The sequence below is a fragment of the Methylocystis heyeri genome, assembly GCF_004802635.2.
GTDB classification, from domain to species: Bacteria; Pseudomonadota; Alphaproteobacteria; order Rhizobiales; family Beijerinckiaceae; genus Methylocystis; species Methylocystis heyeri.
In genome coordinates this window covers 3,557,850-3,673,192 of record NZ_CP046052.1, presented here as the reverse complement: position 1 = coordinate 3,673,192, position 115,343 = coordinate 3,557,850, and the positions used below count along the sequence as shown (strand labels likewise).

Sequence of the window (115,343 nt, the reverse complement as noted above, 5' to 3'; positions counted from 1 at the left end):
CGACGCCAGTCGCGAGCGTTCGATCGAAGAACTCGAGAATCCGGGGGAAATCTCTATTCCCGCAGACGGCGTGCGGCAGCCGATCCTCCATCATGGCCCCGGCTCGCGCCGGGACCTGATCCTGCCGGGCAACAGGGAATATGTCGAAGGCGACCGCATCGCACGGCCTCCCGGCGGGGAGGGCGGAGATGGGGCCGCTTCCGGCGCCGGCGGCGGCAAGGGCCAGCAGGACGCTTTCCGCTTCATGCTGACGCGCGAGGAGTTCCTCGATATTTTCCTCGACGATCTCGAATTGCCCGATCTCGCCAAGCGAAGAATCGCGCTGGTGGACAAGGAAGGGCTGAGACGGGCCGGTTACGCCACCACCGGCACGCCCAATAATCTGGCGCTGAACCGGACCATGCGCATGTCCCTCTCGCGAAGGATCGCGCTGGGCCGGCCGAAAGCGGAGACCATCGCGCGGCTGGAAAGCGAGCTCGCGGAAGCCGCGGCGGAGGAAAGCGCGAGCGTCGAAAGCCTGCAAAGCAAGCTCGACGCCCTGCGCAGGCGGCGCAGCCGCGTCGCCTATCTCGATCCGGTGGATCTGCGCTACCGTCGCTTCGAGCGCTTTCCCAAGCCCGTGGCCCAGGCCGTGATGTTCTGCCTGATGGACGTGTCCGGGTCCATGACCGAGCACACCAAGGACATCGCCAAACGCTTCTTCATGCTGCTGCATATTTTTCTCATGCGCCGCTACAAGCGCATCGAGGTCGTGTTCATAAGACACACCGACGAAGCGGCCGAGGTCGACGAAGAAACCTTCTTTCGTTCGGTCGAGACCGGCGGCACCATGGTTTCCTCCGCGCTCGAGGAAATGCTGCGCGTGGTCAAGGACCGCTACGATCCCGCGGACTGGAACATCTACGCAGCCCAGGCGTCCGACGGCGACAATCTCCTCGGAGACAACGACCTCACGCGCGAATTGTTGCAGAGCGCCATCCTGCCGCTGTGCCAGTATTTCGCCTATATCGAGGTGAGGGAATCCTTTCTCGACGAAGCCAATCCGTTCGAAGGCGGGCAAAGCTCGCTATGGACGGCCTATGCCCCTCTCCAGAAGGAGGGAGGCAAATTCCAGATGAGACGCGTGTCGCGGCGGGAGCGCATCTATCCCGTGTTCAGGGAATTGTTCCACAGGCGGGAAGCAGGCGCCGCTCATGGTGATCAGGCATGACGGCAGGACCGCTGCTTTTCCAAGGCAAGGACTGGAACTTCGAGACGCTCCAGCGAATCTACGACGCGATCGAACCGATCGCCGAGAAGGAGCTCGGGCTCGACGTCTTCCCCAATCAGATCGAGGTCATCACCGTCGAACAGATGCTGGACGCCTATGCTTCGACGGGAATGCCGATCTTCTACAAGCATTGGTCGTTCGGCAAGAGATTCGTCCAGCACCAGACGATCTATCACAAGGGGCTGCAAGACCTCGCCTATGAGATCGTCATCAATTCAAATCCCTGCATAAGCTACATCATGGAAGGCAGCTCGGCGACGATGCAGGCCCTGGTGATGGCGCATGCGGCCTTCGGGCACAACCACTTCTTCAAGAACAACTATCAGTTCCAGCAATGGACCGCGCCGGAAAGCATACTCGACTACCTCGCCTTCGCGCGGAACTACATCTCCACCTGCGAAGAGCGCTACGGCCATGCCGAGGTCGAGCGCCTGCTCGACGCCGCCCATGCGCTGATGGCGCAAGGGGTCGATCGCTCGCCGCACAAGCGGCCGCTCGATCTGCAGCAGGAAGAGAAGCGCGAACGCGACCGCATGCAGGAGCGCGAGCGGGTCTACAACGACCTGTGGAGGACGGTGCCGGGCCGCGCGCAGCCGCTCGCCAAAGCCGGCAAGGACCGGCAGCGCGCGATGCTCGGCCTGCCTCAGGAGAATATTCTCTATTTCCTCGAAAAAGCAGCGCCGCGGCTGAAGCCCTGGCAGCGCGAAGTGCTTCGGATCGTCCGGCTGATTGCCCAATATTTCTATCCGCAGCAGCTCACCAAGGTCATGAACGAGGGCTGCGCGACCTATTGCCACTACAGGATAATGACGCGCCTTCATGAAACCGGCAGAATCACGGACGGAAGCTTTCTCGAGTTCCTTCATTCGCACACCGGCGTCATCCGCCAGCCCATGTATTACGAGCCTTCATATGGCGGCGTGAATCCTTATGCGCTCGGGTTCGACATGATGCAGGATATCGCGCGCATCGTGCGCGATCCGACCCCGGAGGACAAAGTCTGGTTCCCTGATCTCGCCGGAACCGGCGACGAAATGGCCGCGCTCCGCGACGTTTGGGCCAATTATCGCGACGACAGTTTCATCGCGCAGTTTCTCAGCCCGACCCTCATGCGCAAATGGCGGCTGTTCCATGTCGTCGACCAGAAGGACCTTCCCTATCTCGAAGTCGCGGCGATCCACAATGAAAGAGGCTACCGCGAGCTGCGCCGCCGCCTCGCCGCCGAATATGACGCGCCGGCGCAATCGCCGCACATAGAAGTGGTGGATGTGGATCTCGCGGGAAGCAGAAAGCTCGTCCTCCATCACCAGGTCGTCGAGGGACGCTTCCTCGAGGCCGAAGAAGCCGCTCTGGTGATGAAGCATCTCCAGTCCTTGTGGGGGTATGACGTTCTTCTGCAGGAAGTCGACTCGCGCAAGGGAGACAACATTCTGAAAGAGCACTTCGTCGCCGCCGAGACGAGCTGAGATTTTCGTCGCAAGGCGCGTTCGATTGAAAAACGGAAAGTGCATGCCGCAAAAGTTCGCCAGCTTCTGCGGACCGCGTTCCGGCAGTCTTCGGCCCGGATTTTGCTGCTCGCCTCTGGATGTCACAGCCCTCCTTCACCATCCGCATCGTCGAGTCGCTCGAAAAGGTCGATCCCGCGGCCTGGGACGCTTGCGCCAATCCCGCCGAGGGGCTCGCCGCGGACAGTTTCAATCCCTTCGTCGCCCATGCGTTTCTCGTCGCGCTCGAACGCTCCGGCTCGGTTGGAGGACGATCGGGATGGACGCCGGCGCATGTTCTCGTCGAGGACGCCTCCGGCGGGCTGGTCGCGGCGGCGCCGAGCTATCTCAAGAGCCACAGCCTCGGGGAATATGTGTTCGACTCGAGCTGGGCCGACGCCTACCAAAGGGCGGGAGGCCGCTATTATCCCAAGATACAGGTGGCTGCGCCTTTCACGCCGGTGAGCGGACGCCGGCTCCTGTTGCGCGGCGACGCGCCGGCGCAGGCCGGAAGCGCTCTGATCCAGGGGCTGCGCGCCTTGCGCGAGCGGACAGGCGCCTCCTCGCTTCACCTCACCTTCATCGAGCAAGACGAATCTGAGAAGCTGCAGGAGGCGGGCTTCCTGCTGCGCACCGGGGTGCAGTTCCATTTTCTCAACCGCGGCTATCGGAACTTCGACGACTTTTTGGGCGAACTTTCCTCGCGCAAGAGAAAAGCGCTCAAGCGCGAGCGGCGCGAGGCTTTGGGCGCGGACATATCGATAGAGCTGCTCACCGGCGCCGACATAAAGCCCCGCCACTGGGACCGCTTCTTCGCTTTCTATATGGACACCGGATCGCGCAAATGGGGCCGGCCCTATCTCACCCGCGCATTCTTCGACCATATCGGCGCATCGATGGCGGATCGGATACTGCTGGTCATGGCGCGCCGCGGCGACGATCATATCGCCGGAGCCATAAACTTTCTCGGCGACCACGCGATCTACGGGCGCAACTGGGGCGCGCTCGAGGAGCGTCCCTTTCTTCATTTCGAGGTCTGCTATTATCAGGCGATCGAATACGCCATCCGGAACGGATACAGGCGCGTGGAGGCGGGGGCCCAGGGCGAACACAAGCTGGCGCGCGGCTATCGCCCGGCGCTGACCCTCTCCGCGCATGAATTCGCCGATCCGCGTTTTGGCGCCGCGGTGGCCGATTTTCTGGTGCGGGAACGGAGCGCCGTCGACGAGATGATGACCGATTGCGAAGCCGCGCTTCCCTTCCGACACGGATCGGAGGAAGCTTGCGATTGAGATTGGGCTTCACGCCTTCGGGACGATTCGCGTCCAGCAGATTCATATCAATTCCGCTCGATCTCTGCGCCCTGACGCCGGCTCGACGCCCTCATCCTGGGGCGCTTTTTGCGGACGCAAAAAGCCTCGAAGGATGCTCCACCGTTCGAGCGGAAAGCGCGCTAGCGGGCTCAGGGCGAGGGGGGCTGGTCGGTCCCGAACACAAAATCCGGAAATCGTATCATTCGAAGCGCAGCGGCTCCGCAGGCTTGCGATCACGGGCCTGTTCCAGGGCGTCGACGTCGGCGTTGGTCAGGCCGATCTTACGGCTCATTTCCGCCAATGTGCCGCCGAGGCGCAGACGTCCTACCGGGCGCACCGCGGCTTCCAGGATAGCGCATATTTCCTCTTCCGCGCTGCGGCCGTTCCGCGCCGCTCGGACCTTTCGGGGCGCGATAAGTCTCTTCGGAAAGGTTGCAGATGGCGATGGCGGGCATGATGGCGTTTCTGCGTGAATGGCGGCGTTGCTATCTAATGTAAGGCTTATCGCGGCTATGATGAACTCTCGAATAATCGCCGGGTTCTCGAACAGGCCTATAATCGCGACGAGCCATCTCAAGGCGGAGAGACAATTTGAGCGTCAAGCGTTTCCTGCCCTGGGTCGTCGCCAGCGCCCTCTTCATGGAGCAGCTCGACTCCACCATTGTGAACACCGCCGTTCCGGCCATGGCGGCGAGCCTCAATGTGGCGCCGCTGAGTCTGAAAGCCGTCGCCGCGAGCTATATTCTCAGCCTCGCCGTCTGCATTCCGGTGAGCGGATGGATCGCCGACAAATATGGAACGCGGCGGGTTTTTTCAGCAGCGATCGCGGTTTTCACCATTTCTTCTGTGCTCTGCGGACTAGCCCAAAGCATCGCCTGGTTGATCGCCGCCCGCATCTTGCAGGGAATCGGCGCGGCGATGATGATGCCGGTGGGGCGGCTCACCGTGATCCGCACATTCCCCAAAGCCGAGCTGCTGCAGGCGATGAATTTCGTCATTATCCCCGCGCTGATCGGCCCGCTGCTGGGGCCCACCATCGGCGGCCTGATCGTCCACTGGCTGTCCTGGCGCGAAATATTTTTCGTCAACGCGCCCATCGGCGCAATTGCGCTCTGGCTCGCCTTGAGCCACATGCCCGATTATCGCGGCGGCGCGGCGCCGCCGCTCGACTGGCTCGGGCTCGCGCTTTTCGGGGGCGGGACCGCCCTGCTCTCCTGGCTGCTGGAAATCTTCGGCGAGCATGAGATCGCGGCCGCGCCCGCGGTCGCGCTTTTTTGCCTGTCCCTCGCTATGCTGGGAGGTTACTGGCGTCATGCGCTTCATGCGCCCTTTCCGCTGTTGCGGCTCGCGCTGTTCAGATTCCGCACTTTTCGGGTCTCGGTGATCGGCGGTTTCGTCACGCGCCTCGGCGTCGGCGGCCTGCCCTTTCTGACGCCGCTGCTGTTCCAGGTCGGGCTGGGTTATTCGCCCTGGGAATCGGGCCTCCTGATGATGCCGACGGCCGCCGCCGCGATGGCCATGAAGACCATATCGCGGCGGGTGCTGGCCCGCTTCGGCTATAAAAGGGTTCTCATCGTCAATACGGTGATGATCGGCGCCACGATCGCTCTTTACGCCCTCGTCGCCAAGACGACGCCGCTCGTGGCCATCGTCGCGATAGGCCTGGCGCTGGGGTTCTTCAACTCGCTGCAATTCTCCAGCATGAACAGCATGGCCTATGCCGACGTTCCGGAGAAGGATTCGAGCCAGGCCTCCACCATCGCCAGCTCGTTTCAGCAAATCTCGATGAGCTTCGGCCTCGCCCTCGGCTCCCTGATCGCGGGCTGGTATCTCGACGGCCTGCCCCAGTCCAACCACGCCGCCGTGATCGCCGCCCTGCACAAGGCCTTTCTGACCCTCGGCGTCCTGACCGTGCTGTCGTCGCTGTCCTTCTGGACGCTGCGCGCGCGCGACGGCGAGAGCGTCAGCGGCGCGGCGCCGGAACTCGCTTAACCCGAAGTCCACGCCGGAGGATCGCTCGCGGGAAAAGACTCGATCCCCGCCTCATGGACGGTGTCGTTTCCGGCGTCTTTTTTCACGATGCGGTTGCTCACCCTGTCGGTCCCGCTGACCGCGCGGGCGATGCGTTCCGCTGCGATGCGATCGGCCCAGGTTCCGACCGCGCCCTCCAAAATCACCTCGTCGCCGTCCAAGATCACGGCGATGTCGGAGCCGACCTCATGCAGCGCCTTTTGGATTTCCGCCTTGATCTGGGCCGGCCCGTATTTGCTGCTCATGGCTTTTGCGTCTCTTATCGGCGACCGCGCCGGACCGAGTGGCCGGTCGCCGGCCACGGCATATGTACTAGCGCGCAAGGCGCGGCGGGCGAGGGAGGCAAAAGCGCCGGCGCCCATATTTCGCCGTCATTCCCGGCGACAGAAGCGTTTGAAAGTTGAAGGCTGTCAGCAATGTCCCGCTTGCGAATCCTCTGCCTCTTCGGCGGCGTCCTAGGCTCCCTCACGCTCGGCGCGCAAACCGCCCGCGCCCAGTATTACGCGCCGGCGCAGGCCTATCCGCCCTATGATTATTCCGACCCGGAGCCCGATCCTGTCTACAGGCCGCAGCCCCGCTCGGGCAGCCGGCTCGACCAGGACTATGATGCGCAGGATCGCCTGTATGATCGCCCTGCGGTCCGGGAGCGTTCGGCGCGGCTTCGCCCCGGCGCCGGCCCTTCGGACGCGGACCCGAACTATTCCTCCCCGGTGGATTACGACGACGAGGTCGATTTCCGGCAGACGACCGCGACCCTCGTCAACGATCCGACCGGACAGCAGTCGGGCGCGATCACCATAGACACCGCCCGGCGCAAGCTCTACCTCTCGCTCGGCGACGGTCAGGCGATCGAATATGGCATCGGCGTCGGGCGTGAGGGTTTCGCTTGGAAAGGAACCGCCCAGGTCGGTCGCAAGGCCTTTTGGCCGGGCTGGACGCCGCCGAGGGAAATGCTGCTGCGCCGCCCCGATCTCCCGAGCCATATGGAAGGCGGGTTGGACAATCCGCTCGGCGCCCGGGCTCTCTATCTGTTCAAGGGCCCCAAGGACACGCTTTTCCGCATCCACGGCACCAACGAGCCGGAAACCATCGGCCATGCGGTTTCTTCCGGCTGCATTCGCATGCTCAACGCCGATGTGATCGACCTCTATCGACGCGTCAAGAAAGGCGTGCGGGTCGTGGTCTTGTAAAAACGCGTCCCGGGGCATTGCCGGCGGCCAAACAGGATTATCTATCACCGCGCGGGTCTTAAAAAACGCGCGCGGAAAGCATCATGTCGGACGCACCAAAGAAAAAGCCCTGCCGCGTGCTTTTGATCGAGGACGACCAGGACGTGCGGCCCGGCGTCATATTGCTCGATCTCGATTTGCCGGGATTCGACCCGATCGAATTTTTGCGCGCCCTGCGCGGCGACGGGCGCCTCGAGAACCTGCCCGTCATCGTGATGACCGACTCCACCGCTCCGGCCGTGCACGAAAAAGCCAGCAAGGCGGGAGCGGATCAGGTGTTCGTCAAGCCGACCGACACGACGGAGCTTCTCCGCATTGCGCTGGACCTGACCGCTTCGCATTGCCCCATGCCGGAGATCCCGGTCGGAACGATACGATAGACGCTGGATAGGGCGCGAGGGCGCATTCCCAACTCTTCCGTTTGAGGCGCGCGAAAATGCCGAGGGAAGTGGAGCTGAAAATTCGTCTCGACCCCGAGATGGCCGAACTCTTTGGCGCGCTGGAGACGCTCCGCGAGATCGAGCCTCAGGACAAGCGCTTTCACACCGCCTATTTCGACCTCGCCGGGGAGAAGCTGCATCGTAAAGGATATGAGCTGCGGGTCAGAGACGACGGCGACCATCGGATCCAGACCCTCAAATCCGGCGACGGCGTCGAGCGCGGCGAATGGGAAGCCGAGATCGCCCAGGACGCGCCCGAGTCGGAAGAACTAGAAAAGACGCCGGCGGCGGCGCTGATCCAGAATGTCGACAAGCTGCGCCCGGTTTTCTCGCTGTCGGTGAACCGCCGCATCTGGACCCTGGCCCGGGACGGCGCCGACATAGAGCTGGCCTCACAAATTCGGACAGTAGCTTGAGTGGATTATCTGCCTGACAACGGCGAGGATTCTCGCTGCGAATCAGGAGCATTCGATGACGAAACGGAGCCGCCGGACGCATTCACCGGCCTTCAAGGCGAAAGTGGCTTTGGCCGCGATCAAGGGCGAGAAGACGCTGTCCGAGTTGGCGCAGCAGTTCGACGTCCACCCGAACCAGATCACCACGTGGCGGAGCCAGTTGCTGGAAGGCGAGGCCGGTTTCGAGCTGGAACCACTGACCCGGAAAGCGGATATCCATCGTCTCCGGGTTGGTCCAGATATGGCTCACCGCGCCGAAGGGGGCGTAGATCACATCCTACACCCAGCGTAAGCGCAAAGCCGAGGCCGTTTAGGCGACGTAATTCCAGGGCATGAGAGCCTCGATGTCGCGGTTTGGCCAGCCGTTGGCGATGCGCTCGAGGGTTTGCTTGAGCCAGGCGAATGGATCGGCGCCGTTCATTTTCGCGGTGGTCAGCAGGGTCGCCAAAGTTGCCCACGTCCGGCCACCACCGTCGGAACCGGCGAAGAGCGCATTCTTTCTTGTAATGGTCTGGGGCCGGATCGCCCGCTCGACTACATTGGAGTCGATCTCGACGTGGCCGTCGGCGAGGAACAGTTCCAAGCTGGCTCGGCGCCCCAAAGCGTAGCGGATGTGTTCGGCGAGCTTGGATTTGCCCGAGATGAGCGCCAGCTCCCGTTCCCAGCGCGCAAACAATTCGGCGACGATCGGAGCCGAGGATTGGCGGCGCGCCGCCAACCTATCGTCCGGCATCAGATCGCGAACCTGGTCTTCCACCGACCAGAGATCCTTCATCCGCTCGACCGTAGCGGTGGCCAAGCTGGAGCTGCCGGCGACATGCAGTTCGTAAAATCTTCGGCGCAGATGCGCCCAGCAGCAGGCCAGGAGCAAAGCCTTCTCGCCGCGATCTGCCCCGGCCAGCCGCTGATAGGCGGCGTAGCCATCGACTTGCAGAATGCCGTAATACCCCTTCAGATGCCGCAAGGCGCAATCGCCGGAACGGCTGTCCTCGAAGCGGTAGGCGACCATCGGCGGATCGCCGCCGCCAAAGGGCCGATCGTCTCTCGCGTAGGCCCATAAATAGGCTTTCTTCGCCTTGCCGGCGCCGGGCTCCAGCGTCGGCAACGTCGTCTCGTCGGCAAAGACGCGCGGGCTCTGCTTGATCCGCCACAGCACATGGTCCGAAAGCGGCTCCAGTTCGAAGCCAAGCCGCCCCATCCATTGCGCCATCAGCGAACGATCAAGCTCGACCCCGTCGCGGGCGTAAATGCCTTCCTGCCTATAAAGCGGCAGGCCGTCGGCGTATTTGGAGACGGCGATCATCGCCAACAGGGCCTCGGTGGGAATGCCGCCCTCGATAATGCGCGCGGGAGCAGGCGCCTGGATGACGCCATCGACGTCGACGTCTTTGAAGGCGTATTTCGGGCGGCGGGTGACGATCACCCGGAAGCGCGGCGGCTCGACGTCCAAGCGTTCACAAACGTCCTCGCCGATCTTGATCTTCTCCTTGCCCAGATGTTCGGCGGGTACCTCGGGCTCGATCACCACCTCGACCCGTTCAAGATGAGAGGCGAACGCCTTACGCGGACGCGGCGCCCGCTTTTGTTTGGCCGAGCCGCCCGCTTTGTCCAGCCCCGCCTTGATTTCGGCGATGCCGGTCTGGATCTCCTCAAACACGAAGGCCTGCTGTTCGGCCGCGGCAGCCCCCAGCTTTTCCGAGCGCTTGCCGAAGCGGTTTCGCTCCAGCGCCTTGAGGATCGAAGTCAGCCGGGCGATGCGTTCGTCAGCTGCCGCATTGAGGACTTTGAGGTCGCGGATTTCGCTTTCGAGCGCCTCTGTGCGCGCCGCCTTTTCGGCCATGACGCGGACCAGCGCTTTCAGCGCGTCAACATCGTCAGGAAGCGGAAAATCGAGCATTTTCATTAGGATGATTAAAGCACAGATCCAGTGGAAACGCTCGTGTTTTCAACGTAATCATGCCGATTTTCCGACCGTTCAGCCGGCGCTGACCGGGCGTTTGAGGTCGACCGGACGCACCCGTTTCCAATCCAATCCGTCAACCAGCGCCATCAACTGGGCATGATTGAGTTGAACCTGGTTTGGCCCGATCCGCGGCCAGCAAAATTGCGATTCCTCCAATCGCTTCGAGAACAGGCACACGCCGGTCCCATCAAACCAAACGATCTTGATTCTATCGGCTCTCTTGGCCCGGAACACATAAAGCGCGCCGTTGAACGGGTCGGCGCCGACATCGCGCACCAGCGACAGCAAACCGTCCGGGCCTTTGCGAAAATCGACCGGTTGGCTGGCCAGATAGATTTTCACGCCCGACGCGATCATGCCGAGCGCACCGCGCGGATCACGCGACGCAGATCGGCTTCGCCAATGTCGGCGCTGACGCGGATCACTGTGGCGCCGACGGAGATTTCCACCGTTGGCGCAGACCTGCCCTCGACATCCGGCGGATTCGCGCAAGCGGTAGGCGAGGCCGTCACCGCACCTTCGCGCATCGCTTGCCGGCGCCAGCCAAAAAGCTGAGACGGCGAAATGCCCATCTCCCGCGCGGCCGCGGAAATATTCACGTCGGGATCCAGTGTCGCCGCAACAGCTCGTGCCTTGAACTCGTCAGACCACCGGCGACGGCGAGAAACCGGAGCGCCATCAAGACGATCAACCACGGCTTCGATCAGTTGGAAACTTCTATCACCAGGCATAGGCGCAGACATAGATGCTCACAGCAGTACAAATTGTGCTGCTATTGATAGCTGGGCCACCTATGCGCCGCCATCACGGGGCTGCCTTGGCGCTTACCACCCAGCCCTGGTTCTGCGCCGTCATCCGCGCCGGACGGCCGAGATGGTCGGTGTGGACGTAATAGAGCTTGGGCGAGCCGGTGTTGACCCCATCCACCACCGCGACCGGAAGATCGTCCAGCCAGATATATTCGCGCCAGGTGACGCCCGACAGATCCGTCTCGGCGATGATGTGGTTGTGGGTGTCATGGACATAGAGCGTCGTGATCGACGGAGTTGGCAAGGGCTTCGCTACCACCCGCCAAGCCAGGCGGTCGAGCGCGTCATAGCCGTAGCGCCCGCCGTTGTTGAACAGCAGGAGCGGCGCGGAGGATTTGGAGAGCCGCCCCTCGACATCGTAGCTGTAGCTCAGGGAATTATTCGAGCCCGCCGCGCCGCTGTCGCTGGCGGATGTCTTTGCGGTCTCCTGCCAACGGGGAAACCCTCCAGCTAACCAGCGCCCGCAGCACTTGTTGGCTGCCAATTTTCAGAAAACCAGTATCGGGTACGGTGCGTGTCACTTATCTGGATCTAGCTGTGGGTGCTGATCAACAATTGGAAAAATCAGGTCCCGCGCAATATAGCCCATTATATCTTCGATTGCGCGCTTGTAGCGCGCCCGTTCTTGATCGTCACTGATATTTTCGACCTCATCCAATATAGCCCCGATCGTTTTGTCTATGGACGTCGCTAACGCTATAAGTTTTTGGGCGGCTACAGCATCCATATTGAGACTCCGTAATCAAACATTCAGCTCGTGGCTATGTCCCCGGAAGCGGAATAAGCAGTCCTAAGCCATTGCCCTCAGCTATCCAGATAAGATCGCCAGATTTAGCATACATAGAGGCATGGATATCTGCTCCCGCTCTTTGCAGAGCGAGAACGAGAGCTTGTAGAGAATCCACCCCAAAAGCATGGCCGTGCTCAGCTCCAGACGGCCACTCGATGCAGTAATCACATCTGAAATCATCGCCATCCATGAGGGGCGCTTCAACTGAGAGCACAACCCTCGCAAGTGGATCTGTTTTCAGATGAAACTCACGTTCTGCAATGGCCGTCATTGGTTCATCATCCCACTATGTAGCTAAAGGGGGCAGAGGATTCCCTGCACGGCAAGCACCGTAACGGTTGGCGGAGCTATCCCAGCATCTAGAACGTGCTGCTTTCTGTGGCGCTGTGTTATTTGGAAGAGAGCCACACACTGCCTCGTCCCGTAGAACCTGCGCCTCACATGGATCCTCTGGCTTATCCGCCGGTGGGTAATGTTTATAAGCGTCGATTACATTCGACACCATCTCTGATGCAGCTGCGGCGCCGGCTGCACAAAGGGCTGGGAACTCTGCGCAAATCCCCGCAACAACCAGTACCGGATTTCTGCCATCCGGATCGACGTACCCCAACGGATTCCCACCAACATACCCATACAAATTCCGCCCACCGCCGTAGCCAATCGGATCGGGCTGTAGATACCTCCCCAAACTCGCATCGTAATGCCGATGCCAGTTGTAGGCGAGGCCGGTTTCGAGCTGGAACCACTGGCCGGGGAAGCGGATGTCCATCGTCTCCGGGTTGGTCCAGATATGGCTCACCGCGCCGAAGGGGGCGTAGATCACATCCCAAACCCAGCCCTGGTTCTGCGCCGTCATCCGCGCCGGACGGCCGAGATGGTCGGTGTGGACGTAATAGAGCTTGGGCGCCGCTCTGGATCGCGTCGCCTTCGGCTCGCGAACCGATCAACTGGAAGACCTATCGCACCTTATAAATTTATGCAGAACGAGCTGTGTTCTCTCGTCCGGATTATAGACTTTTGTAGCTACTTCATAACATCCTGGACACAACTCGAAATAGATCACCGGAAAATCATCGTTCCCGCCATCCTGCGCAGAGTCAAAAATGCTTAATGACCCACTACGTACGTCTAAGCGAACTCTCTATTTGCAATCATCAAAAAACTCACGATTTAGGCATAGCAACCAATGATATATGTCTTCATCGGTGTCCGAATAAACGGCTATTGTTATAACTTTTTTACCTTCATTGTCGGTAAATACTGCTGTTTCCAAAGGCATGCCACCCAAAATTAAAGCTTGAAATCCTCTTAAGCTTATGATGCCGGCGTAGCCTGCAACATTGCAGGCTAACTGATAGTCGTCTTCCACATTGTCTTGCGTCAAACGAGCGCGATTCGCTCCGCGCCACCCGTTCCTATGGTCCGATTCAATACAGATTAGAGGCCCGCCAAATGAGCCTATCCATTTTGAGATAGAGCAGCGGCTTATTTCGGCAGCCATCTAATGATTCCTCCTTGTTCGTTGCTGCAAAGCGGATGTCCATCGTTTCGGGATTGGTCCAGGGTATAGGCCATCGCGCATCCGCGCCCGATGGCAGAGACCAGCTTCGACACAAAATCCGCAGCCTTCTCTTGGCTTGGGCGGCGCGAGCGATAACTTACCTGTCAGCGCGCCGTCCGCTCACGGCCGGCGCCGGCGAGCGCCGGAGGCTCCGCCATGGATACTGCGCGATACCACAAGGCCCGCCTCGGCGGACATGAGCTGCATCCCGAAACCCTGATGGTCAATTACGGTTACGACCCCGCTCTTTCGGAAGGGTCGGTCAAGCCGCCGGTTTTCCTCACTTCGACCTTCGTGTTTCAGAGCGCCGAGCAGGGCCGCGATTTTTTCGATCAGGTCTCCGGCCGCGTCCCGGCGGAGGAAGGCCAGAGCGGCCTCATCTATTCCAGGTTCAACCACCCCAATCTCGAAATACTCGAAGACCGGCTGGCGATCTGCGAGCACGCCGGCGGCGGGTTGGTGTTTGCATCGGGAATGGCCGCGATCGCCACCACCATCCTCTCTTATGCGCGGCCGGGCGAGGCCATTCTGCACAGCAGGCCGCTCTATGGCGGAACCGAGGTGCTGATCGACCGCATCATGGCGCAGTTCGGGATCAAGGGCGTCGGCTTCAAGGACGGGACCAGCGAAGCCGAAATGAGGGCCGCCGGCGAGGAGGCGCAAAAGCACGGGCGCATCAGCCTGATCTTCATCGAGACGCCGTCCAACCCTCTCAACACGCTGACCGACATTGCGCTGGCGCGGCGTATTGCGGAAGAACTCGGCGCCCGCCAGGACGGCAGGCCGCTGCTATGCTGCGACAACACCCTGCTCGGCCCTGCCTTTCAGGCGCCCCTGCTCCATGGGGCGGATCTGTCGCTCTATTCGCTGACCAAATATGTCGGCGGGCACAGCGATCTCATCGGCGGCGCGGTATTGGGTTCGGCCGCAAGCCTGAAACCGATCCGCGCCATGCGCGGCGCGATCGGAACCCAGCTCGATCCGCACTCCTGCTGGATGCTGACGCGGTCGCTGGAGACCCTATCCTTGCGCATGGAGCGCGCCGCGGCCAATGCGGCCGAGATCGCGCGCTATCTCGCAAAGCGGCCCGAAATCGCCCGGGTGCATTACCCGCCGCTACTGCCGGAGGGCCATCCCGCCCGCGCCCTGATGGAAAAACAATCCAGCTCGGCGGGCTCGACTTTTTCCTTCGAGATCGAGGGCGGCGAGCCGGCGGCCTTCGCTTTTCTCGACCGCCTTCAGATTTTCAAGCTGGCGGTGAGCCTCGGCGGAACCGAGTCGCTGATCTGCCATCCCTGGACCACGGTCCATTCCGGGCTTGCCGAAGAAACGCGGCGCGAGATCGGGATTACGCCGGGCCTCATCCGCATGTCGATCGGCATAGAAAACGCCGCAGATCTCATCATCGATATCGAACAGGCGCTCAGCTGAATTTCAGCCCAGAAGAATATCCACCGCCGCTCTCAGATCATCGGCGATGAGGTCCGGCGGGCGGGCGAGACGGTCTTCATGTCCCGCCCGGTATTTGCCGCTTCGCACCAGAACGCCCATCAGCCCGGCCGACATCGCGCCCCCGACATCGGCTTCGGCGTCGTCGCCGATCATCGCCGCATTTTCGGGCGCGCAGCCGAGGCCCTGGACGGCGGTCCTGAAAAAATTCGGCGAAGGCTTGCCGAGGACGATGGCTTCGCGCCCCGAGGCATATTCGAGGCCGACGACAAAGGGGCCTGCATCCAGGCTCAGCTCTCCGTCGTGATCCAGAAAATTGCGATTTTTGGCGAGGGCGTAGAAAGGCGCGCCGTCGTGGATTTTTCGAAACGCCTGGTTGAGCGATGGATAGGTGAAGAATTCCCCCGCGTCTCCGACGACGACCGCCTCCACGCCATCGGCGGGCAGGCCGATAAAATCTTCCTTCAAATCGGGATGGACGATGAGAAACGGGCTCAACCCCTCCCGCGCGAAAAGGTCGTGCGCGATGGTCGCGGGGGTGTAGACGTCCTCCTCAGAGACGCCTATTCCGAGCGCCGTCAAGCCTTCGACGATGCGCCGCCGCGGCCGCCTTGTGGTGTTGGTGATGAATTTCATCGGCAATCCCGCCGCCCTGATGCGCCCGATCGCCTCCAGCGAACCGGGCAGAAGCCGACCCGCGACAAGGACGACGCCGTCGAGATCGAGCAGCAGCCCGTGAAGCGGACGCAAATTCGGTTGGTCTGACGAGAGGCCTGAACGCATATGATGCCCTATCGGGAGACCCCGGCGAGAAATTCGCTCCAGCGCCTGGAGGAGCCTGCGCCGTAGATTTTCACAAATGAATCCTTGAAGGATTCGTTGTTCTCGACGCGGTTCAGAAGACGCGCGAACCCTTGCGGATCGATGCGACGCAGCCAGGCGACGAACATCTGCGCCTCCCGATAGGCGAGACGCTGGCGCCCCGCAAAGCGGTCGCCCCCAAATATCTCGGGCGGCGGCTCGGCCGCAAATCCAATCGCGCCGAAATCCCGCCACAGCCCCGTGTCTTCGATTGTTATGGCCCAGCCCCTGGCCATCGCCCTGACGGCCATGGCTTCATCGACGCCCTCGGCGCCGCCGCCTCCAGAGACCATCACGGCGAGCCCCTCGGTGAACCAGCTCGGCGGCCGTGCGGCGAACCAGGACCTGCGCCAGCCAAAAATATGAGAATGCGAAAGCTCATGGGCGAGCACCCCGGCGAGACGCTCGCTTTCGTCGCCGCAGAGCGTCGGCGAGAGCAGCACATAGCCGGAGCGCGCCACCGCGGCGACCGAAGCGTCGCCGAGGCCGCCAGCCCGGGCGTAGTCCTCATAGGAAACATAGACGGCGACGGTCGGAGGGTTGGCGAAGGGACGCCCCTGCTCCTGCTCGATCCGGGCGAGAGCCGCCGGGAGCATTTCAGCGACGCGCGCGGCGCAGTCCCTTGCGCCCGGCTGAAAACGGACCCGCGACTCCTCCGCGAGCCGGGGCAGTCGCACGGGATCGTTGCAGCGGGCGATCAAATAGCGTCGCAGTTGATCGAACGGCGCGCGAAGCGCGAAACCCGCGACCAGCAGGGCCGCAGCCAGCATCGCGGTTCTGAGGCGAACACCCATGTTTTCCTTCGGCCGCAAATCACCAGGGCGCATTATCGTCACCCGGCGATCCTCTTTCAAAGGATAAGCGCGCCGTCCCTCATGTGTCCTTAGAGACACATCAGCCATAAAATCTGCGAGCGTCGATGCTATCGTCGTTGTTTCGTCAATTTTCGGTAGGTAAGCTTCGGGTAAGATTTCATAGCCGCCCGAGACGAAATACCGACATGCCCGCAGTGCGCCATTGGCTTCTGCTGATCGTTCTGGCCGTCGCGCTCACCGCGACGGCGCAGGGGCGCGCCTATCATATCGGCATGGCGGCGGGGCATTCCAATGCAGTCTCCGCGCATTGTCTCAATCAGAAAAACAGCGCGCCGCCGGCCGGACGGCATGGCGATTGTTGCACGCTGTGCCAGCTGTGCGGACTGACCGGCGTCCCCGCGGCGCCGGCGCAGCTGCTGAATAGGGCGGCGCCCGTCACCATCCGCCTCGCCGAGTTCAGCCCGACCGCCGCGCGATCCGGCCGGCTCGCCAAATCGCATCGCGCCAGAGCATCTCCGATTTACGGCTGACCCGAAGCGTTCCTCGAGCGCCGTCGCCGCCCGAAATTTCCATGCGCGGACCTCACCAGAGGCTGCTGTCCGCCCGCGAGCTTGCGGGCCGAAGGATATGTCATGTCGTTCTCATTCTTTGCCCGCGCTCTCTACGCCGGCGCGAGCGCTGCCGCTCTGACCCTCGCTCTCGCTGCGCCCGCGGCGCTGGCCCAGGAAAAATTGCCGTCCATCGAAGTCGGCGCTGCGGCGCGAAAGCCCAAGCCGACGGCGGCCCCCGCTCCGGCGCCCCGCGCCCCGGCGGCGACAGAGCCGGCGGCCCCGGCGCTTCCTTCCCCCGATGTCGTCGGCAACCCGCAGCCGGGCGTCCAGCCCGCGGTCACGGCCTCGAGCGAACGCATATATTCCGAGCAGCAGGTCACGGAGCGCATCTACGCCCAGCCGGGCGAGGCGCTTGAAATCGTGCCCGGCCTCGTCGTGGCCCAGCACAGCGGCATGGGCAAGGCGAACCAGTATTTCCTGCGCGGCTTCGCGCTCGATCACGGCTATGATATCGGCATCACGCTCGACGGCATGAACGTCAACCAGCCGTCTCATGTGCACAGCAACGGCTATGCCGACACCAATTTCCTGATCCCGGAACTGCTCAGCGGCATGGATGTCCGCAAGGGGCCCTATTTTGCCGATGAAGGCGTGTTCTCCTCGGTGGGCGCCGTCCACATGCAATATGTGGATTCCTTGCGAAACGGCCTCATTCTCGCCTCCGGAGGCAGTTTCGCCTGGGGTCGCACGCTGATGGCGAAATCCTGGGGCGTCGGCGAAGGCGAGCTGCTGATGGCGCTCGAAGGCAATATCTACAACGGCCCATGGGAGCGCCCCGACGAAGCGCGCAAGATCAACGGCGTCGCGCGCTGGAGCGTCGGCACGGAGGACAATGGCTACGCAGTCACCGGCATGGCCTATTCCAACCATTACTTCGCCACCGACCAGATCCCCTATCATCTCGTCTGGATGGGGTTGATGTCGCGCTGGGGAACCCAGGACCCGACCGACGGCGGCAACGCCTCCCGCTACAGTCTTTCGGCGCGCTGGAGCGAAACCACCAAGGAGCAGTGGTCGCGCGCCGAAGCCTATTTCATCCACAACGACACCAATCTCTATGACAATTTCACCTATCAGCTCGGAGCGCCGGTCACGGGCGGCGGGCTAGGCGACCAGACTCACCAATATGATCATCGCAATCAGATCGGCCTGAAAGCTCAGCACGGCTGGAACTACCAGCTCGCCTCCTATCCGACCGAGACCCGCGTCGGAACCGAAAATATTTTCGACTTCATCCACAATGGCAACGGCGAATCCTACGAGCGCATCCAGTATGACGAGATCGCCAACAACTACATCAAGGAATATATCCAGGCGCTGTGGACCGACACCACGCTGAAATGGACGCCCTGGGCGCGCTCGACTGCAGGCTTCAGGCTCGACTATGTTCACGGCTCGGTCAACAACGCGATGAATCCGATCGCGGCGCTGGGCTGGCTCCAGGGAACGCCGTTTTATATCGGCGGCTACAACAACGGCGAATTGGGTCGTTTCTTCACCAGCCCCAAATTCGGGACGGTGTTCGGGCCGTTCTACAATACCGAATTCTTCCTGAACTTCGGCGAAGGGCTGCGCGCCGAAGACATGCGCGCGGCGACCAATCATTTTGCGACCGACGGGACCCAATACGCCTATATCCCCAATGTGCAGCTTTTGACCAAGACGCGCGGCGCGGAAGCGGGTTTCCGCACCAGGCCGATCGAGGGACTCGAGTCAAGCCTGTCGCTGTTCTGGCAGAACATGGACGCGGAACAGGAGTTCAACGCCGACGCCGCCACCAGCGTCTATGGACGTCCCGGCCGACGCTACGGCTTCGAATGGACGACGAGATACGACCCGACCTCCTGGGCGCATTTCGACAGCCAGGTGACCGGCACTCATGCGCGCTTCAAGGGCTTCGACACCGTGCAGGCGGTCGCCTGGGCTAATTACATCGCCGGGGGGCTGGGCAGCGACGGCGGCCTATGGCCCATGGGCATTTGGGGAATGTCGCCAGGCAATTATCTGTCGCTGGCGCCGGTCTGGGTCGCCTCGGCCGAACTCGAGATCGGCGAGAAAACCGGCTGGTTCGGCGCATTGCAATACCGCTATTTCGGCGCGCGTCCTCTGACCGAAAACGGCCAGATACAATCTCCGGCCACCGGAACGCTCAATGCGCGCATTGGGTATCGTTTCGACAATGGCTGGAAGATCCAGCTCGATGGATTCAACATCGCCAATTCGCGCTCGGACAACATCGACTACGCCGCCAATGTCTTCGGCAAGCAGGATTTCCTCTTGTTCCCGGGATATGTCGGCGGCAGCGCCTTCGGCATCGCCGACCGCACCTTCAAACCGGTGGATCCACCCGCCGTGCGCCTCACGCTGAGCGGGCCCATCGCCTGGGGCGAGGCGACGCCCATCGCCGCCAAATATTAGAGCGTCTTCGGGCGAAGCGGGCGCCGGTTCGCGTGAAGGGAACGGGCTCAAGCAGGGAATTTGGGGTCTCGGCGTTTCGACAAAGACTCCCAACCGCTCAGGCCGAGCGGCCTGAGCGCAGATAGCGGGATCGATGGAGAGCCGCAACGCACTTGGCTCCCGGAGCGCATTTGCGCAAAAAGCAGGCATGTTTTTGCGATAAAAATGCGCTCCCAGGCGCGAATGCATTCTGAGCCGCCCTCGCCGTGGTTCACCCGATCGCAACGGGCCCGAAGCGCTCGCCTCGCACTCTGGAAAATCCTCATAAAATTCCTATTAGGCAAAACCGAAAGCCAGAGTTGGTTGCGCCCTGTCGCACATTTGGTAAAAAGGCTCGCTAAGCGTTAGCCATCAAACGGTTGCAGCCAGGTAGCCTGACGGGCGGCGAAGGCGTTGACGGAGTGTTGATGAACTTGCGGGCTTTGTCTCAGTCGATGGCGGCAACAAGCCGGCGATGGTATCTGGCGCAAACCCTTCCGCATAAGGAGGGGACGGCTCAAATGCAGCTGGAAGCCCAGGGCTTTCACAGCTTTTTGCCGCGACGCCCGCGCACTGTGCGGCACGCGCGACAGTTGCGGACCGTCAACGCTCCGCTATTTCCGCGTTATCTCTTCGTTTCACTCGATCTCGGCCGGGATCGCTGGCGCAGCGTCAACGGTACGATCGGCGTCGCCGGTCTCTTCATGGTCGACGATCGGCCGGCGCCTGTTCCGGTCGGCGTGGTGGAGGATCTCATCCAGTCGGCCGATCCCGTCGGCCGGATGAGGATCGCAGAAGATATGCAGCCTGGCCAGAAGGTGCGCTTGACGGCGGGGCCATTGGCGCATGCTCTCGGCATTTTGGAACGCCTCGACGAACGCGGTCGCGTCGAAGTTTTACTCGAGATAATGGGCGGGCATATCCGCACTTCTGCGGCGCTTGAATGGGTGGAGCGGCTGGGTTAGAAGGGCATACTGGAAAAGCCGCTAAGCTATTGGCGGACATTCCTTGTCCGGCGTAAAGAGACACGATCGATTCCATTGTGCGCGAGTCCGTGCGGGATGGAAGTGAGCCAGCGCTCGTGGCTCAACGACGGATGCGTGTAGACGCACCCGAATGGCGGTAGCGTGGGGAATACGCATGACGCCTAGATGGTCGCTTCGTCATAGGGCGATCCATCGGGGGTGAATCGAGAGCATCAGATTCGAGGTCGATATTTTGAGAATGCATCTTGAGCGGAGTGGCCCTCATTTCGACCAGCCTCGAGGTGCAGACGATCCGAAAGGCGCCGGTTTATTGACGCCGGTTCCTCAAGCCCTCGCCGACGCCTTTCAGCCTGAAATCGCCGGGAGACATCGGGCGAGAAATACGCACGCAGGCGATGAATGTGCGCAACCCAGATATTTCTACGGGCCCCGAATGACGACTACGGTTAAATAAAAACAGGCGCGGCGTGGACGCCGCAGCGAGCCTCCAACACTGGGAACCAGTAGCAATTCACACTGCGCTTGGCTCTCTCTCCGAAACGGCAGGGGCGGGGTAAGATAGGTGACTAATGTATATTTCTTTCAAAAGGTCGTGCCGCACTACCGCTTGGCCCTATTTCGCGCTTTGTATCACGCCTATGGTTGGAAAGTTCTAACGGCGGAGCACACCCCCGACCCAAGGGGATTGCTTCTGTCTTCCCATGAGCCTTTCATGGAGTACATACCGATCGTATTCCTTCAAAACAATTTGAATTACCCGACATGCGGTTTGTCCGCGCTCGATCGGCTACCGGGGCCGATCGCACTGATGTCGGAGTTTTCCTTGCGGTTCCCGTTAACCTATCTCTTTGCGGCGGCGCGCCACACAGGAAAAATAAAAAGGTTGGGCTTCCATACTCATGGTCAAAATCTGACCCATCCGGTCGGCGCGCCGATGGCGTTTTTGTCGGACGCCCTTCGGGTCCAACTTTTCAAATTGGCGGACGTCGTCGCCACTTATACCTCGGCCGGCGAACGATGGATCAATAGTGTCGCTCCTGGCGTCAGAACCGTTACGATCGAAAACACCATCGATGTGGGCAATGTGCGCGCTGCAGCGGCGACCGCCACGGCTCACCGTCTCGGCTTCCCGCAACTGTTGTTCTGTTCACGGTTGCTGCCCGAGAAAAGAGCGCCCTTGCTCCTGGAACTCTTCGATCGACTGGCGCCGACATATCCCGATCTACGACTTGTGGTCATTGGCTCAGGCGAGGATCTGCCCGTAATGCTGAGAGAGCGTCGGAAACGTGGCGACGACGAAAGAATTGTCTATCTCGAGGCGATTTACGAAGAGAAGAAGTTGGCGCCTTGGTTTCTGGGGTCGGATTTATTCATAATTCCCGGCCATGGCGGTCTGTCGATCAATCATGCTCTCGCCTATGGATTGCCGGTAATCGCCTTTTCCGACGAGCGCGGCTCTTTTCACGCGCCCGAGATCGAATATGTGCAATCGGGAGCCACGGGCCGACTGGTCGAACCAACGAAGGGGATCGATGGAATGGCCTCGGAGATATGCGCGCTTCTAGCCGAGCCGGATCAACTCGACAGCATTCGCACCTCGATTCCCCGGTACGTTGACGACCGACTGCGGATCGAGACGATGGTTCACAATTTTGGCCGGGTCGACGCCATATTGCGATCATGAAATCTTCCAGGCGGCGGTTCGCGTCCAGCGCACCGATTCTTCGGCGCCTGACGCCGCACGGACGCGCGATCCTCTCGAGCGGATCGCTGACAGAGTAAGAACGACCGGGGTCAATCGCCTGTTGATGATGCGATCTTCGCGCGCGAAGTATCGCCGCGCCCAGTCCAAAAGCTGCGCCAGACGGTTCGCTCACACTCCGGCCTTTCTACCCACGCATCCCATCAAAGGTTTCAAGGAGCCCCTATTTTCACATTTTCATGGCTGAGAGAAACGTCGGGGGCGGGAGTGTGGACAGCGTAATTCCGACAAAGATCACTCCGACAAAATTCATCTGCCGGCCAAAGCGTCCAGCATCTCGGCTACGTCATCATTCGGCCCGGGCTCCCGATGGAAACCGCGCTGCAATCTGGAAAATATGCACGCTCAAATTACCGTTCGAATTTCAACGGCGGGGTCCTTGGTCTTCTTTACAACATGAACCTTCGACAAAGTGGGATCGAACCCTCACGAATTCCGACGTTTCCGCGTCGTCGTTCGAAATTCATCATTGGATTGGAATCCCTGTTGACGGCCGATAAAGCCGGGTCAAAGCCCCCGGTGGAAATGACTACTGTGGCGCTTCAGTAACTCACAGCTTGGATCTGATTTACATGAGAGAGGTTTACTTTTTCCAGAAGGTCGTGCCCCACTATAGGGAGCCGCTTTTTCGACGTTTGCATCAAGAATACGGTTGGACTGTGATAACGGCCGCAGAGCCCCCTGCAGGGAGCGGTTTGAGTTTCGTTGGAGACCAGCCATACCTAAAGCGCATTCCCATAGATTTTTTTTGCAACGACCCGCGTTATCCCACGGACATACTCTCGGTTCTAAAGGCTCTGCCCCGAGACGTAGCGCTCATCTCAGAGTTTTCGCTTTATTTCCCGGCTACGTATGTTTTCGCGTTGGCCCGCCATGTAGGGCGTCTGAACCGCCTCGCGTTTCATACTCATGGCCCCAACCTTGCTCGAAAACCGGGCAGTGTGCTGGCGTGCTTATCAGACAATGTCAGGCTTCGCCTATTTAAAGAGGCGGATGTCGTCGCGACATACACGGAAGCAGGAAAAAATTGGATCTCGAGCGTCGATCCTTCAATCCCGACCGTGACGATCGAAAACACAATTGACATTGCCGGACCGCGAAACGCCGCCGCCAATGCGCAAAACGCATATCGTTTCGGTTGGCCCCAAATGCTTTTTTGCGGGCGCTTGACGAAGGAGCGCAACGCTCTCTTGCTCTTCGATGTTTTCGCAAAGGTTGCGGAGCGGTACCCAGACGCGCGACTCGTTGTGATCGGCGGAGGCGAGGAAGCCAATTCATTGCAGCAGGAATGGAGAAACCGTGGCGGAGACGGGCGGATCAGCCTTCTCGAAGGAATATACGAAGAAAACCTACTAGCGCCCTGGTTTCTTGGTTCCGACATTTTCGTTTTGCCCGGACCAGGCGGACTATCCATCAACCATGCGCTGGCTTACGGAATTCCCGTCGTCGCATTTGAAAGCGGTCCGCGCGGCGCCTTTCATGGGCCCGAGATCGCTTATGTCGTCGACAATGAAACCGGTCGTCTCGTGGCGTCCGAATCCGGCGCCTCCGGCATGGCTTCGGCCATTGTCGAATTATTCGATGACCAGCCGGGATTTGAGCGTCTGAAACAACGCATCCCCTCATTCGTCAACGAAAAACTCCAAATCGAAACGATGGTCCAAAATTTTCGAGCAGTGAACGAGGTGCTGCATTCTTAAGGGTCTGTCAAAAATCGCCACCTCCGCAGTAATGAACTGCAACTGAAACGAAAAAAGCATCCAGAACGAATTGGCCTCAATTTCAGGTTCAGCGCGAAACTTTTGAAGCGTTGACCATTTGCTATATGCAGAAGGCGTAAGAGGAATGACGCGGCCATACATCAAATGCCTTATGAACGCCGATGATTTTGGAATTTCAAAAAAAGCCAACCTCGAAACCGCAGAACTAATGGAAGCAAAGGCCGTCACCTCGGCCACCATCATCGCCAACGGCCCTGAGTTCGATCAGGCGATCGCCTTCGCCAAGAAACTTCCCGAATGCTCCTTCGGCGTCCATTTGAATATTACTCAATTTGCTCCCCTATCGAAAAATCCCGAGCTGGAACCACTACTCGACGGCAACGGCGAATTTTCCAGCGCTCAATTACCGCAAACTCCCGGCCTTCCGCTACAACGCGCGATTATTGAAGAGCTTCAACTCCAGATTAATCGCGTGCGGAGCGCCCTGGGGCGCATCAGCCACGTTGATTCGCACCACCACATCCACACTCGACCGATGCTTTTCCCTTTGCTCGTATATCTCATACAGGCAAATCGAATTAAGGCGGCCCGATTGACCAAAAATCTATACGCGCCAGCGAACGCCCCCAACACATCGCAGCGCCTGAAGAAGCAAATATGGAACACGGCGCTCCGCGCAATCGGCAAGTGTCACACTACCGATTATTTTACTGATCTATCTGCACTCAGGTCGAATCTGAAGCGTCTCGACGGGGCGGTCATTGAAATTATGTGCCACCCCGGTCATCCGGATTTCGAGGACGAAACTCAGCTGATACGCAGCGATTGGCGCGCTGGGCTTGATGCGGAAGTCGACCTGATTACCTATGACGCGCTCACCAGAACGTAGAACTCCCTAAACTACAGCTCGAAGCGCGCGACTCGAACCCGCCAAACAATCATGTCTGGCGAATACGCTTATCTTTCGGACGGAGGGATGCTTTGATAGCCATCAATCAGCTGCTTGAGGACTTCAAGACTAAAAAAATCAGCGTCGGCATCGTTGGCCTGGGCTACGTCGGGTTGCCGTTGGCTTTATCGGCAGCGATGGGTGGATATCGAACCCTCGGGTTTGACATCGACCCGGATAAAATCGAAGCTATCCACGCGGGCCAGAGTTATCTCAAGCATATCTCCGCCGGTTCGATCGCGGAAGCGATGCATACGGGCCTTTTAAATGCGACGATGGACTTCTCGCGACTCGATGAGGTGGATGCCGTCATCATTTGCGTGCCCACCCCTCTGACTCAAAACCGTGACCCGGATCTCACTCACGTAGTAAGGACCACCGAAGTTATCGCAAAGAAGCTGAGGAAAGGCCAACTCGTTGCATTGGAGTCCACCACCTGGCCCGGAACTACAGCGGAAGTCGTCAAGCCAATACTCGACGCGACAGGATTGGTCTACGGAACGGATTACTTCCTCGCCTTTTCTCCTGAGCGCGAAGATCCGGGCAATGCTCACTTTACGACAAGAACCATTCCGAAGGTGGTTGGAGCCGACGACGAGGCGTCGTTGCAGCTCGCGGTCGCGTTGTATGAAAATATCGTCTCCTCAGTTACATCTGTGAGCTCAACCCGAGCAGCTGAGGCAGCCAAACTGACTGAAAATATTTTTCGCGCTGTAAACATCGCGCTCGTGAACGAGTTGAAAATAGTTTACGACGCAATGGGCATCGACGTTTGGGAAGTAATCGAGGCTGCTAAGACAAAACCCTTTGGCTACATGCCGTTTTACCCGGGCCCGGGCTTGGGGGGGCACTGCATTCCGATCGATCCCTTCTATCTGACATGGAAGGCGCGCGAATTTGAGGTCTCGACGAAATTTATCGAGCTAGCCGGCGAAGTGAACACGACCATGCCTCGCTACGTCGTGGAAAAAGTCGCGCGACACGTAGATGCGAATTTAAAAATAGGTCTTTCGGCGACCAATGTATTGGTTGTTGGCATCGCGTACAAGAAAAACATCGATGATATGCGCGAAAGTCCCGCATTGCGTATCATTGAGATATTGGAGGACAGAGGGGCGAAGGTTTCATTCTACGATCCTCATGTTCCCGTGATACCTGCGACGCGTGAGCACGCAAATCTAACCGGTCGTAAGTCAATCCACTGGGAAGACCTCGCTGCTGAAAAATTCACCGTGGCGCTCGTAGTAACGGATCACGACGTAATCGACTATGACGCCCTGAGAAGCGCGGCATCTATTGTCGTCGACACTAGAAATATTTATACTCGTCGTTCGATAACCGGCGACAATATTTTCAAAGCCTGATCGAACGTAGAGAAAGGCTAGAGCAAAATCAGAAAAAGTTGATAGACTTTTTCGATAAGATTTTGCTCCAGCTTTTTGAATCTGGAGCGATTTCTTATCGACCAGACGCTGTCGTCTGGTCGGAAAGCGCTCTAAAGCATGTTCCCAAAAAAATGCGAAACGGTTTTTGGAAAACAACATGCTCCGTCAATGAGATTTGGAGCGCGTTCGACTGCGTTTAAGCCGAACGCGCTCTAAATGCTCCAATAGCGTCGCAGCCAACAGCCTCGCCCCAGACCTGATTTGTTTTACTACCCCCAACACGATCCGTTTGCACTTACCGAGTTCGTCCAAGAAGTCTTCGGCCGAATGCCGCCATTTATTAACACCTATGTCCATTTCCCGCATCTGGGGGCGCCAAGGGCATTGTGAGATCAGGGGCTGAAAGCTCCAACGTCAACGGCGCTGACTCTGGAAGAGGAAGCAATCATCGTCCGCCTTCTGCAAGCACGCGCTCTTGCCGCGCAAAGCCAGTCGGCTGATCGCGACCGCCCTTTCTGCAGGCGTCGATCGACGCGGTTTCATAGAACGCCCCCTGGTTTCTCTCCCACAACGGCATCCTAAAGGCCTCCTGCCGAAGAAGCGGAACCGACCGCCGGGCTTGCTATGCCACCCATATGTTCGGTCTGCTCCGCCGCGAGAACCGTATAGAGCACCCGGCTCGCGGGGGGCTGACATCCGCTTCCAGACATTGGCCTTCACTCATCGCCGGAGCGCGCATGGGCTGTGCTCCAATTGGCGAACGCCGGCGACAGATCGCGCCGACAGGTTGCGCGATGCGAACCGGCAAATTCAAAGCTTGAATCACGATAAGCCCACCAGTGGGGCGCTCGTCGTCTTGGCAACGCCCAGACGCCTGCTTTATGTCCCGATATCGTCGGTCAACTTAAAAAAGAATCGAGAAGGAAGACCCCGTGGATATTTCCCGTGCTGTCCTCAGGATCCGCAAACTTGCGGCCGCTGTATCGACTCGAACCTTCCGAAAGGCGGCGACACGAGGCGTTTTTGCGAGCATTGAGCACAAACCCGCCTTCGCCCGGTTCGAAAACGATTTCGATCTCATCGTCGACGTCGGAGCCAACAAAGGCCAATTCGCCGCTTTTGCACTGGAGAGGTTCCCAACCAGTCGGGTAATTTGTTTCGAACCACTTTCACAACCTGCGGCGATTTTCAGATCGATCTTCGGTTCCGACGAGCGTGTCCGATTAGTTAATGCGGCTATCAGTCCGTCCCCGGAGAAGCGTCTCATCAACGTGACTGAGCACGACGACTCGTCATCGTTGCTGGAAGTCGGCGATTTGCAATCCGTCGCCTTTGGGACCCGCGCCATCAGGACGGAAGAGGTACATTGTGGTCCTCTTAGAGAATTCATTCGCGTGGAAGAGTTCGGCAAATTCAATCTACTCAAGATCGACGTTCAGGGTTTCGAACTCGAGGTCCTCATGGCTTCGAACGACTATCTCGATCGCTTCGCCGTGATTTATTGTGAAGTTTCATATGTCCCCCTATATAAAAGTCAGGCGTGCGCATGGGAGGTGATTGATTACCTCAATAAAGCAGGCTTTCGATTGGCGGGGGTGTTCAATCAAGTCAGTTTGACTCACGGCCTGCCACTCCAGGCCGACATGATATTTTTAAGAGAGCATCTTCTGGCGCCGCTTGAACACGTCACCTCGCTCTGAAAAAACATCTGATACGAGCCTGAAGCGAAAAAAAATTTCGCACGGCGTTGTGCCGCGAAGCGACAGAAGAGGCGCTGCAACTCGCGCCGTCTTGGGCTCGTCCTTCGGAAGTGCAAACTGAACTGTGTCGTTCGGAGACGATTTACCCTATCGTCCGGCTCGACGCCTTCATCGTCGCGCACAAGGACACGAGCGTTGCAAATGCGACAGGCGATCCGACCGGAGGGGTTACACCCCCCCGGCGCTCTCGCAAAACCTCACAGGCCTTCTAAGGTCCCTTCATCAAACGGACTCTACGAATGCGATATGAGAACAGCCCAGCTTTAATGAGTGAGAATGAGCTGGGGAAAACACCGGAAGAGTTCGTCCGCACACAAAACGCTTCACAGGTTCAGATCGTCGCCGCAGTCGCGCTCCCGCCGCCGCTGCACGGCCAGTCATACGTGAACGCGACTGTGATAAACAGACTTAAAGAGGCAGGCCAGAAACCAATAGTCGCCGACATTTCGCCCGGAGCTACTGCTGGCCGTGTGGCCTACCATTCAAAACGGTTGCTTCGCGTCATTGTGGCCGTGAACTATCTTTTTGCCCATAGGCGCCGTGAAGGGAGAGTTTTTTACTCGGTCCTGGAGGCCGGCCACGGCATTTTTTACAATTTCGCGCTTCTGTTCCTCGCACGCGCCTTCAGCTACGAAGTGTTCCTTCATCACCACTCCGCGAAACATACGCTGGCAACCTCGGCTCGATTTCGGGCTCTTCTGTGGTTCGCCGGTCCTGTGACGCATATCGTCCTGAGTGAGCGGATGGCGAAAGATTTGGCGTCTCGTTACGCTGGAATAGACAGGATTCTCGTTGCGCACAACGCCTGCGCGGTTGCCGATCCCGGCGAAACACGAAGCCGCAGAATTGAGGGAGCGCCCCTGACGATTGGGCACCTGAGCAATTTGAGTCTTGAAAAGGGCCTGGATACCGTGATCCAGACAGTGGTCGCCGCACGTGAGGCAGGTCTCGACCTTAGGCTCGTCTTAGCGGGACCAGCGACCGGCGAGGCGAGCGAAGCAATTGCTGAGGCGCGGGAGATTCTCGGAAACACGCTGGATTTTCGGGGTCCCGTGTCGGGACCAAGCAAAAAGGATTTCTTTCGGGATATAGACGTCTTTTTCTTTCCGACCCGGTATCAGTACGAAGCGCAACCTTTGGTCGTATTGGAGGCGCTGAGTTATGGCGTGCCGGTCATTGCAACCGACCACGGCTATATTTCCGAATGCCTCGGCTCCGAAGAGTGCGTCATTCAGCCGGCGGCGCCGATTTCTGAAACGCTCGCAATTCTCCACACATTCCTCCAACCCGAGTCGCTTCGAAAGAGGCAAAACGCCGCCCGAGCGCGCTTTTGCGAATTGCGTCAGCTGTCTCTCGCCCAATACGACCGCCTCGCGGCCGACATATGTGGCGGGGAAGCCTAGAACTGCGCGGCGGTCAAAGAGGAGCGATCATGAGACGCCTGTTCATTCTCTCAGCGATGGCGAGCGCGGCCAACTTCACTGTTCCAGCATGGAGCGAAGCTTTCTCGAGAAAGGTGGATGGCGCGGATTCTCTGGAATCCGCTGTTTCTGCTGCGGTCCAGTATTTGTCGGCGACTCCTGCGGGCGAAGCGACGATTGAATTGGCGGAGGGCTCATATCGACTGCAGCGCCCACTGCGCATCGAGTTTCCCCCTGGCGTTACGGGCTCGTTGAAGCTGCGCGCCGCGGCGGATGCGAAGCCCGTGCTTCTCGGCGCCAGGCTTCTTCCTTCCGTCGCCTACGATGGCCGTCCTCTAGGCCCCCAGGGGGGCGCCCCCCCGTCGGGCGACGTCCGCCTCATAACTTTCGACGATGCTCTGACCGCCTTGTCAGCTGGAGAACAAGCGGCGAGCTCAGGAGCGCCTCCCGGATCGTCCCGCCGCGGGATCATCCTGTACCAGGGCGAAGAACGGCTGACGCCGGCGCGCTGGCCCAAGTCGGGATTCGCCGTTATGTCGGGCCTGCTGGATTCCGGCCAGGGAGACGACCGACGCGTGAAATTTTCAGCGCCTCGAGAGAAATTTCAGGATTGGAAGGGCGAGTCCGGCCTTCGCATCGGCGCCTTCTGGGGCATGGACTGGCATTGGCGAAGCGACGGGATCGAACTCTATGATGCGTCCCTGGACGCATTCGCGGCCAACCCCTGGAACGGCCCCTATCCGATGAGGCCCATCGATCGCTATTTCGTTGAAAACGCCTTGTCGGAGCTGACCGCGCCCGGCGACTTCTACGTCGACAGGCAAAAAGCCTTGATCGCCCTTCGACCCCGCTCAGAAGCTCCGATCGAGGCCCCCATCGTTGAAAACCTCCTCCTGATCAAGAATGCACAAAATGTTCTGATAGAAGGTCTCGCCCTCGAAAAGGCTCACGGCGACGCCGTGAAGGTCGAGGACAGTGCAAATATCGCCTTTCGCGATTGCTTTATCGGCAGGGCTGGCGGCCGCGGTCTGGTGGTCAGCGGGGGAGAAAACGTCTCTCTGACACGCTGCGTCGTCGCCGAGACAGGCGAGACGGGCGTCGAGATGAAAGGGGGAGATCGCCAGATTCTCAAACCCTCGGGTCATGCCGTCGAGGAATCGATCATCGCCGACTTCGGGCAAGACATTCGTTCAGGACGACCGGGCGTGGAATTGGATGGGGTGGGTCAAATTATCAGGCGCACGCTCATCACCCGCGGGCCTCACAACGCCATCCGCTATTTGGGCAATGACCATCTGATCGAGGACAACGAAATTTCTCACGTCGTCAGAGAGACGGTGGATGCAGGCGCTATAGAGACATGGCGCGACTGGACCGGCTACGGCGTCAAGATTGTAGGCAACTATATACATGACATCCGCTCGTTCAGCGACGATCGGGAATGGAACGCGCTCGGCATTTATTTCGACGACCATACCGGCGGCGCCCTTGTGAAGGGCAATATCTTTTACAATCTCGAACGGGCGATCTTTTTGAATAGCGGACGCGACACCAACATCGCCGGAAATTTCTTTTGCAAAATTCAGAACGAGCCGTTCTGGGTAACCTCACGCGAAAAACCCGGCTGGCAAAACCTTTTGAACGAAGAACGGGGCGGCCTGCTATTTCAAAGATTAAATTCCGTACCGTACAAATCATCTCCGTGGAAGGAACGATATCCGCGGCTCAGCGATCTTCTGTCCGATCGACCTTTTGCACCGCAATACAATGTCGTTCAGAGGAACGCCTACACGACGGCCAAGATTGCGAAACTCGAGCGGGGAACCGAGTGTTACGTGGAATTCAAGGATGATAACCAGAGATTCAAGGATAGTGGGTCCGGCGTCGAAGGATGCTTCCGCTCGTCGAGCGGATCAGGCCTCTTTACTGACGTGACGTCGACCGTCAAAGACGCCTTCAGATCTAGATTAGGCGGTCTCACTGCGTTACAGAAAGAGCGTACCCATCTAAAGTTCTTTCGTCCGTAAAGATCTAGAATTGACCGCGTAAACATGGCAGGCAAAGAGACCTAAATGACTTTACTGATTGCCATTCTAACACTACTATCCTCCGTAAACCCCGGTCTCGCGGTCGGGCTTAGCGTATTGACGTTTACACTATCTGCGTCACAAATAATTCCTGGCTGGATGCTATTCCTGACAGGCGGCATGCCTGCACTAAACTTAATTACCAGGCTTCGAGGTAGTTCAAGGATCCTATACGCCGATATTGCTGCAATTACGCTCCTTGTGATCCGGTTTACCTCCGTAGGGTTTCTCTCTTGGGCGCATGATGAGGACTATATAAATGCCTCAAAAGAGGATATTTTTGGAATATTATTTTATGTCGCAGGAAGAATATTTGTAGTCAGCCGAGCCCTTCCTGGTTTTACGTTTTGGATGAACGTAGCCCTGGCCTGCGTCTTCCCTGTTTATATATTCAGCCCAAATGTCGACCAGGCGTGGGATCGACTGGTGTTTACCGGCGCCGAGGACGCCGCCGTCGGGCTTTCCCTAATATTTAACGTTCAACTCTCCAGCTTGATTGCAGGGCTCTTTGTGCTTTTTTTGCCCAAGAGCAGAAGCCTGAAGGACTCTCTCTCAACTCATTTCTTTTGGAGGGGAGGAATAATAACGATAATATTGTCCATGGCGACAATTGCGGGCGGCGCCTACCTGCTCATACAGAATGGATCGAGAGGTGCGCTCTCGGGACCAATCGTCGCCGTTGTAATGTCACTGATAATACCCAGGCTATTCGATAAACACGGCGGCCGGCTGATTATATCTGCGGCTGCAATTTTCCTTGTATTGGCTGGATTCGTAATCTTCGTATATGTATATATAAACAGTAATACACTGGACTCTGGAGACAGATTTGACAATTTCATCGACACCATCGCAATCGCAATGGGCCTCAAGAAAGCAGACATCATCGATCTTGCTCTCATGGAGAGGCGAAATGCTCTAATGGCCGCCATCAGCCTCATTGAAACAAACAACATATTATTTGGTTGCGGCTACAGCTGCACAGTCCATTTCACGGGGATCTACCCACACAATATATTTGTCGAGATCCTCGCTGAGAATGGATTAATAGGCTTGATCCCACTCGTGATACTGATGGGATCAGCTCTCTTTGGAGCAGGAAGGGCGCTTAAAGCTCGCTCCAACCCTGAGCTCATCGTAATTTCTACTGTATTTATTGCGGTTTTCTACCAGAACCAGGTAAGTTTCTCCTTTCTTGCCAGCAGACTTCTTCTGTTTTTTGCCGGATGTTGCGTATCAATGAGCACCGCCCCAACGCGAACGCGCGTGGCGTCAATACGGCCACCGGATAGTTCGTCTGAGCCGGCGGCAGATTTCAGCCCCACAATCACATGAGCTGTACGACGGTTGAAAAGAGGCCGACATGACCAAGCCCCTCTATGCGCAATACGACTAGGACCCGGCAGAGCGGGAAGATTTTGACATAACGCCCACTTTGAGGATTCACCGCTTGCCGCTCAGTCGAAATCCGGCCCTGCGGGTTCGGCGACTCCCGGCGCCGTGTTTGGAATGACGAGACCCGCGAGAGATGCGGCGATGCTCACAAATGTGCGACCGAACTAATCGAACCGGCTTTCGGCGCACGCAAAGCGTAAAGCTCCGGAAGCGTATCACCCGCAAACAATAGGGATGTATAGCGACATGCTTTTCGAACTATCCCGTGTGGATCTCGGCGCGCTTCCAGCACCGGAGATCATCATCGTCGGCGGCGGGGCGGTCGGGTTAACCATGGCGGCGGAACTGGCGCGCAAGCAAAGGCGCGTTCTTCTGCTCGAGGCAGGGACAAAACGGGTAAGCCGAGAATCACAAGCGCTCATGGAGGGAGCCAGTTGGGAAGGTTTCCCGCTTGTGGGGTTGCATTCCGGGCGGTTTCGCGTTCTTGGCGGGGGAACTAATTTCTGGGGCGGCCAGCTCGTTCCCATGGACCAAGCGGTTTTTTTAGATCGACCCTGGCGCGAAGAGACGGCTTGGCCAATCGCTCCGGAGGAAATCCAAGCGTATTATCGCCGAGCTTTCGAGCTGATCGGAATGCGCCAGCAGCTCGAAGACCCAGAAGTATGGAAGCGGCTCGGAATCACGCCCCCTGCGAGCAGTTCGAACATCGACCTCATCTTCACCCGTTGGGCGCCAGAGCCGAATTTTGCGCAGCTCTTTGCAGAGGATATCGAAAAAAGCCCCAATCTGACCGTGTTGCTCGATGCTCAGGTCACGGCGTTCGAGATGGAAAATGATCGCGTCGTGGGGGCTCGGACGAAAAGCCTCTCCGGGCGCGAAGCAACGTTCAGAGCCCCTTTCGTCGTTCTCGCCAACGGCACCGTCGAAATCGCACGGCTGCTCATGCTTCCCCTGGCGTCCGGGCAGCCGGCCCCGTGGAGCGGCAATCCCTGGTTGGGAAAAGGCTTTCTCGATCATGTCGACTGCGACGCTGGCAGCGCCTATCCGATCGACAAAGAGCGTTTTCACGAGATTTTCGACAATGCTTACATCGACGGCGTCAAATACAGTCCAAAGCTCAAATTGGCCTGCGACGCCCAGATGAAGCACGAGCTAGGCTCGATCGCGGGTCATTTCCTCTTCAACTCATCACTTTCAGAACATTTGGCCTTCGCCAAGTCCTTCGTCAAATCGCTGATGCGGGGGCGTTTCGACGTCGACTTGAAATCACTGCCGCGCGAGGCCTTGTTCATTCTCAGGTTCTCGTTGCCTTTGGTGCTGCGGTATATCTTCTATCGACGCATGTACAACCCGGCCGATCTCGGAATCCAACTTCGTTTGACATCGGAGCAGCGCGCACTGATGTCGAGCGCCATTACTTTATCTGAAGAACGGGATTGCCTGGGCGTACCCCAGGTGAAGGTGGTCTGGAAAGTTGAAGAGGCGGAAATCGCCACACTATCGCGCTTCGCCCTGATGCTGGCGGAATATATCGAAGGCGCCGGCCTGGCCCGGATCGAACTCGATCCTCGGCTCGCTGCTGGCGATCCGGCCTTTTTGCAAGGGATCGACGACGCCAACCATCAGATGGGGGGCGCCCGCATGGCCGGCGACGCCGCCGGCGGCGTCGTCGATGCAAACTTGCGCGTGTTCGGCGCCCAGAATCTCTTTGTAGCGGGCGCTGCGGTCTATCCGTCGAGCGGGTTTCCGAATCCGACCTTCACGGCGATAGCTTTGGGACTGCGGGTTTGTGATAGTATCGTCGACGCCTTGCAGAATGATCGGACGCCAGAATCGAAGGCCGAATCGCGCGTGGAGCCGTTGGCAAGGCGCCACCCGAAAATTGCCGGCGTCGAAACTACGCCTCTGGGGTTTGGATGCGCGTATCTGACGGCCGGCTGGGAGCAGCGTAAATCCAGCCGCCTGATCCACGCGGCGTTGGAGGGAGGGATAAGGCATTTCGACGTGGCTCCCAGCTACGGGATGGGCTCCGCGGAAGATGCGCTCGGCGCAGCCTTGGTCGGACGCCGCAGCGAGGTGACGATCGCCTCCAAAGCCGGCTTGGCTCGCCCCCAGGTAAAATCATACGTCATGGCGGCGCGCGCGTTGGCGGCTCCAATCCGCCGAGCCCTCCCGATGATCACGCGGGGCGTTGGTTCGAAGGTGGTCCAGGGAGCGCGCAGGCAGTTTGGATTGCCGGTGATCGAGGCCTCCCTCACGGAATCGCTGCGGCGGCTCCGAACGGACTATTTGGATCTGTTCTTCCTCCATCAGGCGGAACCCGAGGACGTCACCGACGAGGTCCTGCGCTTTCTCGACGATCTGCGAAGCAAGGGTTTGGTGCGCTGGATCGGGGTGGCTTCGGACCGCTCCGCCTGCGAAACAATCGCGGTGGCCCATCCCGGCTTTTTCGATGCGTTTCAATATTCGTGGAGCATACTCAACCACGACTGCCCGCCCTTCGGCGGCGCGCGCCTTACTCTGACGCATCGGGCGCTGCTGAACGCCTTGCAGCCCGTCGGGGAATGGTTGTCGCAACGCCCGGACGCATGCCAGAGGCTTTCGGAGGCCGCTCAAATGGATCTGAGCGCCGAACGAAATCTCGCCGATGTTCTGCTGTCCTGCGCACTGTTGGCGAACGAGGATGGAATCGTTTTGGCTTCCTCCCGCAAGACACAGCGAGTCCGGCGGCTCGGGGAAGTCATGGAGAACCAATCTCTGAAGAATTCGGCGAGGGCATTTCTCGCCGCGTTTCCGCAGGAAGCCGGAACATACTTCGGCTCTGAAGCGCGTCCCGCCTGACCCGACACCAAGTTCGGTTGGTCAAACACCGAGGCTGCGCACACCTGAAAGAGCTGGACCGAAAAAGGAGGAACCATGGCGCCGTTTCAATTTGATGTTAAACCGCACAATGCTCATTATGACACCAGCTATTCAAGCAAAATGATTCAATGGAGACAGTTCGGCGCGAAGGAAAAGTCTGGCAATATAGCCCATATTCTAACTAATAATGCCAAAAGCAAGAGCGGCGATATCCGCGATGAAAACGTTAGTCAAGGAAAGATCCTCGAAGTTGGGTGCGGGACAGGGATCGTTCTGCAGGAGCTAAAGAATATCGGGATCGGGCGGGAATTTCACGGGATCGACGTGATCGACCTCGATCGTAATAGAGACGTAGGCGAAGATATCAGGCTACTTCAATACGACGGAGATGCGATTCCATTCGAAGATCGTAACTTCGATTTTACTTACGCAACTCATGTCATTGAGCATATTGATAACCCAAGAGCGCTGATTAAAGAAATGTCCCGGGTTACCAAGGGGCTGATGTATTTTGAGGTTCCATGCGAACTTCACGCAAGGACTACATATAATGACTTGCAGAAAACCTTGAATATAGGTCATATAAATGCATACACACCTGAGTCATTTTCCTTGCTGCTTCAAACCTGCGGCCTTGAGGTTATCGGATTGGAAATTTTCGACCATACGCTGGAGGTGCATAGTTTTTATTGCGGCAGAATGAGGGGGATGGCAAAGATGGCGATTCGGAGAGGCGCATTGGCTCTCAACCCCTACTTGGCTTCCCGTATCTTTAGCTACCATTGCGGAGCGTTAGTGAGAAGGTCGAGCTGAGATTACGTTTTCAAATTCACGGTTGAGCGCTTCGCCTGAGAAGGTTGTCATCCCTGGCGACGAGGATCGTCGCCGTGGAGACATCGATCACTCGCGGGCGCCCGGACAGGGGTAGCATCGAGGGACGCAGGACCGTTTGGATCAAACTTGCGTCGGATCGGCTCTAAAGGAGACACGCTAATCATGCTAAAAGAAGCACGCAAACCATCTGAGGTCGATCTGAGACGCAAAAGGATGGTAGTTAATTATCATTTCATCGATGTAGGTGGATGCTATAGCGATTACGATGCCGATCGAGGTAATTTTCAACGAATCTACGGTGAGTTTATAAATCAAGAGAAAGCATTATCAGGGCGCGTCCTAGATATTGGATGCGGGCACGGTCTTAACCCGTCATACAAATATTTTTCAAACCGGATTAACTGGCTCGACGGGGTTGATCCCTTTCCTGTTATGGAACCTCCAACTCATCTCGTAAACCGCTGGGTTTGTCCCTTAGAAAATATTCCTGTACCCTCAGAGACCTACGATGTAGCGTATTCTTACAATGTAGTCGAGCACGTCGAGGATGCAAAGCCCTTTCTTAGAAAAGCGACTGATATATTGAAGCCTGGTGGCGTTTACTGGTCGATGAGTCCAAACTACCACCATCCATTTACATTTGTTACGAGACTCATCCAACGCTCCGGCGTTCTGGCTTTGTACAGGCGCTATGTCAATCCAATGGCAAACGACTACCCTGCCTATTATAGGCTATCAAACGACAAAGTTATATTGAGAGCTATAGCTGATCAGCATTTGCCAGTGTCGAAGATCGATTTATACTATGTCCAAAATGTTCAATGGGACGTATATTTCCCAAGGGCGATACGCTCTATTGCTCATATTCTTGACAAGATCCTGATCCTTCGTTCTCCAAAACGGTCTTTCATCTTAATGTTCCGACTCGAACGTGAAGCTGAGAGCCCGACTTGAAATTTTAGCGGAACGGGAAACTTGATATTTGATCCCTAGTCCCTGCGGCCGGGCATGCGCCACTCTACACCCGGCCGCGCGGCGCAGGAACTGCGGACTTCTTTTCTCCGGCATGCGCGTGTCGGAAGCTAAGGGGCATCCAGGGGAACGGTTAAGTCTGGCTCTTCAGTCTGAGAGCGCGAACCAACATTGATGGGTTCAATATCCCGCTCAGCAGTTCATTCACCGACATTCCTATTGAAACAAAGGTGGTAAAAATCAGTGAGCCGGCAAACAAAGCCGTACAAATTGCGATCGCGATCGCGACGCCCGGCAATCCGAAATATCCAGGGAAGAAAAATACTGCGGCGTAGCTGATGCATAGGGAGAAAAGCAACGTAAGGGCCGCCGGCCTGACGTGCCCTGTGGCGAGAAGGTAGGTAAGGAATGGAAAAGAAAGTCCTTCAAGCGCCAGCCCGGATAGCAGAGGGAGAAACACGTGATTGTCCAGATCTACCGTTCGCTTCGAAAAAAGTGAGACAAGCGCGCCGCCGAAAACAAGCATGGCCGCGACGCCGCACGAAGTAATAGCGATTGCAAATTGGTTTGAAACAATAAACATCTCTTTTAATCGTTGTTTCTGGCGGGCTCCGTTCATGAGCCCGAACTCGACGCGGAACACCGTGACCCCGATCTCGACAGGGATGCGTATCATACGCGCGACCGTATTCATGACATTGTAGGCTCCAGCTTCCGTCATGGAGTAGCTGAAACCAATCACGACACGCACACCCTGAAGCAGCAGCTGGTTGTATGCCATAGTAAGTATCAGCATGGAGAAAATCCTGGGCACAAGGCGTCTAATGATCACGACATCAGGCCGAAGCATGATTCTTGACCAGGGCGCATGCGCCCGGAAAAACACAAATACTGCAGTAAGTCCAATGATACTCACGGCAATCATGATAGATAGAGCTTGATAAGGAGGCAACCCGAAGTAATAAATCGTAGAAAACATGATCAAGAACTCTGAGAAACGCATGACGGCGTCAAATGAATCGGCCTGCCCGTAAAATCCACATCCGCTCAATACCTTCAAGAGGAATGTGGACGCCTGACTGACGAGCATATATGTCATCCATAAAGGCAAAATTAGCGCTACGATCGCACTATTTGTTGAGATGAACAAGTGAAACAATGCGTATATCAAAATGGCTGAGCAGAAAGATACTGAGACGATACACGCCAGCATTGTTGATATCACCCCGCTTACCCCGTCTACATCTCCTTTCCCATATAATAATGACACCTCCGACTGGACAGTCAAAATTAGCGCCGAACCGACAAAGGTTACGAAGGTGCCGATCGCCTGTGCCGATAGCCACTGCCCGTAAGTATCAAGACCCCATTTATTAATCATGAGAGGCAGCAGCAAAAGAGGACTTAAACCGACAACGAAGTGCGCCATCCCAGCGCCCAGCATCCCTCTAAGTAATCTCTTCGCGTGACCGTCGGCGCCAAGCATGCGTTTCTCCCGGGAAGCTTCTCGGAGTGCGCCCCTCCGTCCCAATTTAGCCGAGGCGCGCTGAAGGTGAGACGTGGATTTCGGAACGGTTGCGATTTCAACGAATAGGACGGACGCCCCTCCAACCAGGGCTATGAGCTGTTGGAGCCGCACTTCGAACGGCGCGCCTTCCGTCCGCCAGGTCTCTTCATGCCCGTGCATGGCGCGGAGAGCGCCGGAATACGGGGACGTCGCGAAAACACTGAAATGTGCTGGACGCGGCCCGCCGGTCCGTCCGCACGCAGGTGCGTAGTTTCGATCCACTCAAGAGTCAGCTCGACTTGGGGATTAATCGAGCACGCCTCCCGTTGTCAAGCCAGTTACGCGGCGTCTTCGCAAAATATTATTGTTCAACTATATGCTTCGCAGTAGTATCTTGCGGTGTGATGCCGAGTGGAAAGCAAAGGCTGCCCGATGTTCACTTCAGTTAAAGAGCTGGTTAAATCCGCTCCTCCACTATATCGTGCGCTCAATCGCTGGCGAAAGCTGCGATTGCACGATCCGGACACTTGTCGGAACGTGTCGCTTCTCGGTAGTGATTACGGCGGCTGGGGCGTCGACGTCGGGCTCCTCACCCCCGATTCGATCGCCTATTCCATCGGGGTCGGCGAGGATATAACCTTCGATTTGGATTTGATCGATCGAACTGGTTGCACTGTTTATGGCTTTGATCCGACGCCCGGCGCGGTTCGCTGGTTGGCGTCGCAGCAGCTTCCTGACCGATATCATTTTGTTCCCATCGGCATCGGCGTCGAAGACGGAGCTATTGACTTCAGCGTTCCTGAAAACCCGCTAACCTGCTCCTGCACGGCTCTGGACAGCTCCACGCAAAAGTCGTCGAACAAAGTCAGCTGCGAAGTTCAAACCCTCGCTTCGTTGCAGCGAAGGCTCGGCCATACGCATATCGATCTGCTCAAGATGGACATCGAAGGTCTGGAATATGCTGTTCTCGACAATATTTTCGAGAGCGGATCAAGGCCCCGTCAGCTGCTGATAGAGTTCCACCATCTAATGTATTCTTTGCCGGTGACCCCTACGATTGCCGCGGTAGAGAAATTGCGGGGGCTCGGCTACGGGCTATACTGGGTCAGCGATCTCGGAAGAGAGTATGCGTTTGTCGATTTACATCATTTGGAGTCGTGAGCCGACAGCCAGAGCCAGCCTCGCAAAATCGGACAGTCGCTCGAGTCGGTTTTCTGCCTGACGGCAGCGAGGATTCTCGCTGCGAATCAGGAGCGTCAATGACGAAAAATCGGCACAAACGCCCCAAATCCCACATTGAAGCGTAATACGAAATCCGCTCGATCGGAGCGGAGTTTCCTATTCGTTCGCCGCAAAGATCGATGCCGATCAGGGATTTTTGCGACGGTCGTTTCCGCGGATCGCGAAGCGATCTCGCGGAAACCGTATAAATCGACAGAAGCCGCTCCCAGTTTCGAGCACGAAAGTTTCGAGCCGCGCCGCGAAAAAGCGCGCCTCGGGAGGGACCGACAGATCTGAACCGTCTTCAGCTGCAGGCGTAGCCGATGACGACATAGACCTGCCGCTGCGGATCCTTCACTATGACCTTGGGATCAATCGGCAACGTCAATTGTGCGCCTGCGGCGTCGGTGAGCTTACCATGGAGCGCCGTCGCCGCCGGAACGCCGACCTGCGCCGCGACGCCGCCCACGTCGCAGAAGGCGCGCACATTGCCGACAACAATCGTTTTGGTCATGCCCTGCAGAAAATAGGGCAGGAACGACCGGTCGATCGTCGCGGCGAAGGGGTTCTGTCCGGCGGCGTTCACGAAGGCCGCCCATTCGGTCGGAAAATCATATTTCAGGTTGAGAATCAGCGCCTGCGGCGATCGGGCCTGGTCGGCGAAGAGCTTCTTCAATTCTTTCGTCGCGGTCGCTCCCAGAGGATCGCCGCCCTGTCGCGCCGTGTAGCGAATGTGCAGGATCGAGTCCGAGATCGTCGAATAGTCGAAGGACCGCAGCTCCGGCGGCAGAGCGAGACGCCATGTGCCGATCGCGCCGGCGCCCTCGAAGGGCAGGAAGCGTTCGTCATGCAGATTGGCCTCGAACATTCCTGAATCGTTCGAGGCGCCGCTTGTGACGACGACGTCGGTTGCGCCGAAATAATCGACGAAGCGCGGATCATCCTGCGCCGGATCGCGGCCATAGGCGCCGTTCGCAAGCAACGGCGAGACGCGAACCGAACTCGCGAGCAGGCTCAGCGTGCAGTTGACGCTGGAATAGGGACCGACGACCGAGGGGATCGACAGCGCCACCGTCTTGATCCGTCGCATGTAATGGCCGGGGCAGTCGCGATCGTAGAGCCATTCGGGAATGGCGACCGTGCAGGAGCCGGTGACGCGCAGCTGAATGAGCGCGAGCGGATCGAGCTGACGAAGCGAGACGTGGCGGATCATCTCGAGTTCGCGCCTGTTGTTGTCGTGATAGGCCATCTCGAGCCGCTTGAGGTCGAAATGCAGGGCTTCGCCGGAGAGGAGCCCCTGATGGCCGCTATCCCAATAATCGAAGCGGATGAACTGCGTGGCGTCGAGCTCTGGCCGCATCAATTCGCGCTTCATCGTCTGCTCGGCGCGGCGCGCCGTGTCGCAGGCGAAGCGATAATATTGATAATATCGACCCGACAGCTCACCGCCCATCCAATCATAGAACTGGGCGTCGGCGAATTTGGTCTCGAGGAAGCTCTGCACCTCCTGCGCCTGCTGGATCTGGGTCTTGACGTTCTCATATTCGCGCTTAGCCGCCTGCTCGGCGATGAGCGAGCCGATGATCTGCCGCCCGATCGACATCAGCTCGCGCGCGGCGACATTGCCCTGATGCTTCCAGTCGTCGGCGCGACGCTGATAGGACGCGGTGCGAGAGGCGATGCCGGCCTGATCGCCTTCGTGCCCGGCCGCGATCTGCAGCCCCTCCGCGACGAGCTTCGGCACCGCCGCAAGGATCTGACCCGACACGATCTTGGAATGCATGCCGATGCCCCAGAAAGCGAGATGCGCTTCGACGCTGGGAATCGGCATCAGAGTGCCGGCGATCGTATTGGCGACGCCGCTGCCGACGCGCGTGTCGCGCGCGGTGGGCAGATGGCTGTTTAGTTCGGCGTCCTCCTTGTCGATCAGATAGAGCTGACCGTCTCCAGAGGCGCCGGAGCCGCTCGCAGGCGACGACCCTTGCGCCATTTTCAGCTTGCCGGGCGTCTGCATCGGCACGGAGCGATCATAGGCCTCGACCAGCTTCGCATAGAGATCGTCGAACGCCGCTTCGGTGATCGTCGAGCGGTCGAGACTGAGATTCTCGGGCGCATTCGCGCCGTCGGGCGCCTGCCCCAGAAGCCTCAGATAGTTTTTGTAGCGCTCATAGGCGCTCGCCCGCGACTTCAAAAGCGCATTGGTCGATTCTTCCGCATGTTTCCATTGCAGGAAGCGCGCGTTCTGCACCAGCGTCTGCAGCGCGATCTCATGGGTCTGGCGCAGCAGCGCCAGCTTTTCGTTCTCGCCTTTCTCCAGCGCCGAGAGCAACGCCGATCCGAGCGCGCGCACCTCGCCGGCGAGCTCGAGCGCCTTCTGCACGAGATAAGGCGAGCGCATCGGCCCGAGCGGCTGATTGAGCCCGGCGACGACGCCGGCTATGTCGATTCCTGCTGCTGCGGCCTTGACGAGCATTCCGGGATCGAGCGGCGGATCGAACAACGGCAGCTGCTGGAAGACGCCCTGGATATTCTCGCTGTTGCGGATCTTGAACAGGCGATCGGCGACGATGTCCCAGTAGCCGAGCAGCGTCTTGTTGCGCGGGATGCAGAAATAGAGCGCGCGACCGATCCCGAACAAGGCCCCGCTCATGTCGACGCCGTCGCCGCCCGGGCTCGGCGCAGGCGCGAGGTTGAACGGAAACTGCGCTTCGAGATCGATCAGCGCGTTGGACATCGCGTCGAGCCCGGCCTGCTGGAGCTGCAGGAAGTTCTTCGCGCTCCTGCGCCCCGGCTGCGGCATGGTCTGCGGCTTCTCACCCAGCAGATTGGCGGCGAGAACATAGCACAGCGTCGCTTCGTTGATCGTCTCGATCGTGTCCTGCAGGAACAGGCTGTCTCCCCAGGCGATCAGATTGTCGAGATATTTCATCACGACATACCATTGGAACGCGCTCGGCCGATTGCGCGCGACGACGAAAGGATCGAAGGGCCGCTTCATGATCGCGTCATAGCTCGCGATCACATCCTGCTTTGCGGCGGCCAGCGCGGGATCGGTCGCATCGAGCAGATCGAGAAGGGTCTGAAGATTCGTCGGAACGCCCGAGCCGTTGAAGACGAAAGAGGTCCAGAACCGCTGCGGCGCCGAGAGGTTCTTGTCCGTGTTGGTCGGATCGAAGACGAGATGAAACCATTTCTGCGCTTCGGCGAAGCGCTGATTATTGCTCAGATGCACCGCGACGGCGATGGGGAGATGATAGAGAAGCTCCCAATTGTAGACCGCATAGGGTCCGCCGACGGAAACATCGATCGCGCGCGGCTCCAGCGTGACCGCGAGCGATGCGCGGTTCGCCGGGTTGGGCGTGTATTCCTGCAGGGAATAATCGGCGCGGAGGCCCTTCAGGAAGGCGGCGTTCAGCATGCCCTGCACGCTGGTCTGATTGAGCCGCGTGATCAGCTCGCCGACCCAGGGGTGATAGAAGTTCGCAAAGTCGAAGGAATAGGACCAATATCCCCACAGGGGCGGCCATTGGCCGGCGTTGCGGGCCGGATATTGTGCGCCGATGACGGCCGCGATGTCTGTCGCCTCGTGATAGCGCGCTGCAGCGCCGTAGAGCTGGGCCATGATCAACCTCCCGCGCGTTGAATCGAAATATTCGCAATCACGCCCGGAGCCCCGCCCCCGAGACCGATGACGCGTCCCTGGAACGAAAAGGAACCCTGATTGGACAGAGCGACGACGTTGCGAGCGCCGGCGAAGCTCCAGGGGCCGCCCGGCGTCGCGCCGGCCGAGGGATCCGCGAGCGGGCCGGGATCGGGACCGACGCCCGCGGGAACCGCGGTCGCCACCGCCAGCGGCGGAATGTGCGGGATCTCGGCGAGCGGCGGCGCCGTCGCGAGCGAGCCGAAGCCCGGCCAGACATGATAGGGCGAGAACGACTTTGTGATGGCGACATAGAACTGGCTGCGGCGATCCTCGTAGAAGAACGGCCAGTCGGTCCCGTCCCCCGGTCCGATCTGAGGCTCCGTGAATCTCGGCGAGGCGGGAAAACCGAGGATCGGCAGCGTCACATCGGCGTGATTGGCGCTCACGCTGCTCAGCGTGTCGTAGCGCGTCATCGTGAAGGTTCCGGCCGTCCGGTCGCCCACATATTTTCGGGAAGGGCCGAGCGTACGCAACGGAAGCGGCGGATTGGTTCGGCCCGTCCGCGTCTTCGTCCTCGGCAGGTCGGCGGAGAGCGTCGGCAGGCTGTGCGTATTATGAAGGATGAAGCCCGGTCCGAACGGCTCCACCGGCTTGGTCCCGTCGCCGGGAGGGAGAATCGCCAGCGCCAGCGCATCCGAGGGCACGGAAGACGGAACCGGCGCGACGACGATGCGGATGCGGTTCCGCAGCAGCTCGAATTCGCGGTCCGCGGCGCTGGCGTCGATGTTCAGCGTCGCCGGATGATTCACGTCCGACGTCTTCATGTCCTGCCATTTGCCGTTGTAGAATTCGCTCCAGCACAAGACGGCCTGAACGGCGAGCGGCGTCGCTTTTCCCGCGCTGCTGCCGGTATAGGCGTTGACTGCGCCCATGTCCCACCCGGAGATATTCCCGGTATTCGCGGGGTCGCCGATCGCGGGCGCGACCGCCTGGTTCTTGTGTATCCGCAGCCAGAACAGGAACAGCCGTCCTTTCCAGACGATCGGCGTGAGCGGCATGTCCTCGCAGTCGATTTTCACCTCCTCCCAGGGCGTCCAGGAGCCGCCCTGCAAGCGCCGGAAATAGTGCTTGCGATGCGCGCCGGCGGTGCGGGCGACGACATAGGCGATCTCGTCGCTCGCGCCGCCGCCGGCGCTCCCGTCGCTCGCCGGCGCGTACCAGATTCCGCAGGGTTCGAGCTTGGCGATCTGCTCGAGTTCCGAGAGATAGCCGAGATAGGCCTCCGCCGCGGCGTCCTCTGTCATGTCGCCCTGGAGCAGCGCGCTCAGCGTCTTCTTGAAGATCGGCGACTGGTCGTCGCGCAACTCGGGATAGAGCCAGTTTTCCGGCCACAGGAACACTTCCCGATTGGCCTGCCAGACCCGATAACGCTTCATCCAGCTCCATTGCTGGGGATCGATGTCGCTCGGCGTGATCTGCGGCTCCAGTCCGCGCAGGATGCGCTCGATGAAGAGCTGCGCCGACAACAGCGCCAGCCGGATCCGGGAGGTCAGCACCGCCGGCTGGTTCTCGACGTCCATCAGGAAGAACTCGAACAGCTTGTCGGCTGTGTCCAGCCCGTCATAGGGCGGCCCCTTGGACTTGAAACCCTGGAGGATATAGGCGACGAGCGCGTCGCGTTGCGCGACCCGCAGCGCGTCGTTGATCGGTTTGACGACGCCGAGCCAGTCCGCCGTGGCGTAGCGCGCCCGCAGCGCCGATTGCAGCGCAGCGACGCCCGCAGGCGTTGGCGCATTGGTCAGGGCCCCGAGCAGAGCCCCGGCCGAGACGCCGCAGGCCCCGACGATGACGAGCGCATCGAACACGCGCGCGAAGACTTCGATGCGACGCAGCGAGTCGAGTGAGGTCGAACCGGTATAGCGCAAGAGCAGCGCATTGAGGGCGGCGGGCCGCCATCCGGTAAGATTGGCGATGGCCGAGCGGCCGTTCGGCACGATGGCTCCCGGCGCGGCGAGCGTCTGCAACAGTCGATCATCGCCCGGCGAGAGCGCTTTCTTGAGCCGCGCGAAATCGAGGACCGCCTGCGCAGTCTCGCGCAGCCTCGGACCGTCGGCGCCGCCGGGATAGGCGGCGCCCGGGGCGTCCGCGTAAGGCGCGCCGGGAAGCGCGTTCAGCCAGCCGAGCCCAATGTCCGGCGAGGACGTCGAGACGATCGAGAAGGCCACGGCTGAGCCGTCATGCGGCTTGATCGTCTGCGCGGTGAAGCTCGCGGCTGTGACCGCCGTCACCTCCACGATCTCCTGCGCCGCGCCCACGTCGAGGCGAAGGCGCGTCCCCACCCGGATTCCGGCCATAGAAACGGGATGCAGCGTCGTCGGCCCCGCGACCGTCTTTTCCTTGCAGGAGGTAGCGACAGCGCGCAAGGGGTCGAAGGCGAGCCAGGCGATCTCCTTGGCGTCGAGCGAGAGGCCGCTCGCGAGCGACACCGCCTTGAGGAAGCGCACATAGCTGTCGCGCAGATCGTCGAGCCGGGCCTGGGCGAAGAGATATTGCGCCGGGACCGGCTGCCATCCTGTTCCAGAGGGGCTCCGCCAGCTCAATGTCAGCGTGTTGCGGACGCCGGTCGCCTGCAGCATGATCGGCGTCAGCGCGCCCGCGCTCAGTTGGACCGGCGCATTGGACGCCGCGCCCGGGCCGAAGACGAGCGGCGCGACCGCGCCGCCGAGCGTCACGACGGCGTGCGCGCCCGCATCCGCCACCACGCTGATATTATACGCCCCATCCTGCGGCGCCACGATATAGCCGGCGAGCGAGACGGCGAGCGGGCCGCCGCCGCTCCCCGCAGGAAGCGCGCCCGCGACATCCGCGGGCATCTGCGCCGCGATCGCCGGGCTCAAGGGGCCTTGCGCCGGCGAATAGAAAAGGCCGGCGCTCGACGAGCCGCAGTCGAGCGTAAGGACTTTCTTCGGATCGGCAGGATAGCGCGAGGTCAGCACGATGGCCGGCCCCGCGGCCCGCGCGAGCACGAGCCCGCCGATCGGCGATCCGGTCTTGGCGTCGATCGCGGTCGCTGCATTGACGGACCTCGCGACATTACCGGCGAGCGTTGCGAGATCGGTGTCCGCCACCGTCAGCGCATAGGTCACGCCGACGCCGTTGATCGTCGTGGTGACGATCGCGCCGGCGACCGGGGCGCCGGAGAATGCCGCGATCTGCGCAAAATGGATGGGGCCGACAACATCGACGCCGAGCGGCTTTGCGCTGGCGGGATCGCCGTCGAGATGGAATCGCCCCGAGAGGCCGCCGGCTTCGGCTCCGATCAGATCGTCGATGGCGGGGGACGCCGGGTCACGGCTCGCGTGCAGGATTTCGGGCGTCTGCAGCAAGGCGCTCGCAAAGGCGGCGTCTCGTCCGACCGCCGCGGAAATATCGGTCATGGCCTGCTGGCGCTTGCGTGCGCTCTTCAGGGTGGGCAGGAAGCTCGCCAGAAGATCGCTAAAACGTTGCGCGAGCGGCGCGCCCGACGAGATGAAGCCGTCATAGAGCGGGCGCAGTTCGGGATATTGCGCAAAGAACGGCGCGACAACCTGCTCGTTGGCGAGCGCCAGCGCGTCGACGGCCGCGGTCAGGCTCGGATCGTCGACGATCGCGAAAGGCGCGGCTGTCCCGTCATGGGGCAGCAGGAGATCCGCGGTGAAAGTCGTCGCGGTTGTCGATGTGACGACGACCAATTCGGCCTGAGCGCCCGTATCGAGGAGCAACGCCGAGCCGGCGGCGACATTGGTCATGGCGTGCGGCGTCAATGTGACGCCGGCGCCGGGCGCCGTCTTGTCGGCGTTGTCGGCGGTGTTGACGGCGAGCGCCGCCTTGATCGCCGCCGCCGTGGCGGAATCGAGATAGCCCGTGGCGATCAGGAGCTTGTTCTGATCGTCATAGCTCAATCGCCCGCCCGACGCTGCGATTGCGGATTGCGAGAGGACGGGCGCGGGGTTGGCGAAAGGCGCGCTCGTACGATAGGAGCCCCCGACCAGGCTGAAGAAAAACGCAGTGTCCGACGCGCCATAGACCTGCGCCATCAGCGTCTGCGCGATCGAGCCGTCGGGATCGTCCTTGCGTGCGAAGGTCGCCTCCACCGCCGCGAAATCCTTGCGCAGCTTCAGCGCCAGCGCCGCGACGTCCGAAGGCTTCGGCGCGAGCGCGCCGCTGATGTCCTCGTTCCAGACGAGATAGAGCGCCTGCACGGGATCGAGCCCCGCAGAGCCGATCGCCTGCGTCAGCCTGATGAAGCGGATCAGCGCCGCAGCGACGCCCGGCGCTGCGCCCGGATCGAGCGGCGCGAAGGGATCGAGGCCGGAGCATTGCTTCAGCCGCAGGAATTCGAGCACGCTGACGCCGAGCGCATGGGCCAGCCATCCGTTGCGATAGAGCGCGCTGACGCTCGGCAGATCGAGAGGCGTCGAAAGATCGAAGCCCGAGGCCTGGACGATCTGCGCGAACTCCGCGCCGGTGAGATTGCAGGCTGCGCAAAGGAACGGCTCATGCATGAGCAGCTTCTGGTCGGGATCGCCGAGGACGCCGCCATAGCCGTCCTCGGCGAAAGGCGACGCCGCGCGGCCCGCGACGTAAGACGTCGTCGTCGCCGACGCGGCAATGGAGAAACCGATCGCGGGATCTTTCTGCGTCAGCACGACGCGCGATGGATCGGCGGCGTCGATCGCCGCAGAAACGAGCGCGTTGACCGAAAGCTTTGTGACGGGGTCCTGAACCGTCGCGGCGTTGATGGCGGCGGCAATGCCTGTCGCGATCGTCGCGCTGGAGGCCCCGGCTGCGACCTTGAAGGGAACCGGCGCGCCGTTGATGATCGTCGTGAGCGTCGCTCCCGGCGCAAATGCGCCGTCGACAAAGACTCCCTTCCGCGATTTCGCGGCGTCGGCCCAACGATTGAAGGCGCCCTTGAAGCTCGACTGGACCGAACAGGCCAGCGCGAAGGGCGCGGCGGCGCCGGCCGCAATCAGCGTCAAGACGCCGTTGGCGCTCGACGCCGCGACGATAGCGTTCAGCGCCCGTCCATAATAGGGGTCTGCGACTGTCGTTGCGTTTACCGCGTCGCGCAGCGCGTCGGCTATGGAGACGAACGTGTCGCCCGCGGCGACCGTATAGGCGATCGGCGTGTCGTCGATGGCGAATTGCACGACGTCGCCGACGGTCGGCGCGCCGCCGATCTTCAAGGTCTGCGCTGTCGGACGGTCGATCGACGGGGTCAGCGTCTCCGTCGCGCCGGGAGCCGCGGCTGGAACGGCGACCGTGAATCCCGCGGCGACGACGATGGCGCCGCCCTTGGCCGCGGCAAAGAAGCGCTGCCCGATCGGCTTTCCGGAAGCCGGGTCCGCCTTGGCGCTCGCATTGATCGCGGCGGCGATCGCGGCTGCGGCGATCGCAGGCGTCTCTCCTGCCGCGACGGTGTGGTCGATCTTCGCGCCGTTGACGCTCGTGGACAGCACGTCCCCGGCGAAAAGCGTTCCCGAGAGCGTCGCGGTCTGCGCGCCGGGATCGATCGCGCTCTGCGCAGACGCGCCGAACAGGCTCTGATAGAAAGAGGGCGCGCCAGTCACGCCGATCGGCGCTACGCAGGCCAGAACCGGCGCCAGCCCAGCGCCGGCGTCGAGGCCTAGGAGGCCGATCGCCTGGAAGACGACGCCCGCACGGCGGATCGCCGTGAGGAAACCGGCGTCGAGCAGGGCCCGGTTGGCGACGTCCGCGGTCGAATCCCCGGGTTTCTGCGGCAGCTTGTCTGCAGGATAGAGCGCCGCGAGGATCGCGTCGGTCTGCTCGATCGTCGCCGCGTCGTCGCCGCCGAGCAAAGCCTGCATCTTTCGCCACAACCGGGTGAAGCGGACGATCTTCAGCCAATCCGTCGCGCTGAGTAGATTGGCCGCATTGTCTGGATTGGCGTAGCGCAATTTGAGCTGAGCGCCCGTGCAGTCGATCGCGCCGGTCCCCGGATTGGCGATGGTGACGAGGTTCATCGCCCTGGGATAGACGGCGTCGCCGAGGAGCCAGTCGACGACATCCTGGCCGCTGGTCGCAGACCGACCGCCATATTGCGAATAATCGAGATCGGCCGGAAGCGCCGCGATGAACATCGGGCCGACCGACGCCGGATTGTCATGCAGCGCCTTGATGGTGGAGAAGGGCGCGCCGAGCCGTTCGAGCTTCGGGATAAGGGCAGCGGCCGGATTGACGAACTGCGTGCGCAGGATGCCGACCAGATTGTCGTAAGAGATTTGCGCGCGCCGCACGAGATCGTGAACGCTCATGTCGTTCAGCTTCGCCAGCGCATTCGCGGCGTCGAGCCCGAAGAGAGCGCCGAGCGATAGTCCCGGATCGACGAAGATGCGCAGCTCGTCGCGCGAGAGGCCGAGCCGCTCGATGAGGATGTCGTTCCATCCGTAATCGGCGCCCCCAGGCGTCGCGCCGTTCAGCGCGTCATTCTTGCGCAAGAGCTCCATCGCATCGGGCGTCGAGACGCCGAGCGCGCTCATATGCGCGCGCAGCAGCGCCAGCGGGCGGTTGAAAGGCAGCGGCGCGGGGAAGAAAGAGCTCTGGAGCGCCGCATAAGCGGCGTCGTCGACGTTTTGCGGCGCCGCGATCAGCTCGGCCGATTTCGCGTCGCCGACATCGAAGCCTTCGAAGCCGTCGATCTTCAAGCCATTGGCGACGAAATATTCGAGCGTCTCGTTGACGACGTCGATATAGGGCAGCGCGACCTCGGTGTTCTCGCAGCTCAGCGGCAGATATTGCAAGTCCGGCCGGCGCGCGAACAACACACTTTGCGGATTGGCGCCGGTCGCCGCAGGCTGATCGAGATAATGCAGCAGGTCGACCAGATAGGCGGCCGGGCCGAGGATCGACTCGCATTCGTCGCAGCCGCAGGAATCGAGCGACCCGAACAGGCTCTCCAGCGTCGCGCCGGATAGAGTCTGCCCGCCGCCGGCGGCTTCGGCCGGCGAGACGAGGTCGGAGGCGCGGCCGAGCGCGCCCGCGGCGCGCTGCGTCGCATAGCGGATCGCGACATTGAGCGCGACGCCGTGAATCTGCTTCGCTCGCGCATGAATGGCGCGCGCGGCGTCCGCGCCGCCGACCTTGTCGGCGAAGGCGCGCGCGAAGCCTTCAGCATCATAGCGAACGATCGCGAAAGCCGAATCGACATTGGCGGAGAGCAGCGCGGAAAGAGCCTGATCCGAGGCGGTCATCTGATAGACCCGCTGCAAGCGCTTCAGGTGGGACACCGCCGCCTTGGAAGGGGTCAATTTGTTGCGGGCGATATAGGCTTCCACCGGTTCGACGCCGAAGGCGAATTCGCCCTGATGCGCCGCGAGGAAATCCGCCGCCTCGCCCGCGGCCGCCGGCCCGGCGGCGCCGGCCAGCGGAATGGCGCCGGACTTGACCTGCTGCGCCAGAGCCGCCGTCGGGAAGGACAGCTTGACCTGCGCGGCGAGCCAGGCCGAATAATTGGCCGCGCGCTCCTGCGGCGTCGCGCCGGGAACGCCGGCGGGAATCGCGGCTTTGGCGACGACCGGGCTCCACTTCGAGGGATCCCAATAGCCGCGAGCGGCGAGATCGATCGGCTGCTTCAACGGGCTCTGCGCTTCCGCCTGATCGAGCGCCGCGAGCAGCGGCGCATTGTCGAGCGTGAGATAAGAGAGCTGGCCCACGAGCTGGAGCCGCTGCCGCGCGGCGGCGCCGAGATTGGCCTCGACGTCCGACCACAGCGCCGACCAATTTTCGCCGTGAGAGACCAGCATCGCCGCGAAACGCTCCGGCTGGCCTGCGCCGGTCAGCGTCGGGGCGACGAGATCGCGCAGCGTAGATACGCCGAGTTTGGGCGGCGCGGTGAGCACATGGGCGGCGCGAAGCGCTTGGAAAGTTTGCGTCGCCTGCGGGATCGCGGCGACGAGCGCCTGCGGAATGACGCCTTGCGCGGCGGCCTGAGTCCAGATAGCCGCCGCGGTCTCAGCGGGCGTGCGGAACAGCGCATCGGCGTCCGCCGGCGCGCCAGCGCGGAACAGCGCATAATAGAATTCCGCGCGCAAGGTGGCCGGTGGCGGGGCAGCGAGCGTCGTCGCGGCGACGGGCGCCGCGAGCGTCGAGAACTGATCGGCGAGCGAGGCCATCGCGACCGCGCGGGCGTCCCACCCGGATTTCGCGCCGAGATAGGTCACGTCCTGCGCGACGTCGTTCTCCTTGAGGTCCTTGAGTTTCCCGGCATAGAATTGCCCGAGCCTTGCGGAGAGCGTTTCAAATTCGCTGGGCAGGGAGGCGTCGTCCGGCAGCGCGACGTCGAGCGTGAGCGGCGATCCTGCGCCGATCGCGACCGACGAGACGGCGACAATCGTGATCGCGCCGTTCGCGTTTGTCGTGACGACCTGCGTCTGCAGATCGGGCGCAGCCTTGAGCCGCGTCGCGAGCGTCGGCGGCCCGATGAGGACCGAGAGGCTGTAGCCGCCTGCGCCGTCCGTAGCCGCGCTCGCGAGCGCGACGTCGCCGCCGACGTTCTTGTCGACGAGCCGAACGGTCAATCCCGACACGCCTGCCGAAACGGCGCTGCGCACATGACCGCGTATGACGAATGTGCTGGCCCGGATCAACGCGTTGAGCGCGTCGACCGAACCGGGGTCTATTGTCCCTGTCGCGGCGACCCCGCCCGCCGCCTGCGCTTGCTTCACGGCCGCCAGCGTGGCCGGACCGAACTGCGCAGCCTGCAACTCCGCCGGCGCGATCGCATAGCCGAGCCGGGAGAGATCGGAGTGCAGAGCCACGACGTCAGCGCCGGAGAGGCCTTGAGCGAGATTGCGACCTTGAAGGATCATGATTTTGAGCTCCATTCGATCCGACCTCGCGTCGTTCCACAACCGACAACTCCGCGAGCAATCTTCGTCGGGAAATTTTACTTTACAAATTTGCCGCCTATATCCACCGGGCGATTATACTGCTGATTATACAGTATAGTGCTCGTAATATCCGGCATCATCAATTCGACAGGCTTGCCGTCCGCCGCATCGAACATCGTCGAGACCGCATGAACGAGCTTGTTCGAACTGAAAGTCGTCATCTTTGCGAAATCATCCCGATCTTTGTCGAGCCTTTCCCGCGAGACCACATTTACATTTTCTGGTATAGTTGAATATTTTATCTTTGCATAAGCGAGATTTGCGATGAAATTCTCCACATATCTCTCGGCTATTAGCTTATTTGGAGCGCCGAAACCATATAGTTTCTTAATGGTGTCGAACACGAATTTCTCCTCGACGAATTTGTCGAAAACATTATCGAGATCGCTCTGCGAAAGTTGAGCTTTCGTATGTCCTGCCGTCTTCGCGTTTACGTCGTCGACATACGCCTTCAAGGCTGCCTGGAAGGCGCCGCGGAACGGTTCCAGCTTTGCGGCGAATTCCCTGAATTTTTTCGTCGTGCTCGATAGCTTTGTAGAGTTATCGGGCAGGTGTTTTTCCATCATCAATTGCGCGTGTATCAATTCGTGATGCAAATGGGAGGCGAACACCATCTCATATTGCTCTTTTGGCGTTCCTTTCACCGACTTGGCAAAGATCTCGTTCTGACCGTGGCTCAGATCCGTCGCAACCGTTATTTTGATCGCGTCCTCTTTTTTCGGCGCCGTGTAGCTTCCGGTGTCCCCCGATTTTCGGATTTCGAGCTTCCAGCGATGTCCTGCGGCATTTTTTGCGCCCGACGCTACCGGCGTCTCAACAGCTTGACCGATATGCTGTCCCTTCAACAGCGCACCGATCTCCGGATCTTTCTGGGCGATGATCTTCGGGGCGGTCTTTTCGTATTCCGGATCGGATCCTCTCATCCCGTCCGGATCGAAAAGTCGGATGGGATTGTTTCTGACATAGCTGTAAACGTCGAAGCCGTCGCTCAATCCTCCCGGATCGCACGCGGTCCACCGTCCCAGCCAAGCCGCATAGTAGCGCGCGCCGTGATAATGCAGCCCGCTTTCTTCATCCCGTTCTTTACCCGTAAATCGGTATCGCCTTGAAACGTCCGTCTGGCGCGCGACCGCCTGATAGGACGTCGATCCAAACGGGAAATACTCCTCGTAGGAAATCACCTCGCCGGCGTCGCCGAGTTCCAGCGCCGCCGAGTGCAGATGGTTGGAGAACTGATAACGCACCTGCTGCGCCGGCCCCGCATCGCTTCCCGAGGTCCGCATCTCGACGCGGGCGACGACATGATCGCCCGCCGCGACAGGAAAGGTCTCGCGCGCCAGATCGATTGTCGACCCGTCGCTCGCAAATTGCCGGTAGATCTCGACGCCGCCGAGATAGATGCGCTCCGCCGCACGCTTGCCGAGCTGGTTCTCGGAAATCTTGCGCACGCGCTCGCCGCTGGAGTCGTAGGTGTAATAGGTCGTCGGCGGGTTCGCGCCGCCGACAGTGCGCGTCGTCGCGCGCAGGTGGTCGTCCTCGCTCCAGGCCATGGCCGCAAGATGCGGCATGTGGATCATATTGCCGTGAGCGTCGTGGCCATAGGTCGCGGAGAAGGGGCCGGGCGCCGGATCTCCCGGCAGGCTCGTCGCGCTGAGGCGGTTGCCGGTCTCGCCCGCAACGATGCGCGAGGGCTCGCTGTATCCATAGCGCCGCGCCCATCCGCCCGAGGCGACTTTGTGGCTCATCGAGAGGATATTGCCGATCGCGTCATAGGCGTAGGTCTCGAGATAGATTCCCATCGCATTGCCGTCGCCGGGCTGCGGCAGGCGCATACGCAAGGAATCGTCGTCGGTCGGCTGCGCCGCGGCGTTCAGCGCGCCACCGGTCTGGCCGAGATGCTCGCGCCCGCTCGCCGCGATCAGCCGGTAGAGCGGATCATAGGCGTAATCGTTCGACGGCTCGATGCGCTGGTTGTTGAAGTAGATCACATTTTGCAGGTCGGCGTCGTCGCGGATGCGGGTCGCATTGCCGACGGGATCGTAAAAGTAGCTCAGGTCCTGAGCCGTTTGCGCCGAAGCGGGAAAGCCCGGCGGTCGCAAGGTCGAAAGACGCCTGAGCCGGAAGGTGAGCGGATCGTAACCATATGTCGTGACGGCGCCGTTCCCATAGGCGACCGAGGCGCGCTGTCCCCGCGCATTATAGGCGATGGACGTCACTACGTGACGATCCGCCGTCGCCGGATCGAGCAGGCCCGCGGGCGCCGCGGCCTGCTGCAGCCAGACGTCGATCGTCGTCAGCTGGCCTCCGGCGTCATATCCATGCTGCGTGACATTGGGGCGCATGGTCGCATTGACCGGGGATGTCGTCTGCATGACCCGGTTCAGCGCATCATAGACGGCGCCGCCGACGAAGCGATCGCGGCCGCCATCCCCGGTTTGAACGAGATTCGCGGCCGCCGCGGCGGCGTCGAGCGACGCAGCGTCCGTCAGCGCGGCGAGCGGCGACCAGTCGGGGCTCTGCCGATAGACCGAGGCTAGCTGGCGCGCATAGGAGACGAGATTGCCCTTGAAGTCGTAGCGCGAGTTCTCGAGATAACCTGCGCCGTCATAGTGACGAAACAGCCGCCCGCACAGATTGGCGTCGGCATGGCCCTCGCCCCAGACGCTGAGGTCGAGCAATATTTCCGGAGCGCCGCCGACGCTGACATAACGCGCCTTGGGGCGGCGCGCGGCGTCGTAGACATAGCGGAAGGTCTGTCCGCGCGCGTCCCAGCTGCGGATCGGCTTGCCTGCGATGTCGTTGAGGCTGCGCCGCGCGCCGGCGTCGGCGTTGACGTGGTAGAGCGGCTGGCCCGCCATGTCGACGCCCGCGACATAGGCGACGCCGCCGGACGCCGAGGTTCGAAACACGTGCTCCTGCGTTCGCCGTCCGAGCGCGTCGAACACGGCGAGCGGCTTGCCCTCCGTGTCCAGCGCGCTGCGCGCGGGGTAGCGCGCGCCGCCGCCATTGTCGACGACGACGATGCATGTGCGTCCCAACGCATCGAGGTGGGATAGGGTCGGCGTCGCCGCATGCGCGCTCGCCTTGGTCGCGGCATCCTGCTCGGCAGCCTGCGCTTGCGCGTCGGCGCCGAAGCCTCCCCCGATCCGCGCCGCGCGCCAGGAGGTGAATGCGCCCGCCCCCAGCGCGCGCTCGAAATAGGCGCCGACATCCGCGTCGGCGCGCGGATCGGCGATGAGGACGGTGTCGTTGCGATCCCAGCTTTCCTGGCGCCAGGCGTCGAAGACCGTCTTTTCCCAAGTCGAATCGGGATGAAGGGTCGCGACGGCCCGCCCGGCCGGATCGTAAAACATCAGGACGCTGACGCCCGATTGCGCGGCGAATTCGAAGGCGCTCGTCGACGAGAAGAAAGGCTCGTAGCGCCGGATCGACTGGCCCTTGTTGTTGAAGACGGTCCAACCCGAGCCGAGCCAGCGCGGCGAGATTTCGGGACCGTGCGCGACGAGCGGCCCCGGGGCGACGCGCGCCTTCTGCTGCGCGATGCGGCCGAAGCCGTCGCTGTAAGAGAGCGCGACTTGAAAGGCCGGGGCGGCGCCTCCGGCCGCGGCGAGATCGGCGGCATGCGTCTCGCGCGAGATCGCGGCTGACGCCGGCGGCGACGGCTCAGCGCTCGTGCGCGTGCGCCGATAGGCGTCGACGTCATAGACGACGCGGCTCGTGGCGGCGCCGATCAGCGCCGGAGCCGCGGTCAGCGGATCGGCGAAGAAATTGGCGACGGTGGCATCGTCGAGGTCGATGGTGACGCCCGCGAGCGAGTCGCCGAGAGTCTCTGTGGTCTTGCCCTTGACCGCGGTCGCGACGACGAGGCCGAGCGCGTCGAAGGCGGCTTCCGTCCGATTGCGGTTGGCGTCGGTGATCGAGGCCGGCGAGAGGACGCGATAGTCGTTCGAGCAGCTCGTCACATTGCCCACAGCGTCGGTCACGGAAACCGCGAGCAGGGAATCGGCGTCGTAGGCGACGCGCGCGACGCCTTTGAACGGATCGACGAGACGGAAAGGCAGGAAGAAATGCGCGCGCGCGTAAGCCAATTCCTGCGCCGGCGTGTCGGCGTCCCCGGGCGAGAAACAGGCGCGCCCGGAAGGCGTCCACCATTCGGCCTCTCCCGGCAGGGCGACATAGCCCGCTTCCGCCAGCACGGCGTCCGGCGCGAGCGCGCCGAAGACCGCCGCGACATGCGTCGGCGTCAGGGCCGCGCGATAGCCCTCGCCGGGGATGGCCAGAGACTGCAGGTCGCCGACCGGCAACAGGGTCGAAAGATCGTCGCTGCGGTAGCGCGTGCGGGTCCTGGCGAGAAAACGGCGCGTCGGCGTCGCAGCGGCGACGCCGCCCCCGTCGACGTCGGCGCCGGGAACAGCTTCATAGGGAACGTCATGCGCGCCGGACCAGGCGATTTGCCAGATTCCCGGCTTTGCCGGCGGGCCGTCGAGCTCCTCGAAGCTGAAGAGGCTTGCGACGCCGAAGCCCTTGTCGCTGGGCGTCGCGCCCGTAATCTCGGCAATGTCGGCCGCGGCGGCGCGCGGCGCGCGATAGACGTCCGGATATTGCTGTATGTCGTCGATCGCCTTGGTGTCGCGCCGCGCGAAGCCGCGCATATGCAGGCGCACCTGATCATAGCTCAGCCGATTTTGCGTCGCCGAGTCGAGCCCGGGCTCCGGCGATGGCCCGGCGCGCCGCGGATAGCCGATCGAGAGCGCGCGCAGGACCTCGCCATAGGCGTTGGTCTCCAGCGTCGCCTCATGGGTGACCCGCGGGTCTGTGGCATGGCGCTCGTAATGCAGCGAGATCGACTCGCGCGGATGGACGAAGAAACAGGCGTGGCGGTTCGGCCCGAAGCCCTGCAGCCGCAGGACGGTGAAATTGCTCTCGACGACGCTGTAGGGATTGCCGATCGGCCCGATGGCGTCGGCGTCGAAGACCTCGACCCGGATGGCGCGGCCCTTCAGCGCGCGATAGGCCTCGCGCGTCTCCTGCGGCGTCAGCCCCTGCGGCAGGGAGCTGTCGACCGGCCGCATCGCCGCGAGCCCGCTCGCCGCCGGCGGCCCCCGCAAAGCCGGCTCCAGCCAATATTCGCTCTCATATTGCCGCGTCACCTTCCCGGCGTCGATGAAGGCGCCGGTGTGGAACCAAGTCCGCGTGAGGATCGGCGGCGTCGAGGAGAGGGCGCTCCAATTGGCGAAAGGCCCGTCGGCAAATTGCGTGTCTTCGCGGAATTCCTCGGCGTCCCACTGCTCGACCATGCCGAAGCCGCGGAATTCGCGCTCGAGCCCGTCGAAAAAGCCGTGATGATAGGCGTATCGCGTCACGAGACGGTTGCGGCCGATCCAATCGATCGTCTCGACGCGCTCGACCGTCCACACCGGGAAAGGCAGCCGCGTGATCCAGGGTCGGCCGGCTTTCTCATCCTCGAGATAGAAACGCGTCGAAGGGGCGTAGGCGACGCGGGTCTCGGCGCCGAGATTGTTCCTCGTGGCGACCATCAGATGCGGTTTCACGCCGCCCATCAGATCGACATAGAGCAGCGGCGCCGCGCCGCTCTGCGGCAGAGGCGACGACCAGACGAGGCAGCTCGTTCCGGTCCCCAGCAGATCGACCGTCTGCACGCTATGCAGCGCGTCGGCGGCGGGAAAGACGGCGAGGAGCGTCGGCGCCGAGAAGGCGTTGCCGGATTGGTTGAACCATACCCGCACGCCGTCACGCGCGACATAGAGGACATCGGCGCCGCCCGAACCGTCTATGTCGGCGAGGCGAATGCGCCTGGCGTCGAAAACGTCCTCGGAATCAAAGCGCGGGGCGCGGTCCAACGTGACTCTGGCGCCGAAACGCCCATAGCCCAGATTGGGCCAATAGGCCGTTTCGCCATTGCGCACGCGCACGATGTCGTTGAGCCCGTCGCCCGACATGTCGGCGATGAAGATCGTCTCCGTTCCATCGGCGAAGACGATTCTGGGGCCTTGCTCTTCGTCCCACGGCATGCGCACGAATTTTGCCGTGTCGAAGCCGGCGGAGCCGAGCGACGCATGATAGGTGAAAAGGCCGTCTTCGCTGATCAGAATGTCGGCGAGCCCGTCGCCGGTCACGTCGATAAATTTTAGATTGGGATCGCCCCAGTCGATCTGCGGCAGGGTTTCGAAGCGTTTGAAGGGCGCGAAATCGCGCTCGTCCGTGCGCTTGTAAAATCCCGGCTCCGACCCCGAGAGCGCTACGACGTCGATCATGCCGTCGCCGTCGAGCGCGAGCAGTTGACGCCCGCTCAGATCGCAATGCCCCGGCGTCCGCGCGACCTCGCGCATCTCCCCGAACAAGGGCGCCGGCGTCGCGGCTCCGGCGAGATGGGCCGCGCTCAGATTGCGCTTGAAATACCAGGCGCCTGGAGTCGTCGAGAGGATACCCGACAGGCCCTCGCCATCGAGATCGAGCCAGCGGAAGCGCGCGCCGTCGACGCCCTCCGGCAGATTGCCGAGGCTCTCGCGATCGACGGCGCGCACGGTGGGGTCCAGGGTCGCGCGCGTGTAATCGAATTCGAGCGGCGGCAGGCTCTTCGCATGCAGGCCCTTTTCGTCCCTGCGATAGCCGGTCAGCGTGATCGACTCGAGGAAGCTGTGGATCGAGCTCGTCGGATCGGGCGACGCGGTCTGGTCCGAATAGACGAGGTCGATCGAGCGCACGAGGCCCTGCGCGCCCACGCTCGGCTCCCCGGGGAAATTGTTGAAGAACAGCAGCCGCTGCACGCGGCGATAGGTTCGGACCTCGAAGCCTGAACGATAGGACGAGAAGGGATCGGGACGCACCGGCCAGGAGCCGTCGGGATCGACGCCGCCGGCGCTGTGATCGCCGTAATCGAGGCTGAGCGCAAACATCCAGTCGGTCGGCGCGGCCGGCTCCGCGTCGGCGGTGAAATCGACGACATAGGGTGTGCGATTGCCATAGAGCGCCTTGCGCAGATAAATCTGCGCCTTGCGCGCGACTTCCGTGCGGTTCGCTTCATGCGCGGCGGATGCGTCGACTCCGACGCCGTCTTCACGGCCATAGACATAGAAGGCCGCATTGCCCTTGTCGTCGAAAGTCTTGCTGATGCGCCACTCGAAGATCCGGCCGGGATGCGCGGGGTCCTGATCTGCGACGCAGCTTTCGCTCACATCGCCATAGATCGAGATCACATTGTCACGAGAGATCGTCCGCCAATGGACGACTCCGGATTGCACCGCGCGCCAGCGCTCGACGCGCGAGAACAAACCTTCGATCCTCGGGCGGTAATAGGCGATCTCGTAATCGACCTTGAACGCCCTGCGGGGGAGGACGAGCCGATCGCCCTTCGCATCCAGCACGGGGACGAGGTCCTCCGCGCCGGAAAGTATGAAGACGTCCGATTCGCCTGCATCGTCATATTGGGGAAGTCCTTTGTCGGTCTTTCTCCGCACAAACGGCAGATCAAGGCTCCAGCCGAGGCCGAAGACGCCCGCGCCGGCGCCGGAATCGTAAGCGAGCCTCAGTTGCGGCGTCATCCGCGCGGGGCTGAGCGAAAGAGGAAGCGAGAAATTGGATGTTCCGGTCGCCGCCGCGACCGCGAATTTTTCGCCAAGACCGCGGACCGCGCCGCCGGACTTGGGCAATGTCACCCCGGGGAGCCTGGGCGCAATGGCGTCCTTCGCCGCGCGCTCCATGAAAGGATCGGAGGGCTTCTCTTTCGCCGAAGCCCCGCCGGCGTCAAGTCGCGCGGCGCCTTTGCCTGCCGCATCGCTACGCTCTTGCGATTGACGTTTGTCCAGCATGCGCCCTCAAATGAGGTTTGAGCCTATGTAAATTGCAGATTCAAAGTTACGCGGCGATCCAATTTGGATTTCGCCTTTCGCGCGAGCCGCCGCGCTTTTCGTCAGCGCTCGCCATCCCCCGAATGACCGGGGCGGCTCGGCGAACGTCGAACGCGCTGGAATCTTTCAGATTGAACCCGAAAGACTCCATAATTCCCAACTCAAACCGTGTTTTTTGACGCGAACCGGTTTTTGCTGCGTTTGAAAGCTTTTTAATTCACGACGCTGTAGGCCGCATCATTAAGAGCGCGCGTAACAGACTCGATTCAACCCAGAATTGGCCTCGGGGATTCTGAAACCGCTGGCGTATATCGACAGACCGTAAGCGGCGGCGACTTTACTTATACTCTTGCTGGAGACGGCTTTGGAATGCAAGCTTTATAGGTCGCAGATTGAAGACAGAAACGACAAGCCGCTAAGACTGGCTTCAGAGTGACAGCGGGCTCCGTAAAATCCCTCGCTACCGGAGCAGCCCCTGACGAGTCGCTTTATAATGAGATCAACACTCTCTCCAAGCTTTCGTATGGAGACCTATTTATGTTGCCTGGAATTCTAGTGACTTAAACGTATCTGTCAATGACTTGGGAGAAGCGATGCAGGAGCGCCGCTGGGATTCAAGGGATCTATGCGACGGAGCGCCGTTCGGTTCACCGAACGCTCCATAACTCGCCTCTTGCTATAGAAATCCGGTTGATCACTACGTCCTGTGGCCCCTCCGACGCCTCAACCTGAGGTGCTTTTTGCGGAACGCAAAAAGCCTCGAAGGACGCTCCAGAAGGGCGGCCCGCCCCGACACGATTATCGGCGCAACCGTAGGCGGCCTATCCGGAGCGGCGGTGTTCCGGATTGGCGAGGTTGACTTGACGCGACGGCGCGAGGCCGAACCGAAGAAGGCCGAGAGGCAGCCCGCGCGGGCAAACGCCGCCCTGCCCTATCGCCCTGAACCAGGGAGCGAATTTGCAAAACGTTAACCAACTTTATCTGGGCAAGGGGGCGAATCATTGACGCTCCTTTCGAGTCACGCTAAAGGTTAACGCATATTAAAGACAAACAAATCCGCGGCTTGCCGCACATATCGAGGGGCCCGAAGTTTGCCGTTACGTCAAGCAACGCCAAAGCTTCGTCCCGAAACCAGAAGGCTTTCAGCCGTCGCGCTGGCGACCATTTCTTGGCTGGGAGGTTGCTCCGCCGGCCATGCGCAGACAGTTGTTCTTCAGCCGACGCTGCGGCCCGCGGGAGAAACTGACGATCTGCTGGGCATGTTCTCGAGCAAGCCCATGGCGCAGCGCAGTCTGAGGGATAATCCGACGCGCAATTACCAGGGCCTCCCCTTCGAAGGCTGGATGCTCTACCCGAGCTTATTCCTCGGCGGCATTCATGACGATAATATTTATCTGGCTCAAACGCAGCGGGTGAAGGGCGAGGGCATCCAGGCGATACCGACTTTTATCGCAGATCGGGACAGAGGCGTTCAGCACACGAAAGTCTTCGTGAACGGCAGCCTCAACATCTACCCCGGAAACTGGCAGGGCAACCTCATAAACGGCGAAATGGGCGTTGGGCATGTCTGGGAGGTTCAGCGCGACCTCGTCGTCAGATTGGGCGCCGAATACGATATCAACAGCGATGTTTACTCGAACGGCTTTTTGTACACCCCTTACGGCAGCGCGACCATCAAGGCGCCGCAGCGGCGTAATACAGTCGGTGGGTTTGTGTCTGCGGTCAAAAGCTTCGACAAGGTGTTCGTGGGTCTGAGCGCCAGCGCCTACGAAACGACTTATGATTCCTTGTTCACCTCGGTCGGTTCGCTTCCTCAAGCCTATCGCGACAATCTCCTTGGCACCGCCACCGCTCGGCTGGGCTATTCCTTTTCCCCCGCCGTTTATTCTTTTGTCGAGGGTTCCGCAAACGTTCGCAATTACAGTAGCGAGACCGCGTATGGCGTAATCGCTCCGGGCGTGTGGACAGCCGGCACCTTTTTTAATTCGCAAGGCTACCGCGTGATCACCGGGCTCGGTTCGGATCGCATCAGCCTGTTCAAGGGGGAAATATACGGCGGATTCCAACAGCAGGATTTCGCCACTTCCATATTAGGAACGCATTCCAGCGCGGTCTACGGAGGAAAAGTAAGCTGGTTTCCGACCAGAGCCTGGACCGTATCGCTCTCGCTCGACGAGATCTTCCAGGACGCCGCTTTGCCGTTGTATTCAAACCCTCTCGGCAATTCTGCGTTCGTGACTCAGGCGACCGCGATCATTCAATACGCAATAGCCAAGGAATGGAACTTTCTTTTGAGAGGAGGCTACGCGAACTACCGCTATTTGTCCGGAACACGCACCGATAATTCATGGACCGGGAACTTTACATTCAATTACGAAATCACCCGCAACCTCATGGCGACGGCCAACTATACATTTTATCAGCTGGAGTCGACTGCTGCAGGGGCAAGCTATACACGGAATGTATTTGGCTTGGGCGCGACATATAAGTATTAAACCTCGTACGCAAAGACCTTAGTCAGACCAGAGCGCTCGGCCCAGACGGAAGCCAACCGCCCCATGGCCCGCTTAAGGAATCAGCACGATCGATCCCGCGGTTTTGCGGGCTTCCAGCGCTTCATGCACTTTGGCCGCCTCGGCGAGGGGGTAGTTCGCCGCGACCTCGAAATCAATGTGGCCGCGCTCGAGCGCGCGCTCCACATCGCTGGTCATTTCCTCATAGGTCTCGCGGTCGGCGATATGGGTGAAAAGCGAGGGGCGTGTGGCGAAGAGCGAGCCTTTCTGCGCCAGCAGGCCGAGATCGAAGGCGCCGACAGGCCCAGAAGCCGAGCCATAGCTCACGAACAGGCCGAAAGGCGCGAGGCAATCGAGCGAAGCGGGGAAAGTGTCAGCCCCCACGCCGTCATAGACGACGTCGCACAGTCTTCCCTTGGTGATCTCGCGCACCCGCTCGGGAAAATTTTCCGTGCGGTAGAGAATGACGTGCTTGGCCCCGGCGTCGCGGGCGATTCTGGCTTTTTCCTCGCTGCCGACGGTGGCGATGACCTTGGCGCCGAGGGCGCTGCCCCACTGGCACAGCAGGCGGCCGACGCCGCCGGCGCCGGCGTGCACCAATATCCTGTGGCCCTTTTTCACGCGAAAAGTCCGGCGCAACAGATATTGCGCGGTCAGCCCCTTGAGCATCATGGTGGCGCCGTCGGCATAGGACAGGCGCTTGGGCAGATGGACCAGGGCGGAGGCGGCGATGTTGCGGGCCTCGCTATAGGCGCCTAGGGGACCGACATAGGCCGCGCGGTCGCCGGGCTCGAAATCCTCGACGCCCTTGCCGACCGCGATCACTTCGCCTGCGCCCTCATGTCCGGGAATGAAGGGATATTCGACCGGATAGGCGCCGGTGCGGCGATAGATGTCGATGTAATTGACGCCTATGGCGCTATGGCGGAGCTGAACCTCGCCGGGGCCGGGAGGGGGCAGCTCGATGTCTTCCAGCTGGAGAACTTCCGGCCCGCCGGCGCGATGCACCCGAATAACCTTGACCATGATCGTCTCCAAACCTGCAATCGGAATCGGGGCCAGCATAGCAAACTAAGTCGGCCGTTGGGGCTGCTCCGGCGAAAAAGCGCGGTCGGCGACCTTAAAGACGCGGGTCGATCGGCTCGCTCTCCAGCGCGAGAACGGCGAAAACGCATTCATGAGTCTTGCGCAGCGGCGCCCGCGCCACGAAGCGCGACAGGGCTTCATGGCCGAGCGCGAATTCGCGCAGCGCGTTGGCGCGCTTGGCGCCGAGGCCGCGCTGGCGCAGGCGCGCCAGGTTTTCGGCCAAGTCATATTCCGGCCCGTAGATGATGCGCAGATATTCCTGTCCGCGAACCTTGAGCGCCGGCTGGATCAGCCCCTTGGCGCCGCGCGCGATAAAGTCGCGCGGCTTGACCACCATGCCTTCGCCTCCTGATGCGGTGAGCGCCTCCCACCATGCGGCGGCGTCGATGCAGGCGGCCTCGTCGTCGAGGACCAGCTTGCGCCAGCGCGTCGTCGTCATGCCCGGAGTCCCCGTCGCGGCGAGGCGTTCGGCGATGGCCATATGCCAGTGGTGGTCTTTGTCGAAATGCGCGGCGCCCTCGCTCGCCAGCAGATGGAAAGGGGCCAGTTTCAGATCGCCGAGCGATTCGACCGGCCAGACATAGGGGCGCCACGCCTCGGCATAGCGCGCCGCCTTTTCCGCGCGCACCGCCAGTCTGTCGCGCCAGTCGTCGATTGGAACGCCGCGCGCCGCGGCGCGCGCCGCCGCCTCATGCGCAAGCGTAAGGCCGGCCCGGCTCGCGGCGGCGACCGGAGCATATTGCTGCTCGATGAGCGCCGCCGCCTTGGCCGACCAGGGCATGAATTCGGCGTCGAACAACAGCCAGTCGGTCTCCAATTCCTCCCAGAGTCCGGCGGCGTCGCAGGCGGCGCGCAAACGCGCGAGCAGCGCCTCGGTCTCCTTGCGGTCAGGGAAAAAGGGGCGGCCGGTGCGCGTCCAGATCGCACCGCTCTCTCCCGAGACGACGCCGAACCGCCTGCGAGCCGCGTCCGCGTCCCGGCAGAGGGCGAGGCAGGCGCGCGAGCCCATATGCTTTTCCTGCAGCACGACCTCGCTCTGCCCGCGCTCGCGATAAAAGGCGAAGGCCTCTTCCGGGCGCTCCAGAAAGCCTTCCTGAGCGCTGGTTTCGACCGGGGACATGGTTGGCGGCAGATAGATCAGCCATTGCGGCGCGATGGCGAAGCGGCTCATCGCCTCCAGAGCCGCGGCGGCGTTCTCCTCTGCGACAGGGATGCGATTCATCAGGCCGACGTCGATCCAGCGCCGCCCCAGCACATCGGCGGCGTCGAGCGCATCGTCGGCCTCGGCCTGGGCGGCTCGGGCCCCCGGCGCGGGCCCGATCGGGCGCACGGGCTCGCAATAGACCCGCGCCGCCGGAACCTGGACGGTCTCGCGCTCCGGCCAGCGCAAAGCGGTGAGCCTGCCACCGAAGACGCAGCCGGTGTCGATGCAGATGGTGTTGTTGACCCATTCGGCTTCGGGCGTCGGCGTGTGTCCATAGACTACCGCCGTCCTGCCGCGATATTTCGCCGCCCAATCGAGCCGCACCGGGAGGCCGAACTGGTCGGTTTCGCCGGTGGTCTCGCCGAACAGGGCAAAGTCGCGCACAGCGGAGGAGCCGCGGCCGATCATCTCCTCCTTCAAGCCGGCATGGGCGACCGCGAGCTTGCCGTCATCCAGCCAGTAATGGCTGCGCAGATCGGACAGGAAACGCTTGACCTGGCCCTGAAACTCCGGCGGCTCGTCCGCGAGCTGGTCGATCGATTCCTGCAGGCCGTGGTTTACCGTCACCTTTCGTCCGTCGAACCAGCGCGAGAGTTTGCGGTCGTGATTGCCCTGAACCGTGTCGCCGACCCCGGCCGCCTGCGCCGCCATCGCTATGCGCAGAACCTCGGGCGTATTCGGACCGCGATCGACCAGATCGCCCGCGAAAATGAGCTTTCTGCCATGCGGGGCGGCGATTTTGAGCGCCTCGCCCTCGCCGGACACCACATAGCCGAGGCGATCGAGCAGGGCCCGCAGCTCGGCGGCGCAGCCATGCACGTCGCCGATGATGTCGAAGGGGCCATGGTCGTCGCGCCGGTCGGTCCACATCGGCCGCCGTTCGATCCGGGCGGCGTCGATGGCTTCAACCGAGTTGAGCTTCCAGATCTGGCGAAAGCCTTCCCTATCGAGGCCGCGCAAGCCCCGCCGGATTTCCGCTATCATGTGGTGGGGGACGCCGGGACCGAAGTTGCGGTCGGGCCGCGACCTGTTGCGCTCGATACATGTTTCGAGCCCGGGATCGAGGACGATGGCGACCGGCAGGGCGTGCCAACGCCGCGCCAGCTCGACCCGGTTTTTGCGGTCGGCGGGGCGGACATTGGTGGCGTCGATCACCGCCAGCCGTCGATGCTTCAGACGTTTTTCCGCGATTGTCGCGACGAGATCGAAGGCGTCGGCGGAGATCGCCTGATCGTTCTCGTCGTCGCAGACGAGGCCGCGGCAATGATCGGACGAGATTACCTCGGTCGGCTTGAACCAGCGCGCGGCGAAGCTCGACTTGCCCGAGCCGGTGGCGCCGATCAGCACGACGAGGCAGAAATCGGGGATGTCCAGCGAAGTGGGATCGGCGGGCCTCATCGCGAAAAAACTCCAACCTGCGAGACAGGACCGAATTCGGGATGCTCTTCGCCTATGCCCGAGAAGGCGACGCTATAGCCGTAGCGTTCGGCGACCGCCTGCGCCCAGGCGGAGAACTGCGGCCGGGTGAATTCAAACCGATGGTCGGGGTGGCGGAACTGGCCATCCGGCAGGGTTTCGAACAGCCGGTTATATTCGGCGTTGGGCGTGGTCACGATCACGACTTTTGGCCGCGCCGCGCCGAACACGGCGTCGGCCAGCGCGGGCAGGCGATCCTCGTCGAGATGCTCGATCACCTCGACCAGGGCGGCCGCGTCGACTTCGGCCCAGCGGGCGTCGCGATAGGTCAGCGCGCCGTGCAGCAGTTGCACCCGCTCGCGCGAGGCGCCTCCCGCGACATCGAGCTTCAAGCGCTCGCGGGCTCGCTCCAGATCGCGCGAGGAGGCGTCGATTCCGATCAGCTTCTCGAAGGCGCGGTCCTTCGCCAGCCGTTGCAGCAGCCGGCCCTCGCCGCAACCGAGATCGGCCACGGCGCGGGCGCCCGTCTCCTTCAGCAGCACGGCTACCGTATCGAGCCGGCGGTCGTGCAGGCGCAGGGGCGCCTCCAGCGCTTCCTCGCGGCGCGGCGTGGACTCGGACGGCTCATCCGGCGCCGGGTCCTGCAGAAGCAGGGCGAGCGCGGCGCGGGCCAGGCCGCGCCTGTTCTTGAGATAGCGCCGCGCGATGGTCTCTCTTTCCGGGTGGGCGGCGAGCCAAGGCCCGGCTTTGGAGACCAGTTTCCCGACCTCGTCATCGCCGACCCAATAATGCTTGTCCGCGTCGAGCGCCGGGATCAGCACATAAATATGGCTCAGCGCGTCGGCGAGGCGCAGCGTTCCGGAAAGGCGCAGCTCGACATAGCGCGAGGTTTCGATCCGCCGGGCCTCGACCCGCCAGCCCAGCGGCGCGAACAGGCGCTCCGGCAAATCGTCGCTCGAGGGTAGCGGCGCGATGGTAATCTCCAGCGGGATCGCGCTTTGCGCCAGCTCCGGCCGCTCGCGCGATACGCCGGTCATCGCCGTGCGAAAAGCCTTGTTCAGCGCCACCGAGAGAAAAGACGAGGCGGCGTAAGGGCGATCATTGACATATTGGTCCATCACGCCGTCGGCGCCGCCGCGACCGCGCACGAGCGCCACCGGATCGAGATCGAGCGCGAGCGCCGCCTCGCAGCGCTGCGCGTCGGCCTGCGGAAAAAACACGACGGCCTTGCCGAAGGAGAGTTCGACCTCATGGGTCCGATCCGGGTGCTTCATCAACAGAAAGCCGAGGTCGGTGGCCGGAGAATGGGTGGTGGCGATGGAAAGAAACATTGTCGGAGCTGGCCCGCCTTGATGCAAAGGGCGCTTTTCGCACGATTTTGTTTGGGGCCAAAGCGGGCGGGTCGAGCGTGATTAACGGAAAACCCCGACTCCGGGGGGAAAACGCCCTGTCGGACGGCGCGGAGGGGCCGATCGACGCACGCAAAGACCGGGCCTCGCCCTCGGGAGCGGTCGGCGCTATAAAGACCGATCACGGAGATAATGGGTCATGGCGCTGGAACACTCGGGCGAAGAGACAAAGACGATAAAGACGCAGATTCTCGTCGCGGGCGCGGGTTCGACCGGGGTCGCCGCCGCCCTCGCCTTCGCGCGCGCCGGACTGAAGGTGACGCTCGCCGGTCGGTTCCCGCCGCCGCTGCCGGGGCGCACCGTGGCGCTGTTCGAAGCCTCGCTGCGCTTTCTGGAGGCGATCGGAGCGCTCGCCAGGGTCAGGGAAAAAGCCTGCCCGATCGAAGCGATTCGCATGATCGACGACACCGCCCAGCTTCTGCCGACGCCCGACCTTCTGCTGAAATCGAGCGAGATCGGCCTGCCCGCCCTCGGCATAAACATCTCCAACGACGAACTGGTGGCGATCCTCCTCGAGATCGCCCGGGAACGTCAGGCTTTCGAGATCGTCGAGGCCGACATCGCCGATTACGTCTTCGACGGCGACGGAGCGGTCGCCCTGCTCGCGGACGGGCGCAGGATCGAAGCCGATTTCGTGGTCGCCGCCGACGGCCGCCAGAGCCGGGCGCGCGCCGTCGCCGGCATCGACACCAGGGAATGGACCTATCCCCAGGTCGCCCTGACCATGCTGCTCTCGCATGAGGAGCCGCATGACAATATCTCCACCGAATTCCACACCCGCTCCGGTCCCTTCACCCTGGTGCCGCTGCAAGGGCGCGAAGGCGCGCCGCACCGCTCCAGCCTGGTGTGGCTGATGAGCGTCGCAGACGCCAGCCGCCGGCTGGCCAAGCCGCGCGAAGAACTCGAATTCGAGCTCGAAGACCGCGCGCACGGAAAATTCGGCGCCATGAAGATCGAGGGCGGGATCGGCCAGTTCCGCATGGGCGGAATGAAGGTTTCGACCCATGCGACCGGCCGGGTCGCGCTGGTCGGGGAAACCTGCCACGTCTTTCCGCCGATCGGGGCGCAAGGCCTCAATCTGAGCCTGCGCGACGTCGCCGATCTCGAAGATTGCCTCGCCAGCGTCGATCTCTCCAACCCGCACGAACTCGGCCATGCATTGGCGCGCTACGACCGCCATCGCCGCGCCGACATCGGCTTCCGCACCCTCGGCGTCGATCTTCTCAACCGTTCGCTGATCGTTCCGCAATTGCCGGTGGATCTGCTGCGCGGCGCGGGGTTCGTCATCATGACGGCGCTGGGGCCGCTGCGGCGGGCGATGATCCGGGAAGGCGTTTCCCCGCACCTGCTTCTGCCGCGGCTGATGCAGGAAAGAGCGCCGCGCGAGGGCGGCGCCCGCCGCAGGCGGAGCGCCTGATCGGCGAGGCGCAAAGCTGCGGGTTCCATTTCCGCTCTCGCTCCTATATGTAATGCCGCATCGCAATATCGGCGTCACGCCGCTTCCGCGCGCGCAAGGTTCAAGCCGCGGAAACGGCGGCGTGCGTCACTGAACAGGCATTGGCCAAATCCATGAAGCTGCGCAATATCGCCATCATCGCCCACGTCGACCATGGCAAAACCACCCTGGTCGATTGTCTGCTGCGGCAGTCGGGCGCCTTCCGCGACAACCAGCGCGTCGCCGAGCGCGTGATGGACAGCAACGACCTCGAAAAAGAGCGCGGCATCACCATCATGGCCAAGGCGACCTCGATCGCCTGGAAGGACACCCGCATCAATATCGTCGACACCCCCGGCCACGCCGATTTCGGCGGCGAGGTGGAGCGCATCCTGTCGATGGTCGACGGCGCGATCGTGCTGGTCGACGCCGCCGAAGGCCCGATGCCGCAGACCAAATTCGTCGTCGGCAAGGCGCTGAAGATCGGACTCAAGCCCATCGTCTGCGTCAACAAGGTCGACAAGCCGGACGCCCGCGTATCCGAAGTCGTCAATGAGGTGTTCGATCTCTTCGCCGCGCTGGACGCCACCGACGAGCAGCTCGACTTCCCGATCATCTATGGTTCGGCCAAGCAGGGCTGGATGGCCGAGGAGCCCACCGGCCCGCAGGACGGCATGGCCCCGCTGTTCGATCTCGTGGTCAAGCATGTGCCCGAGCCCAAGGTCGAGGAAGGCGGCTTCCGCATGCTCGGCACGCTGCTGGAGGCGAACCCCTATCTCGGCCGCATCATCACCGGCCGCGTGTTCTCGGGCAGCGTGAAGCCCAACCAGGCCGTGAAGGTCCTGGACCGCACCGGCAAGGTCGTCGAGCAGGGCCGCGTCTCCAAGATCCTGGCGTTCCGCGGCATCGAGCGGCAGCCGATCGAGGAGGCCGAAGCCGGCGACATCGTGGCCATCGCGGGCCTCGAAAAATTCAACGTCGCCGACACGCTTTGCGCGCTCGAGGTGAACGAGCCGCTGCAGGCCCAGCCGATCGACCCGCCCACCCTGTCCATGACCTTCCTCGTCAACGACTCGCCGCTCGCCGGCACCGAAGGCGACAAGGTGACGAGCCGCATGATCCGCGCGCGGCTCTATAAGGAAGCCGAAGGCAATGTCGCGCTGCGCGTCGAGGATTCGCCGCAGGGCGACGCCTTCATCGTCTCCGGCCGCGGCGAATTGCAGCTCGGCATCCTGATCGAGAACATGCGCCGCGAAGGCTTCGAGCTCGGCGTCTCGCGTCCCCAGGTCGTGTTCAAGCGTGGCGAGGGCGACGAAATTCTGGAGCCGATCGAGGAAGTGGTCATCGACGTCGACGAAGAGCATTCCGGCGTCGTGGTGCAGAAGATGGCCGAGCGCAAGGCCGAGATGGTCGAGATGCGGCCCTCCGGCGGCGGCCGCCTGCGTCTCGTGTTCTACGCCCCGACGCGCGGCCTGATCGGTTATCAGGGCGAGCTTCTGACAGACACCCGCGGCACCGCCATCATGAACCGCCTGTTCCATGAATACGCCCCGCACCGGGGCGAGATTCAGGGCCGCCGCAACGGCGTGCTGATCTCCAACGATCAGGGCGAGGCGGTCGCTTACGCCATGTGGAAGCTCGAGGACCGCGGCCCGATGATGATCGAGCCGGGCTGGAAGGTCTATCGCGGCATGATCGTCGGCGAGCACACCCGCGACAACGATCTCGAGATCAACGTGCTCAAGGGCAAGCAGCTCACCAATATCCGCACCCAGTCCAAGGACGAGGCCGTGCGCCTGACGCCGCCGATCCAGATGACGCTGGAAAAGGCGCTGGCCTATATCGAGGACGACGAGCGCGTGGAAGTGACGCCGAAGTCGATCCGCCTGCGCAAGGTCTACCTCGATCCCAACGAGCGCAAGCGCTTCGGCAAGGCCGGCAAGGCCGCCCTGGTGGATTGAGGGCCGGCTGGTCCGACAGGCTGAATGGAACAATCGCGCCGGGGGGCTCTCCGGCGCGATTTTTTGTGGCGCCCCGGCTTGAGACGCTCGGAAAGGGCGTCAGGCCCGGCGCTTGAGCTCCGCGTCCAGCGAGCAATGGCCGCCGCCGCGAATAGCGTAGGACAGCGCCACGACGCCCCACAGCAGCGGATATTCAAAGCCGCCTTTCTGGGCGAAGAAACCCGCGCTCCAATGCACCGCAAAGACGATGAAGAACATTTGCGCCGCGATGAGCGCCGCGGCGACGCGGGTTCCAAGGCCCAGAGCGAGCGCGAGCCCGCCGAAAAACTCGACGATCCCCGCGGCGACCGCCAGCCAGCCGGGAAGGCCGAGCTTGGTCTGAAAGGAGTTTTCCGCTGCGGCGAGGCCGGAGCCCCCGAACCAGCCGAAAAGTTTTTGGGCGCCGTGGGGCATGAGGATGAGGCCGGCGGCGGCGCGCACCATGGCGTCGGCGTAAGTGTCGATCCGGTCGGTCAAGGATGCCGGCGGCGGGTTTGCGTTGGACATGGGCGGCCTCGCAAAGGATCGAACTAAATTTAGCGCGCGTTCGATCCAAGAAGAGTCGGCCGCGGTTCATGGGTCATTGGCTGAGCATGTCCTCAACCAAAACCGCGGGGCGCTTTTCGGGAACATGGCTTTGGTCGAACATGTTCTTTTTCCAAAAACCGCTGCGCGCTTTTCGGGAACATGGCTTTCGCTGAGCATGTTCTTGTCCAAAAACCGCTGCGCGCTTTTCGGGAACATGGCTTTCGCTGAGCATGTTCTTGTCCAAAAACCGCTGCGCACTTTTCGGGAACATGCTCTATGCCTCCCGATAAAACATCAGCAGCAGCCCGGCGAGGATGAAGGCCACGGGCCAGACGAGGCTCGCGATGCGACGCGCCGGGCCGTCGTCGAGGCGCAGCTCCAGCCAGCGCGCCCACCCCGCCGCGACGCCGACCAGCGCCAACGGCGTATGGGTGATCTCGATCAGCATTTCCTCCTTGGGATTGGCGAGCCCGTGGGAATGGGTCAGCAGAAAGGCCGCCGCAACCGCGGTCGTGACGGGAAACACATAGGGCGCCCAGGCCGCCTTGAGCTTGCCGAGCCGCACCCGCCATTCAAACAGCCCGAACAGGATGATCAGCACGATCATCAGGCGGTGCTGGGCGATCTCGGGATCGCGCAGGCTCTCGATCAGCCCGAGATGGCCGAGCGGCCAGACTTCCTCGTCGGCGCGCAGAAACAGGAAGCCGGCGAGGCCGAGGAAGGTCAAGGGCCAATGTTTTGCGATGGGAGCAAGCCGGCGGTCGTGCTCGGCGAGGGCGAGCAGCCCCATGAGGAGGACGAAAATCCCGGCCCAGTGGTGGTTGTACTCCGACCAGGCGATGTCCTCGGCGTTGCGGGGCGGCGCGGCGGTCTCGCCCATGGCGTAGGCGCGGGGGGCGCCGGGGTCGATCATCCTCGGCTGAGAGGTGGAGAGGCTGGCGTGATCGGGGCTCTCCAGCCTGATGGGCCAGCGCGGCTCGACCCGTTCCACCACCTCGTTCCAGCTGGCGCGGTCGTTGGGCAGGTCCCGGGCCGGCGGCAGCGAGGTCAAGGAAGCCGCGCAAAAAAGCGCCGTCAGGCCGACCCCGATCTCGACTTCGGCGAAACGGCGCAGTCTCGAAACCGATCCGCGGGGGTCGGTTCGAAGCTCCCGTCCGGTGAGGAAATTCATGCCGCCGAGCAGCAGCAGCCCGAGCAGCAGGCCGGCTTTGGCGGTGAGCATGACGCCATAGGAGGCCCCGTAAAGCGCCTCGGGCTCCCCGAGATAATCGGCGGCCATATAGACTCCGGCCCCGAGCAGCATCGCGACGCCGGCGGCGGAAATCATCGAGAAACGCGCCGCCACATAGCGGCGGCTTCCCGTTTGCGCCGCGCCTAAGGCGATGAGAAAATAGGGGATGCCGCCGATCCAGATCGCGACGCCCAGCATATGGGCGAATTCCGCCACATAGAGACCGGCGACGTGATCGAGCCGGCTGGCGGCGTGAGTGGCGCCGATCTGCGTCGCGAGCAGGAACAATCCGGCGAGACCCGCGGCCGGCAGGGCGTCGCGCCGCGAACTGATGAAAAAGGCGACCGCGCCGGCGAGAACCGAGGCGAGAAGATCGATTTTGACGGCCTCGGCGCCGAGGAGCTCGCCCGCCGGAAGGCCGAGGGTTCCGCTCAGCATGAAACCGAGCGCCGCGGCGGCCAGCGCCTCCCCGGCGCAAAGCGCGAGGGCGCTCCAGAAAATCAGCCTCTCGGCGCGGCGCCGCGCGGTCTCGCCGAGCCGCGCCTCGGCGACCGCAGGCAGGAGGAGAAAGGCCAGCCCGCCGAGCGTCAGCGATTGCGCCGTGAGGATGAACCCGCGCAGGGTGACGTTGAGGAAGCCGTAGATTTCGATGAATAGCTGCAAGGACTTTACCGTTTTACCTGGAAGGAAATCTCGCCGTGGGTGATATGGCCGTCGACGCTCAGGGTCTGCCACAGGATCCGATAGCGCCCGTCCTCCAGCCCGCTCGCGCGTGATTTGAGGGTTTCGGCGGCGCCGTCGGCCAGCGGCAAAACGACGCTGGCGCCGCCCGGCCCGACCAGGGTCAGGCGGGAGCGGGCGCGATCGACCCGGCTGTTGAAACGGACTTCCACCTCGGTTTCGGAAGCGGCGATCGTTTCATTGGGTAGCGGCGTCGAGGCGACGACGATCGCATGGGCGAAAGCCGCATCGGCGACGAAGACGAGCGGAACGGCGAGGAAATAAAGGTAAGAGCGTGGCATCGTCATGGCGGGCTCCGCGGGGCCGGGCTTTCTCGCCGGTCCTTCGGCTGTGGGACAGGAATCATCTACCGGGAATTTGACAGAATTTGCGCCTTTATCACAAGAAGGGAGGTCGAGGTCGCGAGCCGCCGCCCGCCGTCGCTCCAAAGCGGCGGCGTCTCACGCCTATTGCGAAATTTTCGCCCAATCTCTAGCCTTGGGCATGCTATTTCAGAGCTCATCCACCAGATCGACGCAGGAGCCGGGGCAGTCCTTCGGCGGCCGTCCAAGAGTGGAGCCAAAGAGGGGAAGAAAAAGAATGGCGAACAACAAGGTCACAACACTGGAACAGGCGATGGCCCTCATCCGGGATAATGACGTCGTGACCACTTCGGGGTTCGTCCAGAGCTGCATCCCCGAGGCTCTGCATATGGGCCTGGAGCAGCGCTACGTCGAAACCGGCCATCCGAAAAACCTCACCCTGATCATGACGGCCGGCGCCGGCGACAGCAAAGGGCTCGGCACGGGGCGCCTCCATCACGAGGGTCTGCTGGGCCGGGTCATCGCGGGTAATTTCGGGCGCATGCCCAAGGTCGCCGAGGCCGCGCAAGCCAATAAGATCCTCGGCTACAATTTGCCGCAGGGGGTGATCTCCCAGCTCTATCGCGCCTGCGCCGCCGGACAGCCGGGGCTGTTCTCCAAGGTCGGCCTCTACACCTATGTCGATCCGCGCTTCGGCGGCGGCAAGGTCAATGAGGTGACGACCGAGGATATCGTGAAATATCACAATATCCAGGGCGAGGAGTGGCTGTTCTACATCGCCACCAAGATCGACGTCGCCTTCATCCGCGGCACTTCGGCCGATCCTTCCGGCAATATCAGCATGGAGAAGGAAACCCTGGTTCTCGACAATCTGGCCCAGGCCATGGCGGCGAGAAACAATGGCGGCATCGTCATCGCCCAGGTCGAGCGGATCGTCGAGCAGGGCTCGATCAAGCCCAAGGACGTCGAGGTCCCCGGGATTCTGGTCGATTGCGTGGTGGTCGCGCCCACTCCCGAGCTGCACCGCATGAATTATGGCGTGATGTACAACGCCGCGCTGGCCGGCGAAGTCCGCGTGCCGGTGGAAGGCATGGCCAAAATGCCGCTCGACGAGCGCAAGGTCATCGCCCGGCGCGCCGCCTTCGAGCTGCCGCCGAACGGCGTCGTCAATCTCGGCGTCGGCGCGCCCGAGGGCATCTCGGCGGTCGCCAATGAGGAAAAATTCACTCCCTACATAACGCTGACCACGGAAGCCGGCGCCATCGGCGGCGTGCTCGCCAGCGGATCGAGCTTCGGCGGCGCCACCAACGCCGATTCCATCATCCAGCAGAACCAGCAGTTCGATTTCTACGACGGCGGCGGCCTCGACATGACCTGTCTCGGCATGGCCGAATGCGACGTCCAGGGCAATGTCAACACCAGCAAGTTCGGCGGCCGTCTCAACGGCTGCGGCGGCTTCATCAACATCAGCCAGAACGCCCGCAGCGTGGTGTTCGCCGGCACCTTCACCAACGGCGGGCTGAAGGTCGAGATCGCGGACGGCAAGCTCAACATCCTGCAGGAAGGCCGCAACCGCAAATTCCTCAACTATGTCGAGCAGATCACCTTCTCCGGCAAATTTGCGCAAAAGCGCAAGCAGCCGGTGATCTATGTCACCGAGCGCTGCGTGTTCCGGCTCGGCCAGAGGGGAATGGAGCTGATCGAGGTCGCGCCCGGCGTCGACATCGAAAAGAACATTCTCGCCCATATGGCGTTCAAGCCCATCGTCGAAGAGCCCGAGCTGATGGACAAGCGCCTCTTCATCGACGAGCCGATGGGGCTGCTGGCCGAACTGCTCAACCTCAATCTGCACGAGCGGGTTCAATACGATCCCGACCGCAATATTCTCTTCGTCAATCTGGAAGGCTGGCACGCCCGCACCAAGAAGGACGTCGACGAGCTGCGCAAGACTCTTATCGAGGCCTGCCAGAAGGTCGGCAAGCGGGTGAATTCGGTGGTCAATCACGACGGCGCCAAGATCGCCGAGGCGCTCTATGACGATTACGCCGAGATGATCCAGTACATGCTGGAGCATTATTACGCGACCACCGCGCGCTATGCGACCAGCGCCTTCGCCCGCCTGAAAATGAAGGAAGCGATGACCAAGCGCGGGCTTTCGCCCCATGTGTTCGAGCGCAAGGAAGCCGCCCAGGCCTTTTTGGAAGTGGTCGGGAACTGATCCGCGCCCCCTCTTGCGGGGAACAAATCAGGCCTCTCTCCCGGTCGGGAGGGAGGCTTTTTTTCTTGCAGCGGCGATCAGTTGGAATCCTCGCGAGAGGCGCGTCTGGAAAACCAGTCCCTTCACCCTGAGGAGCCCGCGCAGTGGGCGTCTCGAAGGGTGGGGCGCCGCGCCTCATGGAACATCCTTCGAGGCTTTTTGCGTTCCGCAAAAAGCGCCTCAGGATGAGGGCGTCGAGGCGCAGAGACCAAACGGATTCATCGTCGCCACGCTTCGCAATGACCGGCGCGTCAATACTCCCACTCGGCGCCGACGCCGACGGAGGTATGCCCGTCCATTCCGGCCTCGCCCTGGATGCGCATCTTCTTCATCACATCCACGCCGACATTGACCGCCGCGTCCGAGGGCTTGGCCCCGGTGCGCACGCCGACGCTCACATTGTCGGTGAGATATCGCGAGGCCCCGATGGTCGGGCCGTTGGCGCCGCTGGCGCTGAGGTCGAGCGAATCGACGCCCAGGGCCTTGCGCATTTTCTCAAAGGCGCCGTCTCCGCCCCCGCCCGAAAGCTCCGCGACCGCGGCGGCGAGCTGGAGGGCCTGGAACGGCGACAGCGAGCCCGAGGCCTTGGCGAACAGCAACCGCGAAAGCACTTCGTCCTGCGGCAGTTCGGGGGTCGAGGAGAAAGCGAAGCTCGGCTGCGACGCGGGGCCGGAGATCGTGATTTGGGCGGTGACGTCTCCGGCGGTGGCCTCGGCGTAGAAGTCGAGTTGGGGCATGAGGCCACCGGAGAAACTGAGCTTGCCGCGGGTGATGTCGATGCGCTGGGTGAGCAGTTGCAGCTTCCCGCGACGCAGATCGAAGCCGCCGATCACATTGGGCTTCTGCACTGTTCCGGTGATCTTGAGCTCGCCGCCAAATTCCGCGTCTATCCCACGCCCGCGTACGAAAATGCGGTTGGGAGCAGAAATATTGAGGTCGAGCGCCGCGTCGAAGGCCGAAGATTTCCCCGCCTTGGCCTTTTGTTTGCGCTGAAGCTCGAGCAATTCCTTGGCGAAGCCGCGCGCGTCCTTGTGAACGGCGTCGGGCAGCGGCCGCAGCGAGGAGGGCAGGCGGTCGGGAACGTTCACTTCCAGAGTGTTGAACTTCACGACTCCCGTAACCTTGGGAGCCCTTGCGAGCGGTCCCCCGAGATTGAGGTCGAAATCGGCGGTGGAGGAGACCAGCGCGCTGCTCACCAGCAAAGCGTTGTGGCCGATGATGCGCAGGGAGCCGGGCATGCCGGCTTCGGGCAGAATCGAAATGCGCCCGCTCCCCGAAATCTGACCGCCGTTATGGGTCGAGGCCTGCAGCGAAGCGAGGTTGAGCTCACGGCCGCGCGCCTCCAGCCGCGCCCCGATCTTGTCGAAGGCGACGCCGTTGGCGGGGTCCGCGAAGGAGCCTTCGCTGAGCGTCATCGAGCCGTCGACGATGGGGGAGGAAGCCTGGCCCGCGACGCGCAGATCGAGCGCGGCCTTGCCATGCACGGTCTGTCCGCCCGCGGAAAGCATCGTGTTGGCGACGGCGGCGTCGAGGCCGCCTTTGATCGCGAGCTCCAGCGCCCCATTGGCGTCGAGCGGCGCCGAGCCCGTTATCTTGACGCGGTTGGCCGTCCCCATGGCGATGTCGGCGTCGACGCTGGTGCGCTTGCCTGAAATGCGCCCCTGCGCGGCGACGTCTATCGCCGGCAAGCCGCTGTTCTTCACTTGTGGGGCGGAGAATTTCGAGACCGTGACCTTCCAGTCGCCGCCTGGTGCGGTTTTGGACCCGGTGATCCTGGCTTCGGCGTCGAGCTTGCCGTCGAAGGCGAGGCTCGGATCGGCAAGCGCCGCGATCGAGAGCGGCACGGATCGCGCCTTCAGGGTGAGATCGAGCCGCTCGCCGGCGCGCCCGTCGAGATCCAGCCTGCCGCCGTCGGCGTTGATCGCAAGGCCCCTGATCTCGGCCTCTCCATACTCGCCGAGGGTGATTGCAGCCGGCCCCGCGAGGCTGAGCTTTTTGCCGCCCCGCTGGACCGTCAGCGACGCGAGATCGAGCCGGGTTTTCTCCCCGGGCGTCACCGTCGCGGCGCTCGTCACAGCGAAGCCGCGGGCGTTGACGTCGAGATCGAGCGCGGTTCCGGACCCCGCGGGGCGCGCCTTGAGCCGGGCGGAGGAAATGGCTTCCTTGCCGACTTCCGCCTTTTCGAGACTGGCTTCGCCCTCCAGGGCGGGACGGCGCAGGACATCGCGCGCCGAAAGCTTGGCGTCGATCCGGCCCAGGGAAAGATCGCGCGCCCGCAGCCCGGAGCCTTTGACGTCTATGGCCGCGTCCTGTCCCCCCGAAGCGGCGTCGAGCGCAATCTCGGCGTGCAGCGCGCCGGCGAGCTTTTGCAGAGCGAGGGCGGAGAAATCGTCGAGATCGGGCGCATTGAGGCTCAAGCGCCCCCGCGCCGCGCCGTCATAGGCGAGCGATCCTTTCAGCGTCGCCCGGCCGACGCCGAGATCGATGTTTTCGAGCTTCCAGGCTTCGCCGGCGCGCGAGGCCTTGAGTTCGCCGCGCGCGGGACGCCCGTCGATGGTTCCGCCCAGCGTCGCAGCGGCTTTCAGCGCTCCGGTGATGTCCTGCGCCTGCGCGTCGAGCTCCAGCTTGGGAATGGCGCGCCCATTGGCGGCGGCGTCGGCGAGGTCGAGGCGCAGCCTGGCGTCCGGCTTTTTCAGCGAGCCGGAAAGATTGGCGTTCAAGCCGGCGCGGCCCGAAAGACGCGGATCGGCGCGACGCAGGTCGGGCAGTGCGACATCGGCGGCGATATTCGCCTTTTCCTTGGTCGCCGCCCCGTTCAGCCTGACCTGAACATATTCGCCGTTGAGCGTCAGCCCCTCGAAACTCACGCCCCCGCCCGGAAGGGTCTCAACCTTGCCGCCGATGGCGAGCTTTTTTCCCAGCACGCCGTCGACCGCCGCGACGCCGGCGCCCGGCTCGGAGACGGTTCCGTTGAGCGCGGCTTTGACGCGGCCATCTCGCGGCGCGCCACTCAAACTCGCCGCCAGCGTCAGCGCGCCATGAAGGCTCCGCCCCGCGATCCCCGAGAAGCGGGAAAGATCCGAGGCGCCGAGGACGAGCTTGCCGTCGAGCAGGCCGGGGCCGGCCTTGCCGGCATAGGTGAGGTTTGCGCCGCCAGCCTCTATTTTGGCGAGGCCGATGTCGGCGTCGCCCTCCGCCGTGGCGCGCGCCCGAAGAGAGAGATTCAGGCGGTCTCCCAGCGCTTCGGAGACGCCCCGGCCGGCGAGCGCCAGCTCTTCGCCATGGGCCTCGACATTGATGTCGACATGCGCGCCCGGCTGGCTGAGCGGCCCCTCGGCGGCCGCTTTGGCGGCCGCGTCGAAATGGCCGATCCTTCCGGCCGACGAAACCAGATCCTCGACGAGGAGGCTCAATCGGGCGTCGGGCTTGTCGAGGCTTCCGGCCGCGGAAATCTCGCCTTCCAGCGTCTTGGCGCGGAAGGCGCCCGATGCGCCGGAAGCCTGGCCGTGGAGGGCGAAGCGGGCGTCGATCGCGCGATCGGCGCCGAGGCGCCCCGCCGCCTCCAGCCTCAGGGCCGGATTGACCAAAGCGAGGCTCTCCAGAACCAAGCCCCCGTCGTCGGCGAAGTCGGCTGCGCCCTTCAGCCGGTTGTCGCCGGCGAAAACATCAGCCAGCGCTTTGGGGAGCAGAGCGGAAAAGTCGGAGATCAGGTCGAAATCGAGCCGCCGCCCCGCGTCCTTGCGCGAAAGGCCGGCTTCGCCCCGCGCCTTTAACTCCTCGCCCGCGCTGGCGTCCAACCTCGCCCGAAAGGCGTCGAGCGGCCCCTCCCCCTTCAGCGTGACGGCGAGCGGCGGCGCTCCCGGCAATTGCGCCAGCCGGGCGATGACCCCGCCTGCAGGCTCGCTGGCGTTGAAATCGATTCCCATGCTTCCGCCGGGCGCGATCTTCGCCTCGAGCCGGACTTCGCCGGGGGCGTCCTGGCGCAGGATCGCGAACGAGGCTCTGGCGCCGTCGGAGGAAGCGCCGGCCTCTGCGGAGCCGGTCAGGCGAAAGGTCGCCGGAGCGCCGATCACGGGGGCGTCGAGCGCGAGCGCGCCGACTTCGAACAAGCCGAGGCGCACACGAATCGGGAGATCCGGCGGCCATGAGGCCGCGGATTTCTTTTCGGCGGGTTTCGTCTCCGCGGGTTTCTGGTCGTTTGCGCCGGCGTCGGGCCGGCGCAGCGCTTCGATTCGCCCGATCTTCAGCGAATTGACGTCGAGCCGCAACGCGGCGAGGGCGAGCGGCGACCAGTCGAGATCGACCCGGTCGATTTTCAGCCATACGCCGCGGGGGTCGGCGAGAACGATGTCCCGAACGGCGGGATGCGAGGAAAGAAGGCCGTCGATTTCTCCTATGTCGACCTTCATCTGCACCGAGGAGGCCGAACGCGAAACAAAATCGGCGAGGAAGCTCTTGCCGTCCCGGGTTTTGAGGCCGAGGCCGACGAATGCGGCGCCCCCGGCGAGGAGGATCAGGCCGAAACCGGCGCCGATATATCGCAAGAGCCGCACGCGCATCAGAACGCCTCTCCTATTCCGATGAACAGAGCATAGGCGGATTCGCCCGGCTTGCGGGCGATGGGGGTCGCAAGGTCCAGGCGAATCGGGCCGATGCCGGAGTAATAGCGAAGGCCGAGACCGGCGGCGTAGCGCATGGGACTCTGGAAATTGGGGAAGGACGAGGCGAAGGCCATGCCGGTGTCGAAGAACGGCACGATCCCGATTTCCTTGGTGATCTTTATGCGCGCTTCCGCCGAGCCCTCCAGCAGGCTCCGGCCGCCGACCGCGAAGCCCATGCCGTATTGGGGAGCGAGCGAACGATATTGGTAGCCGCGCACCGAGCCGCCGCCGCCGGCGAAGAAACGGTGGCTGGCGGGAATATCCGCGATGCTGGCGCCGACGATCGAGCCGATTTTCGCCCGGCCGGCCAAAATGTACCAGGCGTCGTCGTCGAGGGCGTAATATGTGCTCACCTGCCCCTGCGACTGGACCATTCCCACGCTGTCGTGGAGCGTCTTGAAATAGGGCTCCACGGTCGCGACGGCGCGAACGCCCTTGGTGGGCGCGAGGAGATCGTCGGTGCTGTCGTAGTTTGCCGAGACCGGCACGCCCAATAGCGTATAATTATGCGGGCCGAAGGCGTCGAAGGTGTGGCCCGCCTCGATCTCCACGCCGGCCTGAATGGACGCGGCGTCGCTGAAACGGTGGCGGATTCCCGTGCTGGCGCCGCCGTAATTGGCCCAGTAATAGGGCGTCTTTTCCCGCACCGCGTAAGCGTCGACGAGCAGATCGTTGCGCGAGCCCTCGAGCGCCGGCTTCACGAAGCTCATTTTCGCGCTGCCGATCAGATTGCTGGAATCGAAACGGGGAAGGCTGAAGAAGCTGCCGGCCGCCGAGCCCGAAGTCGCGGTGGCGGCGAGGCCTCCCTGCACGTCGAAGCGCAGCCGCTCGCCGCCGCCGAAGACGTTCCTGTCCATCCAATAGGCGCGCAGGCCGGGACCGTCGATATTGGAAATCTGGCCCGTCACGCCGACCGCATGCTGCTTGCGTTCGGAGGTCGTGACGAGGATCGGCATGTTCCCGTTGCTGTCCAGGGCGGGGCCGTCTTCCACCTTGACGGAGCCGAGGGCCTCGATCCGGGCCACCGATTTGCGGGTGTCCGCCAGCTTCCTCGGGCTGTAGTCTTCGCCTTCCTCGAGATAGATGAAAGAGCGGATGACGTCGTCAGGCACGCCCGGAGAGCCGCTCAGTTTCACTTCTCCGATCCCCGCTCTGGGGCCGGGATCGACGGTGATGGCGACGTCCATCGCCTGGTCCCGATGCAGAATCACCGGGGCGGTCTTGACGATTTTGGCGAGCGGATAGGATTGAGCGCGGAGCTGATCGACGAGATCGGCCTCCAGGGCGCGCACCCGCGCCGCCCGGGCGGGTTCGTCGGGCCCGCGCTCGAAGGTCTTTTTCGAGAACAGCGCGGGGTCGATCGGCGTCATGCGGCGCGCGTCGTAAACCACGACATTGCGCAGATGAAACAGCGGTCCCGGCTCCACCTTGAAAACGACCGGCACGGGAGTCTTGTCCCGCATCTGCTCGGCGGCCCGCGCCGCGGCGTCCGCGCCGCGTCCGTCGGGAAAGATTTCGACGCCGGCGACTTCCGCTTTGACCTGCGCGTCGAAATAGCCGTCGCCCCAAAGCGCTTCGCCGATGCGCGGCAGGTCGGCGACGACCCTCTGCGCGAGCGCCACTCCCCCGACCGGCGGCTGAAGCCTCAAGCGCCAGCTGTTGGAGGCGTCCTTGAGACGCTGCGCGAGATTGGCGTCGTCGTCGAGGCCGGAGAACTCGATTTTATAGGGGAGCGCGTCGGGGCTCGGCGGCGGCGGCTCCTCCTCTGAACCAAGCAGCCCAAAGAAATCGAACGCGCGGGCCTGACCCCCCAATGATGGCGTGATCAGCGCAGCCATGACGGCGACAGAGACAAGAGAAGCGCGCTTCACGTGACAAAACCCGGACAAGATCGAGAAAACAATAATGGAGCGCCGCCGGCGGGTCCAGTCGTTAAGCTTAACGCGCAAAAAACACGGTGAACCTATTCTTAAGGCGCAGCGTAACTACATGGGAACAGCCCGGTATTTTTTGGCTCTGCCCGCTTTCCGCTCGAAGGGGATCGCTGGATCGAACGGAAATCATGATATGTCAAGGAGTTGGAGCCCATCGCCGGCGCCGCGGTCCGCCGCCTGTTGGTGAAAAAGGGACTTTGAGCATTGTCGAGTCCAGCGGAAACAGCCGGCGATTCGTAAAATGCGGTAAATCAGGAATCTGGGGCGCCGGTCTTGATTCGGTCGAAACCAACGGCGCTCTGGCTTCGGGCGGCGCCTTGCCATCCCTTCTGGCCGCTGGCGCCGCCGTGCGCTCGGAAACTGGAAAGAAAAGGAGAAGGCCGATGGACCGGGAGATAGGGCGTTCGCCGGCGCCGCTTGGTTCGGCGGGGCCGCAAAACAACAGGCCCCGTCGCGCGGGGGCTGACGGGGCCTTTCTCGCTTCGTTCCTGACGAAGCTCTCTGGGGGATTTCCAGTTCGGTTTCGGACCCCGCCGCTTGGCCTTCGCGGCAAGGCTCCGATGTCGATGTGAAGTTTTCGAGACGGCTTTGAAGGGATCTGCGCTGGATTCTTCGGACCGTCGTGACCTGACGCTTGCTGCGCAGGTCAAATTTGACCCGGTGGCGTCATGCTCCTCTCGGAAGACTTTGCACATCCGGCGCCAGACTGCGCTGACGCGGGTCCATCCTATCGCACTCCGAATTCGAGGTCCCGCCCGACCGGCCCTTCGTTGGCTTTTTGCGACTCGCCAACGCTGCGATTGATATGATGCTGAACCCGGTCCGCGATTTGGTCAAGCCTAATTTTTGACCGGGCGCCGGCCGCGACGCCCGGCCGCAGGGGAAGCTCGCCCGCGCATTGTAGCGGCGCGGCGAGGCTTGAATAAGCGATCGATGACGTATATAGATATCTTTATATGTATCAGGGCAACCCAATGATCGTCCCGCAGACTCTCGCAATGGACCCGGCGCTGGCGGCGCTCAACGCGACAGGCGAAGAGACCCGGCTGCGGCTGGTCGCCCTGCTCGCAGAATCCGAACTCACCGTGAGCGAGGTGGTCGCCATACTCGGCCAGTCCCAGCCCCGGGTCTCGCGCCATCTCAAGCTTCTGGTGGAGGCTGGCGTGGTGGAGCGTCGACGGGAAGGGGCCTGGGCCTTTTTCCGCTTGGCTTCCTCGACCGCCGCCGGAGCGATGGCCCGCAGCGTCATCGATCGCCTCGACGCCAGCGATCCCATGCTCGCGGCGGATCGCGCGCGGCTTGCCGAAGTGCGGCAGGCGCGCGCCGAAAACGCCGCGAGATATTTCGCCGCCCACGCCGACGAATGGGCCGACATCCGCTCGCGCCATGTGCCTGAGATCGAGGTCGAAAAAGCGGTTTGCGAGGCGATAGGGAATCGCCCGATCCGGCAGTTGCTCGATCTCGGGGCGGGCGCCGGCAGAATGCTCGAACTCTTCGCGCCCCAGGCCGAGCGCGCCATCGGCGTCGATCTCTCCTCGGCCATGCTCGCGGTCGCGCGCGGCCGTCTCGAGGAATGCGGCCTGCGCAATGTCCAGCTGCGCCAGGGAGACATCTACGCCCTGCCGGTGGAGCGCAATTCCTGCGATGTAGCGATCATGCATCAGGTGCTGCACTATCTCGACGATCCGGGCCGCGCTTTGCGCGAGGCGGCGCGGACGCTGGCCCCGGGCGGCAGGCTGATCGTGGTCGATTTCGCCCCCCATCAGGAGGAAATCCTGCGCGAAAAGCACGCCCATCGCAGGCTGGGCTTCTCAGCGGGGGAAATCTCCGACCTTCTCTCCCAGGCCGGTCTGGAGACCGTTATGCATCGCGATCTCTCGCCCACCGAAAAGGATACGGCGAAGCTCACAGTGTCCCTATGGGTCGCACGCGATCCGCGCGTCGACGCCGATCTTGTTTCTTCACCCGATTACGAGGCCGCCTGATGACAGCAGAGCCCCGCCACCCGCTCTCCTCCAAGGGCGAATTCGTCATCTCGTACGAATTCTTTCCGCCCAAGACGCCGCAGATGGAGACTCAGCTCTGGGAAACCATCAAGCGGCTGGAGCCCCTCTGCCCGCGATTCGTTTCGGTGACCTATGGGGCCGGCGGCTCGACCAGGGAGCGCACCCACGCCATCGTCGCGCGCATCGCCCGCGAGACGACCATGAAACCCGCCGCGCATCTGACCTGCGTCTCCGCCACGCGCGAGGAGATCGACAAGGTGATCCGCGACTACTGGGACGCGGGCGTCCGCCACATAGTGGCGCTGCGGGGCGATCCGCCGGGCGGCGTCGGAACGCCTTTCATGCCCAATCCGCTGGGCTATCCGACGTCGAGCCATCTCGTGCGCGGCATTCGCGCGATCGGGGATTTCGAAATCTCGGTTTCCACCTATCCCGAGGGGCATCCCGAGAGTTCCTCGATCGACAACGACATCGACGCTCTGAAGGCCAAGATCGACGCCGGCGCGACGCGCGCGATAACCCAGTTCTTCTTCGAGAACGACGTTTATTTCCGCTTTCTCGATCGCGCGCGGGCGCGCGGCATAACCATTCCGATCGTGCCGGGCATCATGCCGGTGCGCAATTTCAGGCAGGTCGCGGGCTTCGCCGCCAAGGCCGGGGCGAGCGTGCCGCAGTGGCTCGCCGACCGGTTCGACGGCCTTGAAAACGACCCCGAAACCCACGCTCTGGTCGCCGCCACCACGACCGCCGAACAGGTCATGGACCTCGTCAAGGCGGGCGTGAACGAATTTCACTTCTACACCAACAACCGCGCCGATCTCGTCTTCGGCATTTGCCATCTGCTGGGCGTCCGCCCGGCGCGCCAGAAAGCCTCAGCATGAAGTTCGACAAGGACCACGGCCCCAAGATTCGCCAGGAGCTCGAAGCGCGGGCGAATGAAAGAATCCTCATCCTCGACGGCGCCATGGGCACCATGGTCCAACGCCATAAATTCACCGAAGAGGATTTCCGCGGCGAACGCTTCAATGCCCACGCCAGGGATCTGCGCGGCAACAACGATCTGCTGACGCTCACCCAGCCCGCGGCGATCAAGGATATTCATATCCAATATCTCGAGGCCGGCGCGGACATCATCGAGACCAACACTTTCTCGGCGACGACCATCGCCCAGGCCGACTACGCCCTCGAATCGATCGCCTATGAGCTGAATTTCGAGGGCGCCCGGCTGGCGCGCGCGGCCTGCCTCGAGGTTGGAGAGAGAACCGGCGTCAGGCGTTTCGTCGCCGGCTCGATCGGCCCCACCAACCGCACCGCTTCTATTTCTCCCGACGTCTCCAACCCCGGCTTTCGCGCCGTCACCTTCGAAGATCTGCGCAAGGCCTACAGGGAAGCCGCGCTCGGCCTCATTGCCGGCGGCGCCGACATTCTTCTGGTCGAGACGATCTTCGATACGCTGAACGCCAAGGCGGCGATCTACGCGCTGGAGGACGCCTTCGACGAGGCGGAGACCAGGTTCCCGGTGATGATCTCGGGCACCATCACCGATCTTTCCGGCCGCACGCTGTCGGGCCAGACCGCCCAGGCGTTCTGGAATTCGCTCGCCCACGCCAAGCCGTTCTCGATCGGCTTCAACTGCGCGCTCGGCGCGCGCGAGATGCGCCAGCACATCGTCGAGATCGGCCGCGTCGCCGATACGCGCGTCTGCGCCTTCCCCAACGCCGGCCTGCCCAATGAATTCGGCCTCTATGACGAGAGCCCCGAATATATGGCCGAGCTCGTAGGCGAATTCGCCAAGGCGGGCCTCGTCAATGTCGTGGGCGGCTGCTGCGGCACCACCCCGCCCCATATCGAGGCCATCGCCGGGGCGGTGAAAGGCGTGGCCCCGCGCAAGGTTTCCGTCGTCGAGCCCATGCTGCGGCTTTCCGGCCTCGAGCCCTTCACGCTCACCAGGGACATTCCCTTCGTCAATGTCGGCGAGCGCACCAATGTCACCGGCTCGGCCAAGTTCCGCAAGCTCATCACCGCCGGCGATTACGCCGCCGCGCTCGAGGTTGCGCGCGATCAGGTCGCAAACGGCGCCCAGGTGATCGACGTCAATATGGACGAGGGCCTGCTCGACTCAAAACGCGCGATGGTCGAGTTCCTCAATCTCGTCGCCGCCGAGCCGGACATCGCCCGCGTGCCGGTCATGATCGACAGCTCCAAATTCGAGGTGATCGAAGCCGGGCTGCAATGCCTGCAGGGCAAGGGCGTCGTCAATTCGATCTCGCTGAAAGAGGGCGAAGAGCCGTTCCGCGAACAGGCGCTGAAGGTCAAACGCTACGGCGCCGCGGTGGTGGTCATGGCCTTCGACGAACAGGGCCAGGCCGATACTTTTGCGCGCAAGATCGGGATCGCGCGCCGGGCCTATAAGATCCTGGTGGAGGAAATCGGCTTTCCGCCGCAGGACATCATCTTCGATCCCAATATTTTCGCGGTCGCGACCGGCATCGAGGAGCATGAAAACTACGGCGTCGATTTCATCGAGGCGGCGCACGCGATCAAGGAGGAAATGCCTTTGACCCATGTCTCGGGCGGCGTCTCCAATCTTTCCTTCTCCTTCCGCGGCAACGAACCCGTACGTGAGGCGATGCATTCGGTCTTTCTCTACCACGCCATCACGGCGGGGATGGACATGGGCATCGTCAACGCCGGCCAGCTCGCGGTCTATGAGAAGATCGATCCCGAATTGCGCGAGGCCTGCGAAGACGTCGTGCTCAATCGTCGCAAGGACTCAACCGAACGTCTCGTGGCGCTCGCCGAAAAATTCAGGGGCGCCGGGGCCAAGGCGCAGGAGAAGGACGCCGCCTGGCGCGAGTCGAGCGTCGAGAAGCGGCTCGAATACGCCCTCGTGAACGGCGTCGCCGACTATATCGAGATCGACGTCGAAGAAGCGCGGCTGAAATCGGCGCGCCCGCTCGACGTCATCGAAGGCCCGCTGATGGCCGGCATGAATGTCGTCGGCGATCTCTTCGGCCAGGGAAAAATGTTCCTGCCCCAGGTGGTCAAATCGGCCCGCGTGATGAAACAGGCGGTGGCGCATCTCCTCCCCTTCATGGAGGATGGGAAGGATCAGCGCTCGACCGCCGGCAAGGTGCTGCTCGCCACGGTCAAGGGCGACGTCCACGACATCGGCAAGAACATCGTCGGCGTGGTGCTCGGCTGCAATAATTTCGAGGTGATCGACCTCGGCGTCATGACGCCGGCGGCCAAGATTCTCGAAACCGCGAAAAGAGAGAAGGTCGACGTGATCGGCCTTTCCGGCCTCATCACGCCGTCCCTCGACGAAATGTGCTTCGTTGCAGCGGAAATGGAGCGCGAGGGGCTCGACGTGCCCCTGCTGATCGGCGGCGCGACCACCAGCCGCGTGCATACGGCGGTGAAGATCAGCCCCAACTATCAACGCGGCCAGGCGGTCTATGTGACCGACGCCAGCCGCGCCGTCGGCGTCACGCAGGCGCTGCTCTCGCAGAAGACGCGCGACGACTACATCGCCCAGACCCGCAGCGAATATGAAAAAGTCGCCGAGGCTCACGCCCGGGCCCAGGCGGAAAAACAGAGGGTGTCGCTGGAAAAGGCGCGCGGCAATGCGCTGAAGATCGACTGGGAGGCCCATGCGGCGGCAAAGCCGAGCTTTACCGGGGTGCGCGGCTTTGCGACCTATGACGTCGCCGAGCTCATTCCCTATATCGACTGGACGCCCTTCTTCCAGACCTGGGAGTTCAAGGGCCGCTATCCGGCTCTGCTCGAAGACCCCGAGCGCGGCGCGGCGGCGAAGGCGCTGTTCGACGACGCTCAGGCGATGCTGAAGCGCATCGTCGAGGAGCGCTGGTTCACGCCGAAGGCGGCGATCGGCTTCTGGCCGGCGAACAGCGTGGGCGACGACATCGCGCTTTATTCCGGCGAATCGCGCGAGGAGAGGCTCGCGACCTTTTTCACGCTGCGCCAGCAGCTCTCGCGGCAGGGCGCCAGGCCCAATGTCGCGCTTGCGGATTTCGTCGCCCCCAAATCCACGGGCAAGGCCGATTATGTCGGCGCCTTCGTCGTCACCGCCGGCGCCGAGGAAGAGAAAATCTCCGCCCGTTACGCGCAGGCCAATGACGACTACGGCTCGATCATGGTCAAGGCCCTCGCCGATCGCATCGCCGAGGCTTTCGCCGAGCGCATGCATGAGAGGGTGCGGCGCGAGTTCTGGGGCTATGCCGCGGCGGAGAGTTTTTCGCCGCAGGAGCTCATCGGCGAGCCCTATAACGGTATTCGTCCCGCTCCCGGCTATCCGGCGCAGCCCGACCACACCGAAAAATCGACCCTGTTCCGCCTGCTCGACGCGGAGAAGCGCACCGGCGTGCGCCTCACCGAAAGCTACGCGATGACTCCGGCGGCGACGGTCTGCGGCCTGTATATCGCCCATGACCAGGCGCATTATTTCGGGGTCGCCAAGGTCGAGCGCGACCAGGTCGAGGATTACGCCGCTCGCAAGGACATGCCGGTGAGGGAGGTCGAGCGCTGGCTGGCGCCGATCCTCAACTACGAGCCCGAGGTCGAACCGGCATAGAGCGTCTTCAAGTCTGAAAATGCTTTAGAATCAAAATCTAGAGCGCGTTCGGTTCAAACGCAGCCGAGCGCGCTCCAAATGTCATCGACGGAGCTTGTTGTTTTCCAAAAACCGCTTCGCGCCTTTTTGGAACATCCTCTTGGTTTCGAGGCAAAGGTTTCGCTAATCGCCAGCCGGCGAAAAGGCGCTTGCGCCAAAGCGACGGAGATTCACAGCTTATGTGACTTTTTCGTCACGCCGCGGTCGAGCGTCCGATATTTTCGCTCAAGCTCCTGATAAATCTAAAAGTAGCGTCGAAGCCGACCCGACCCTCGCCGCGGCGGGCCGCGCTTAAGGGCTTTTCTATGACAGTCTCAAATAATTATGTGCAGGCGTTTCCGCCTCGAATCGTATAAAGTCAATCTTGTCGTAGCTTGAGGGTTCCTCCCGCCTCTCGATGGGCCACGACCGCCTAAACCCGGCTGAACCGCCGGGCTTTTTTTTCAAACAAAACAAATTGGCGCGCGCCTCGCAACGCCTTTTGCCGACGCCGCAGTTGCAATCCTTAAAAAATCGCCCCATCTTCAAGGCTGCGGCGCAAAGCCGCTCATGCGGAGATCGCGAAGCTGACCACAAGCGCATTAACTTCCCGCGGCCATTCGACCGCCGACGGCGCGCCTCAGGCACTGAGCGCCGAATCTTTCTCCCTCGCCGAAAAGCTGCTCGCTAGCCTCGATGAGGCCAAAGCCGAGGATGTCGCGACCATTGATCTGAGAGACAAGACCTCCCTGGCCGATGTGATGATCATCGCCTCGGGGCGCTCCTCGGTCCATGTCGGCGCCATCGCGGATCGCGTCATCAAGGCCTGCAAAGCGGCCGGCGTCTCGGCGCCGCGCGTCGAAGGCCTCACCCAGGGCGACTGGGTGCTGGTCGATGCGGGCGACGCCATCATTCACATCTTCCGGCCCGAAGTGCGCCTGTTCTATAATCTGGAGAAGATGTGGGGCGGAGACAGGCCGCGCGAGATGCGGCTGGTCTGACGCCGAAGGATGCGCCTCGGCCTTTTATGCGTCGGCCGGATGAAGGCCGGAGCGGAACGCGAGCTGTTCGCCCGCTATGCGGAACGCATCGGAGCGATGCGCAATCTCGGGCTCGACGGGCTGGATGTGCGGGAAATCGAAGAGAGCCGCGCGCGCAACGTCGAAACGCGCATGGCCGGGGAAGGCGACGCGCTGCTCGCCGGCCTCTCTCCCGACGCCGTTCTCGCCGTCTTCGACGAACGCGGCAAGGCTGCGAGCAGCGCCGATTTTGCGGAATTCATCAGGCGCGAACGCGACGCGGGCCGCAGGGCCCTGTGGTTCGCGATCGGCGGCGCGGAGGGGCTCGACCCGAGGTTACGGCAAAAAGCCCGGGCGATTTTCTCCTTCGGGGCCATGACCCTGCCTCACCAGCTGGTGCGGGTTCTCGCAGCCGAGCAGATCTACCGCGCCATGACCATCATTTCCGGACATCCCTACCACAAGGCCTGAAACCACAAAGCGACGGATGCGAGAGTGACGGACGTATGACGCTCTTTACCGTTGTTGCGCCTTGGGGTAAGGATTCTTCGTAACGAGCCTCGGCGTTACCGCCGGGGCTTTTTTTCTGATCGGGATTCCTTGCGCCCGCGCGAAAGGGACCAACCCGGCTCCCCATACATCGCGCTTCCCGATAATCTGAACTCCCGTCGGCGAAGAGCGCAAAAGAGAAAAGAACGGGCCATGGCGAATGTGGCGGTGGTCGGCGCCCAATGGGGCGACGAAGGCAAGGGCAAGATAGTCGACTGGCTTTCGCTCGAGGCGGACGTGGTCGTGCGCTTCCAGGGCGGACACAACGCCGGCCACACCCTTGTCGTCGACGGCGAGACCTATAAGCTGGCGCTGCTTCCCTCGGGCATCGTGAGGCCGGGTAAACTGTCGGTCATCGGCAACGGCGTCGTCGTCGATCCCCATTTCCTGGTGGGAGAGATCGACCGTCTGCGCGCCCAGGGCGTCGAGATTTCCTCGGCCAATCTGAAGATCGCCGAAAACGCGCCCCTGATCCTGTCGCTGCACCGCGAACTCGACGCTCACCGCGAAGAATCGGTGGGCGGCGGCGCCAAGATCGGCACCACCAAACGCGGCATTGGCCCGGCCTATGAAGACAAGGTCGGCCGCCGCTCGATCCGCCTGATGGATCTCATGGAGCCCGACTCGCTCGACGACAAGATCGCGCGCGCGCTGGCCCATCACAATCCGCTGCGGCGCGGGTTGGGCCTTCCCGAAATCGCGGGAGCGACGCTGAAAGAAGAACTCCTCAGCGTCGCCCCCCGCATCCTGCCCTTCATGGACGTGGTCTGGGAGCTGCTCGACAATGAACGGCGCGCCGGCAGGCGCATCCTGTTCGAAGGCGCGCAAGGCGTCCTCCTCGACGTCGACCACGGCACCTATCCCTATGTCACCTCCTCCAATACGGTGGCGGCGTCGGCCGCCTCCGGTTCGGGCCTCGGCCCCGGCGCCGTCAATTACGTGCTCGGCATCGCCAAGGCCTATACCACCCGCGTCGGCGGCGGGCCTTTCCCGACAGAGCTGCTCGACGCCACCGGCGAACTGATCGGCGACAGGGGCCGCGAGTTCGGCACCAACACGGGTCGGCGCAGGCGTTGCGGCTGGTTCGACGCCGTGCTCACCCGGCAGGCGGTGAAGACCTCGGGGATCAACGGCCTTGCTCTGACCAAGCTCGATATTCTCGACGGTTTCGACGAAATCAGGATCTGCACCCATTATCTCCTGGACGGAAAGCGGATCGACCGGTTGCCGGCGTCTCAGTCGGCCCAGCTTCGCGTCGAGCCGGTCTATGAGTCCGTCGAGGGCTGGAAAGGCTCCACCGGCGGCGCCAGATCCTGGGTCGATCTGCCCGCGCCGGCGATCAAATATGTGCGCCGGATAGAGGAGCTCGTCGGCGCGCCGGTCGCGCTGCTGTCCACCAGCCCCGAGCGCGACGACACAATTCTGGTCCACAATCCCTTCCAGGATTGACCGGCGAGTTGACGCGAGCCCACTCGCCGCCGAAAGTCGACCGGTCACCTGGCGAAATGGTCATAGCAAAGCATGGCTGATTATTATTCCCTGCTGGCGCGCAAAATAGGCCCGCTGCGCCAGTCCACGCCCGAAGGGCGTCACGCGATTTATGAATTGGCGCGCAAGGCGCTGTTCAATCAACTTCGAGCCATTCAGCCTCCCGTGGCCGAACAGGTCATCCAGAACGAGGGGCGCGCGCTGGACGAGGCTATCGCCCGCCTCGAAATCGAGGCGGCCGCCGAGCTGCGGTCGGAGGCCGAGACGCCGGCCCAGGCCGCGGAGCCGCAGAGCGAGGCCGGCGGCGCCAGGGCCGGCTCCGACCTTCGCGAACGCCAGCGACCCGCAGCGCCGGCGCCCGCCGTCCCCGAAGCCGCCAGCGGATCGCGCCGGATTCTGGGAATAGCCGCGGTTCTTTTTGTCCTCGTCGGCGCAGTCTCCTTCGCGGCCCTTCATTTCCGCGAACGTCCCGAGGACCTCGCCCGACTCAAACCCGACGAGAGCGCGCGATCCGAAGGCGAAAGCGGGAAAATCGCCGACCGGGTCGACGGCGGCGACCATGACTCCCTCGAGGGCGGCGGCGCCAATAAGGGGCCGGCCGTGCCGGTGGCCCAGAAGGCGGAATTATTCGTCGCGACCGCCGATCATCCCGACAAGGTCGATCGCATCTACAACGGCGCGGTCGTCTGGCGGCTGGACAATATCGGCGGGGGCGACGGCCAGCCGATGAAATCGGCGATACGCGGCGACGTCGATTTCCCCGAAGGAAAGCTCAAAGCGGTCGTCCTGATTCAAAAGAACCTGGATCCCGCCCTGTCCGCTTCCCACACGATGAACGTCTCTTTTTCTCTCGCGGCGGACAGCGACCTGAAAGGCGTAAAGCAGATCGGGCCGCCGCAAATGCGTCGGCCGGAGGCCCAATCCGGCGAGAAAATCACCGGGATTCCGGTCGAGATCACCTCCAACGCCTTTCTGATCGGCCTGATGCGCGGAGAGGCGGAAGCGCGCAATCTCAAGCTGCTGCGCGCCCCCTGGGTGATCGATCTGCCCTTGCAGCTTTCCGATGGCCGCGTCGCCACGATAAATCTCGAGAAAGGCGCGGCGGGCGACCGGGTTTTCGCCGATGCGATCGATTCCTGGTCGCGCTGAAGCTAGAGCGTTACCAGCCGAAGCGGACGCCGGTTCGGCGCGGGAAACGCTTTAAAACAAAAACTTAGAGCGTTTTCATGTTTCCGTTGGACGTGAAAACGCCCTAGATGACGAGGGTGAGCCTGCGCGCCGCCCTTGTCACGCCGGTATAAAGCCATCGCGCCCGATGCTCCCGGAACGCGAAGGATTCGTCGAACAGCGCGACGTCGTCCCACTGCGATCCTTGGGCCTTGTGGACCGTCAGGGCGTAGCCGTAGTCGAATTCGTCGGAATCCTTGCGCAGGGCGAAGGGAATTTCCCCCTCGGAATCGTCGAAGAACTGCGGAATCACCCCGACTCGCTGGATTTTTCTGTCGGCTTCCTCCGGAATGACCAGCATGCGGACCTTGCCCCGACGCAGGGCGCCGGCGCTTTTGACGGTGAACAGAGCGCCGTTGAGCAGGCCTTTCTTGCGGTTGTTTCTCAGGCAGACCAGCTTTTCCCCCGATTGGGGCAGCGCGCCCGAAAATCCCCGCAGCTGCCTTAGCCGGCCGTTGTAGGCGCGGCGCGTCTTGTTCATGCCGACCAGCACCTGATCGGCGCCGGTGACCAGTTGCGGGTCCAGTTCGCCGCGCATCACCACCCGGCTCTCGCCGTAGGTTCCGCGCTCGACCCGGCCGCCTTCGCGGATGGCCATGGAGAGCCGGATGATCGGATTGTCGGCGGCCTGGCGATGCACCTCGGTCAGCATCGCGTCGGGCTCGGCCTCCGTGAAGAAGCCGCCGCCCTTGACGGGAGGCAATTGGGCCGGGTCCCCCAGCACCAGCACCTTGCGTCCGAAGGACAGGAGGTCCTTGCCGAGCTCCTCGTCGACCATGGAACATTCGTCGACGACGATGAGCTTGGCCCGCGCGGCGTCGCTCTCGTCGTTGAGCTCGAAGCTCGGCTCCTCTGTCTCGGTGTCGGTGGCCCGGTAGATCAGGCTGTGGATTGTTCTGGCGCCGTCGCAGCCCTTGGAGCGCATCACCAGCGCGGCCTTGCCCGTGAAGGCTGCGAAAACGACGGAGCCGTCGACATTCTCTGCGAGATGGCGGGCGAGCGTGGATTTGCCCGTTCCCGCATAGCCGAACAGCCTGAACACCTGGGGCGCCTGTTTTTCAGCCAGCCATTTGCCGACCGCCTCGAGCGCCCGATCCTGCTCCTTGGTCCATATTGTCATTCGAGCCGCGTCTCTTCTTGATTCCGGCGTTGCTCGTCCCGACCTCAACCGGCGAGACGCATCAGTAGATCCACTTTGGAGGCGATATTGACCATCGCCAGAATGAATCCGATCCAAATGGCGAACGCGACCGCCCAGAACTTCGGATCGCTGTGCATCGCCCCCCTCCCTGCTTCGTCGTTGCGGGCCACCTTGCGGCCTTTCCGCGCAGTTGCGCAAGGGCCGACGGCAGCCGGGGAAGGCATGACCCGACGCCCCCGCTTGCGCGCGCGGCGGGCAGCCTCCAAATATCGCGTGAGGAGAAACCAGATGTCCGCGCCAGATTCCGCCGTCAAGGCCCCCCTTCTAAGACTCCAGGCGTTCGACGCCGAGGACCTGAGCCTCCTGTCCGCTCATCTGCAGGACGCCCTGCTGCGGGTCTGCGATCTCGCCTATCTGCCCAAGCAAAAGCGTTTCGTGCTGGGCGCTTCGCGCTTCGACTGGGCCGCCGAAGTCGAGGGACGCCTCGAGCGCCGCCAGTCCGCGCTGCATTTCGAATGGGTTCGCAATGTCCGCTATTGCGGCGTGGCGCGCGATCGGCCGGACGGCGTGCTCGAATTGCTGACGGTGACCTTCGAGCCCGGCGAAACCCCGCCGGAAGGACGAATCCGATTGATATTCTCGGGCGGAGCCGCGATTCTGCTGGATGTCGAATGCCTCGAGGCGCAGCTCGCGGACCTCGGCCCGCGCTGGCCGGTCTGCAGCCGGCCGACACATAATCTTGACGAAGACGCCGGCGCGGGGTCATGACAGCCGGAACTTCCGGCTGGAGATGAACATGACCTTGCGTTTGGATGCGTCCGCCCCCGATTTCGAGACGCAGTTTAAGACCATGCTCTCGATGAAACGGGAGTCCTCGCCCGACGTCGACGCCACCGTCCGCGACATCATCGAGGACGTCATCGCCAGGGGTGACGAGGCGCTGATCGACTATTCGCGCAAGTTCGACCGCATCGATCTCGCCAAAACCGGCATAGCCGTCTCCGCCGCCGAGGTCGACGCCGCCGAGGCGAAATGCTCCAAAGAGCAGCTCGAAGCGCTCGATCTCGCGCTGGAGCGGATTGCCGCCTTCCACGAGCGCCAGCGGCCCGCCGACCTGCGCTACAGCGACGAGGCCGGAGTCGAGCTCGGCTGGCGCTGGACCCCGCTCGATTCGGTAGGCCTCTATGTGCCGGGCGGCACGGCGGCTTACCCGTCCTCGGTCCTGATGAATGTGGCGCCGGCCAAGGTCGCAGGCGTCAAGCGCATCGTCATGGTGGTCCCGACGCCGGGCGGCCATGTCGAGCCTCTGGTTCTCGCCGCGGCGAAACGCTCCGGCATCACGGAAATCTATCGGGTCGGCGGCGCCCAGGCGGTCGCGGCTCTCGCCTATGGCACCGCGACCATCGCGCCGGTCGCCAAGATCGTGGGCCCGGGCAACGCCTGGGTCGCCGCCGCCAAGCGCCGCGTGTTCGGTCAGGTGGGCATCGACATGATCGCCGGCCCCTCGGAAGTGCTGATCCTGGCCGACAAGACCGCCAATCCCGACTGGATCGCCGCCGACCTGCTGGCGCAGGCCGAGCACGACGAATCGGCGCAGTCCATTCTCATCACCGACGACGCCTCCCTCGCCGAAGCCGTCGTCGCCGCGGTCGACCGTCACCTCGCGACGCTCTCGCGCAAGGAGATCGCCACCGCTTCCTGGCGCGATTACGGCGCGGTGATCGTGACGAAGAACCTCGATGAAGCCGTGCCGCTGGCGGACCGCATCGCGGCCGAGCATCTGGAGATCATCAGCGAGAACGCCGAGGAGCTCGGAGCCCGCGTGAACAACGCCGGCGCCATCTTCATCGGCGGCTACACCCCCGAAGCGATCGGCGATTACGTCGGCGGCTCGAACCATGTGCTGCCGACCGCCCGCTCGGCGCGCTTTTCCTCCGGCCTCAGCGTGCTCGATTTCGTCAAGCGCACCTCGATCCTGAAATGCGACGCGAGTTCGCTGCTGGCCATCGGCGGGGCGGCCGTCACGCTGGGCAAGGCCGAAGGCCTGACCGCTCATGCGCGCTCGGTTTCGATCCGCCTCAACGCGCTCGGAGCCTGAAGTTGAATTCAGGCTCGCAAAAGCGGCTGGCGCAGGTCACGCTCGACGAGAACTCGATCGGGCGCGGCTCGGCGGACCAGGAGCATGAGCGCGCCATCGCGATCTACGATCTGATAGAGGACAACAAGTTCGGAGTCGTAGGCCATGACGGCGGGCCCTACAGCCTCGTCATCGCGCTTCACGACGCCAAGCTCGCGCTCGCGGTGAGCGACCAGGAGGGCGCCGGCGTCGTCACGCATATCCTGTCGCTCACGCCGTTCAAGCGCATCCTCAAGGATTATTTCATGGTCTGCGAATCCTATTACGCAGCCATTCGCAGCGCGACGCCGAGCCGGATCGAAGCGATCGACATGGGCCGGCGCGGACTGCACAACGAGGGCGCGCATCTTCTGCTGGAGCGTCTCAAGGGCAAGATCGACACCGACATCGACACCGCCCGGCGGATCTTCACCCTGGTCACGGCTCTGCACTGGAGGGGCTGAAGGCTATGGCGGCGCAAGACAATGCGGCGCAGCCCCGGGCGGCGCGCCCGCAATCGGTTCTGTTCGCCTGCACGCTCAACACCGTGCGCTCGCCCATGGCCGAGGCCCTGGCGCGGCATTATTTCGGGCGCGACATCTATTTTGCCTCGGCCGGATTGAAGCGCGGCGAACCCGACGCCTTCGCCATGGCCGCCATGGACGAAATCGGCGTCGACCTGACCCGCCACAAGCCCCACACCTTCGAGGACCTCGAGGATTCCAATTTCGACGTGATCGTCACGCTGTCCCCCGAGGCGCACCATCGCGCCCTGGAGTTCACGAGAACCATGGCGGTCGAGGTGATCTATTGGCCGACGCCCGACGCCACCGCGGTGCAAGGCTCCCGCGAAACCATGCTTCAGGCCTATCGCGAGGTGCGGGACCGCCTCGCGGTCCGCATCAAGGAGTTTTTGGCGCGGCGGTAAAGGGCGGGGCGCCTTTACGCCAGCGCACGGCGGTCGAACTCAGGCCCAGCGCGATTGGGCGAAAGGCGCTTACCCTCCCGTCGAGGGGGAGGGTCGCCGCGAAGCGGCGGGGTGAATTATCGTCAATTATCCCTCTAAGTCCCGGCCATGACGTCCCCCGGAGCGATGCGCGCATCCGATCGCTGCTGTGCGGGAAGGTGGCCTTTCAAAAATATTTCGCCATGATCGAGGCAAGCGGAACCTGGGGTCTTTCCGATTCAGGTTGAACCGGAAAGGCCCCAGCCCCCCGTTTCTTGATCGTGTTTTCTTCACGCGAACCGGTATCCACTTCGCTCGAAAACACGCTATCCGCCCTTGAGGCTAAAAATCCCGGCGCCATGTCCCGCACCCATAGATTATTCGATATCTTGCAGGCGCTACGCCGCCGCCGCCGGCCAGTCAGCGGAGCGGAGCTCGCGCGCGAGGCCGGCGTTTCCCTGCGCACGCTGTACCGTGACATCGCCGCCTTACAGGCGATGGGGGCCGAAATCGAAGGAGAGGCGGGCGTCGGCTATGTCCTGCGGCCCGGGTTCCTTCTGCCGCCCCTCATGTTCTCCAGGGAGGAGATAGAGGCGCTCGCCTTGGGCGCGAAATGGGTGTCGCGCCGCACCGACGACGCGCTTTCGGACGCGGCTCGCAACGCTGTCGCCAAGCTTTCAGCGGTTCTCCCGGAGGATCTGCGGGCCGATTTGAACGACGAGGCGCTTCTCGTCGGCCCAGGGTGGGAGCGCCCTCACCATGTCGATCTGAAGCTTCTGCGCCGGGCGCTGCGCGATGAGCGCAAGCTCGCGATTTCCTATCGAGACGAGAAGGGCGCGCGCACCGACCGGGTCGTCTGGCCCGTGGCGCTCGGCTTTTTCGAATCGACTCGCGTTCTTGCGGGCTGGTGCGAGCTTCGGTCGGCCTTCCGCCATTTTCGCGCCGACCGAATCGAGGGAGCTGAAATCCTGCAGGATGCGCCGCCACAGCCGCGCCGGACGCTCTTGAAGCAATGGCGCCGGAGCATGCTGACAGAAACTGACAGCATGCTCGCTTATCGTCGGCCCGCCTCAAACGAGGCCAAAGGAGAAGCCATGGCGAAAGAGCTCGTTTTCTACACCAATCCTCAGTCCCGCGGCATGATCGTGCATTGGATGCTGGAAGAAATCGGCGTCCCTTATTCGGTCGAGGTCAAGGAATATGGAACCACGATGAAGGCGCCGGAATATCTGGCCATCAACCCGATGGGCAAAGTCCCGGCCATCAAACACGGCGACACGGTGGTCACGGAAACCGCGGCCATTTGCGCTTATCTCGCCGATGCGTTCCCCGAAGCCGGACTCGCGCCGGCCCCCGCCGAGCGCGGCGAATACTACAAATGGCTCTTTTTCGCCGCTGGATGCGTGGAAGCAGCGATGAGCAATAAAGCCGCCGGCTGGGATCCGACGCCGGAGATGCAGGGGCGCTTCGGCTATGGTTCCTACGCGGCCGTGATCGATGTCCTCGCAAAGACTGTAGCGGATCGTCGCTATATCGCCGGAGAGAATTTCACGGCCGCCGACGTCTATGTCGGGTCGATGATCGGTTTCGGCCTGCGCTACGACGTGATCGAGAAGCGTCCGGAATTCGAGGCCTATTGGAGCGGCCTGGAGAACCGCCCTGCTCGGTTGCGCGCCGGCGCTCAGGCGGAAAAGCTCGCCTCCAGGCGCGCTTGGGAGCCGGCCTGATTCCCGTCCGTCGTTCCAATATTTTTTGCGCGAGCCGACCCGTCTGCCGGCGGGTTGGCTCATCTCACGCGAAAAAAAGAATCCGCCGAAGGCTATTCCGATCCCAGCAACGCCGCCGCCTTCTGCGCCAAAACCAGCAGATTGCGGTCCGACCAGCGCCGGCCGATCAACGACAACCCTAGAGGAAGCGCGCCGCCCGCAAGCGGCAGGCTGATCTGGGGCAGGCCGAAAAAGCTCGCCGTGATGAACAGCGGGAACATCTGGTAGCGCTTGCGGTCCAGCTCTTCGGCGCTCTCATCGAGCGGCGGCGCGAAGAAAGGCGTCGTCGGCAGGATGAAAAAGCCGTCCTCGCCGAGCAGCGCCTCGATCTCCGCCTTCGCTTCGAGGCGAAAGGCGTCGGCTTGGGCTTTCTGGTCCTTCGTCACCGTGGCGGCGTAAGCGAAGCGCTCGGCGACGCCCGGCCCCAGTTCCGGCCGCGCCGAGGCGATCCAGCCCCCCTGGGACTGATTGGCTTCATAGGCCTGAAGATTGCGGAAATGGCCCAGCGCCTGCGCCGAGAACGCCTGCGGCAGCTCGACCTCGCGCACCCTAGACTCTTTCCGGTTCGGATTGAACCGGAAAGAGTCTAGATCCCCCTGTTTTATCGTGTTTTCTTCACGCGAGCCGGTATCCACTTCGCTCGAAAACACTCTAAAGAGCGGCGCCAGCAGCTCCAGCGCAGATTTGAACAAAGCGAGTTCCCGAGCCGGGCAGTCGGCCAGAGCCTCGATCGGGAGCAGCGCGGTCCCAAAGGGCGCGCCATCGATGTCGTCGGGCAGCAAGACGCCGGCGACCCTTTCGAAAACCGAAATATCGCGCGCAAACCAGCCGACCGTATCCAGCGACCGCGCCAGCGGAACGACGCCCTCCGACGACACCGCCCCATGCGAGGGACGAAAACCATAGACGCCGCAAAAAGAGGCCGGCGCGCGGCATGATCCGGCCGTGTCGGTGCCGAGGGCGAAATCGGCGAGGCCCCCCGCAACCGCCGCGGCCGAACCCGAGGACGACCCTCCGGTAAGGCGCCCCGGAGCCTTGGGGTTCTCCGGCGCGCCGTAGTGATGGTTGGCGCCGAACAGGCTATAGGCCATCTCGTCCATATGGGCCTTGCCGACGAGCCTCGCGCCGCTGGCGAGCAGCCGCTCCACCGCGGGCGCGGACAACCCGGCCGGGGGATGGGTCGCGGCGAAAGCCGGCTGCCCATTGGTCGTGACATGGCCCGCGACGTCGATATTCTCTTTTACGACGAAGCTCAGCCCGGCCAGCAGCCCGCCCTCGCGCCCCGCAATGTCGAGGGGCGTCGTCAGCGCATGGCATTTCTTCATCATTGGCCCCCGCTCCGCTCTCGCGGTTGTTCTTCTCGCAACTTCGGATGAAGTTTCAAGGGCCGAAAGCGTGGGATCAGTAACCCCAGGGCATGTAATAGGGACGAGCCTGCCAGGATTTCACGCCCTCGACATGATGGCGGTGAACGGGCGCATAGGCCAGGGCTCCTCCGTGATGAGCGGCGTGACCGTGCATGCTGGCGTAATGGGCGTGATTGGCATGGCGCAGGCTGGCGTATCGCGTGGAGCCGGCCGGCGAGCCCGTGATCGAGATGCTGGCCCCTTCGGCCTGAACCATATGGAAGAGCTGCGCGGCGTTGCCGGGCGAGAGGCGCACGCAGCCGTGCGACGCCGGCCGCCCCAGGGCTCCCACAGCGTAAGTGCCGTGAATGGCGTAGCCGCCCCGGAAGAAGATCGAATAGGGCATGGGCGACATGTGATATTTCTTGGAATAATGCATGCGCTGGAGCCCGGTCGGCGCGAAGGAGCCGCGCGGGGTCGAATAGCCCGATCTCGCCGTCGAGACCGGCCAATCATAGCTTCCGTTGGAGGAGTCGACGTGCATCCGCTGGGAGCTGAGATCGATATGTATCCGCACGGTGGCGTTGGCCGCGGCGACAGATCCGAACAGGGTTAAAAAAACGGCAAGGAGTAAACGGAAGAAACGCATGGCACATCCCCTGGCGATATTCAGTTGCGGCGCAGGCCGGCTCTGGCTGAGACAATCGCAGGGGCGACTTTTTCTCTCAACCTGGAGATTTTTTTAAGGTTGACGCCTTTTCCGGCTCCGAAGGAGAAAATTTTTCCTCGGCTCGGAGCAATTCAAGAATCTTCGATCACGCTTTCCCTATTGTGGCGCCTGAGGAATTCCGGGATCGGCCCCAAAGCGGTCGAGGGAAATCGGCCCGTCGGAACGCCGTCCCAATTATGAACGCAGCTTGGGAGAATGGTTTAGATACTCCAAATTGGAGGCGAAACGAGGGCCGGAGTCGCGTTGATCTCTATTGCAACTTGAAACCCGCGCGCGAGCCGCGCCCCGAAACGCTGGATAGCGTTTGGTTCAAACGCGGTCGAACGCGCTCCAAATCTCATTGACGGAGCATGTTCTTTTCCAAAAACCGCTCCGCACATTCTGGGAACATGCTCTAAAGCCGGATGTCTCCCGAGCAGATCCTGTCGTACAAGGCTTTGTCCAGCCGCACATAATCGCGCGTCCCGGGCGCTGCGAAATAAAGCGGATCGCCGATCCGCCGGGGATCGAAACCCTCCGCGGCGAGGGCCTGCGCCTTGTGCTTGAAAGTCCCGGTCATTTCGAGCCGCCCGCCCAGCCGCAGGAACAAGGGCCGGGCGTAGACCGGCAGCGACGCCTCCATATGCCGGGCGAGAGCCGCGAAATCGACCAGCCCCTCGACTGCGAGCGCGGCCATTCCGGCGCGCCCTTCGCGCCCCGGCACGGCGACCCCGTAAACCGCGGCGTCGAGGACTCCGCCGAAACTCCTCAGATATTGCGCGACCTCGAAGGTGGAGACGTTTTCGCCCTTCCAGCGGAAGCTGTCGCCGATCCGGTCCACGAAAAAATAGAACCCGCGCGCGTCCTTGCGCATCAGATCGCCGCTGCGCATCCAAAGGTCGCCGGGCTCGAAAACGTCGCGCAGGATCTTCTTTTCCGAATCCTTGCGGTTGACGTAGCCGTCGAAGGCTGCCGCCGAACCCCGCTCGAGGTCGATCCGCGCGATAGCCTCGCCCGGCTCGTCGGTCGCGCAGCGGATGCAGCGCCCGTCCGCGCCGCGCGCCGGGGCGTCGGCGCCCTCGTCGAAAGCCACCAGCGCGACTGGAAAACGCTGCGCCAGAAATGCGGGAACGCGCCCGATCGCGCCGGGCTCGCCCTCGACGTTGTAGAGCGAGAAATTGCTCTCGGTCGCGGCGTAGAACTCGATGATGCGGGGGATGCCGAAACGGCTCTGGAACGGCGTCCATATGTCGCCCCGCAGGCCGTTGCCGAGGGCGAGGCGCAATTTGTGCCGCTGCTGGGCTTCACGGTCCGGCGCCGTCAGCAGATAGCGGCACAATTCGCCGATATATTGGAACATGGTGCATTGCTGCTCGGCGACGTCCCGCCAGAAATTGGAGGCGGAGAATCGCGGACGAAGGACCACGGAGCCCCCGGCGAGCAGCGTCGACCACACCGCCACCACGCCGCCGACCGAGTGATACATCGGCAGGCAATTATACATGCGGTCCGCCGGCCCGGCGTCGGCGAGGCCGGAGAACCACAGGCTCCAGTTCATCAGGCGGCGATGCGTGACGACCGCCGCCTTGGGCAGGCCGGTGGTTCCGGAGGTGAAAATATAGAGGGCGCGATCGGAGAGAACGACCTCCCGCTCCTCCGACGGGCCGAGAGCTTCGCCGGAAAGTTTGGCGACTTCCTTCCGCAAGCCCCCTTGGACCGCGCTCCCTTCTTCAAACGTGACGATCTCGGGAGAAGGATCGGCGAGTCCCGCCGCCGCGCACGCGGCCTCGAAATGCTCCTGGTCGGCGATGATGCAGCAGGCCTTCGCCTCGCCGAGGCAATGGGCCAGCGACGGCGCGGGGAGATTGCCGTTGAGAAGCGCGACGACGACGCCGATGCGGGTCAGTCCGAGCCAGATCGCGGCGTAATCGGCGCGATTACCCATGAGCAGCGCGACGACATCGTTCCTGCCGAGGCCCCTGGCGAGGCCCCAGCGGGCGTAGCGGTTGGCCCTGGCGGCGAATTGCGCGAAAGACAGGCTTTCGTCATTATCGATGACGGCCGCGGCGTCGCCCCGGTCTCTGGCGACCTCCTCGAAGGCGACGCCGAGAATGCGGCTCTGATCCGCTTCGACGGCCGCGGTCAGCTGCAGCGCCCGCAACCAGTCCTTGTTGACCGAGCGTTTCTCGGATCCCGCTTTCGTCGTCGCGCCGTCCATATGGAAGCCGTTCATGTCCAGGATACGTCCTTGAAAAGCCGCTTCGCGCGTCGGGATTTTCCGCCTAGCCTGAAACTGCTTTATCGCGGGCGAAATCCGGTCCCAAGCACGGCGAGTTGTTAGGGTTACCGGTTACATTCGCTTCTTTTCGCTCCCGTCTCGGGCTTTATTCATGGTTATCAGTCATACCGGTTCCGGCTTCTTGTTTTCGAAGGGCCTCGCGTTTTCGGAAAGGTCGCGTATGCGTAGTGAAACGATCGCGGTGCATGGCGGCTTCGAGAAAGACCCCGCGACCGGGGCGGTCGCGGTTCCGATATATCAGACCGTCGCCTATGAATTCGACAGCGCCGATCACGCCGCCGCTTTGTTCGACCTCGAAGCGGAAGGCTTCCGCTACAGCCGCATAGCCAATCCTACCGTGGAGATATTGGAAAAGCGCGTCGCCTTGCTGGAGGGCGGGGTCGGGGCTCTCGCAGTCTCGACGGGACAAGCGGCGCTCTATTGCGCCTTCGCCAATCTGGTCGACCATGGCGGCAATATCGTCGCCGCGCCCACGCTCTACGGCACCACCCACACCCTGTTGCAGCATATCCTCCCGCGCCAGGGGGCCGGCGTTCGTTTCGCGAGCAGCGACGCGCCCGAAGACATGGCCCGCGCCATCGACGCGGACACCCGCGCCCTGTTCTGCGAGAGCATAGGCAATCCGGCCGGCAACATCTGCGACATCGCGGCGCTCGCCGAACTCGCCCACGCCCACGGCGTTCCGCTGATCGTGGACAATACCGTGGCGACGCCGGTGCTGCTGCGGCCGATCGAGCACGGCGCAGACATCGTGGTCCATTCCCTCACCAAATTCATCGGCGGCCATGGAACGACGCTCGGCGGCGCGGTCGTCGACAGCGGACGCTTCCCCTGGCGCGACCATCCCGCGCGCTTTCCGATGTTCAACGTAGCGGACGCCTCCTACCACGGGCTCGTCTATGTCGATCGTTTCGGCGAAAAAGCCTATGTCGCGCGCGCCCGCAGCGTCTACCAGCGCACCATGGGCGCCGTCCTTCCGGCGCTATCCGCTTTTCTGCTGCTGCAAGGGCTGGAAACCGTCGCTCTGCGCGTGGAGCGGCATGTCGAGAACGCGCGCAAGGTCGCCGAGTTTCTAAAGAACGACCCCCGCGTAGCCTGGGTCAATTACGCAGGATTCCCAGACAATCCCAATTTCGCCCTCTGCGAAAAATATCTCGCCGGCAGAGCGCCCTCGCTGCTGACCTTCGGCGTCGTCGGGGGACTCGAGGCGGGAAAAAGCTTTTACGATGCGCTGCGCCTCGTCAAACGCCTGGTGAACATCGGCGACGCCAAGACGCTCGCCTGCCATCCCGCCTCCACCACCCATCGCCAGATGTCGCCCGCCGAACAGGCCAAAGCCGGCGTGACGCCGGAAATGATCCGTCTCAGCATCGGCATAGAGCACAGCGACGACATCATCGCCGATCTCGATCAGGCGCTCGGCGCCGCGGCGGCGGCTGGAGCGTCCTCCGCGCTGTTGCGGGAAGGGGCCTGCTGAATGCCGGTCTCGATCCTGCCGCAGGCGCGCGGCGCAGACGCGCTGGAAATCGCTCTGGTGAACAACATGCCCGACCAGGCGCTCGAAGCGACCAGGCGCCAGTTTGCGCAGCTCGCGAGCGCCGCTGCGGCGGGCGTTCCGTTTCGCCTCAGCTGCTACGCCCTGGCCAGCGTGCCGCGCAGCGAAACCGGGCGCCGGGCGCTGGCGCAGTCCTACGAGGACATCGAGGCGCTCTATGCGCGAGGGGCCGACGCCCTGATCGTCACGGGCACGGAGCCTCGCGCGGAATCTCTCGACCAGGAGCCCTATTGGGACGATTTTGCGCGGCTGGTGGACTGGGCGCTAACGCATACGCTCGGCGCCTTGTGGTCCTGCCTTGGAGCCCATGCCGCGGTCCAGCGCCTGGACGGCATAAGAAGAAGACGCCTCGACGCAAAGCTCAGCGGGATTTTCAAATGCGAAATCCTCGGGCCGGACTGGGCCAATGAGGGCGCGGCGGGCGCGATCGTCGCGCCCCACTCGCGCTACAACGGCCTCCCGCTGCAGGATCTCGAAAACTGCGGCTACAATATTTCGTCATGGTCGCCCGCGGTCGGCGCCGACAATTTCTGGCGCCGCGAGCCGAGCCTGTTTCTGTTCACGCAGGGGCATCCCGAATATGACGCCGACACCCTGGCGCGGGAGTTTCGGCGCGACGTTCTGCGCTATCTGACCGGAGAACGCAGAGGGTTCCCGGAGCCCCCCGAAAATTACTTCTCCGCCGCCGCCGAGACGCAGCTCGCAGAATTGCGCCGAAAGCCGCAGGGCTCAAGCCGCGCAGCCTTCGCCGAAAAATTGCACGCAGTTCTCGCGGCGGAGCCGCTCGCGAACCACTGGGCCGATGACGCCGCAAGACTTTACAGGAACTGGTTCGCCGACATCGCACAGGAGAAGAGACGCCGCTTCCTGAGCGCTTCTTGAACTCGGACGGCAGGGCTGCGGTCTCGATAGGCGCGTTCCGATCGAGAGGAAAGTTGAAAGGCTTTAACCCTCCCGCCAATCGCTCCCGGGTTTCAACCACTCCTTAAGCTCGCCGGCGCCCAATGCCGGCCGGAAGGTCCGATACGAGGCTTCAAGCTGCGGCGGAGAGCAAGCCGTTTTGAGGAGACCGATAATGTCCGAGGAAAAGAAAATCGAGTTCGGCAGCGCCAACGGCCTCGCCCTGCAGCCGGCGCCGATCAATCCCGAGTGGATCCGCGAAGGCGCGCCCGTGGCGCGCAACGGCCTTCTTTCGCGCAGCGCAGACGGCTCGGCCTTCACGCTGATATGGGACTGCACCGGCGGCGTATTCGAGTGGCGTTACGACATCGACGAAACCGTCTTCATCCTCGAAGGTTCGGTTACGGTGTCGGACGGGGACAGGACCGTCGTTCTCGGGCAAGGAGACACTGTTTTTTTCCCCGCCGGAACAACCGCCTTGTGGCGCGTCGAATCCTATGTCCGCAAGGTCGCCTTTTGCCGGCGGCCGCCTCACCGGGCCTATGTGGTCGCCCTGGAAACGGCGAAAAACATATTGCGGGCCCTCGGCCTGCGCAAAGGCGACAGCTCCGCATCCGCCATGTTCGGAGAAGTCGCCTGACGTCGGCGCGAGCTTGAACAAATCGAAAGCGATTCCCGCAGCCAGAGGTCGATTGAACATGAATATCGCCGCTTCCTCGCCGATCTCCGCCGCGCCTTCGAGGACCTGGACCTATTTCGGAGGGGAATGGCGCGAAGGCAATCAGCCGGTGCTCGGCGTGCGCTCCCATGGGGCCTGGCTGGGCTCGGTCGTATTCGACGGCGCCCGGGCCTTCGAAGGCGTCGCTCCCGATCTCGACAAGCATCTCGAACGCGTGAACCGCTCGGCCGAAAACATGCTGCTGGAGCCGCTGGTCGGCGTGGACCGGTGGCGAAGCCTCGTAGAAGAGGGCTTGAGCCGTTTCGCGCCGGACGCGCAGCTTTACATCCGCCCGATGTATTGGGCCGAACAGGGTCTCGGGGGCGGCGTGCGCTTCGAGCCTCAATCCACCAATTGGTGCCTGACCATTTATGAAGCGCCGATGCCCGCGCCTCGCGGCGGCGGCGTCACTCTCTCGCCTTTCCGCAGGCCCACGCTGGAATCGGCCCCGGTGAACGCCAAGGCGAGCTGCCTCTACGCCAATGGCGCACGCGCCCTGATAGAAGCCGCGCGGCGCGGATTCGACAACTGCCTGATGCTCGATGCGCTCGGCAATGTAGCCGAATTCGCCAATTCCAACGCCTTCCTGGCGAGGGAGGGCGCCGTGTTCACTCCCGCGCCCAACGGGACCTTCCTCGACGGCGTGACGCGCCAGCGCGTCATCGGCCTTCTGCGCGGGGCCGGGGTCGAGGTCGTGGAGACTGTTCTTTCCTACAAGGACTTTCTCGAAGCCGACGAAATCTTTTCTACCGGAAACTTCCAGAAGGTCGCGCCGATGACGCGGATCGACCAGCGCGAACTCGAACCGGGGCCGTTCTTTAAGAAAGCGCGCGAACTCTATTGGGATTTCGCCCATGGCGAAGGCCGCAAGCCGACGCTGGCCGCCGCGTCTTGATCCCGCCGCGGGAAGCGGCTCGCGATAAGCCTTGTTTTGCGGAGAATCGCCCGGCCGGCGCGCGCCGAGGCCGGACCCGAGCCTATGTCATATGAAATCCGCTCGATCGGAGCGGCATTTCGTATTCGTTCGCCGCAAAAAATCGATGCCGATCGGTGATTTTTGCGGCGGTCGCTTCCGCGGATCGCGAAGCGATCTCGCGGAAGCCGCATCAGCCCGGCGAATAGAATTCAACATCAATATATTGCCCAATTCTAGCGCCTGCTGTTCCAGGCCTTGATTCAACGACAATTAACTTTTGCCCCCGCGGCGGGTAAGCTAAAAAGCTGAGCCGTGGTCGGGCGCGGCTTCCCAGAGGCGCACCACGGCTCAGTTTGGAAGAAAGCCCAGGAAATCCATGCTCGCAATCGTCCGGACCGCGCTGCAACGCCCTTACACCTTCGTGGTGATGGCGATGCTGATCCTGATCTTCGGCGTGATGTCCTGGATCAAGACGCCGACGGATATTTTTCCCAATATCGGCATACCGGTCATCAGCGTGGTGTGGACCTACAATGGCCTGCCGCCGGACGACATGTCGGGACGCATCATTTATTTCTATGAGCGGACTTTGACCGCCCAGGTCAACGATATCGAGCATATCGAGTCGCAATCGCTGCCGGGATACGGAATAGTCAAAGTCTATTTCCAGCCCAATGTGAAGATCGACATGGCGCTCGCGCAAGTGACCGCTGCGTCGCAGACCGTGCTCAAATTTCTTCCCGCGGGAATAACGCCGCCCTATGTGCTGACCTTCAACGCTTCGAGCGTGCCGGTGCTGCAGCTCGCTCTGTCGAGCGATACGCTGACGGAAACCGAACTTTTCGACTACGGACAGAATTTCATCCGCCCGCAGCTCGCAACCGTGGCGGGCGCGGCGATACCTTCGCCCTATGGCGGCAAGGTTCGGCAGGTCCAGATCGACATCGATCAGCGCAAGCTGCAAAAATACGGGCTGTCCGCACAGGATGTGGTCGAGACGATCGCCACCCAGAACCTCATCACGCCCGTCGGCACGCAAAAGATCGGACAATTCGAGTATATCGTTTCCCTGAACGTCTCGCCCCTCCAAATCGCGGAGCTCAACGACCTTCCGATCAAGAAGACGGAAGGGACGATCCTCTATATCCGGGACGTCGCTTTCGTCCACGACAGCAGCCCGCCACAGATCAACGAGGTCCGGGTGGACGGCGCGCCAGCGGTGCTGATGTCGATACAAAAATCCGGCTCCGCCTCGACGCTGGACGTCATCAACGGGGTCAAGGCGCTGCTGCCGAAGATCCAGGCCTCGCTGCCCAAGGAGCTTCGCCTCGTCGCCGTCGGCGATCAATCCGCCTTCGTTCAGGCGGCCGTCGCCGGCGTCATCCGGGAGGGCGCCATCGCCGCCGCGCTCACGGGCATGATGATCCTGCTCTTTCTCGGCAGTTGGCGCTCGACGCTCATCATCACCATTTCGATTCCGCTCTCTATTCTGAGCGCCATCACGGTCCTTTCCCTGATGGGAGAGACGATCAATGTGATGACCCTCGGCGGCTTCGCGCTCGCGGTCGGCATTCTCGTGGACGACGCGACAGTCACGATCGAGAACATCGACCGGCATCTCGAGGGCGGCGAATATATCGTCGATGCGATATTGAACGGCGCACAGGAGATCATCATCCCCGCCACAGTGTCGCTGCTGGCGATCTCCATCGTTTTCGTGCCGACTTTCACGCTGGGCGGCGTCGCGGGCTATCTTTTCCGGCCCATGGCCGAGGCGGTGATCCTTTCCCTGATCGCCTCCTATATCCTCACCTATACGCTGGTGCCGACGATCGCCCGCTATATACTCGCGGGGCCGCACTCCCACGGCGCCGAGGGAGAGAAGAAACCCTCGACCAATCCGCTGGTGCGGTTCCAGCGCGGCTTCGAGCACCGTTTCGAAAGACTGCGCTTCATCTACAAGGATCTGCTCACTGTCGCTCTCGGGCGGCCCTGGCCTTTTGTTTTCTCGCTCCTCGGCCTGGTGGTCGTGTCCTTCGGCCTCGCGCCCTTTCTGGGCCAGAACTTCTTTCCGGCCATCGAGGCGGGCCAGATCAAGCTGCATATGCGCGCTCCGATAGGCGCCCGAATCGAGGAAACCTCCCGTATTTGCGACAAGGTCGAGACCGAGGTGCGCAAGCTGGCGCCCGAAGGCGCTCTGGAGTCGATCGTCGACAACATCGGCCTGCCGATCAGCGGCATCAACATGGCCTACGGCAATTCGGGGACGATCGGCGTCACCGACGCCGACATCATGATCACGCTCAAGCCCGAATTCGAAAACAAGACCGACGAATATATCGGAAAGCTGCGCGACGAACTCCCGCGCCTGTTTCCGGGGACGAGCTTCGCCTTTCTGCCGGCGGACATAGTCACGCAAATCCTGAACTTCGGCCTCCCTGCGCCGATCGACGTGCAGGTCGCGGGCAACAAGACGGCTGCGAACCGCGCCTATGCCGAGGAGATTTTTCGGAAGATTTCACTTGTCCCCGGCGTCGCCGATCCGCGCATCCAGCAGGCCTTCAACGCCCCGACCCTGCGGGTCGAGGTCGATCGGTCCCGTGCGATCGACGTCGGCCTGAGCGAAAGGGACGTCGCGGCGTCGATGCAGAACACGCTCGCGGGCAGCATTCAAAACGCGCCGACCTTCTGGCTCAACCCCAAGACCGGCGTCTCCTATCCGATCGTGGTGCAGACCCCGCAATATTGGATGTCCTCCCTCGGCGATCTCAACAACATGCCGATCACGTCCAAGACGGGGGACCAGCTCGTGGGCGCCGTGTCCGGCGTCTCCCGCGAACCGAGCAACGCCGTCGTCTCGCACTATGACGTGCAGCCGGTCATCGACATCTACGCGACCACCCACGGCCGCGATCTCGGCGCGGTCGCCCGCGACATCCAGTCGATCCTCAAGGACACCGCAAAGGACGCCCCGGCGGGCGCCAGGATCTCGCTGCGCGGTCAGGTTTCCACGATGACGACCGCCTATATCCAGCTCTTTGGCGGCCTCGCGCTGGCGATCGTTCTGATCTATCTGCTCATAGTCGTGAATTTCCAGTCCTGGCTCGATCCCTTCGTGATCGTCAGCGCGCTTCCGACCGCTCTCGCCGGCATTGTCTGGATGCTCTTCCTGAGCTTCACCACGCTTTCGGTCCCGGCGCTCACCGGCGCGATCATGTGCATGGGCGTCGCGACGGCGAACAGCATTCTGGTGGTCAGCTTCGCCCGGGAGCGTCTCGCCGAGGGCGCCGATGCGACCACTGCGGCTCTCGACGCCGGCTTCACCCGGTTTCGACCGGTGCTGATGACCGCGCTCGCAATGATCATCGGCATGATTCCCATGGCGCTCAGCGCCGAGCAGAACGCGCCGCTCGGGCGCGCCGTCATCGGCGGGCTTTCCTGCGCCACGATCGCGACGCTCTTCTTCGTGCCGGTCGTCTTCAGTCTGGTTCACAAAACTCCCCACCGCGCGCAAGGCCCTGCGCAACGAGAGTCTTAATGCGATGGTCCACAGTGACGACGGCGCCCTTCCGGGCAGCGGCGAAAAACGCGCCTTGCGCAAGATCAAACGACGTTTCCTGATCGGGATAGCCATCGCCGCAACGCTGGCGGCGGGAGGCATAGTCATTCGCGGACTCAATGCGGAGCGTCTCGACGACTGGACCCGGCGCCAGGCCGTTCCGACCGTCAAGGCGGTTCCGCCCAAGGCGAACGCCGGCGTGCAGGAGCTGGTGCTTCCCGGCAATATCCAGGCGTTCTACGACGCCCGGCTGCGCGCCCGCGTCAGCGGCTACGTCAAGAGCTGGAAATACGATATCGGCGCGCATGTGAAGGCGGGCGAGATCATCGCCGCAATAGACGCGCCGGATCTCGAACAGCAGCTCGAGCAGGCCAAGGGCGAGCAGGCCCGGGCCGAGTCGGAAACCCAGCTCGCGAAGGTGACCTCGAAACGCTGGTCGGCCCTGCGCGCGTCCACCGCCGTTTCGCAGCAGAGCGTCGACGAAAAGAGCGGCGAATACGGCGCCAAGCAGGGGCAGGTCGCCGCCGCGCGCGCCAATGTGGAAAGGCTCAAGGCGCTTCAGGGATTCACCCAGATCACTGCGCCTTTCACGGGCGTCGTGACCGCGCGCAACGTGGACATCGGCGACCTCGTCGGGCCCGACCGGGCGCGGGAGCTGTTCTCCGTCGCGGATATTCATCAGGTGCGCATTTATGTCAGCGTTCCCCAGTCCTATGTGGCCCAGCTTCACGAGGGAATGTCGGCGAAGCTGAGGCTGCCGCAATATCCGGGCAAACTGTTCTCCGCGAAGCTCGTCGCCACCTCCAATGCGATCGCCGAGCAATCCCGAGCGCTGCTGGTCCAGCTCATCGCGGATAATCCCGAAGGCGCGCTTCTGCCCGGCTCCTTCGCCGAGGTTCATTTTCAACTGCCCGGTAACCCCGAGATCCTGCGCATTCCGGCGGATGCGATCCTTTATCGCGACAATCGCCTCAACGTCGCCACGGTGGGACCCGGCGACAAGGTTCTGGTCAAGCCCATCGAAATCGCGCGCGACCTCGGGTCCGAAATCGAAGTCGCCTCCGGCGTAACGGCGTCGGATCGCATCATCGAGAATCCCTCGGATATGATTCGCGACGGCGACGTCGTCCGCCTGATGGAAGTCGGAGCGCCCAAAGCCTCGCCGACGTCGAAGGGGAACCATTAGCATGAGGCTGGTTGCGTCATCTCCCCATGAAGGGAGAGGCCGTCGAACGGTCGCGCGCTTCAAGCGAACGCCCCTGCGGCTCTCGGCCGTGCTCGCGCCGTTGATGCTCGGCGCATGCAACTTCGCCCCGGAATATGCGCCTCCGGTCATCGAGATGCCGGCGCAATTCAAGGAGGCGCACGGCGTCGGCTGGGAGACGGCGCGGCCCTGCGACGATCAGCCCAGGGGAACATGGTGGCGAAGTTTCAACGACCGCGGACTCGACGAGCTCGAGCCTCAGATCGACGAAGCGAACCAGGACCTCGCCGCCGCGCTCGCCGCGCTGGACCAGGCCCGTTCCTATGTCGCCAAAGCCCAGGCGGCGTTGCTGCCGTCGGTCAACCTCGACAACAGCTATTCCGCCAACAAGCAATCCCGCCATCGTCCGTTGCGCAAGGCCAATACGCCGTTCTCGGTCAACGGCCAGATCGAATCCTGGCAGGATACGCGGCCCCTCAACGAACCCGATCATTACGGCGACAACCTCCTGACCCTGCAATCGAGCTATGAGGTCGACCTGTGGGGGCGAGTGCGCAATTCCATTGCGGTCGGAGAGGCCAACGCCGAGGGCCGCGCGGCGCAGATGGAATCGGTCCGGCTGAGCCTACAGGCCGAGCTGGCGCGCATCTATCTCGCACTGCGGGGGCTGGACAGCGAAGTCAGGCTCTTGAACGACACCATCGAAGCCTATAAGCGCGCACTGGCGCTGACCAGAGTTCGCGTCGAGGGCCAAATCGCTTCGCCCGAGGATCAGGCGCGGGCCGAGGCCCAGCTCGAACTCGCCAGGGCGCAGGTCGTCGACCTGCTGGGGCAGCGGGCGCAGCTCGAACATGCGATTGCGACGCTGATCGGCAAGCCCGCCTCGTCTTTCACGCTCCGGCCGGCGTCGCTCGTCGAGAAGACGCCCGCGATTCCGCCGAGCGTTCCCTCGGCCTTGCTGGAGCGCCGCCCCGATATCGCCGCGGAGGAACGCCAGGTCGCCGCCGCCAACGCCCAGATCGGCGTAGCGCGCGCGGCGTTTTTTCCGCGTCTCATGATAAATCTTTCGGGCGGGACGCAGGACACCGGGCTCAGCCTGCTCAATATGCGCAACAGCATCTGGTCGCTCGGCCCTTCCATCACGCTGCCGATTTTCGACGCCGGCGCGCGCGCCGCCGATCTTGCGGGAGCGGAAGCCGCCTATCTGGAGACGGTGGCGCGTTATCGCGGCTCGGTGCTGCGGGCGATCCAGGAAGTCGAGGACAGCCTCGCCAATCTGCGTTGGCTCGCCAAGGGGGTGCAGAGCATGGAGACGGCCTCGAACGCCGCAGACAAGGTTCTCGGCATCTCGCTCACGCTGTATCGTGACGGAGCGACCAATTACCTCGACGTGGTGACGGCGCAGACCGCGGCGCTCGAGGCGAGGCGCTCGGTCCTCAGCCTGAAGACGCGCCGCCAGGAAGCCGCCGTAGCCCTCATGCTGGCGCTGGGCGGCGGCTGGCCGACGCCGGCCCCGGCGCCCGAACAAATTTGCATGTCGCATTGAATGGGGAGCAGACCATGCAGGAAAATCGGCATCCGGGACGCTTTTGCGGCAATTGCGCGTTCTGGCTTCATCACGCCGATCATCTCGGATCCTGCCGCCTGCACGCGCCGCAGCCGGGCGAGGAGCGGGACGAAGTGGCGCATTGGGCCCACACTCTTCGCGA

Annotated in this window: 74 protein-coding genes and 3 pseudogenes (2 of these 77 cut by a window edge); 48 read left to right on the top strand and 29 right to left on the bottom strand. The window is 62.4% G+C overall.

Going from position 1 to position 115,343, the window contains the following annotated elements:
- The 3 genes from H2LOC_RS16525 to H2LOC_RS16515 all read left to right on the top strand — a co-directional run.
- Positions 1-1,210: the 3' portion of a YeaH/YhbH family protein gene (locus tag H2LOC_RS16525; RefSeq protein ID WP_136497886.1), read on the top strand. It extends 101 nt beyond the left edge of the window; 1,210 of the gene's 1,311 nt are visible here — the last part of the coding sequence; the start codon falls outside the window, past its left edge; it ends in the stop codon at positions 1,208-1,210.
- Positions 1,207-2,736, top strand: coding sequence for a SpoVR family protein (locus H2LOC_RS16520; protein ID WP_136497887.1), 1,530 nt, complete (start codon positions 1,207-1,209; stop codon positions 2,734-2,736). Before H2LOC_RS16525 ends, H2LOC_RS16520 begins: the two co-directional genes overlap by 4 nt.
- 119 nt (positions 2,737-2,855) lie before the next feature.
- Positions 2,856-4,046 (top strand): GNAT family N-acetyltransferase, encoded by a 1,191-nt coding sequence (locus tag H2LOC_RS16515; RefSeq protein WP_136497888.1) that lies wholly within the window; start codon positions 2,856-2,858, stop codon positions 4,044-4,046.
- Positions 4,047-4,266: 220 nt separating this feature from the next.
- On the opposite strand, the pseudogene H2LOC_RS16510 reads toward H2LOC_RS16515, so the two are convergent.
- Positions 4,267-4,522, bottom strand: a pseudogene (locus H2LOC_RS16510) (FitA-like ribbon-helix-helix domain-containing protein).
- A gap of 136 nt (positions 4,523-4,658) precedes the next feature.
- On the opposite strand from H2LOC_RS16510, the gene H2LOC_RS16505 reads away from it, so the two are divergent.
- Positions 4,659-6,059 carry an MFS transporter gene (locus tag H2LOC_RS16505; RefSeq protein ID WP_246206867.1) on the top strand — a complete coding sequence of 467 codons (1,401 nt, stop codon included), beginning with the start codon at positions 4,659-4,661 and terminating at the stop codon, positions 6,057-6,059.
- On the opposite strand, the gene H2LOC_RS16500 is transcribed toward H2LOC_RS16505, so the two are convergent.
- Positions 6,056-6,343, bottom strand: coding sequence for a BON domain-containing protein (locus H2LOC_RS16500; RefSeq protein WP_162009792.1), 288 nt, complete (start codon positions 6,341-6,343; stop codon positions 6,056-6,058). The two genes, H2LOC_RS16505 and H2LOC_RS16500, sit on opposite strands and share 4 nt — an antisense overlap.
- Positions 6,344-6,514: 171 nt before the next feature.
- Between H2LOC_RS16500 and H2LOC_RS16495 the strand changes: the two genes are divergently transcribed.
- From H2LOC_RS16495 to H2LOC_RS16480, 4 genes and pseudogenes are all read left to right on the top strand, one after another.
- Entirely contained in the window at positions 6,515-7,288 is a 774-nt protein-coding gene (locus H2LOC_RS16495) for a L,D-transpeptidase (RefSeq protein WP_136497890.1), read from the top strand.
- 83 nt (positions 7,289-7,371) lie between these two features.
- Positions 7,372-7,707 carry a response regulator gene (locus H2LOC_RS16490; protein WP_136497891.1) on the top strand — a complete coding sequence of 112 codons (336 nt, stop codon included), beginning with the start codon at positions 7,372-7,374 and terminating at the stop codon, positions 7,705-7,707.
- A gap of 56 nt (positions 7,708-7,763) precedes the next feature.
- A complete protein-coding gene (locus H2LOC_RS16485; protein WP_136497892.1) occupies positions 7,764-8,183 on the top strand; it encodes a CYTH domain-containing protein in 420 nt (139 codons plus the stop codon).
- A gap of 55 nt (positions 8,184-8,238) precedes the next feature.
- Positions 8,239-8,403, top strand: a pseudogene (locus H2LOC_RS16480) (transposase); the annotation flags it as partial.
- 129 nt (positions 8,404-8,532) lie between these two features.
- Here the strand turns inward: H2LOC_RS16480 and tnpC are convergent.
- The 8 genes and pseudogenes from tnpC to H2LOC_RS16440 form a co-directional block, all read right to left on the bottom strand.
- Positions 8,533-10,119, bottom strand: coding sequence for an IS66 family transposase (tnpC, locus tag H2LOC_RS16475; protein ID WP_246206786.1), 1,587 nt, complete (start codon positions 10,117-10,119; stop codon positions 8,533-8,535).
- A gap of 78 nt (positions 10,120-10,197) precedes the next feature.
- Positions 10,198-10,542: an IS66 family insertion sequence element accessory protein TnpB gene (gene tnpB / locus H2LOC_RS16470; protein WP_136495377.1), complete on the bottom strand. Its 345-nt coding sequence runs from the start codon at positions 10,540-10,542 to the stop codon at positions 10,198-10,200.
- Positions 10,539-10,928 (bottom strand): transposase, encoded by a 390-nt coding sequence (locus tag H2LOC_RS16465; RefSeq protein ID WP_136495378.1) that lies wholly within the window; start codon positions 10,926-10,928, stop codon positions 10,539-10,541. The genes tnpB and H2LOC_RS16465 overlap by 4 nt, the downstream gene beginning before the upstream one ends.
- A gap of 61 nt (positions 10,929-10,989) precedes the next feature.
- Positions 10,990-11,478 (bottom strand): hypothetical protein, encoded by a 489-nt coding sequence (locus H2LOC_RS16460; RefSeq protein ID WP_136497893.1) that lies wholly within the window; start codon positions 11,476-11,478, stop codon positions 10,990-10,992.
- Between the two features lie 33 nt (positions 11,479-11,511).
- Positions 11,512-11,721, bottom strand: a complete 210-nt coding sequence (locus H2LOC_RS16455; RefSeq protein ID WP_136497894.1) for a hypothetical protein — start codon at positions 11,719-11,721, stop codon at positions 11,512-11,514.
- Positions 11,722-11,755: 34 nt separating this feature from the next.
- Positions 11,756-12,055 carry a DUF6968 family protein gene (locus tag H2LOC_RS16450; protein ID WP_136497895.1) on the bottom strand — a complete coding sequence of 100 codons (300 nt, stop codon included), beginning with the start codon at positions 12,053-12,055 and terminating at the stop codon, positions 11,756-11,758.
- A 15-nt stretch (positions 12,056-12,070) separates the two neighbouring features.
- Positions 12,071-12,679, bottom strand: a pseudogene (locus tag H2LOC_RS22130) (RHS repeat-associated core domain-containing protein); the annotation flags it as partial.
- A 246-nt stretch (positions 12,680-12,925) separates the two neighbouring features.
- A complete protein-coding gene (locus H2LOC_RS16440; protein WP_136497897.1) occupies positions 12,926-13,285 on the bottom strand; it encodes an Imm21 family immunity protein in 360 nt (119 codons plus the stop codon).
- A gap of 216 nt (positions 13,286-13,501) precedes the next feature.
- Here H2LOC_RS16440 and H2LOC_RS16435 point away from each other — a divergent pair, with 216 nt between their 5' ends.
- Positions 13,502-14,776, top strand: coding sequence for a cystathionine gamma-synthase family protein (locus H2LOC_RS16435; protein ID WP_136497898.1), 1,275 nt, complete (start codon positions 13,502-13,504; stop codon positions 14,774-14,776).
- Between the two features lie 3 nt (positions 14,777-14,779).
- On the opposite strand, the gene H2LOC_RS16430 is transcribed toward H2LOC_RS16435, so the two are convergent.
- Both H2LOC_RS16430 and H2LOC_RS16425 read right to left on the bottom strand, forming a co-directional pair.
- Complete coding sequence (locus H2LOC_RS16430; RefSeq protein ID WP_136497899.1) at positions 14,780-15,577, bottom strand: TIGR01458 family HAD-type hydrolase; 798 nt, start codon at positions 15,575-15,577, stop codon at positions 14,780-14,782.
- Between the two features lie 8 nt (positions 15,578-15,585).
- Positions 15,586-16,449: a hypothetical protein gene (locus H2LOC_RS16425; RefSeq protein WP_136497900.1), complete on the bottom strand. Its 864-nt coding sequence runs from the start codon at positions 16,447-16,449 to the stop codon at positions 15,586-15,588.
- Between the two features lie 206 nt (positions 16,450-16,655).
- On the opposite strand from H2LOC_RS16425, the gene H2LOC_RS16420 reads away from it, so the two are divergent.
- The 14 genes from H2LOC_RS16420 (at position 16,656) to H2LOC_RS16355 (ending at position 37,633) form a co-directional block, all read left to right on the top strand.
- Positions 16,656-17,000, top strand: a complete 345-nt coding sequence (locus H2LOC_RS16420; protein ID WP_136497901.1) for a DUF2946 family protein — start codon at positions 16,656-16,658, stop codon at positions 16,998-17,000.
- A 102-nt stretch (positions 17,001-17,102) separates the two neighbouring features.
- Positions 17,103-19,499: a TonB-dependent receptor gene (locus H2LOC_RS16415; protein ID WP_136497902.1), complete on the top strand. Its 2,397-nt coding sequence runs from the start codon at positions 17,103-17,105 to the stop codon at positions 19,497-19,499.
- A 446-nt stretch (positions 19,500-19,945) separates the two neighbouring features.
- Positions 19,946-20,482 (top strand): transcription termination/antitermination protein NusG, encoded by a 537-nt coding sequence (nusG, locus tag H2LOC_RS16410; protein WP_136497903.1) that lies wholly within the window; start codon positions 19,946-19,948, stop codon positions 20,480-20,482.
- A gap of 613 nt (positions 20,483-21,095) precedes the next feature.
- The gene (locus tag H2LOC_RS16405; protein WP_136497904.1) at positions 21,096-22,187 is read left to right on the top strand and encodes a glycosyltransferase family 4 protein; all 1,092 of its coding nucleotides are present in this window, start codon (positions 21,096-21,098) and stop codon (positions 22,185-22,187) included.
- Between the two features lie 941 nt (positions 22,188-23,128).
- Positions 23,129-23,965 carry a glycosyltransferase family 4 protein gene (locus tag H2LOC_RS16400; RefSeq protein WP_210251883.1) on the top strand — a complete coding sequence of 279 codons (837 nt, stop codon included), beginning with the start codon at positions 23,129-23,131 and terminating at the stop codon, positions 23,963-23,965.
- A gap of 172 nt (positions 23,966-24,137) precedes the next feature.
- Entirely contained in the window at positions 24,138-24,875 is a 738-nt protein-coding gene (locus H2LOC_RS16395) for a carbohydrate deacetylase (protein WP_162009790.1), read from the top strand.
- 92 nt (positions 24,876-24,967) lie between these two features.
- The gene (locus tag H2LOC_RS16390; protein WP_202620480.1) at positions 24,968-26,299 is read left to right on the top strand and encodes a nucleotide sugar dehydrogenase; all 1,332 of its coding nucleotides are present in this window, start codon (positions 24,968-24,970) and stop codon (positions 26,297-26,299) included.
- A 953-nt stretch (positions 26,300-27,252) separates the two neighbouring features.
- On the top strand, positions 27,253-28,020 hold the full coding sequence (locus H2LOC_RS16385) for an FkbM family methyltransferase (protein WP_162009789.1): 768 nt from the start codon (positions 27,253-27,255) through the stop codon (positions 28,018-28,020).
- A 299-nt stretch (positions 28,021-28,319) separates the two neighbouring features.
- Entirely contained in the window at positions 28,320-29,483 is a 1,164-nt protein-coding gene (locus H2LOC_RS16380) for a glycosyltransferase family 4 protein (protein ID WP_136497909.1), read from the top strand.
- A 302-nt stretch (positions 29,484-29,785) separates the two neighbouring features.
- Positions 29,786-31,528 carry a right-handed parallel beta-helix repeat-containing protein gene (locus H2LOC_RS16375; protein ID WP_210251882.1) on the top strand — a complete coding sequence of 581 codons (1,743 nt, stop codon included), beginning with the start codon at positions 29,786-29,788 and terminating at the stop codon, positions 31,526-31,528.
- 45 nt (positions 31,529-31,573) lie between these two features.
- Complete coding sequence (locus H2LOC_RS16370) at positions 31,574-32,923, top strand: O-antigen ligase family protein (RefSeq protein ID WP_136497911.1); 1,350 nt, start codon at positions 31,574-31,576, stop codon at positions 32,921-32,923.
- A gap of 294 nt (positions 32,924-33,217) precedes the next feature.
- The gene (locus H2LOC_RS16365) at positions 33,218-35,824 is read left to right on the top strand and encodes an aldo/keto reductase (RefSeq protein WP_136497912.1); all 2,607 of its coding nucleotides are present in this window, start codon (positions 33,218-33,220) and stop codon (positions 35,822-35,824) included.
- Between the two features lie 75 nt (positions 35,825-35,899).
- Positions 35,900-36,658, top strand: coding sequence for a class I SAM-dependent methyltransferase (locus H2LOC_RS16360; protein WP_136497913.1), 759 nt, complete (start codon positions 35,900-35,902; stop codon positions 36,656-36,658).
- 183 nt (positions 36,659-36,841) lie between these two features.
- The gene (locus tag H2LOC_RS16355; RefSeq protein WP_136497914.1) at positions 36,842-37,633 is read left to right on the top strand and encodes a class I SAM-dependent methyltransferase; all 792 of its coding nucleotides are present in this window, start codon (positions 36,842-36,844) and stop codon (positions 37,631-37,633) included.
- 151 nt (positions 37,634-37,784) lie between these two features.
- Here the strand turns inward: H2LOC_RS16355 and H2LOC_RS16350 are convergent, their stop codons facing one another.
- Positions 37,785-39,137 carry a polysaccharide biosynthesis protein gene (locus H2LOC_RS16350; protein WP_154331696.1) on the bottom strand — a complete coding sequence of 451 codons (1,353 nt, stop codon included), beginning with the start codon at positions 39,135-39,137 and terminating at the stop codon, positions 37,785-37,787.
- A gap of 453 nt (positions 39,138-39,590) precedes the next feature.
- On the opposite strand from H2LOC_RS16350, the gene H2LOC_RS16345 reads away from it, so the two are divergent.
- Positions 39,591-40,319 carry an FkbM family methyltransferase gene (locus H2LOC_RS16345; RefSeq protein WP_136497917.1) on the top strand — a complete coding sequence of 243 codons (729 nt, stop codon included), beginning with the start codon at positions 39,591-39,593 and terminating at the stop codon, positions 40,317-40,319.
- Between the two features lie 364 nt (positions 40,320-40,683).
- On the opposite strand, the gene H2LOC_RS16340 is transcribed toward H2LOC_RS16345, so the two are convergent.
- The 3 genes from H2LOC_RS16340 to H2LOC_RS16330 all read right to left on the bottom strand — a co-directional run bounded on the left by H2LOC_RS16340 (position 40,684) and on the right by H2LOC_RS16330 (position 60,802).
- Positions 40,684-44,001 carry a Tc toxin subunit A-related protein gene (locus H2LOC_RS16340; RefSeq protein WP_136497918.1) on the bottom strand — a complete coding sequence of 1,106 codons (3,318 nt, stop codon included), beginning with the start codon at positions 43,999-44,001 and terminating at the stop codon, positions 40,684-40,686.
- Positions 44,002-44,003: 2 nt separating this feature from the next.
- On the bottom strand, positions 44,004-52,892 hold the full coding sequence (locus tag H2LOC_RS16335; RefSeq protein ID WP_162009786.1) for a neuraminidase-like domain-containing protein: 8,889 nt from the start codon (positions 52,890-52,892) through the stop codon (positions 44,004-44,006).
- Positions 52,893-52,969: 77 nt separating this feature from the next.
- On the bottom strand, positions 52,970-60,802 hold the full coding sequence (locus H2LOC_RS16330) for a SpvB/TcaC N-terminal domain-containing protein (protein WP_154331695.1): 7,833 nt from the start codon (positions 60,800-60,802) through the stop codon (positions 52,970-52,972).
- A 1,130-nt stretch (positions 60,803-61,932) separates the two neighbouring features.
- On the opposite strand from H2LOC_RS16330, the gene H2LOC_RS16325 reads away from it, so the two are divergent.
- Positions 61,933-63,336 (top strand): outer membrane beta-barrel protein, encoded by a 1,404-nt coding sequence (locus H2LOC_RS16325; RefSeq protein WP_136497922.1) that lies wholly within the window; start codon positions 61,933-61,935, stop codon positions 63,334-63,336.
- A gap of 72 nt (positions 63,337-63,408) precedes the next feature.
- Here H2LOC_RS16325 and H2LOC_RS16320 read toward each other — a convergent pair whose 3' ends face one another.
- The 3 genes from H2LOC_RS16320 to H2LOC_RS16310 all read right to left on the bottom strand — a co-directional run bounded on the left by H2LOC_RS16320 (position 63,409) and on the right by H2LOC_RS16310 (position 68,391).
- A complete protein-coding gene (locus H2LOC_RS16320; protein ID WP_136497923.1) occupies positions 63,409-64,380 on the bottom strand; it encodes a quinone oxidoreductase family protein in 972 nt (323 codons plus the stop codon).
- Positions 64,381-64,474: 94 nt separating this feature from the next.
- Complete coding sequence (locus tag H2LOC_RS16315) at positions 64,475-67,042, bottom strand: polynucleotide kinase-phosphatase (RefSeq protein WP_136497924.1); 2,568 nt, start codon at positions 67,040-67,042, stop codon at positions 64,475-64,477.
- Positions 67,039-68,391, bottom strand: a complete 1,353-nt coding sequence (locus tag H2LOC_RS16310) for a 3' terminal RNA ribose 2'-O-methyltransferase Hen1 (protein WP_136497925.1) — start codon at positions 68,389-68,391, stop codon at positions 67,039-67,041. The genes H2LOC_RS16315 and H2LOC_RS16310 overlap by 4 nt, the downstream gene beginning before the upstream one ends.
- 217 nt (positions 68,392-68,608) lie before the next feature.
- Here H2LOC_RS16310 and H2LOC_RS16305 point away from each other — a divergent pair, with 217 nt between their 5' ends.
- Together H2LOC_RS16305 and typA are read left to right on the top strand one after the other, a co-directional pair.
- Positions 68,609-69,886 carry an FAD-dependent monooxygenase gene (locus H2LOC_RS16305; RefSeq protein ID WP_154331694.1) on the top strand — a complete coding sequence of 426 codons (1,278 nt, stop codon included), beginning with the start codon at positions 68,609-68,611 and terminating at the stop codon, positions 69,884-69,886.
- Positions 69,887-70,038: 152 nt separating this feature from the next.
- Entirely contained in the window at positions 70,039-71,865 is a 1,827-nt protein-coding gene (typA, locus tag H2LOC_RS16300; RefSeq protein WP_136497926.1) for a translational GTPase TypA, read from the top strand.
- Between the two features lie 99 nt (positions 71,866-71,964).
- Here the strand turns inward: typA and H2LOC_RS16295 are convergent, their stop codons facing one another.
- The 4 genes from H2LOC_RS16295 to H2LOC_RS16280 all read right to left on the bottom strand — a co-directional run bounded on the left by H2LOC_RS16295 (position 71,965) and on the right by H2LOC_RS16280 (position 74,691).
- Positions 71,965-72,411: a DoxX family protein gene (locus tag H2LOC_RS16295; RefSeq protein ID WP_136497927.1), complete on the bottom strand. Its 447-nt coding sequence runs from the start codon at positions 72,409-72,411 to the stop codon at positions 71,965-71,967.
- A gap of 73 nt (positions 72,412-72,484) precedes the next feature.
- Positions 72,485-72,703: a hypothetical protein gene (locus H2LOC_RS16290; protein WP_136497928.1), complete on the bottom strand. Its 219-nt coding sequence runs from the start codon at positions 72,701-72,703 to the stop codon at positions 72,485-72,487.
- 3 nt (positions 72,704-72,706) lie between these two features.
- A complete protein-coding gene (locus H2LOC_RS16285; protein ID WP_136497929.1) occupies positions 72,707-74,326 on the bottom strand; it encodes a copper resistance D family protein in 1,620 nt (539 codons plus the stop codon).
- Positions 74,327-74,331: 5 nt separating this feature from the next.
- Positions 74,332-74,691, bottom strand: a complete 360-nt coding sequence (locus H2LOC_RS16280; RefSeq protein WP_136497930.1) for a copper resistance CopC family protein — start codon at positions 74,689-74,691, stop codon at positions 74,332-74,334.
- Between the two features lie 292 nt (positions 74,692-74,983).
- On the opposite strand from H2LOC_RS16280, the gene H2LOC_RS16275 reads away from it, so the two are divergent.
- The gene (locus H2LOC_RS16275; RefSeq protein WP_136497931.1) at positions 74,984-76,924 is read left to right on the top strand and encodes an acyl CoA:acetate/3-ketoacid CoA transferase; all 1,941 of its coding nucleotides are present in this window, start codon (positions 74,984-74,986) and stop codon (positions 76,922-76,924) included.
- Between the two features lie 290 nt (positions 76,925-77,214).
- On the opposite strand, the gene H2LOC_RS16270 is transcribed toward H2LOC_RS16275, so the two are convergent.
- Positions 77,215-81,522: a translocation/assembly module TamB domain-containing protein gene (locus tag H2LOC_RS16270; RefSeq protein WP_154331693.1), complete on the bottom strand. Its 4,308-nt coding sequence runs from the start codon at positions 81,520-81,522 to the stop codon at positions 77,215-77,217.
- Complete coding sequence (locus tag H2LOC_RS16265; RefSeq protein WP_246206865.1) at positions 81,522-83,495, bottom strand: autotransporter assembly complex protein TamA; 1,974 nt, start codon at positions 83,493-83,495, stop codon at positions 81,522-81,524. The genes H2LOC_RS16270 and H2LOC_RS16265 overlap by 1 nt, the downstream gene beginning before the upstream one ends.
- Before the next feature lie 1,037 nt (positions 83,496-84,532).
- Here H2LOC_RS16265 and H2LOC_RS16260 point away from each other — a divergent pair.
- From H2LOC_RS16260 to H2LOC_RS16230, 7 genes are all read left to right on the top strand, one after another.
- Complete coding sequence (locus tag H2LOC_RS16260) at positions 84,533-85,543, top strand: ArsR/SmtB family transcription factor (protein WP_136497933.1); 1,011 nt, start codon at positions 84,533-84,535, stop codon at positions 85,541-85,543.
- Positions 85,543-86,445, top strand: coding sequence for a methylenetetrahydrofolate reductase [NAD(P)H] (gene metF, locus H2LOC_RS16255; protein ID WP_136497934.1), 903 nt, complete (start codon positions 85,543-85,545; stop codon positions 86,443-86,445). Before H2LOC_RS16260 ends, metF begins: the two co-directional genes overlap by 1 nt.
- Positions 86,442-90,158, top strand: a complete 3,717-nt coding sequence (gene metH, locus H2LOC_RS16250) for a methionine synthase (RefSeq protein ID WP_136497935.1) — start codon at positions 86,442-86,444, stop codon at positions 90,156-90,158. The genes metF and metH overlap by 4 nt, the downstream gene beginning before the upstream one ends.
- 551 nt (positions 90,159-90,709) lie before the next feature.
- Positions 90,710-91,177: a ribosome silencing factor gene (rsfS, locus tag H2LOC_RS16245; protein WP_425487344.1), complete on the top strand. Its 468-nt coding sequence runs from the start codon at positions 90,710-90,712 to the stop codon at positions 91,175-91,177.
- 9 nt (positions 91,178-91,186) lie between these two features.
- Positions 91,187-91,666, top strand: a complete 480-nt coding sequence (gene rlmH, locus H2LOC_RS16240; protein ID WP_136497937.1) for a 23S rRNA (pseudouridine(1915)-N(3))-methyltransferase RlmH — start codon at positions 91,187-91,189, stop codon at positions 91,664-91,666.
- Positions 91,667-91,897: 231 nt separating this feature from the next.
- Positions 91,898-93,193 (top strand): adenylosuccinate synthase, encoded by a 1,296-nt coding sequence (locus tag H2LOC_RS16235; protein ID WP_136497938.1) that lies wholly within the window; start codon positions 91,898-91,900, stop codon positions 93,191-93,193.
- A 72-nt stretch (positions 93,194-93,265) separates the two neighbouring features.
- A complete protein-coding gene (locus H2LOC_RS16230) occupies positions 93,266-94,381 on the top strand; it encodes a hypothetical protein (protein WP_136497939.1) in 1,116 nt (371 codons plus the stop codon).
- Positions 94,382-94,484: 103 nt separating this feature from the next.
- Here H2LOC_RS16230 and H2LOC_RS16225 read toward each other — a convergent pair whose 3' ends face one another.
- Entirely contained in the window at positions 94,485-95,579 is a 1,095-nt protein-coding gene (locus tag H2LOC_RS16225; RefSeq protein WP_136497940.1) for an ATP-dependent DNA helicase, read from the bottom strand.
- A gap of 309 nt (positions 95,580-95,888) precedes the next feature.
- Here H2LOC_RS16225 and H2LOC_RS16220 point away from each other — a divergent pair, with 309 nt between their 5' ends.
- The 5 genes from H2LOC_RS16220 to H2LOC_RS16200 all read left to right on the top strand — a co-directional run bounded on the left by H2LOC_RS16220 (position 95,889) and on the right by H2LOC_RS16200 (position 100,389).
- Positions 95,889-96,368: a DUF2948 family protein gene (locus H2LOC_RS16220; protein ID WP_136497941.1), complete on the top strand. Its 480-nt coding sequence runs from the start codon at positions 95,889-95,891 to the stop codon at positions 96,366-96,368.
- Positions 96,369-96,396: 28 nt separating this feature from the next.
- The gene (gene hisD / locus H2LOC_RS16215; protein ID WP_136497942.1) at positions 96,397-97,698 is read left to right on the top strand and encodes a histidinol dehydrogenase; all 1,302 of its coding nucleotides are present in this window, start codon (positions 96,397-96,399) and stop codon (positions 97,696-97,698) included.
- Positions 97,695-98,180, top strand: coding sequence for a UPF0262 family protein (locus H2LOC_RS16210; RefSeq protein WP_246207196.1), 486 nt, complete (start codon positions 97,695-97,697; stop codon positions 98,178-98,180). Before hisD ends, H2LOC_RS16210 begins: the two co-directional genes overlap by 4 nt.
- A 5-nt stretch (positions 98,181-98,185) precedes the next feature.
- Positions 98,186-98,644 carry an arsenate-mycothiol transferase ArsC gene (locus tag H2LOC_RS16205; protein ID WP_136497944.1) on the top strand — a complete coding sequence of 153 codons (459 nt, stop codon included), beginning with the start codon at positions 98,186-98,188 and terminating at the stop codon, positions 98,642-98,644.
- Between the two features lie 377 nt (positions 98,645-99,021).
- On the top strand, positions 99,022-100,389 hold the full coding sequence (locus H2LOC_RS16200) for an HTH domain-containing protein (RefSeq protein WP_136497945.1): 1,368 nt from the start codon (positions 99,022-99,024) through the stop codon (positions 100,387-100,389).
- Positions 100,390-100,481: 92 nt separating this feature from the next.
- On the opposite strand, the gene H2LOC_RS16195 is transcribed toward H2LOC_RS16200, so the two are convergent.
- The 3 genes from H2LOC_RS16195 to H2LOC_RS16185 form a co-directional block, all read right to left on the bottom strand.
- Positions 100,482-101,756, bottom strand: coding sequence for an amidase family protein (locus H2LOC_RS16195; protein WP_136497946.1), 1,275 nt, complete (start codon positions 101,754-101,756; stop codon positions 100,482-100,484).
- 73 nt (positions 101,757-101,829) lie between these two features.
- Positions 101,830-102,423: a L,D-transpeptidase gene (locus H2LOC_RS16190; RefSeq protein WP_136497947.1), complete on the bottom strand. Its 594-nt coding sequence runs from the start codon at positions 102,421-102,423 to the stop codon at positions 101,830-101,832.
- 475 nt (positions 102,424-102,898) lie between these two features.
- Positions 102,899-104,716, bottom strand: a complete 1,818-nt coding sequence (locus H2LOC_RS16185; protein WP_136497948.1) for a long-chain-acyl-CoA synthetase — start codon at positions 104,714-104,716, stop codon at positions 102,899-102,901.
- 226 nt (positions 104,717-104,942) lie between these two features.
- Between H2LOC_RS16185 and H2LOC_RS16180 the strand changes: the two genes are divergently transcribed.
- From H2LOC_RS16180 to H2LOC_RS16145, 8 genes are all read left to right on the top strand, one after another.
- Positions 104,943-106,259, top strand: coding sequence for an O-acetylhomoserine aminocarboxypropyltransferase/cysteine synthase family protein (locus tag H2LOC_RS16180; RefSeq protein WP_136497949.1), 1,317 nt, complete (start codon positions 104,943-104,945; stop codon positions 106,257-106,259).
- Positions 106,260-107,219 carry a homoserine O-acetyltransferase/O-succinyltransferase family protein gene (locus H2LOC_RS16175; RefSeq protein WP_136497950.1) on the top strand — a complete coding sequence of 320 codons (960 nt, stop codon included), beginning with the start codon at positions 106,260-106,262 and terminating at the stop codon, positions 107,217-107,219.
- A gap of 193 nt (positions 107,220-107,412) precedes the next feature.
- Positions 107,413-107,877: a cupin domain-containing protein gene (locus H2LOC_RS16170; protein WP_136497951.1), complete on the top strand. Its 465-nt coding sequence runs from the start codon at positions 107,413-107,415 to the stop codon at positions 107,875-107,877.
- Between the two features lie 58 nt (positions 107,878-107,935).
- Entirely contained in the window at positions 107,936-108,850 is a 915-nt protein-coding gene (locus H2LOC_RS16165; RefSeq protein WP_136497952.1) for a branched-chain amino acid aminotransferase, read from the top strand.
- 397 nt (positions 108,851-109,247) lie between these two features.
- Positions 109,248-112,409, top strand: coding sequence for an efflux RND transporter permease subunit (locus tag H2LOC_RS16160; RefSeq protein ID WP_154331691.1), 3,162 nt, complete (start codon positions 109,248-109,250; stop codon positions 112,407-112,409).
- 4 nt (positions 112,410-112,413) lie between these two features.
- Positions 112,414-113,616, top strand: coding sequence for an efflux RND transporter periplasmic adaptor subunit (locus H2LOC_RS16155; protein WP_136497953.1), 1,203 nt, complete (start codon positions 112,414-112,416; stop codon positions 113,614-113,616).
- Position 113,617: 1 nt separating this feature from the next.
- Complete coding sequence (locus H2LOC_RS16150; RefSeq protein ID WP_202620479.1) at positions 113,618-115,180, top strand: efflux transporter outer membrane subunit; 1,563 nt, start codon at positions 113,618-113,620, stop codon at positions 115,178-115,180.
- A 14-nt stretch (positions 115,181-115,194) separates the two neighbouring features.
- Positions 115,195-115,343 carry the 5' end (the start) of a hypothetical protein gene (locus H2LOC_RS16145; protein WP_136497954.1) on the top strand. The gene runs 259 nt beyond the window's last position, so 149 of the gene's 408 nt are visible here — the first part of the coding sequence; its start codon is at positions 115,195-115,197; the stop codon falls past the right edge of the window.

What these genes read in the sequence shown, in the direction of transcription:
- H2LOC_RS16305 (WP_154331694.1), top strand. Translation starts at nt 68,609, where the DNA reads ATGGCGCTGGAACACTCGGGCGAAGAGACAAAGACGATAAAGACGCAG.
- H2LOC_RS16335 (WP_162009786.1), bottom strand. Translation starts at nt 52,892, where the DNA reads ATGATCCTTCAAGGTCGCAATCTCGCTCAAGGCCTCTCCGGCGCTGAC.
- tnpC (WP_246206786.1), bottom strand. Translation starts at nt 10,119, where the DNA reads ATGCTCGATTTTCCGCTTCCTGACGATGTTGACGCGCTGAAAGCGCTG.
- H2LOC_RS16225 (WP_136497940.1), bottom strand. Translation starts at nt 95,579, where the DNA reads ATGACAATATGGACCAAGGAGCAGGATCGGGCGCTCGAGGCGGTCGGC.
- H2LOC_RS16150 (WP_202620479.1), top strand. Translation starts at nt 113,618, where the DNA reads ATGAGGCTGGTTGCGTCATCTCCCCATGAAGGGAGAGGCCGTCGAACG.
- metH (WP_136497935.1), top strand. Translation starts at nt 86,442, where the DNA reads ATGAAGTTCGACAAGGACCACGGCCCCAAGATTCGCCAGGAGCTCGAA.
- H2LOC_RS16275 (WP_136497931.1), top strand. Translation starts at nt 74,984, where the DNA reads ATGGCGAACAACAAGGTCACAACACTGGAACAGGCGATGGCCCTCATC.
- H2LOC_RS16260 (WP_136497933.1), top strand. Translation starts at nt 84,533, where the DNA reads ATGATCGTCCCGCAGACTCTCGCAATGGACCCGGCGCTGGCGGCGCTC.
- H2LOC_RS16180 (WP_136497949.1), top strand. Translation starts at nt 104,943, where the DNA reads ATGCGTAGTGAAACGATCGCGGTGCATGGCGGCTTCGAGAAAGACCCC.
- H2LOC_RS16310 (WP_136497925.1), bottom strand. Translation starts at nt 68,391, where the DNA reads ATGTTTCTTTCCATCGCCACCACCCATTCTCCGGCCACCGACCTCGGC.
- H2LOC_RS16365 (WP_136497912.1), top strand. Translation starts at nt 33,218, where the DNA reads ATGTATAGCGACATGCTTTTCGAACTATCCCGTGTGGATCTCGGCGCG.
- H2LOC_RS16205 (WP_136497944.1), top strand. Translation starts at nt 98,186, where the DNA reads ATGGCGGCGCAAGACAATGCGGCGCAGCCCCGGGCGGCGCGCCCGCAA.
- H2LOC_RS16235 (WP_136497938.1), top strand. Translation starts at nt 91,898, where the DNA reads ATGGCGAATGTGGCGGTGGTCGGCGCCCAATGGGGCGACGAAGGCAAG.
- H2LOC_RS16435 (WP_136497898.1), top strand. Translation starts at nt 13,502, where the DNA reads ATGGATACTGCGCGATACCACAAGGCCCGCCTCGGCGGACATGAGCTG.
- H2LOC_RS16280 (WP_136497930.1), bottom strand. Translation starts at nt 74,691, where the DNA reads ATGACGATGCCACGCTCTTACCTTTATTTCCTCGCCGTTCCGCTCGTC.
- H2LOC_RS16155 (WP_136497953.1), top strand. Translation starts at nt 112,414, where the DNA reads ATGGTCCACAGTGACGACGGCGCCCTTCCGGGCAGCGGCGAAAAACGC.
- H2LOC_RS16430 (WP_136497899.1), bottom strand. Translation starts at nt 15,577, where the DNA reads ATGCGTTCAGGCCTCTCGTCAGACCAACCGAATTTGCGTCCGCTTCAC.
- H2LOC_RS16220 (WP_136497941.1), top strand. Translation starts at nt 95,889, where the DNA reads ATGTCCGCGCCAGATTCCGCCGTCAAGGCCCCCCTTCTAAGACTCCAG.
- H2LOC_RS16495 (WP_136497890.1), top strand. Translation starts at nt 6,515, where the DNA reads ATGTCCCGCTTGCGAATCCTCTGCCTCTTCGGCGGCGTCCTAGGCTCC.
- H2LOC_RS16270 (WP_154331693.1), bottom strand. Translation starts at nt 81,522, where the DNA reads ATGCGCGTGCGGCTCTTGCGATATATCGGCGCCGGTTTCGGCCTGATC.
- H2LOC_RS16515 (WP_136497888.1), top strand. Translation starts at nt 2,856, where the DNA reads ATGTCACAGCCCTCCTTCACCATCCGCATCGTCGAGTCGCTCGAAAAG.
- metF (WP_136497934.1), top strand. Translation starts at nt 85,543, where the DNA reads ATGACAGCAGAGCCCCGCCACCCGCTCTCCTCCAAGGGCGAATTCGTC.
- H2LOC_RS16465 (WP_136495378.1), bottom strand. Translation starts at nt 10,928, where the DNA reads ATGTCTGCGCCTATGCCTGGTGATAGAAGTTTCCAACTGATCGAAGCC.
- tnpB (WP_136495377.1), bottom strand. Translation starts at nt 10,542, where the DNA reads ATGATCGCGTCGGGCGTGAAAATCTATCTGGCCAGCCAACCGGTCGAT.
- H2LOC_RS16395 (WP_162009790.1), top strand. Translation starts at nt 24,138, where the DNA reads ATGAACGCCGATGATTTTGGAATTTCAAAAAAAGCCAACCTCGAAACC.
- nusG (WP_136497903.1), top strand. Translation starts at nt 19,946, where the DNA reads ATGAACTTGCGGGCTTTGTCTCAGTCGATGGCGGCAACAAGCCGGCGA.
- H2LOC_RS16290 (WP_136497928.1), bottom strand. Translation starts at nt 72,703, where the DNA reads ATGTTCCCGAAAAGTGCGCAGCGGTTTTTGGACAAGAACATGCTCAGC.
- hisD (WP_136497942.1), top strand. Translation starts at nt 96,397, where the DNA reads ATGACCTTGCGTTTGGATGCGTCCGCCCCCGATTTCGAGACGCAGTTT.
- H2LOC_RS16440 (WP_136497897.1), bottom strand. Translation starts at nt 13,285, where the DNA reads ATGGCTGCCGAAATAAGCCGCTGCTCTATCTCAAAATGGATAGGCTCA.
- H2LOC_RS16340 (WP_136497918.1), bottom strand. Translation starts at nt 44,001, where the DNA reads ATGGCCCAGCTCTACGGCGCTGCAGCGCGCTATCACGAGGCGACAGAC.
- H2LOC_RS16415 (WP_136497902.1), top strand. Translation starts at nt 17,103, where the DNA reads ATGTCGTTCTCATTCTTTGCCCGCGCTCTCTACGCCGGCGCGAGCGCT.
- H2LOC_RS16320 (WP_136497923.1), bottom strand. Translation starts at nt 64,380, where the DNA reads ATGGTCAAGGTTATTCGGGTGCATCGCGCCGGCGGGCCGGAAGTTCTC.
- H2LOC_RS16330 (WP_154331695.1), bottom strand. Translation starts at nt 60,802, where the DNA reads ATGCTGGACAAACGTCAATCGCAAGAGCGTAGCGATGCGGCAGGCAAA.
- rlmH (WP_136497937.1), top strand. Translation starts at nt 91,187, where the DNA reads ATGCGCCTCGGCCTTTTATGCGTCGGCCGGATGAAGGCCGGAGCGGAA.
- H2LOC_RS16520 (WP_136497887.1), top strand. Translation starts at nt 1,207, where the DNA reads ATGACGGCAGGACCGCTGCTTTTCCAAGGCAAGGACTGGAACTTCGAG.
- H2LOC_RS16190 (WP_136497947.1), bottom strand. Translation starts at nt 102,423, where the DNA reads ATGCGTTTCTTCCGTTTACTCCTTGCCGTTTTTTTAACCCTGTTCGGA.
- H2LOC_RS16425 (WP_136497900.1), bottom strand. Translation starts at nt 16,449, where the DNA reads ATGGGTGTTCGCCTCAGAACCGCGATGCTGGCTGCGGCCCTGCTGGTC.
- H2LOC_RS16175 (WP_136497950.1), top strand. Translation starts at nt 106,260, where the DNA reads ATGCCGGTCTCGATCCTGCCGCAGGCGCGCGGCGCAGACGCGCTGGAA.
- H2LOC_RS16360 (WP_136497913.1), top strand. Translation starts at nt 35,900, where the DNA reads ATGGCGCCGTTTCAATTTGATGTTAAACCGCACAATGCTCATTATGAC.
- H2LOC_RS16490 (WP_136497891.1), top strand. Translation starts at nt 7,372, where the DNA reads ATGTCGGACGCACCAAAGAAAAAGCCCTGCCGCGTGCTTTTGATCGAG.
- H2LOC_RS16295 (WP_136497927.1), bottom strand. Translation starts at nt 72,411, where the DNA reads ATGTCCAACGCAAACCCGCCGCCGGCATCCTTGACCGACCGGATCGAC.
- H2LOC_RS16165 (WP_136497952.1), top strand. Translation starts at nt 107,936, where the DNA reads ATGAATATCGCCGCTTCCTCGCCGATCTCCGCCGCGCCTTCGAGGACC.
- H2LOC_RS16450 (WP_136497895.1), bottom strand. Translation starts at nt 12,055, where the DNA reads ATGACGGCCATTGCAGAACGTGAGTTTCATCTGAAAACAGATCCACTT.
- H2LOC_RS16170 (WP_136497951.1), top strand. Translation starts at nt 107,413, where the DNA reads ATGTCCGAGGAAAAGAAAATCGAGTTCGGCAGCGCCAACGGCCTCGCC.
- H2LOC_RS16200 (WP_136497945.1), top strand. Translation starts at nt 99,022, where the DNA reads ATGTCCCGCACCCATAGATTATTCGATATCTTGCAGGCGCTACGCCGC.
- typA (WP_136497926.1), top strand. Translation starts at nt 70,039, where the DNA reads ATGAAGCTGCGCAATATCGCCATCATCGCCCACGTCGACCATGGCAAA.
- H2LOC_RS16420 (WP_136497901.1), top strand. Translation starts at nt 16,656, where the DNA reads ATGCCCGCAGTGCGCCATTGGCTTCTGCTGATCGTTCTGGCCGTCGCG.
- H2LOC_RS16345 (WP_136497917.1), top strand. Translation starts at nt 39,591, where the DNA reads ATGTTCACTTCAGTTAAAGAGCTGGTTAAATCCGCTCCTCCACTATAT.
- H2LOC_RS16185 (WP_136497948.1), bottom strand. Translation starts at nt 104,716, where the DNA reads ATGAACGGCTTCCATATGGACGGCGCGACGACGAAAGCGGGATCCGAG.
- H2LOC_RS16160 (WP_154331691.1), top strand. Translation starts at nt 109,248, where the DNA reads ATGCTCGCAATCGTCCGGACCGCGCTGCAACGCCCTTACACCTTCGTG.
- H2LOC_RS16350 (WP_154331696.1), bottom strand. Translation starts at nt 39,137, where the DNA reads ATGCTTGGCGCCGACGGTCACGCGAAGAGATTACTTAGAGGGATGCTG.
- H2LOC_RS16195 (WP_136497946.1), bottom strand. Translation starts at nt 101,756, where the DNA reads ATGATGAAGAAATGCCATGCGCTGACGACGCCCCTCGACATTGCGGGG.
- H2LOC_RS16370 (WP_136497911.1), top strand. Translation starts at nt 31,574, where the DNA reads ATGACTTTACTGATTGCCATTCTAACACTACTATCCTCCGTAAACCCC.
- H2LOC_RS16230 (WP_136497939.1), top strand. Translation starts at nt 93,266, where the DNA reads ATGGCTGATTATTATTCCCTGCTGGCGCGCAAAATAGGCCCGCTGCGC.
- H2LOC_RS16500 (WP_162009792.1), bottom strand. Translation starts at nt 6,343, where the DNA reads ATGAGCAGCAAATACGGGCCGGCCCAGATCAAGGCGGAAATCCAAAAG.
- H2LOC_RS16355 (WP_136497914.1), top strand. Translation starts at nt 36,842, where the DNA reads ATGCTAAAAGAAGCACGCAAACCATCTGAGGTCGATCTGAGACGCAAA.
- H2LOC_RS16455 (WP_136497894.1), bottom strand. Translation starts at nt 11,721, where the DNA reads ATGGATGCTGTAGCCGCCCAAAAACTTATAGCGTTAGCGACGTCCATA.
- H2LOC_RS16485 (WP_136497892.1), top strand. Translation starts at nt 7,764, where the DNA reads ATGCCGAGGGAAGTGGAGCTGAAAATTCGTCTCGACCCCGAGATGGCC.
- H2LOC_RS16315 (WP_136497924.1), bottom strand. Translation starts at nt 67,042, where the DNA reads ATGAGGCCCGCCGATCCCACTTCGCTGGACATCCCCGATTTCTGCCTC.
- H2LOC_RS16380 (WP_136497909.1), top strand. Translation starts at nt 28,320, where the DNA reads ATGCGATATGAGAACAGCCCAGCTTTAATGAGTGAGAATGAGCTGGGG.